Below are 113870 nucleotides of genomic sequence, written 5' to 3' on the forward strand. Positions count from 1 at the left end.
CAAAAACAACTCGGATGGAGGCTGGTAAACACGCTGAATGCCGGTGTCTGAGTTCGTTTTTGTACCCGCTGCTTTAGAAGCAGCTTTTGGTTGAGCTTGAATTTCGGGTTGGCGAAGCACCGGCTGCTGGGGCCTTTCGACCAGTTGGTCAGAGGCGTGTCGCATGCCTATCGCCGCGGCGTCCTTAGCAAAATCCGAAACGGCGTTCATCATGATCGCCGCGACCCCTAACACCACAACCGGATAAATCACGATCTTGAAAAACCATTTGCTTGATCGCCGGGGCGGAGCGCCGTAACGTTTCGCCACCAACCCTCTCACATGACGAGCGTGCGACTGATCAGTAGCCAATGATGCCTTCAGGCAACCGGACGTCACCTTTTCCCGCGCCTCTGCCACCTGCTCCGGGCTCAGCACAAAATCTTTTTTCGATTTGATATAACGAACATACCCGAGGCCGTGGGTAACGTTCTCCGGCAGAGGTGTTTTGAACGTACTGCCGACGACGAAAACCACCACCGAATGCACCTGCTGATCGCCCAGCCCGAGCAGCGCTTGCAGTGTTTTCACATGCTTGTAGTTCTGGTGCAAAGGATTTTGGAATTTGTAGCTGGATCTGAAAATCTTCTGTGTCCAAAAAGGCTGCGTGGCGCTGCCGAAAATCCAGCCTTTCATATTCTTGGTTTCCACCACAAACACGCCAAACTCGGAAACCAGAATGTGATCAATCTGCGTGGTGCCATCCTCGGTGGGAAGGGTTACGTTTTTGATCAAGTGGTAGCAAGACTTGTCGAGAAAAAAACGAGCCGAGAGATTAACCAGGAACTCCCCAAGCTTACCTTTGAACCAGGGGGTTTTGACGACGCCGGCAATGATGAAGATGGGTATCAAGTACCAAAGCACCGCAACCAACGGCTGGAACATGGGGTTAAAGTCCATTTAGCGGGAGTCCTTGTGGTATTGCTTTAACGGGGCTAAAAAATCAGGCCAAGTATTCCACACCAGAGTCAGAAAGCTTCAGAAATTTCGCATTCACAAGCTCGTTAAGCTCTTTCTGAATCGCCATGTCATTGCCCTGAATCTTGAGCTGCGCGGCAATGTGGTTTCGTAAGCTAGCCACCTTCTGCGGCCGCTTTTCTTTCTGCATTGATGACAGATTTTTGATGAGTTTCTGAGGCTCGCCCGCAGCGCCGGTGATTTTGACCTGTTTACATGACCGTCCGCTCGTCTTGATGTGAGCAATCAGAGGCGAAAAACCGGTGTCATTGCTGATCACCTCGAACGCTACGGAGCTCTCTGCCTGCGCATCAAATTTGCCAAGGTAATAGGCAAGATGGAAATCCAGATTATTGGCCTGTGAGTCCTTCACCTGAACCACCACAAGGTTGATCGGCTTGTCATACTTTGTGTCGGTGAAGTCCAGCCTGGGCTGCCTGGCGCCAAGGAACACGATGACGCGCTCATAGCCGGAGAGGTCAACTTTTCCCAGACTTCCAACGTTTTCGTAGTCAATGAAGGCCCATTTCATATTTTAACGTCCTCTGTGTTAACGCATTGTGCCACGGCAACGTCGGAAACACAGTTCAAGAAAATTCACCCGAAAAGTAAATCTGTCCTGTTTTTTTCATCCTGTTTTTGGTCGACACCATAAACCTTCTTGAAAAGGCCGGGCGGGCATTCATGGCCATCCTGCTGACAGCGTCATTGAGTGAAAGCTGATCAACGGCAAGCCCCATAAAGAGCGGGAGAAGGAAAAGCTTACTCAGGAAGTCATCACGAACGAGTAATGCTGTTTATATATAAGGGGTATCCTCTTAGCTCCACAGACCACTATATGTAGTATTAGCTCTAATGCTGCTCACCACTTATAAACCAATTTTTGTCATTATCTGACTGGCTGAAATCGACACTAACCTGTCTCACACCTCTGGCTAAAACGTGCTGTTAATGAGGTTGCTGCGCCCCTGATAGCGGACACACCGCGTATCGAAAGGCGATGACTGGAGTATCTACTAAGCGGCCACGCCACTGATGAGATTCTAGTATCTCGGGGCGAGAGCACCTGACACATAAAACCCTGATGCCCTAGCGCCCCGCACTGGCTATTGCCGACTCTCATCGGACAAAGTAAGCACTGGTTTTGCCAGTTCTGAACTTGAGCTGAAATAGCTTGGCACAGTTATATTTCTGAACGATGGTGCACATCTGTGTAAAATCCAACTTTACCAGTGTTCAACGGGAAGCCCCCCGCTACGCTATGATTTATCCTGATATAGGCCTGAGGTCAGGCTCATAGTCGATCTCCAAGGACGTCATTATCTATCCAATACTGCGTACATTGATTTTCTGCTCAGCACTGTTCTTTTTCACATGGATGTCTCCTGCCGTTGCAGCACCCTCAGGGCAAGAGGATATTGTTGATCTGCAATTGCGCTGGCATCACCAGTTCCAGTTTGCCGGCTACTATGCTGCCGTTGAAAAAGGTTTCTACAAGGAGGAAGGGTTACAGGTTCGCCTCCATGCCGGAGATCCTGAGCATCAGCCGGTGTCTGAAGTTCTATCCGGGCGTGCCCAATATGCAGAGGGTAATAGTGAAGTCCTTTACCAGCGCCTACAGGGGCAGCCACTCGTCGCTCTCGCCGTGATATTTCAGCACTCTCCCTCTGTTCTACTCACTCTCAAGAGTTCCGAGATCAGTTCTGTGCACGACCTCATCGGCAAAAACGTCATGCTGGCGAACTCAGATGAAGACGCCGATTTTTTGACCATGCTGCTCAACGAAGGTATCTCGTTCTCGCAGCTCAACATCATTCCGAGTAGCTATCAGCTTGATGACCTCATCTCTGGCAAGGTCGATGCGTTCAACTCCTACACCACCAACGAGCCGTACTTTCTAAAACTGCACAACATTGCGTACAACATTATCGATCCGGGTAGTTATCGGGTTGATTTCTACAGTGATATTTTGTTTACGTCCGAGGCTGAACTGCGCGACCATCCAAAACGGGTCGAGGCGCTACGCCGCGCGACGCTGAAGGGCTGGCGTTATGCGATGGACAACCCGGAAGAAATTATCGATCTGTTGATCACTAAGTATCAGGTCGATAAGACCCGCGATCATCTGCGCTTTGAAGCCGCTGAAATGCGCAAGTTGATTTTCCCCGACCTGATCGAAATCGGCCATATGAATCCGGGACGCTGGCAACATATGGCCGAAACCTTCGTTAAAGCCGGGCTAGTCTCGGAATACGACGATCTTGATGGCTTCATGTTCGACGCCAACCCCAGTCGTTTGCCCGTTTGGGTGCTACCGGTACTTATCGCAGCACTTCTATTGCTAGCCGCGGCTGGGTCCATCGCCTATTACCTGCACCGCTTTAATCGCCGCATGGCTCATGCTCAAGACACGCTAAGAGAGAGTGAGGAGCGTTTCAAAGCACTCAGTGACGCCTCTTATGGCGGCATCGTCATTCACAACAAAGGACTGATTCTCGAGTGCAACCAGGGCTTATCCGATATCACTGGTTTCAGCTATCAGGAGCTCGTCGGCATGAACGGTCTCGGGCTCATCGCGCCAGAATTTCTCGAGACCGTACTGGACAATATTCAGAGCGGCTATGACCGGAGTTACGAAGTTGTCGGCGTGCGCAAGGATGGCTCGAAGTACCCCCTGGCCATTAAGGGAAAGAATATCGTGTACAAGGACTACGATGCACGGGTCATCGAGTTTATTGATATCACCGAACGTAAAGTCGCCGAAGAGCAACTCAGACTAGCGGCCAGCGTGTTCACCCATGCACGTGAAGGCATAATGATCACCGACAGCAGCGGTAACATCGTCGAAATCAACGACACCTTCAGCCACATCACGGGCTATAACCGCAGCGAAGTACTCGGCAAAAACCCACGATTACTCAAATCAGATCGCCAGAGAAAAGAGTTTTATACCGACATGTGGGCCTCATTGCTCAGCAAAAAACACTGGTATGGAGAGCTGTGGAATCGGCGTAAAAACGGTGAGTTATTCGCCGAGCTGATGACGATCAGCGCAGTCTCAGATGCCGATGGACAGACCAAGAATTATGTGGCTTTGTTCTCTGATATCACGCTGATGAAGCAGCACCAGCAACAGCTCGAACATATTGTCCATTACGATACTCTCACCAATCTACCCAATCGTGTGCTGCTGGCAGACCGCCTTCTTCACGCCATGAGCCAGAGTGAGCGACGAGGGCAATCGGTGGCCGTCGTTTACCTTGATCTGGACGGCTTTAAAGCCGTCAATGATGCCCATGGACACGAAGTGGGTGATAAATTGTTGATTATGCTTTCACAGCGTATGAATGAGGCTCTACGTGAAGGAGACACGCTGTCACGCATCGGCGGTGATGAGTTTGTCGCTGTGCTGGGTGATTTGGAGATGATTCAACATTGTGAGCCAGCGTTGAAGCGGCTGCTTCTTGCGGCGGCTAGCCCTGTCACCGTAGGGCGCGTAACGTTACAAGTATCCGCCAGTATCGGGGTCACGCTCTACCCGCAGGACGGTGCCGATGCCGATCAGCTCATGCGTCATGCCGACCAGGCGATGTATGTTGCCAAGCAGATGGGCAAGAACCGTTACCACCTGTTCGACGTCCATCACGACGAATCGGTCAAAACCCAGCGCGAGAGTATCGAACATATCCACCGAGCCCTCGATGACGATGAGTTCGTGTTGTATTACCAGCCCAAAGTGAACATGAAGACCGGTGCGGTGATCGGTGCCGAAGCCTTGATCCGTTGGCAGCATCCTGAACGTGGCTTAGTCCCGCCCGGAGACTTTCTGCCTATCATTGAGAATCACCCAATAAGCCTGGACATAGGGGCATGGGTGATCGATACCGCCTTGTCGCAAATGGCCGAATGGCTCGCTATGGGACTGAATATCCCCGTCAGCGTCAATGTGGATGCCCTTCAGTTACAACAGCGAGGCTTCGCCGCCAAACTGTCAGAGGCACTGGCCAGGCACCCGGAAATAAAACCCTGTTGGTTGGAGCTGGAGATACTGGAAACCAGCGCTCTGGGTGACATGGCCGACGTTTCAGCCATCATGCTCGCCTGCCGCGAAATTGGTGTGAGCTTTGCGCTGGATGACTTCGGTACGGGTTTCTCCTCGCTGACATATCTCAAACGCTTGCCCGCCGATCTGCTGAAGATCGATCTGAGTTTCGTCAAGGACATGCTAGAGGACCCGGATGACCGTGCGATCGTGATGGGTATCATTGGCTTGGCTGCGGCCTTCGATCGTCAGGTCATTGCCGAAGGAGTGGAGACCACGGCCCACGGAACTCAGTTGCTAGCGATGGGCTGCGAGCAAGCTCAGGGTTATGGAATTGCACGGCCGATGCCAGCAGCTGAGATCCCCGCATGGGTAGCTCAGTGGAAGCCAGATGCCGCTTGGAATGGATGAAGGCTCATTCGTCGAGCAGGCAGCCTCAGAGAGGACACTCAAAGGACGTGTACGGCTAGTTTATTGAGTGCTGCAGAGTTATTCGCAATTCATCCCCTATGGCTTTGCCGTGGACGGCCATTAGCTGACGGCTAAAGATTCAGGGCTCTTAATGACCGGTTTGTCGCAGCTCTTGCCGTTACCGAACACTCAGAACAGTGGAACCAGCGTCCGCTGCTATGTTTCTGGCTAGCAAGAGCTGTTGCTGTAGCCACAGACCTTAAGTGCCTCCTTTGGCCGACCACTGACGTTAGACAAGTTCTTTTTAAGTGTCGGCTAGGGGCCGTAAGGAGACAGTCGGCACTGCAAAGTGTGCTTTGTCATGATATGCGAAGTTGGATTTGACCTAATACTACTTATAGTGGTCTGTGGAGCTAAGGGGATACTCCTTTTATATATACAGTCTTTATTGGTATTGTTTGCCTCTTCAACTCTATATGACATGGCACCTGCAAGGAGGCAGCAATGAGCAATAAACTGATCCGCAACAGCACCGCCGAGTTTTTGATTTTCACCGGCCAATCGGGCGAGCAAAGCATCGAAGCACGGTACGAAGATGAGTCGATCTGGTTGACACAGAAGCTGTGAGGACTACTTTGAGCGCCTGCTGGAAGAGATTCGTGAAATCCGGCTTTCGGAGCGGCGCTTCTATCAAAAAATCACCGACATCTATGCCACCAGCATGGATTACAACGGGCAAGCGCCGACCACCAAGGCCTTCTTCGCCATGGTTCAGAACAAGCTGCATTTTGCCATCCACGGCCATACGGCTGCCGAACTGGTTAAGCTGCGCGCCGACAACAGCTGGCTAAAAATCAGAACGGTGGAAGGTTTGAGTGGTCTGGCAGAGATCTATCCGAATATTTGCCAAGGCAAGCTGGCCGCAGACGAAGGCGTTATCGTAGCACTCACACCGTCATGCTGAGCCAGAGCGCCTAATGGCTCATCCCTTTCAATGATGCCCACCCGGCCCATGCGCGTGGCCGTGGGCTATCTCTTCCGGACTGGCGGCGCGTACTTCGATGATGTCGATATCGAAGGTCAGGGTTTTGCCGGCCATCGGATGGTTGTTGTCGATATCGGCAAACTTGAGGCCAACCTTAACAACGATCACGTGGCGCTGGCCCTGCTCGGTTTTCACCTGCGCGACCATCCCCGGCTTCCAGCGTTTGGCACCGATCAAATGCTTGATCGGCACACGCTGAATGGAATCGGCTTTACGCGGACCGTAGGCTTTTTCCGAAGTAATGGTGACACTGAAACTTTCGCCGGCGTCGCGACCTTGCAGGGCTTCTTCCAGGCCGCGGATAATGCCGCCGTGACCATGCAGGTAGGCGTTCGGCTCGCCGCCACGGGAATTTTCAACGACCTTGCCTTGATCATCACTGACACTGTAGTGAAACAAGACCACCTGATTCTTTTCGATTGGCATAGGATTCTCTGTGAAGGTTCAAAGTACGCCATTATAACCAACGGCGGCGCTGACTCCAGCGTCCGCTGCGGTCGACTGGCGCTCTGGATAACAACAGGGTGGTTGAACCGGGTTGATCCAAATTAAATGGTTACGCACCCTTTCATTGCCACGTTGAGATTTAGGCTCAGAGTTGACCAGGATTATCTGCTATGACACCTTTTTTCCCCTTGCACGCCGTGACCCAATGCATCACACTAAAACATGATCATAAGCTTCAAACACAAGGGACTTCGCCAGTTCTATGATACGGGCTCAACTTGTGGCATACGCGCCGATCATGCCAAGCGACTAGCTCGCATTCTGGCATTCATGGATCTAGCGACAGCCCCGGAAGATCTTGATATTCCCGGCTGGCGACTGCACCCACTCAAAGGCAAGATGGCGGGGTATTGGTCACTGACGGTAAGCGGCAACTGGCGGGTGATACTTCGCTTCAGCGGCCATGATGTTGAGCTGGTCGACTACCTCGACTATCACTGAACTGGAGGCAATTCATGGCTATGTATCAACCCCCTCACCCAGGTGAAACATTGCGCGAAGACGTGCTCCCCGAGCTCAAGCTTAGCGTTACCGAGCTGGCCCGCCGTCTTGGCATGGCGCGTGAGACGCTGTCACGCATAATGCATGGGCGCGCCCCAGTGAGCCCTGATCTCGCGGTTCGGCTTGAGCTGGCCGGCATCGGCAAAGCGCGTGTCTGGCTGGGTGTCCAAATGGATTATGATCTGTGGCAGGCACGTCACCGCGCTCAGCCACCCATCGAGCGCTTCGCAGCGGTCATGTGATGCTTGCCCCAGCGTTACCCTGGCGGGTAACGTCCCAAACCTACCGCTACCAATAGTGGTGAAATAGTCAGGCCAGGCATTCCGCGCCTGAATCAGACAGCTTCAGAAATTTAGCACTCACAAGCTGGTTAAGCTCTTTCTGAATCACTATCAGCCTGCAGCGTCCAAGACATTCCCAAAGCCAGCCCAGCTTTAATCAGAGTGGTAATTGTCACGCCAGTATCTTTGTCATCAAGTAGCCGGTTAACCACTGTGCGGCTGGTATGCATCCTCTGAGCCAGCTGGGTTTTGTTGACGCCGACATGTTGCATCGCCTGCTGGACCTGCCAAACGATCACCCGCTTCAGCGCTTCTGCTTCCACTTGCTCAAGCGCACCATCAGACTTAAGCAGGTCATCGAGAGAGCTGCCAACGTGTTTATGCTGTGTCATGTTCCCCGCCTCCTATCAGACAAGATTCTTCTTCCGGTCTCTCGCTTTTTCTAACTCTTGAGCCGGTGTTTTCTGAGTCTTTTTGATAAATCCATTCAGCAAAACCATATCGCCCTGAAACATCGTGAAGATGACTCGTGCAATCCGGCCGTTTGAGAGATCACTGCGCACCTCCCACAAATCTGAATCCGCTTTCCCGGAAAACCCCCTCACCAAGGGCATACCCAGTGGCCATCCATATTCCACGGTTTTCAAATCGATGCCGATTACCAAGCGATCATCCTTACTGAGATTAAGGAGCCATTCTTTAACCGGCTCACGCCCGCTGATCGTTCTATAAAATACGACGTTGACCGTCTTCTTTGTCATTTTGCACCTTCCATGGTCGCATTAGTGTACCTAAATAGGTACGAATAGAAAAGAGAAAGCCACGACGTCCGTTAGTTTTTTCCCTAAGTGTCAGCCTAGCTGACGAGTCGGCGATTTCGCCTGAATTGCACTAGCTGGGGCGGCATGGGAGCTGGTTCCTGTTTGAGCCGCCGGAAGCCATAATAATAGCTGTCCGTAATGCTTCGCATTGATACTTGAAATTATATGAGACGTATACTGGTTGGATTTTGATCACCAACCAATACATGCAGTCCGAGGTACCCCTGGAATGATTAAACTCCTTCGATGGCTCATCAGAACCACCGTATTTTTGTTGGTTCTGCTGGCAGGCCCCGCACTGATTGCGGCCTGCAGTACTCAGTCTGGCCAGAGCTGGCGTGACGCCGATCGCTCCAGCGCAGGCATTGCGCCACTGCCGGGCCAGACCGAAGAAGCCATTGTGCAGGTTTATGGTGCCCGAGCTTATAATTGGCGCGGCAATTTTGCGGTGCATACCTGGATTGCAACCAAGGCGCGCGGGGCATCCACCTACGTGGTTCACGATGTTACTGGCTGGGGTTATAAGCCGGTGCGGTCCCGCCCCGGTGAGCCGGATACCGCTTGGTACGGCAACCCGCCGATGTTGCTGGCAGATCTTCGTGGTGAGAAAGCAGGCGCCGCCATCATCAATATCCGGACAGCTATCGACGCCTACCCCTTCGCGAATGAATACAAAGCCTGGCCCGGGCCCAACAGCAATACCTTTGTAGCCTGGGTAATCCGGCAGGTACCCGAACTGAATGTTGCGCTGCCCAACACGGCCATCGGAAAAGACTATCTCGCTGACGGAGTATTTGCGAAAGCGCCCAGCGGTTCGGGCTACCAGTTCTCCCTCAATGGTTATTTCGGCCTTATGGCGAGTATCCGGGAAGGTGTTGAACTGAACATCCTCGGCCTCAATATGGGTATTGACCCACTGGCTTTGGCCGTCAAATTACCCGGCATCGGGCACATTGGCCTGCGCGACCCCTGGATGGATCGCTCGACGTGGCACAAAGCCCCGGTTATGGAGCAGGTTTCAGACACCAATTGACGGGGACAACATTAACCAGGCATAAAGCGCCCGCTTTGCGGAAAGCTCCTTGGGGTCAGGTCTTGCGCTTTGCCTCTCGAACAATCTGGCTTACGCGACAATAATGCAGGCTGAGACGATTACAACGAAATGGCAAGACAGGGGCAAAACACAAGACCACCTGATTCTTTTCGATTGGCATAGGATTCTCTGTGAAGGTTCAGGAACACACGTATCAGCATGAGGTTAAGGGCGCCTTCAGCAGCAGAGGCGATGGTTTGCCAATGTAGTAGCCTTGGGCAAAATCAACGCCCAGCTCCCGTAATTTAATCAGAGTCTCTTCGTCTTCGACAAATTCAGCAATCGTTTGCATCCCGAATGCGTTAACCATATTGGTCAGGCTTTCAACAAACACCTGATGGTCCGGATTCTTGTCCAGCTCCAGAATGTATGAGCCATCGAGCTTGACGTAGCTCAGGGGCAGCTTCTTGAGGTAGCTGAAGGATGAGAAGCCCACGCCAAAGTCATCCAGAGCAACCATGACCCCCATGGCATTGATTTCTTCCAGATTCGACCGAACCATCTGGAAGTTTTCAATGTATGCGGTTTCTGTCAGCTCCAGAATCAGTTGGCTGGGGCTGATTTGATATTTGCGAATCAGCGCAGTCAATATCTCCGGCAGATCTGCCGACTGCAGAGTTGGGGCTGACACGTTGACGGCAAAGCAAACGGGATCACCCTCAGCATTTTCAGCAGCCAGTCTCTGGATAGCACACTCCAGAACCCAGGTATCGACCAATCGGATCAGTCCCATACGCTCTGCTGCGGGAATGAATTCGCTGGGAAAAACCGGGTTGCCAAAGCCGTCCTTCAGCCTCAGAAGAACCTCATGATGGCTGATCTTGTTCTCCTTGAGGAACAGAATGGGCTGAAAATGCAGCTGGAACAGGTCGCCTTCGGCTAATGCGCGCTTCAACAGCGCCGTCAGGTCATGGTCCCGGCGCAAACCTTCCAGGTTGTTGTCGGCAGGGTCAAAGATTTGCCATTGGTTGGCGCCTCTTTTCTTGGCCTGGTACATCGCCATGTCTGCATGCACCACCAGTTCCTGCTCTGTGGTGCCGTGGTCCGGAATCAGGGCGGCGCCAATACTGACACTGTATTCGGTGGTGCGATCCTCGGCCGGGATGAGGACTTCGCCATTGAGCTGACTTGAGAGTTTGGCTAGCACAATTTGAAGCTGAGCCTGCGTGATGCCTGGGAGGATAATGGTGAATTCGTCTCCTGCCAGCCGGCTGATGGCATCGCTGGATCGCACATTGTCGGTCAGTGAATTGGCGATCTGAATCAGCACACTGTCACCGACCGCGTGGCCGTAAAGGTCGTTAATCTGTTTGAATCGATTGACGTCGATAAAGATGATGGCGCCCGTGTTTTCGGTTTCAAGAACCTTTGCTAAATCATGCTGGAAGGCCCGACGGTTTCCTATGCCCGTTAAAGGATCGTTATTTGCCAGCCATTCCAGTGCTTGTTCGTCCCGTTTACGCTGGGTCAGATCGACGCCGATAGCAAGAACGACAGACTGCCCGTTTTCGTTTTCGACCAGAGAGCAGGTCCAGTCTGCGTAGACAATGTGGCCCTGGTCGTTGGTGAAATTGGCATCGAACTGAATGACGTCACGCTTGCCATTTTGCAGGAGTGTAATTCTGCTGTCGTAGTCCGCACAGACGGCGTCTGATTTGAAAATCTGCTGGAACCTGGACAGTGGCTGGTTGAACTCTTTCTCAAACCGCGTGTTGGTGGTCAGGACGGCACCGTCCAGAGTGTGGGTCGCGATGAACAGATGTGAGCCATCGATCAATCGTTCGAGGAAAGCGCGGGAGCGGGAAATGACAGCGATCTGGTTTTTGAGAGAATGTTTTTTCTGCTCAACCTCGAGGTGCAGCGTTTCCAGTTCCTTGGTGACAAAACGTGTACTTTTCTCGAGCAGGGTGAGTTCGTCACTGAAATACCCCTGCCGCTCCCGTATTTTCTGCTGTGCTTGCTCGTACTCATGCTTTGGCAACAGATTAAGCGCCTCGACAACCGCAATCAGGCGTCGCAGCGGGCTTAGCATCAGCATGATAAGAATGACTTCGGCGATGATCAGCGCCAACACCCCGATCAACAGGCTGTTTTTTACAGAACTGACAAGGGTGTTGTATTGCCGGGTTTCGTCACTGATGGCCACGAAGTGCGGGGCAGCGCCCATCGCTTTAAAGCGAGTCAGGTCAAGCCTGTTGAAAAGAAGTCTTCGGGATTCATAGTCGAAGACCTGGTTACGACTGAGGATGTCGAACGATGCTATTGCTTCAGCTCCCTTGAGCTGCGCAAAGGTCTTTGGGAAGTTGCTTGCGGCCCACACTCGTTTGTTCCAGCTGTCAAGCGAGCGCTCGTTCCCGGTATCGCTACTGTCTGGGGCCTGGCTGTCGAGAAGAATTGCCAGTTCGTCGGTGGATACCTGCTGAAAACGTTGGATTACGTCGGCAATGTTCTGGCCAATCACCATCACGGCTTCGGAACCATTGCCCAGAACAAAGGGCTCGATAACGAACTGAGAGCAACCAAAGCCGCAGTAGAGGAAAGATTGGGGCGCTCCTGAATCGCTCGCTTGCACAAGCTGGTCAATTGCCTGACTCAAAGCCGCTGGGTCCCGAAAAAACACCGGGTTCATTGCTGAACCCAGTCTGTTGCCCCGTGCCGAATAGACCGCAATGTAATCGATTCCGGTATTGATGTTGAGTTTGAACCACTCCTGTTGCAGAAAGCGGTTCATTTCCGCCTGCTGATTATTCTCATCGGTCGTCTGTATACGAGGGGTCTCAGCGATCAGCTGGGCAAGTTGAGACAGGCGGAGGGCGTTATCCTCCAGCTGCTGGGCAATCACGAGCTGCTGGTGCTGATGTAGGTCTGTTACCCGATTTTCGTAGTTATCAAGTGTTTTGAAAACTTGTTGGGCGACCCAAGCCGCTATGATGACGATCAATACCAGGCTTAAAAATGTGACCGCCTTCCACTTGATGCTGACAAACATCGCTGTGCGCCCGTTTTTTAGAATTGAAAGGTTAGCGAGACGACATAATAGTTCCAGTGTTTACTGATGCTATCGTCTTCCATGCCGCTGTAGCTGGGCAGCCAGGCTGCGCCCTCGTTGAAGCTGGCCTGACCGGTGACTGTCCATTGCGGGTAGAACATCCACTTGCCACCCACACTCCAGCCCTTGCCATAACCCCGATAGCGATTGTAGGTCGAAAACAGCTTGCTGCCGGAGCGATCGTCTTTGTCGAGATAAAGCTCCTCATAGCGGGCGAACCATGCGGTGGTAAGCGTCGGCAGCCACTCAAGCTGCAGATAGTAGGCTTCGGTGGTGGTGCTCTTGTCATTGTCCACTCCTGCGAGCTGGAGTTTGAGATCACTGAACAGATTCATGTATTCAGCCGTGATCACCCAGTCGTTGTAGCTGTACTGGGCCGAAAGAATGGCAAACAGAGCGTCAACGCTGGCTCCGGTCACGTAGTTTTGCGGGTTCGCGGCAATATCTGCCTTGCCTGCAGTAGCCAGCACCATTTGTGCGTCTGAAACACTCAGGGGGTTATCCAGATCAAAATCCGCGTCCAGCAAACTGAAGCCAAGCTTCAGGCCTCTTTGGGCTGCCGGCACGAAATTCAGATTCAGGCCTATCACTGGCACATCGTCAAACTCGCCCTTAGGCACAGGGAGCCCGTAGAGGTAATATTCGAGGTTTTCACTGTCGATGCTCTTCTGACCGGCGAAGAGCTCCCAGCTCAGCTGGTTGTCCTGGAACAGCAGGGAGCCGTATAGGTTGATGCCATCGGTAGACAGGATGGCATCCCTGAAAGAGTCAAAATAGATTGAATCTGGCACGTTAAAACCGGGCCGAGCGGAGGGTATGTCGCGAGTGGCGTTATAAAAGCCCACATTGTTTTTGACGCGGCCGAGACGAACACCGGCGGTCGTGCCCATATCGCTGTAAAAAAGGTAATCGGCCAGCAGGAAATCAATCCGTGCATCACCGTCGTCGGTCTCGTCTCGTTGTCGGCTGATTACTTGTCCTGCCAAGCGAAACTCTGGAGATATTTCGGTAAAACCGGTGATGCCGAGTTCACGGAACTTGACGGAACCGTTCAGGGAATCGGTTCCTGCGTAAGGATTGTCCGGACTGTACAGGTACGCCTGGTTCACGAATCCATGGAGCTCAGACGAGTTTCCCAGTTCAAGTGCGCTTGCCGGTGCCATTATCACTGCGGCCGTGACAGCCAGAACCATCGAGGAGAATTTGCTCATTGCTCCTTATCTCCCAGGATCACAATGTTTCCGGTGGGGTAGTCTGCGGAGGTATACCCGATTGCGCCGGGCGTGCTTTGAATCATTTCAATCATCTCAGCCTGAGAATTGACGACAGCTGGCGCTTTGCCTGTTCCGGTAAAAAGCATCCGGTTCCATATGCGATCGAGTTGGTGAGCTTGAATGTGCAGCCGACTAATGACGAACTCCCGGTGGAGCTCATTCTTGCTTGGTAGAGTAAAGACCTGGATAGCGAGGCCGTTTGGCCACTTTCGGATTTGCATAGCAAAAATCTGGCTCAGGTAGGCGAAGCCAAACGTGGTGATGCCTGCATCGCCATTGAGTATGACTTTCGGTGCCGAAAGGAGAGGTTGGGCAAAGGAAAACAGCGCGGCAAATGCGAGCACCCTACATCCTGTTCTCAAGTAACCGCAGTTAGTTCTATCCATAAAATCAGTTCGTTTCTGTGTGTACCTGGCAGGGCGACATCAAACAGCAGCTTTACCAATTTTTGCACTATCGCCGATGATAACCGAATTTATGGCCAAAAATTAATTTTTAATGTTTCTTCAGTCAACGAAGAAACCAAATCCGGCTTTTCTGGATGTACCCAAAGATTCCAGCGACAACAGTCAATGCAATAAGTAGGTTTTTTATAGTGAGTTCAGGCTCTTGGTGCAGCTGAGCAAGCAGCAAGAGATTCGAAAATTACGAGGCAAGATCAAGTGAGAAGGTGATCTCGATGAAATGCCGAGTACCGGATGATACTAGGGAAAGGTTACGGGGTCAGGTCTTGCGTTTTGCCTCTCGAACGATCTGGCTTACGCGACAATAATGCAGGCTGAGACGATTACAACGAAATGGCAAGACAGGGGGCAAAACGCAAGACCTGACCCCGGCACCGTACTGGGCGTCTACCTGCTACTTGGCGGAGATGACAACGGCCCGCTGGTGTATATCGGCGAAGGTGAGGACATTGGTGACCGGATCAAAAGCCATGACACCAAAAAGGACTGGTGGACGATAGTCATGCTGATAACCTCTGCGGCCAATAACCTCAACAAGGCGCATGTAAAGTACCTGGAGTCCCGCTTGGTAGAAGCGGCCCGCGCCAATATGGAGAATTTTCTCGAATATATCCTGATGGTATTGCCGGCGTTGCGTATCGACAGCTTTCTGGCCAATACCCGGCCCAAATCACCTGCTCGCATATCGCCGCTGGATAGCTCCGCCGAGAGTGCTCCCCCTACCTTCATGCTGAACACCCCCAAGCACGGTATCGAAGCCGCGGCAGTCGTCAACGGCCGCCCTGCCAACGGTACTATTGAATGGAAGCTAATCAGCGGTAAAACCTACAAGGAGTGGGAGCAGGAGAAGCTGGCTCAGGAAGTGAGCACGAATGAATAATGCTGTTTATATAAACAGCCTTTATTGCTATCGTTTGTCTGTGAACCCCTATGTGACATGGCACTCTGCAGGGAGGCAGAAATGAGCAATAAACTGATCCGCAACAGCACCGCCGAGTTTTTGATTTTCACCGGGCAATCGGGCGAGCAAAGCATTGAGGCGCGGTATGAAGATGAGTCCATCTGGCTGACGCAAAAGCTGATGGCCGAATTGTTTGGCGTTGATGTCCGCACCATCAATGAGCACCTAAGAAACATATTTAAATCCAATGAATTGGATGAGCGTTCAGTTATCCGGAAATTCCGGATAACTGCCGCAGACGGAAAAAACTACAACACCCAACACTATAGTCTCGACGCCATTATCTCTGTCGGCTACCGCGTCAACTCCCTGCGTGCTACTCAGTTCCGTCAGTGGGCCACCAACGTATTGCGTGAGTTCGCGATCAAGGGTTATGTGATCGACCGTGAGCGCATGGAGAACGGCAGCTTTCTGGGTGAGGATTACTTTGAACGCCTGCTGGAAGAGATCCGTGAAATCCGGCTTTCGGAGCGGCGCTTCTATCAGAAAATCACCGACATCTACGCCACCAGCCTGGATTACAACCTTGCGGCGCCTACCACCAACGCCTTCTTCGCCAAGGTGCAGCACAAACTGCATTACGCCATTCATGGCCATACCGCTGCCGAACTGGTAAAGCTGCGTGCCGACAGCAGCCAGCCAAATATGGGGCTGACCAGTTGGGCCAAGGCGCCTGAGGGCAAAATTCTCAAGACCGATGTGGGTACAGCTAAAAACTACCTAAGCAAGGATGAGCTGGATTCGTTGGGCAGAATAGTGAACGCCTACCTTGAGCTGGCGGAAAACCGCGCCAAACGTAAAATCCCGATGACGATGGAAGATTGGGCGAAACGCCTCGATGCTTTTCTGAAGTTTGATGAACGCGAAATTTTGCAAGATAGCGGCAGTATCAGCGCCGCGTTGGCCCGCCAATACGCCGAAAGTGAATTCGAAAGCTACCGTATCATCCAGGACCGCCTGTTCGTGAGCGACTTCGACAAGCTGGTCGAAAACAGCGATGGCGCGGCAGATATCAACTTACCCGTGAAAGACAAAACCCATAAGGATTCCGCTAAATGAGCCCGGCAAGTGCCCCGATCATCTCCAAAGTATGGAGCTTCCGAAGAGCTCCTTGGGGTCAGGTCTTGCGTTTTGCCTCTCGAACAATCTGGCTTACGCGACAATAATACAGGCTGAGACGATTACAACGAAATGGCAAGACAGGGGCAAAGCACAAGACCTGCCCCCAGCACTTCAATAGGCTTGAAGCCCATCTGCACGAGAATCAACGCGGCGAACAGACCTCAGGGCTGTGATCAAGGGGCAGTTGCAGTTCATTGATGCGAATCATGGGGCTTTCCTGGCCGGTGACGCTGGCAGAGGTAGATAACATCTGGGTACCATTAATCTGTCAGGTGCACAGACTGAGAGGGACAAGTTTACTTCGCACCCGCTAAAAGTCCATTGCTTGCTCTGCTTGCCGAGCCGATACCATGCCGTGCACCGCGGGTGCATAGACTGTCCATTTGATTGCCAGCCCGACTATCGCGGCGCAACAGAAAACCAGAAACGGCAGACCTAATACGCCGCCTGCCAAATTCACGAATGCATGGGGAAAGCCCGGTAATATGCGTACTGCACATTGAGTAAGAAAGTCGCTGCGTTTGCCAAGCAGGTTGAGTACCTGCCTGGCCAAATAGCCGGGTCTCCAGGTATCACCCAGACCCATACCAAAGCGATATGCACCCATTGCGCCGGCGACGCTGCCAACCAGCAGTACGCTGACGCTTAACAAAGGCGCATGAAAAGGTGCGATAAGCCAGAAGCACAGGCTGCCTGGCAGCCCAAGGCTCATCAGCACAGCCATGATTAGAACGATGCCAACCATAGCCATGGGATGACCCGCCAATTCGCCACCCCAGCGCCATAAGTAGCTGATCTCGATAGACAAAAGGATAGCCGTCACCGTCAACACCACTACCAGGCTCAGTAGCAGTATTAACAGCAATGATCGGGGTGCGAATCGTGATTTTTCAGACTCAGATGCAGTGGTTCCCGGGATAAGCGGTTGAAGCGAAATCAGAAGCCGTATAGGCGGCCATAATAGTAGCTGCCGGTAATGCTTCATTGGTACCTGATATTATACGAGACGTATACTGGTTGGGTTTTGATCACCAACTCATGCATGCAGTCCGAGGTACCCCTGGAATGATTAAACTCCTTCGATGGCTCATCAGAACCACAGTATTTTTGTTGGTTCTGCTGGCAGGCCCCGCACTGATTGCGGCCTGCAGTAGTCAGTCTGGCCAGAGCTGGCGTGACGCCGATCGCTCCAGCGCAGGCATTGCGCCACTACCGGGCCAGACCGAAGAAGCCATTGTGCAGGTTTATGGTGCCCGAGCTTATAATTGGCGCGGCAATTTTGCGGTGCATACCTGGATTGCGACCAAGGTGCGCGGGGCATCCACCTACGTGGTTCACGATGTCACTGGCTGGGGTTATAAGGCGGTGCGGTCCCGCCCCGGTGAGCCGGATACCGCTTGGTACGGCAACCCGCCGATGTTGCTGGCAGATCTTCGTGGTGAGAAAGCAGACGCCGCCATCATCAATATCCGGACAGCTATCGACGCCTACCCCTTCGCGAATGAATACAAAGCCTGGCCCGGGCCCAACAGCAATACCTTTGTAGCCTGGGTAATCCGGCAGGTACCCGAACTGAATGTTGCGCTGCCCAACACGGCCATCGGAAAAGACTATCTCGCTGACGGAGTATTTGCGAAAGCGCCCAGCGGTTCGGGCTACCAGTTCTCCCTCAATGGTTATTTCGGCCTTATGGCGAGTATCCGGGAAGGTGTTGAACTGAACATCCTCGGCCTCAACATGGGTATTGACCCTCTGGCTTTGGCCGTCAAATTACCCGGCATCGGGCACATTGGCCTGCGCGACCCCTGGATGGATCGCTCGACGTGGCACAAAGCCCCGGTTATGGGGCAGGTTTCAGACGCCAATTGACGGGGACAACATTAACCAGGCATAAAGCGCCCGCTTTGCGGAAAGCTCCTCGCGCAACCCTGCGCAACCCCTTGCTAGGCAAGCACGGGGATCTTTGCCTCAGCCAGCCGGATACCAGTCAATGTCTATTATAATTCTCACAGATATCCCAGAATGGGTTCGCCCCCTCGTTGACTTTTTAGAATCGAGGGGCATCAAAGTACAAGTCGCTGATGATCCGGAGGAGATCGTAGCGAATGGGTTGATCGTCAACCGCGTATCCGCCCTTCTTGCTGAGCGGGATAAGACTCGGGCGGATCGGATCACCCATTCTTTGCGAACCTGGGAGGCCGAGGGTAGATCTGTGATCAACGGATCACTCTGCTTCCAGATCGGCTACAGTAAGCTGGCTCAAGCCAAGCTTTTTACCGAGTGCGGAGTGCTTACGCCGCAAACGTACCCCGCCGTTCCCGGCGGACGCGCCATACATGGGCAAGCTGTCCTTCTCAAACCACCTGCAGGTGGTTTTGGGAGAGGAATTCGGATGCTTGAAGACGGCGCACCCGCCCCGGTCGGACTTTTCAGTCGAGAAGAAGGCTGGATTGAGCAAGAGATGCTAACCGCCGCAGACGGCTGCGTCCACCGGATCGAAGTCCTCGGCTCCGACATCCTTTACGAAGCCCGCTCACCGATTCAAGCTGACCAATTCAACTACTGCCTGGCTCACCCGGAATCGGATGTTACCCTCTTGCCTCCTCGCGAAATTGCCCCGAAGGTGACCGAGGCAGTCAAAAAAATTCTACGGGCCGCAAGGATGGAGCTCGGCGCAGTCGAGTACCTTCTGGATGAAAAGGACAATCCCGTTTTCATCGACCTGAACCCAGTTTCCAGCTTTCATCCCGGAGCGACAGCCGTCCTTGGTCGCGATCCCCTCGACGCCACCGCCTCCTATTTGATTCATAGATCTGAAGGATTTAAAGACAAGGGTCCAAGGTAAGTCTAGAAACAAGTTCCTCGAGGTCAGGTCTTGCTTTTTGCCTCTCGAACAATCTGACTTACGCGAGAATAATACAGACTGAGACGATGACAACGAAATGGCAAGACAGGGGCAAAACACAAGACCTGACCCCGGCACCTTTCACGCCCCCTGGATGGATCGCTCAACCTGGCACAAAGCCCCGGTTATTGAGCAGGTTTCAGATGCCAATTGACGGGCGGGCCTACCCGATTACCCTGTGCTAAGTGCCTCCAAACCCGCGTCCTTTAATCGAACGTTACCGGATTGGATAAGCCCTTGAACCTCGTTGGCGTCTACCGCCTCATGGTGGAGTTTGTGTATCCGGACCAAGTTTTCCAGTGCTTCTTCATTCATTGATGCTTCCTTTCAACAATATGTACTGTCCTTCCAGGACTTTCCTTAAAAAAGGGTTTTTATTGGCTCTACGTTTTTTAAACTCTTCTTGCTTGTAAAGGGTTGGGTTGATGGTACGGGAAAGCTTGATCTCTGCTGGCCCCAACGCTTCAAAGGCCTCCTCCAGGGTGAGGGAATCCGATACCAACATGAGGTCGATATCGCTATTGGCATGATCGGTTCTCTTCGCCACCGAACCGTAAATCAGGGCCAGATCGATTTTATCGCTAATCGAATTGAGAGCGTCTTCAACCTGTTGTTCTGGGCCGAGCAGCTTGGAAACAAGAGAAGACAACTCCGGAAAAACAGGCGAGTCCGGGTTGGCCTTATATCGTTTCTGGCGCCCCTGCAGCTTCACTTGCACCAGGCCGCTATCCACCAGACGTGCCAGTTCCCGTTGCACAGACCCCGAACCTGCTTCGGCATGCTCGATGAGCTCTTTGATCGAAAAGTCCCTTTTTTCACGCGCGAAAAACAGTCGCAGTACCTTTTGGCGGGTTTGTGAAAACAGGGCATCCGCCAACCCAGTGCATTTCGATGTTTTTACTGCTGGCATGTTAACGGTACCCCTAAAACCCATTTTGGGTAATACTATACCCAAAATGGGTATCATGGAACTGTTGGAGCCGAAGCTCATAAACCGGCAGCGTGTAGCGATAAACTTTCGCAACCAAATGGAAATGGCAAAACAAGGACTGTGATATGAAGAAAACCGCCCTGCTAATAGGTTTGGCCTTTACCTCTCTCTCAGCCTGTGCTCAAACCGATCAATTCATTACAGCCGCCTATGATGGCATGAAGTTCCAGGTACCCGAATCGCCCGTCATCGTTGGGTCGCTTGGTGCCAACAACGACATTCTGTTGGTCAAATATTCCCATACCATCGGCAAGCAATACATTAGTTTCGGGACAGAAAACATTCTCGAAACAGGAGGCTGCGGATGGTCTGACTTTTTCGAAGCGACACTGTCAGAGAACAAAGCCCACAGCTGTGATCAGGCTAGTGTAGAGTCTTTCCAGAGTGTGTTTGTTCAAGGTGGAGACTCTGGCACCTGGAAAATTGCAGATAAAGTCTATTACCACTTCCTGTCTGATCAGGGTGCCTCGTTTGTTTTCTTCCAGTCCAACAACGGTAACTTGATCAAGTTGGAATCTGACTTTCTTGATTCTGATGGTTTTCGGCGGGTGTTAGGGGATATCTAGGCGCCGTGGAAAACCGGGACAGATCTATTTTTCAGTTGGCACCGGGCACCTCTGCCCTCACCGTCAATAGGCGAGTTTTGATCTGAGCGGGAATCTCCAGTCCGAAGAATAGTCTGCGCATGGATCTATTCCTTATGAGTCATCTTGCGCACCACGCTACTGCCTATCGTAACGCGCCACCATCTGCGAATAGTATCCCAAGCATAGTTGGCCCCGTCCGTCGCTGCCATCGACTTACGGATCCCCAAGCCTCTGAAAAAAATCTGTCCCGGTTTTTCAAGATATTTTCCATAACTAGAGTTATCATATATGATAACTTAAAAATACAGAGCACCCATGGACTGGGACATTGAATTCTACAGAAAGGTAGACGAAGAATTGGCCGGGATGCCGCCCAAGATTCAGGCGAGAATGATCCGGCTGATGGAATTGATGGAAAAACACGGAGCGAACCTTGGGGAGCCACACACCAAGTCACTTGGTGATGAGCTGTTCGAGATTCGCGCAAAAGCCAAAGAAGGCATTGGAAGAGGTATTTTCTGCTATATGCAGGATAGGAAAATCATCATTCTCCATGTCTTTGTGAAGAAAGATCAAAAAATACCGAAGAAAGACCTAGAGCTAGCAAAAGTGCGTTTGAGGGAGGTCAAAAAGTTATGAGCTTCAAACAGTTTAAGCAGAAGGCACTCGAGAATCCTGAAGTGCGTAAAGAGTACGATGCCCTTCAGGAAGAATTCAACCTGATCGACCAACTGATCACCATGAGAACGAAAGCGGGCCTTACCCAAGAGGATCTTGCCAAGAAGCTGGGGACGAGCAAAAGCAACATCTCCAGACTTGAGCGTGGCCGGGGAAACCCTAGCTGGGGAACGCTCAGCAAGTACGCCGCAGCCTGTGGTTTTCGAGTGAAACTGGAAACCACAGAAAACGACCGAGTTTCCGTATAACCCCCGGAAAACCGGGACAGATCTATTTTTCAGTTGTCGGCCTTCCCGGCTTGCGAGTTTCAACTCTGATACCGATACGGTTTTCAATTTCATCGACGAACTTATTGCCGCCAGTCAGCTTGTTGCTATTGATCGCCGCGCGAATCAATTCATCTGACGGCGAACCATTTTCCTGCCCAACAAACTGCCGATACGCCTCAACCCTCAGAAAAGCCGCGAAAATAAATCTGTCCCGGTTTTCCTATGTGTGTGCCGCTCCAGCGTACCTTGCCGAATTCGGTGAGCCTCATAAATTATCAGACCTAAACCATCATAATTGTTTGCAGGGATCAGCTGACCATTGGCACTTTCAGGACGAAGGTAAAACGCGCAATATAAATATTAGTGGCAATCTGCGCTGCAACTCCGGCCGCGCCCTGGTGGATGCCGCGTTAAAAGGGCTTGGCATTGTGCAACTTCCTGGGGATTACGCGTTGAGCTATATCCGTAGCGGGCGATTTACCCTCATAACAGGCATCTGTTACCCAAAGTACGCATGCTGATCGATTATCTTGACGAAGAATTATCCGGCCATTCTGCTCTTGCGCATTGACTGGCTGTAAATAGTACTAAACAGATATAGTTCAATCGTATTTTTGCTATCGCCAAAGGAGACCTGACCAATGGCGCAAAATAAATCGAAGAGCGTCCCATGCGATCCTGACCATTGCATTCAGGTGCGGGGTGCGCGCGTCCACAATCTCAAGAACATCGATGTCGATTTGCCTCGCAACGCGCTCGTTGTTTTTACTGGCATCTCCGGATCTGGAAAGTCTTCGCTTGCGTTTGGAACATTGTTTGCGGAATCCCAACGCCGTTATCTTGATTCTGTGTCGCCCTACGCGCGCCGGCTGATTGACCAGGTTGACGAACCAGACGTTGATGCCATTGACGGACTTCCGCCCGCAGTCGCGCTTCAACAACAGCGAGGAGCGCCGTCGGCCCGTTCATCGGTCGGTAGCGTTACGACGATTTCCAACGGCCTTCGCATGCTGTATTCGCGGGCCGGGCAGTATCCCCGTGGCCAGCAAATATTGTATGCCGACTCGTTTTCGCCAAATACACCGGAAGGTGCCTGCCCTCGGTGCCATGGCATCGGGCGGGTGTTTGAAGTGACTGAAAAGTTGCTCGTTCCTGATGACACGAAAACCATTCGAAATCGCGCTATCGCAGCGTGGCCACCAGCGTGGCAAGGTCAGAACCTGCGCGACATACTTGTTTCACTCGGCTACGACATCGATAAGCCGTGGAAAGACCTGCCACAAAAAACCCGAGACTGGGTTCTGTTTACTGATGAGACACCCGTTGTGCCGGTTTATGCAGGGTTCAGTCCCGATGAAACGCGCATGGCGAAAGAGCAAGACCTGCCGTCCAGTTACACCGGGACATTTACCAGTGCGCGACGCTATATATTGCATTCGTTTGCGACAACGCAAAGCCATCGTACTAAGAAACGCGTCTCTCAGTTCATGCAGATTTCCGTGTGTCCGGACTGCAACGGCAAAAAATTGAAACACAAGTCGCTGTCGGTGAAATTTGCAGGGCTGGATATTGGTGAGTTGTCGCAACTCACGTTGAGCGAACTCGCCCAGCGGCTACGCGATGCTTCCATCGCAAAACCCGTAGCGCAAGACTTGCACCCGGAAAAGGTGATCGTGGCACAGCGAATCGCCCGCGACATTTTGGCCCGTGTCGAAGCGCTTACAACTCTTGGTTTGGGTTACCTATCGCTGGAACGCAGCACACCAACCTTGTCGCCGGGCGAACTGCAACGTCTGCGGCTTGCAACGCAAATTCGGTCGCAGTTGTTTGGTGTGGTCTATGTTCTTGACGAGCCGTCGGCAGGGTTGCACCCGTCTGACACATTGGCACTGCTGGGTGCGCTGGATGAGCTCAAACGTGCTGGCAACTCATTGTTTGTTGTCGAGCATGATGACAGCGTTATTCGGCACGCCGACTGGATTGTGGACATTGGGCCAGACGCGGGAGTGCACGGCGGCGAAGTTGTCTACAATGGCCCGATAGACGGTCTGCGCGAGGTTAGTGAATCCCATACCGGGCGATATCTGTTCTCACCGGACATCGTTATGGAGCACACGCCGCGGCAAACGACACGCTGGTTGAAGCTGGAGGGGGTCAAGCGAAACAACCTCCAAGGTCTGGACGTTGAGTTTCCTTTAGGCGTTTTGACAACGGTTACTGGTGTGTCGGGCTCGGGCAAATCGAGCCTTGTCAGTCAGGCCCTCGTCGAACTGGTTGGCGAATCGTTGGGGCAAAAGAAAACCACTGAAACCGCCAATGGTGAAATCGACCTGCTGGAACAAGAACTGGAAACGCACACCGCCGGGCGAGTTGCTTATGGCATGGAGCACATTCGGCGCTTGGTCACCGTTGACCAAAAAGCGATTGGGCCAACCCGCAACCGAACTTTCGGGCGGCGAAGCGCAACGAATAAAGCTCGCGACCGAACTGCAACGCGCGCAGCGAAGTGACACACTTTATGTGCTGGATGAACCCACCACAGGCCTCCACCCGGCTGACGTGACGATGTTGACGACACAGTTGAATGGATTGGTCGACGCAGGTAACACCGTCATCATGGTCGCACACAATATGCTGGTTGCCAGGGGCAGTGACTGGATCATCGACATCGGCCCCGGCGCTGGCGATGCAGGCGGCACCGTTGTCGCCCAAGGTTCGCCTGCGAGTGTGGCAAGATCGAAGAACAGCCGAACAGCCCCCTTCTTGCTCCCGTAGCGCTTGCCGATTCTATATTGTTGTTGGCTGGTAAAAATGAATTGCTGAATGGGGCGATTATCCCGACGCGGAAATAGTGTAAATTCTCAACAACAATCACTGTACGAACAAAAAATTCATCCATCAAAAGCAAGGCAAGCCCTACATGACTGAAAAGAAAACCGGGACAGATCTATTTTTCAAATCAGCTCCAAGCCATCAGAGAAGCCGCAAAAATAAATCTGTCCCGGTTTTCTCGCCGCATCACAGCCGTTATCGGTGCAGCTACCGATCAGGAAGAAGCCGATTGCCTGCGGTATCTGATGCAGTGTCAGCAGGCGTTGATCGGCTGCTGGCATACGTCCCATCCGCCGGAGCCGGCACGAAAAGCCATGCAGGTAGAACCGTTGACCGTGTTCCAGTTGAATTTTTCGGACACCCTGAGGCTCCACCTGGGCATTTTAACCGAGGCGTTTATTCGCTACCAGATAAGCGACTGAAAGGAGCATTCAATGACGTTTGATTTCCACGGCCGGCGCGTCATCGTCGCTGGCGGCAGCAAGGGTATTGGCCGGGCCATTGCCTTGGGATTTGCCCGAGCCGGTGCCAGCGTTTCCGTGTGCGCGCGCGGGCAGGCGTCCCTGGACGCACTGGCGGAAGAAGTGGCAGGCGAGGGGCTGGCGCTGCATGTGGCCTCCTGCGACATCGGCGATAAGGCCGCGCTGGAGACCTATCTGCAGAGCGCCATGGGCGAGTTGGGCGGCCTGGACGTGCTGGTCAATTGCGCCTCGGCGTTCGGGCGGGAGGACAACGAAGAAGGCTGGCTGAGCAGCGTTGAGGTGGATCTGATGGGCACGGTTCGCGCCGGCCATACCTGCCTGCCAGCGCTTAAGGAAACCGGGGGCACGATCATCAACATTGCCTCCATCGCTGCCCTGCACGCCTCGACACGCACCGCCCCCTACGCGGCCATCAAGGCCGCCGTCGCTCACTACACCGGCAGCCTGGCGGTGGCCATGGCCCCGCATAAAGTGCGTGTTAATGGCATTGCCCCGGGCTCGATCGAGTTCCCGGGCGGCGTCTGGGATCAGGCCCGTCAGCACAATCCGGAGCTCTACGAGCGTATTCGCGGGGGGATTCCCTTCGGGCGCCTGGGCACGCCGGAGGAAGTCGCCGACGTGGCGCTGTTCCTGGCCTCCGATCTGGCCCGGTGGATGACCGGCCAGACGCTGGTGGTGGACGGCGGCCAGGTTCTGTCCTGAGCCAACCCGCCCCCAAAGCAGGTCTGTCGGAAAAACACCATCGGACAGACCTATTATTCGTGTTAGCAACTCGTTCCAGTGTTGTGTCTACTGAGCGGTCTCAAAAATAAATCTGTCCCGGTTTTCCGCCGCCTGACCTACCGGCAGTTCATTCAGTTAGCGAGTGAGATCTTCAATGCCGACGGCCAATACAAGGTACTCAAGCGCTGGCAGCTGAAGCTGGCCGGGTTGCTGAATCAGCAAGTCCGGGATGCGGCGGAACTGTTACAACGCTACCAGGTGGACAACATTTTCGTGTCTGACAAGTTCAAAAAACGCTTTCCGGAGTTTCGCGTAACAACCTTTCGTGAGGGTTTGACGGCGTCGGTTACTGGTGGTTAAGCCACTATGTGTTTCCTGAGAACTTCGAACCCGTAACCCTGAATGCCAGTGAACAGGATTCACTCAACAACAAACTGAATACTCTGGGCATTGATACCCAAGGCGGCAGAACCCTGCGAGTAAATGCCGGTGTGGAATTGTCTTTTGCCAACGGTCGACCCCTGGTTAAGTTAAAGGGCGTCAGCCTCATGGGCGTACCCATTCCGAATGCCTGGCTGGGTAACCTCAAGAATGTGGACCTGGTTAACGAGTTCGGCGCCAACCCGGGATTCTGGCAATCCTTTGCAGCGGGTGTGGATTATATCCAGGTTGAGGATGGCCGGTTGCTTGTCCGGCTTAAGGAATAGCGCCTGCCGGGCAAACTCCGCATCCGGCCACAGCAACAACCAGCCGAGAACCGTGACAAGAATGTCCTATACATCAAGAACCCGGAGAAATAAGTCCATTCTGCGATCTGCCGGCACTGTCGACAGACCCCAGCGACAGCACCCCCAGGCCGATCAAGTCCCTGCGGCCTGTTCCACAGCGGCGTCTATTTTCTCAATGGCCTGCCGGAGGACCTTTTCGGACTCTCCATGCTTGCCCGCCTTGTGAAGCGACTCGCCCTTCGCTCGGAGTTTCTCAACTTCGGCCCTTGTGCCTGCATCCAAATCTGCGGACTCCATCTGAGAGTCGACCTGCTTCATCAGAGTGGGACACTGGCTACTGAGAGCCGGTGCGGAAAAAAGCAGCGTTGCCAGTAAAACAAAAAGATAGCGCATGATTGTTCTCCCTTTATTTCATCCATCCACTCAAAAGCATAGTCGATCCAAAGGAAAAGCAGGAAGTAATCGTCCAATGATGCTCACACAACCCGTGCGCATGACCAGGCAGATCAGCGTTGCTATACTGAACAAGGACCACCTGCTTCTCCATATGGGCCATAACAGGTGAATACATGTCACGCTCGGTAGGACTTTCCCATGCCCACGTATACTGTTGTCAACGCCAGTTTAAAACTGACCCACTTATTGGCAATATCGCCAATCTAAAACTGACCCACCCTGGGCGTTTAAGTATTGGTTAATAGGTCTTGGCTGCTGGTTGAGATCGGTGCGGTACCCGCCATTTTCTTATCCTTCAATCGATAACTTTCTCCCCGGATTTGGACGATGTGCGCGTGGTGTAACAGCCGATCCAATAGCGCAGCGGTTAATGTCGTGTCGCCATAGAAGGCACTGGCCCACTGTGAGAATGGGAGGTTACTGGTGACGATGACACTGCCGTGCTCGTAGCGTTTGGCGATGACATTGAAGAACAGATTGGCCTCTTCGCGACCAAATGGCAGATAGCCGATTTCGTCGATGATCAATAGCCGTGGCGCTAAGATACTGCGTTTTAAGTACTGATCCAGACGTTCCTGTTTTCGGGCAATGACCAGTTGCAGCATCATGTCGGCCGCGGCAATGAAGCGCGTTTTAATGCCTTGGCTGACGGCTTTGTGGCCCAGGCTGATGGCCAGGTGGCTTTTGCCAACGCCACTGGGGCCCAGAAGCACCACGTTCTCTGCTCGCTCTACAAAGGCCATGCTCGTCAGTTCATTCAGCTGTTTACGCGGGGCTCCGCTGGCGAACTTGAAATCATAATCTTCAAATAACTTTCGCCCCGGGAAACCCGCGAACTTCAGCAACGTCTCTCGGGATCGTTGTGACCGGGCGTTCAGTTCCAGGTTTAATAGCTGTTCCAGGAAGTCAGCCAGGGTGCCTTCGTTTGAAGCAGAATGGTCGGCGATAGCCGCCCATTCACTGGCCAAGGTATCAAGTTTTAGGCTTGCGCAGGCGTGCTCGATACGTTGATGTTGCAGGTTCATAGGCGAGCCTCCAACAGCCGGTCGTACACGCTGAGGGGATGCTGAAAGCTCTCTGTCGGAACAGGTCGGATTGAGGCCGGCGCTTGTTGTACCACCGGTTGTGGCCGTGATGGCAGCGGCGCGAGCTCAAAGCGTTCTTGATCCAGCCGTATCTGAGGTTTAACACCGGTGGTGCCGTGAATGCGCTGATGCGCTATCAACTCAAGCCAAGGCCCTATGTGAGCGTTGGCCGTGGCCACGTCCAACCTCAGTCCAGCCTGGTTCAGGGTGGCCGCCAGAGGCGTGATGAAGCTGCCCTTCAAATAACCATTGAAGCGCTCAACCTTGCCCTTGGTGCGAGCTCGGTAGGGCCGGCAGGCGCGGGCGATAAAACCGTAATCCTGAGCCGTTGCCAACAGTTGAGCATTCCAGCGATGGCGGCCTTCGCCGTAAGCATCACGCTCGATCATGATGGTCTTGGCGTTGTCGAACAGGATCTCCTGGGGGACTCCGCCAAAGTAATGGCAGGCCTCTTCGATGCCTTGCAACCAGTCTTCCTGGCGCTCGTGCTCGGAGAACCGGACGTAAGTGGCACGACTGAACCCCAGCGTGGCCACAAAGGCTTTGATCTTGCGCCGGTGACGGGAAATGGTCGTAAAGTCGACCTGCATCTGCTTGCCAGGCGGCGTCTCAAAGCGAACCACCGGATCAGATTCGACGGTTTTGAAGTCGGCAATGTAGGACTTGAGCCGGCTGATCCCGCCGGCATAGCCGCGGTCCTGGATCTCTCTTAACAGCACGGTTGCCGGTATCCAGTGTGGCTTCGCGGCTTCGATCCGCGCCAGCAAATAGTCTTTATAGGAATCCAGCTTAGTCGCTCTCTGCGTTCGGTCGGGATAGGTGGGCACCGCGCTCAGATCCCGCAGATAGCGGCGCACGGTGTTGCGGGACACGCCCAGTTTCTGAGCGATGGCGCGAATACTCTCGCCCTGACGATGCAATACATGAATTTCCACAAGTGTCTCCTGAGTCAACATCGGCCGCCGCTCTGATCGTGTGATTAAGCGGCTATTTTGCCTCAGGTGGGTCAATTTTAAGTTGGCGTTGGTGGGTCAGTATTACTGTGGCGGTGACATACTGTCACGGTCGCGAACCTTTCTCTGTCGCTGCAGCAGAAATCACAGATAGCGGAGGCCATCACAACGGCCCATCACACGCAAACCGGCGCGTCCCGTTTCTTCGCCCAGGTTCTGTTTTTTTCGACCAACGAGGGTGAGCACTTTGTCGGTGGCCGCGTAAACTCGGCGCCCCAGGTGTATGTGCACGGCCTGGTACGCGAGGGCCGCAATACCGAGGTCAAGCAGGCCCTGATGAGCCAGATGCTTGAAAAGGTAGTGCAAATCACGGGCATAACGGCTGAGGACGTCTGGATTTATCTGCAGGACATTCCAGCCACTCAGATGATCGAGTTTGGCCGGTTTCTGCCAGCGCCGGGCGACGAAGCCGAGTGGGAAAAGGAAATGACACCAGAGAAGCGTTCCGGGTTGCCCGATTAAAGGAGCACTGACACTCGACGACCTGACCGAAAACCGGGACAGATTTATTTTCCAGACGGATAACCCAACAAGGAGACACCATGTTGTATATCAGCCGATATACACCCGAAACCTTGAGCCGTGATGAGCTGGACCAGGGCAAGGGCCCAATAGTGATTGAATTCGGCACCAACTGGTGCGGGATCTGCCAGGGTGCTCAGGCAGACATCAAGGCGGCAATGGACAATCACCCAGACGTTCCGCATGTGAAGATTGAGGATGGCAAAGGCCACAGATTGGGGCGGACGTTTGGCGTTAAGCTCTGGCCGACCCTGATTTTTTTGAAGGATGGTGAAGAAATAGCGCGGGTCGTCCGCCCGGACGGCAGCAGCGACATCGAAGATGCACTGTTAAAAATTCACTAAGGCCAGCGCCGGCAATTGCTGGCCTGCCAGGAACAATACGAAAACTGGAAAATAAATCTGTCCCGGTTTTCTGGTCTTAGTCGGCACAGGGGGCTTTGCGCTGAAAGGTAAAGACTATGTAACGACCTAACGGATGAGATGATCACTCGCACGCATCATCATCCTGGCCCGGGAATGTTTTTCAGAAGCTCGGCATTTGTGGGGTACTTCTCAAGCAGCTCAACCAGCTTTTTTGTGCCCTCTAGCGGTTTGAGACCGCCAAGCGCCCGGCGCAATGCTATTATTTTGTCTAAATCTTTTGGATCCAACAGCAGCTCTTCACGGCGTGTACTGCTTTTCGAAATATCCAGCGCGGGAAAGATTCGCTGATTCGCCACGTCTCTCGATAAAACCAGCTCCATGTTCCCCGTGCCCTTAAATTCCTCAAAGATAACCTGATCCATACGGCTGCCGGTATCCACCAAAACGGTTGCCAAAATGGTCAGCGAGCCGCCATTCTCAATTTTTCGTGCAGCGCCAAACAACCTCCGCGGAATCTCCATCGCTCGAGCATCCACCCCGCCAGACATAGTACGACCGCTACTCTTTCGCTCCGCATTATGCACACGCGAAAGCCTCGTGAGAGAATCAATCACAATCATGACGTTGTGACCCTCTCCCGCTTGTTGGCGGGCGATATCAAGAAGTTCATCGGCAACGCGAACGTGATGAGCATAGCTTTCATCCGAAGAAGAAGCGTGTACCTCAGCCGGGACGCTACGCCTGAAATCAGTGACCTCTTCGGGTCGCTCATCTATCAATAACGCGTAAAGTTTAATCTCGGGATACGCCTTTCCCACCGCCTGGCAAATATGTTTCAAAATTGTCGATTTTCCAGACCCCGGCGGTGCAACTATTAAACCTCGCTGCCCCATTCCAATCGGCGTGATCAAATCCATCGCGCGCACCGTGAGTTCTTCTGAACCTGACTCCAAGCGAATCCCCGGCGTTGGATGGATAACCACAGCATTTAAAAAACGTTTTTGTGGATCAGCCTCACCTTCAACCTCAACCATAGCCTCGGCTTCCTCAGCCACTGGTTTAGCGTCTTTATTTCGTTTTCGGGTTAAACCTAATGTCTTTCTCGTCATGATTGTTTGATAGCTCTTGTTTGATAGATATTTTTCGAAATGGGCTGATAGCGTTAAAAAACAGAAGCCCTAACGGATTGCTGAACACCATTTTCGACAAGACAGCCCAAGGCAAAAAACCGGTGTGCACAAAAAAATCTGTTCCGGTTTTCTCTGCGATCGCCATTACTTCCGGTGAATGCGAAATGAGGTGAAAACCAAATATCTTTCGCGGCTCTATCCGGAACTCCGAAAACCATGCTCCTACAATACATAGTGGCATGCTGAGCCCTAGCATGAGCGCTATACCAGAGTGTTCGTCCCACCACTCAGGTTTTGTTGCCATGGCCGGAGCGGCGCGTCTGACTCGCCCGCCTTCCGTGATTTTTAAGAATTATTTGGCAATTTTCACTTTTTCAGTTGCGTTCACAAGACCTTTCAAAAATCTAATGGCCTTTTCTAAATCATCTCGCTTAACAATATGTGCTGAGTAAGCGTTTGTATTAGCTTTATGTGCAGCATCCCCTCGCTTTGAAATAAGTTCATTCAAAGCCTTTTTTGCTTGAGGTTGAAGATAGTTATCCCACCTCCAATTCTCAGTAATGTCAATATTGAAATATGTTTTGAAGAGGTTTTTGGTACGATCGTGATTGGGATTAAAAAATCGCTTAAGATCCTCATCGACTTTCTTTAACACAAAATTTGAGATTTGACTTCCCTTTAAAGAGCCAATCCAAACATCAATTTCTTCACGAAATCGATCCTTAATATAAGTTTCCCAGGCGGCCAAAGCGATGATCATTCCAGCTCTTTTTAAGGTCTCCGATCCATTCGATGGATCGTGCTTGTCCGAATCGAATCGCGCTAATAATTTTTCTGCATCTTGTATTGAATATTCAAACAGCTTCCCAGCTTCAGACAATTTCATTTCCTCCTGTAAAATTCTAACGCCGGTATTTGACGCTGATTTTGTGTTGCTTGATCTTTTTCAAGCGACGCAAAATCAGTCGCTTAAGATACTTTTGTTATGTTCCCATTAGACAAATATCTATCTGTCCACTTTTACCCAAACTCTCTACCTAACAACATGTTTTCCGGATTATCCTCGAGAGTTATTAATATTTTATCTTCGAGTCTAAAGTCCAGATCTACTGAAACCGCCTCACTATCCGGAAAAATTATCTCATCCTCATTCACTGTGATTATGTATTGAGCATCACTTAACGAATCCAATTTTTTATTAATATAATTGAGGTACTTTATTCGTGTTTTGTGTGCTATTGCATGAAAAACACCGTCGTGTATCAAAAATCTAGGGAAATCATTCTTTCTCAGTAAAGAGGAAATAAACACAGTAAAATCAAAAGCTAATATTTTAAATCGACCTTTACCCAAAGAGCTGCCTCTAGGCACCTCTAGCGTAAGCTTGATTGGACTGTTTTGGTTTGATTTAAACTCGATATTGAAATACGGGCTAGTATCTGAGCTATCAATATCTACTGAACCATCCACCAAATCCAAAAATATATTCTTTGCTTCATCTATCGCTCCTAAAGCTTCATTTTTCCCCACCACAAGCTTTTCTACTGCTGAGCTTACTAAAGACTTCTTAGCGGCAATTGATTCCTCTATGAAATCTAATTGTTCAACGTAAGCAAGTTGTCCAGAAAGCCGGGCTTTCTCCTCCATCAGATTTGCATATGCAGACTTTAGCGCATCAAAAGCCGACTTTTCATCAAACATTTTGAAAACTTTTGAACGCTCTTGCTCAAGCGAAATCAACTTAGTCTTTATATCGCCCAAACGCACCTGATAGTGCGCTTCCCTTTCTTTAAGAAATCTCCGTCTGTTTGTAGATATTTCCTGCCTAAAATCTACAACCTCATTCAGACTTTTCCTTATAAATTCAGAAAACTCCGAATGAATTTCTGAGTAAAACCCAGATACCTGTTCAGGATTGACATCAACATCGATCTTTAAGCTTTCTTGTATATCGTTATACTTAGCTATCAATGATATATGTTGCTTGTATAGATTCGATATCTGGCCACTTAGTTTTTCTATCTTCTCTTCTAAATCAGCGCTATTCTCATTAAACTGGTAATTATCCAAGCCATATTCTAACTTGTCTATTTTTCGTGCAACTGAGTCACACTCGCCTCGAAATTCCTCTATTGACTTCCCTGTCTGCTCCACTATCTGCTTGTTAATACGTGTTTGATCTGTTCGTAAGATTTTTAATTCAACACTACTATTGTCGAAATCCCACACAAGGCTATTATCAATTCCTAAAAGTAAAAAAATGTATGTAAAAAGCTCAGGCTGCCGCTTTCCGATAGTAAATTTTATAACATTTGAAGCGTCTCTTTGCGAAAAATTGTGATCATTCTGCAAAAAAAACGACATCAATGTCCTGTACCAAATTGGCTCATATACACCAACTTGACCTTTTCCCATTTCAGCTCCGAGTATCAATCTAAGATCGCTATCGATGAACTCCTTCGCTACACCTTCGTTAACCGTGAGAAATACCTTTTTTTTATCCTCAAAGCCTCGCTCAACTGAATAACGTTTATTTCCAAGGAAAAAATCTAGCCTGATACTTTCAGACCTCAAAAAATCATATTTTTCTTTAAATAATTCTGATTTCACGCCATTAGCTAAAAGACAATAATCAATAAAATTAATTATTGTGGTTTTCCCTATCCCATTAATATCCTTTCCCGATTTTGAGTACCTTCCAAGTATTATGTTCAACCCATCCTTGAAGACGATATCCTCAAAAAGGCCTGAAGACGAAGACAAAGAAATAAGCTTAAACATTTTTTAAAACCACCCTATAATCCTGAATATTCAAACAATCGATAGAAAACAAGAAAACTAGCCCATCCATAAACTGATCAGGGGTATAGAACTCATACGCCTTCAGAAACTTCCGCATTAAAGTTTCTAAAATCATTTCTTCACCAGATTCAACAAGCTCAATAATTTTTGAAGATACAACAGAAATATGTTGATTTAGGTCCATTTCTATATGCGCATTAATCATTAACCATCTCCGAATCTGGCTTCATACCAAACAGGCACTGTTCAAAAAAATACAGCATGACCACACGCATATGATGACTATAATAATCGTCTTGATATTTGCCTTGAGACATTATTGTAACCAACTCATTCAGCCTTACCTCAAAGCTCCCTGACAAGCATGTATAAGTAGATCTCACTTTACTCCTTATTGCCGCTACGTTTCCTTGTGATCTTGATTTGACCACACTCGAAACTAAGGAAAAAATTGCTAGCGACTCCTCATATTCATCGATAAACGAAGCTTGATGGTCTTTGCTAACGTTTAGTTCGATTTTATCTTGTATGTAAGCAGGCTTCTCATAGGGTTCAAAGGAATCACCTTGGTCACTTGCTTGAATGAGATCTTCAATTACTGTGGAGATAACATCGTTAGACAAATATTGCTCCGGAATATCAAGCGATTTAAAAATTGCCATTTTAATAGTCCATGTTTGATCAGCAATTTTTTGCAACAAACCCTCAATACATATAATGGTTGCATCTATTTTTTTTCCATTCACAAACTTAATCATTTGTGCGGTAGATTCTAAATTTGTTACAACTTGCCATTTACAGTGGGTGGATTCCCAGTTAGTTTTGTAAGAATTAAAATCAGCACCAACTTTATTTTTAAAGTCATTCAAATTGTATTTTTCCGGCGCATAAGCTGCCAAGACAACTTCACCATTTACAATGCCATCGGAGCCTCCATCACGCTTTTGCTTCACTCTCTGAAAGCCACTCCCGTAAATGCAAAGATAAATTCGATCCAATGCGTCTTGAAAGGCAGTAGCTTTGAGGCTCATAATTTTGATTTTCAGAACCTCTCGCACGATATTGTCCATAATTTTTACTCTACCTATTTACGGGAACAAGAACGTATTCTGGGTGAATACTCGACCGAACATAACGCCATGCGCAGCGGCTGGTTTGTGGTGCGCAGGGGAAGTCCAGGTCCGACTGACGCTACTGGTTATGCGTTTGAAATTCTGCCAACTAAGGCAGCTCCATTCCGCATTTTTGGCAATTTAATTTTCAGATCCCTCACCAGACTATGTGGCATTGTTCCAGTCACATCGCCCAGGCTCCTCACTAATGCCGAAAGATCCTCGAGTAGTTTCCACGAGACCTCGTAGCTAATGTTCGGCGCTAATTTTTTCTGTCCCGTGTAGATATTGAGGTCGTAATGAGCATAGATCATGTTACGAGCAGCTTTGATACCTGTTTGAGCAAAATCGTACTTCAAACCCTCCGCTGAGAGCTGAATGTCTTTTGTTACCTTGTCACCACTAACACTTATAAGTTGATCAAGGGTGAGGTTCTTATCTTTACCCATTTGGGCCGGATCAAACATGCCTGAGATTCGACATACAATCTCGAAAAACATGGATCGCTGGAAGATTGAAAAGGCTTCACCAAATGACTTGTTAAGCTGATCGACCGAACTCTTCTCCCCGAACAACTCTTGGTAGAGAGTGATTTCCTTTTTCAGCTCATCAATAAGCCGGTCCATCTGGAAGAATTCGTTCATAACTCCCTACACATAACGCTCTGAATATGCCACCAATTTGGAGCGCCAGCGGAAAATTGGTCGGCTTGATTCATTTGTTAGATGAAATTTCGATCGTTGTAGCGCCCAAAATATCAGCAATCCCCTCTTGGCAGGTGAACTGAGCGCCCAGCTCTCCCGCTTTAAGAGAATATGCAGAATATTTATCAAGAAAATTACTTTTGTCTATCTCGCCAGATGAGTATTTTGAAAAGAATTCGTCAATTAGATTATCCACAAGATCGTCATTTCGACCCTGAGCGCAAACAAAATACTCATCGATTTCAGAACCAACATTGCCCGAAAATAAAGATTTTGATTTAACCAGACTCTCTATTAAATCGGTGTGTAATTCTGAAGCATTATCCATTGCTAAAACAAACTCTTTACCAATCTCTTTCTGTCTGGCATACAAAGCATCGTCAGGATAAACTGGATTCATTGCATTAATAGTGTTTTGGAAAGCCAGAGTAAAAACCTTCGAATTGGCTTTAGCAGATTTTAGGCTTAGGCTTACTAACGAGTCGCGAAGTCCTTCCTTATCTGATAAATCTTCCTTTTTCTCCATATAATCTTGCTGAAATAACCATGCATTTTTGTCAGCGCTTGCCTGATATTTTACTACGGAAAAAGTACCAGCAGTAGTTAATACCGATGTGATAATTGCTAGAAAAACTGCGCTTTTGAGTTCCAAAACTTGATCCTGGTTTGAGTTTGATCGTTGATTGGTCACTTCGAACTACTTCTCGATCTAACGCTGAGCGCACCGGTGACCTTGACGCAGCGAAGCGAAGACAAGGCCATCCGTGTGCCACGCATTGTTAGAATTTATCTGTTTACCCTACTAATTTCGCTTTCCAGTAGCTTCACGTAAAAGCCCAATCTCGGTAATGAATAATGAACGTTGAAGGCAAATACATACACGCCAAATATCACGATGGTGACAAAGAGCGTGATATTTTCATTTTTCTCTGACATGGCGGCTATGATCAATGTTATGAGACCGGGTACGATGCCCACCTTATCCAAGGCCCCGGCCAGAGAACCTACTCTAGCCTCAATGGCCGCCTGCTGAGCTGAAATCCTATTCTTGGCCAGCTGCAGCGATTCAATCGAATGCTTTTTTAAAGCTTTTACCAAGGTCGAATCTGCTGAAGTACTTTGACAAAGACCATCAACAACCATCTGGTTCGAATTCTTGAAAAATTGCATCAACTCAGTCCGATCAGCATATATTTCCATGAATTGAACGGTGGGTAGCGCGACATACCAAAAGAGCAATAAAAGCAGTAATGAAAATTTGAAATAGTCTGACGACCAATCTGCAAAATACACCATGGCCCAGAAGCCTAGGAATAGCAGAAAAGGAAACAAAACGTATCGGACAAGAATTTTTCGCGATTGTGGATGCTTCAATGAGGGCCACTGAAATAACGGGACTGCGACGTTTTCCTCGTAAACTGAAATCGCAGAGTAAATATCGGTAAGCTGTGACTCCAGATCTTTACTGTCATCTGATTGCTCTGACACCTGCTACTCCCTAAATACTAACGCCATTGTTTAGCTGCGCCCATGTAGCGCAGCGAAATGGGCGTCCGGTGTAGGGCCACAAGGCCCGGAACGTACTACAAATATTTGTTAAGTGCTTGACATAAAAAACTTATACTCAAGATAAATTCGACTTGCGTTCATACTTTAAAAGACCGCTTTTGCGCGCCAGCCATCTTGGTAAAACTACAACGTGCCGTCCATTGCCCAAATCATAAATTTTTGAGATTTGTGAAATCGGGAGGAGATAGGACTCGCCGCAGAGGCTTGCTTGGTAAAGACTGCCATAGTCGAAATGACCGCCGCTCACTTTGTAGGAACGAGGAAAAGCTCTTCTGATCATCACGTCGATCTGACAGGTTTCAGTCATAAACACTTAACACCTAAGCATTTAATGGTCGTGCGCAGCATGACCTTTAAATGTCTGTTGGACTAAGCCGCCAACTCCGCAGCTATCGAACGATGCTTAAGGATAAAGTAATTTGGAGGCGAAGCCTGAACGGTACATCTGGGGCCCGGTACGAAGCAATGTCGGCGGGTTTTGGTCTCATTCGATCCTTCATGAGGCGGTTCCTTGTTGTGATTTCCCTCAGACTACCTCTCAGGTACCCGTTTTTCCAGCGTTCGCCCGCAGAAACGCCCAGCTCCTTTAGAATGGCTGTTTTCCAAGCACCGAACCAGGCGGAGATGGGTTACCCCGTTAGGATCACCGCTGGTCTAAATCGTGGAACCTGACGAATCATCCGAACCAGACCGTTGTTACAGAGGAGGCACGGCCAGCATCGCTGAGACGCCGGGCTTTCCAGTGTCGCTTCTGGTTTGGGCGGCTGCGATAAGAAGTGCCGGATAACCGCCAGTTTGCGGCGTCGAGTGCAGTTGCTCAGGTAGCCAAAATGACGAATTCGCATGAAGCCCTTCGGCAGGATGTGCATCAGGAACCGCCGCACGAACTCCTGGCCATCCAGCCATTGGGTCTTCAATCGGGAATGATCCCGATAGTCCTTATAGCGGAACGCGATCCGGTCATCCTCCATCGTCAACAAACGCCCATTACTGATGGCGATTCGGTGAGTGTAGCGAGCCAGATAATCCACTGCGTATTCCAGACCAAGGTTGCCACTGATTCCAGTCGAAGCCTGCCACCCATTCCACGCGAAAGCTGCCACTGATTCCACGGCAACGCTGCCACCCCGGCAGGCTGCCTGACTCACCCCATCGAAACCGTCCGGCGCGGGATAACTTAACGGTACTCTGAGTCTTTTCATCCGGAGAAGACCCGATGCCTGCGAAGAGGTTATCCATGCGTAAGATCAAAGAAGTCCTTCGCCTCAAATGGGAACGAGGGCTGAGTAATCGACAGATTGCAGCGGCCTGCGGCGTCAGCCGCCCTACGGTAAGCGAGTATCTTCGGCGTTTGGCCGAGGCCGGTCTGAGCTGGCCACTGCCGGAAGATCTGGGTGAGGCTCGCCTTGAGCAGCTGTTGTTCCCACCCCCTCCAGATCTGCCGGCCGAGGTTCGAGGCATACCGGACTGGCATCAGATCCACGAGGAACTGAAGGGTCAATACGTCACTCTGTTCCTGCTCTGGCAGGAGTACCGGCAAGCGAACCCGGAAGGGTATCAGTACAGCTGGTTCTGTGAGCACTACCGGGCCTGGCAGGGCAAGCTGGACCTGGTGATGCGCCAGGACCATCGAGCGGGTGAGAAGCTGTTTGTGGACTACGCCGGCCAGACCGTGCCCGTCATTGACCGCACCACCGGAGAGATCCACGAGGCGCAGGTCTTTGTGGCGGTGCTTGGGGCCTCCAACTACACCTACGCCGAAGCCACCTGGAGCCAGAAGCTGCCGGACTGGATCGGCTCCCACATCCGGGCCTTCGAATTCCTCGGGGGTGTGCCGGAACTGGTGGTTCCGGACAACCTTAAATCCGGTGTTACCAAGGCCCACCGCTACGAGCCAGACCTCAACCCGACCTACCAGGACATGGCCGCCCATTACGGCGTAGCCGTGGTCCCCACAAGGGTCCGAAAGCCCCGAGACAAAGCCAAGGTGGAAGGCGGTGTGCTGATCGTCGAACGCTGGATCCTGGCGGCGCTGCGCCACCGTCAGCACTTCTCCCTGGGGCAGCTCAATGCAACCCTCCGTGAGCTGCTGGAGAAGCTCAATCGCCGCCCCTTCCGAAAGCTGCCCGGATGCCGGTGCGACCACTTCGAACAGCTGGACAAACCCGCCCTACAGCCCCTGCCAGCAGAGCGTTATGTCTACGCGGAGTGGAAGAAGGCCCGGGTGAACATCGACTACCACATAGCCGTTGACGGGCATTATTACTCGGTGCCCTACACCCTGATCAAAAAGGAAGTGGAGGTCCGGATCACCCACAACATCATTGAGTGTTTTTACCGGGGCAACCGGATTGCTAGCCATCGCCGCTCTGACCAGAAGGGACGGCATACCACCATCGCCGCCCATATGCCCGAATCCCATCGGCAGGCCGGTGAGTGGTCGCCGGAACGGTTGATTGCCTGGGCGGCCAAGACCGGGCCCGCGACGGAAAAGCTCATCCGCACCGCCCTGGGTGCCCGAAAACACCCGCAGCAGGCCTACCGCTCCTGCCTGGGCATTCTCCGGCTGGGAAAGAGCTACGGCGAGGCACGATTGGAAGCCGCCTGCCGTCGAGCCCTGATGCTGGGTAGCTGCCGCTACAAAAGCATTGAATCCATTCTCAAACACCGCCTGGACCAGAAGCCCCTGGAAGAGCAGCAAGAGCTGGCCTTACCCGATACCCACGACAACATCCGCGGCCCGGCCTACTACCACTGAGGGAACCTGACATGCTGAAACATCCGACTCTGGACAAACTCCATGCCCTCAAATTGACCGGCATGGCCGCTGCACTGGCTGATCAGTCAGCCACGCCCGACATCACAGAACTGAGCTTCGAGGAACGCCTTGGACTGCTGGTTGACCGGGAGATGACCGAAAGAGACAACCGACGCTTGACCAGCCGGCTGCGCCGGGCTGGACTGCGACACACCGCCGTTCTCGAAGACCTGGATTACCGGAACTCACGCGGCCTGGATAAGGGATTAATCCAATCCCTGGCAAGCTGCCAATGGGTGAAGGAACACCTGAATGTGCTCATTACCGGCCCCACCGGTGTTGGCAAAACCTGGCTGGCCTGTGCACTGGCGCACAAAGCCTGTCGGGAAGGCTACACCGCCCAGTACGTTCGCCTGACCCGGTTACTACGAGAACTGACCATCGCCAAAGGAGATGGTCAGTTCCCCAAACTGCTAGCAAATCTCGCCAAAGTCGATGTACTGATCCTGGACGATTGGGGGCTCATGAAACTGAGCGCAGAGAACCGAAGAGACTTGTTGGAAGTGCTGGAAGACCGTTACGGCCGTCGTTCCACCATCGCCACCAGCCAACTCCCTATCGAGGAATGGCATGACGTCATCGGTGACGCCACTCTGGCAGATGCCATTCTGGATCGGCTGGTTCACAACGCCTACAAGATCAATCTCAGGGGTGAGTCCATGCGAAAACGACAAGCAAAGTTGACGGGCACCACAGCTTTGGAGTAACAATGAAATCCCCGCGTCGCTACGCTCCGATGGGTGGCAGCCTTGCGCCGGTCCGGGTGGCAGGCTTCAGGTGGAATGGGTGGCAACCTTCAGCGGTTTACGCAATCCACCACGCTCTCGGCCTGGTTCAGGCAGTGTCGGGTGTAGACCACCCACTCCTGTTGCATCAGGCCGTCGAGCGCACCATCAATCTCACCGCTGCGGGTCACCCGGTGCAGTTCGCCTGCGTTCACCGCCGCTCTTAGCAGCGACACCATTCGTCCTCGAAAACGCCGGGATAAGGCCCGTACCGGGAACAGGTAGTGGCTTTTGGCTTTGTGCCAATCACCGGTGCCGGTCAACACTCCCCCGGGGATCAAGCAATGCACGTGAACATGACGGCTCAGGTTCTGTCCCCAGGTGTGGAGCACCGCCGTCATACCCAGTTCGCCGCCGAGGTGCCGGGTGTTGCACCCAAACTGTTTAAGCGTGTCCCAGACGGCGGCGAACAGACAGCGATAGATCACGTCGGGATGGAGCTGAACCCAGCCGTTCAAGGTGTGAGGTAGCGTAAACACCAAATGGAAGTAAGGCACCGGCAGTAACAGGGAGCGCTGACGTGCGCTCCATTGTTCAGTTGCATGGCCCTGGCATTGCGGACAATGGCGATCCCGGCATCCGTAGTAGCAGATGGAGCGGGCCTGGCAATGATCACAACGCATGTCCATACCGCCCATGCGGGCGGTTCGGCAGTCTGTTAGGCGGGCGCAGACTTTACGACGGTGACTGTCCAGTGTCTGACCCGGAAGAAATCGTGCCAGTATGCTTTGAACGCTCAGTGTGCCCGCCATCACGCACCTCCGAGACTTGCGATCAGGTCTGCGGGTCCTCCGTTTTGGGGTGTAACGCCGGGCAACCAGTGCAGATACCGTTGAGTGCTGCGCAGATCGCTGTGCCCCAAGAGCCGTTGCAGCTCATGAATGGGTAAGCCCCGTTCCAGCTGGTGTGTGGCGTAGGCATGCCGCAAGGCATGAATGCCACCGCATTTTTCAATGCCACTGGTTGTCTTGGCTGTGTGGTAGACCTTCTGAGGCGTGGTGATATGAAGGTGTCTGTCTGGCAGTAAATCGCTGGGAAATAACCAGAGCATGGGATGGCGAATCTGCCAATAGCGACGGAGCGCCTGGAGTAACCCGGGAGCCAAGGGCACCATCCGGTCTTTGGCGCCCTTGCCCTGCTCAATCCGCAGCAGATGGCGTTCACCATCAATGTCTTTGACCTTCAACGCGACCGCTTCGCTGACGCGCAAACCGCATCCATAGGTGACGGATAACAGGGCTTGGTGCTTGGGGTTAAGAACAGCGGCCAGAAGGCGCGCGACTTCCTGGCGTGTCAGTAATTCTGGAATACGCTGAGGTCGCTTGGGCAGCACCAGGGTTACATCGAAGTGCGCCCAGTGCAGCACCTTCAGATACAGAAACCGGATGCCATGGAGGTAAACACGGCAACTGGCCGGTGACAGGGAACGCTCCTGCACCAGATAGTTGAAAAAGACTTGTAAGTCTTCAACCTTCAACTGATCGGGCGAGCACCGATAATAACGGGCCAGCGCGGTGACGACGTAAAGATAGCTGTGCTGGGTTCGGGGGGAAAAGCCATGTTGGCACATGGCCTGGATCATGGTCTGACGTAAGGGTGTCATGACAGTAACTCCTCTTCTGAATAGCCCACTCGGGCTACTCAAAAGTATCCGTCAAGACACCCAACTTCGCAGGAAATGATCGGGCGTCGTCGCTACCGCGAAGCGGTTTAGTTCAACAGTGACTAGGTAGCACGCTTCATTATTACAAAAACCTGAGCGCTACATAAAACTCAGGTCACACTAAAAATCTATACCTTTTCCTCAGACTAAACAACGAATTATAAAAAAAACACCCTGCATCCGCTGGCAATCATCTGACGTCTTCGTTATTGCAATAACGAAGCATTAACTGTTCTCGCACCTTCAAAAACCACCTTCGACGCAAGAACATCAGTTCCTGAAGTTCTGAAGTCTGTCTGCTCTGGCACAGCGATTTTTGTAGCGAAAAACCAAACAGAACGCAGCACAGATAGCCGCAAAATAAACGGTATGAAAAACCAGGGACTGAGAAGAGGCTGTGGTGGTACTGAAAGGTTCATCGGCTGTCATCCTTAACAAGCGGCGCGTCTATATCGGTTACCACGTAGACTAAAGCATCTCAGTACTGCTTGTCTGCCCCTTTGCAAAAATCCATAATTTTAAGCAATAAAAAAAGCTGCGCGGTAGGCCCACGCAGCTTTTTGTTTTAACTTTATTTTCTAACTGTTTCCTTTACGCCGCCGCCAGCAATGCTCCAGTTGCAGCAACCACACCACCAAGCGCTCGGCCGAACCGGTTATCCGTTTTCTGCATCAGGGTGCCAAGGGCACGGCCTGCAAACGTAAGCGCCAGTGTGGCAATAAGGATACCCGCCAGTATTACCGACAAACTGATACCGGTTTCCACGCCCGGCAGGCTCAAACCGCCCCAGGCAATGCCAGCGCCGACAACAAGGTTGGCAAACACAAATGGCCGTTCTCCGCGCATCATTTTGGAATCACGCGCCATGATGTCCAGCGAGCCGTGCACGTATTCGGCGACGTCGATTTTGTTGATGATCAACAGGTCGGATTTGGTGATGCCGGGGCCGCCTTTTCGGGGAATTTTGTCGCCAGCGGATACGTCGATCACTAACAGGGTAAGGTCAGACAGTTCCGGGCTGAAGGTAGCGGAGAGGTTGTCGCCGCCAGATTCCACCAGCACCAGTTCCAATTTCGGGGAAAACACCAAAGACAGGCTCTCTTCACACCACTTAACCTCGCAGGGATACACTATACCTGTCTGTTCTGCCTGTCCTTTCTGGATATGATTAAATCCAACTGTTTAATAACCTCGAAAAGGGTCTACTTGATTCATTAGGGCCTGGCCACTTTTCATCAGTCGATAGTTTTTCAAAATTTGAGGCGCGACTGAGTTAGGATCTGTAATGCTTGAGCAGTGAGGGGTCAGGAGTATTTTGTTATTCTGCCAAAATGGATGCATCTGAGATAATGGCTCCTCTCTAAAAACATCAAGGCATGCTCCTCTCAGCTGACCTTCATTTAGTGCTGTTATCAGATCTTCATCTATCAGGTGTTCGCCCCTCGCTACATTGACCAAGCAAGCCCCAAAAGGCAGTTTATTAATGTTTTCAAGGTTAAGAATACCACGCGTCTCGTTTGTCAGGGGCAATAAGCAAATCAATATATCTACTTGTGAAAGAAACTCTCCTAGTTGCCTGTCACTTGCATAAGACTTTACTCCGGTGATAGTCTTTTGAGTGCGCGACCAACCAATGACATTAAATCCAATCTTAGAAAACTTGCTAGCCGAATATTCTCCAAGCTTACCTAACCCCATTACACCGATGGTCGTATGGGCTATTGCTTTGGGTGACTGCTGTTTCCAGTTCGATTGGTATTGCTGAGCTTTGTATATGTCAAAATCCCGAAAGTAATACATAACTGCTGTATGAAGATATTCATACATAGACTGTGCTAGTAGAGGATCTATGATTCTTATCACCGGTAGATCTTTTGGAAAAAAATCATCATTAAGTAAATGATCTATACCTGCGCCCATAGAGCAAATGCATCGCAGATTTGGGTAGTCTCGTAGAACGCCTTCAGGATGATTCCAACATAAAGCAAACTCAACGTCAGCTTTTCGGCTTTCGTTTGGCCATATTTGAACGTCGAGAGTAGGGTCTAATGCCCTTAGGGCGGCTACCCAGGGTTTAGGGTCTTTATTGGTACAAATAATTGATATTGTCATGTTATTTTGCTTTTTCCCGTAACTATACCGAACGCTTCATCGCCGCCAAAACGCGACGTCCTCATTGTCACGCACTAATGCAGGGCAAAAGTTCAGCCAAGCTATATCGAAAAAATACCTTAGCTCAAAAATTACGTGAGCGCATGGCATCGCGCAACTTCGAGGTTATTGCAATAATCCGGAAGCCACGCGATTTCAAAACCGATCTGGGGAAAGAGCTGGCGTTTGCCGCCAGCCATTCTTGCGGGGACGTTGAAAGGCTGCGCAATCGTCGTCTTAACTCTCAGTGACGTTGCTTAATCTTCTTCCAGGCCGTGAACGCTATCGCGCTGACGATCACTGCGGCAACCAAGTATTCAATATGCAGAACGTCGCCAATGGCTTCGTGGCCGGAGTGCGCCAGCGCGTTCGTGGAGGCCAGCAGGAGCACTGCACTGATACTCATTTTTTTGATGTTTTTCATGACTATTTTTCCGTTTTAATTCGAAAGAAAAAAAGGTGTTCGCTCAGGCTGTCGCAGCCAGCTTTTCCGGCCGCCTTTCTGGCAACATTCCCCGCTCCAAAATAAAGCTGATGATGGTCTCCAGCCCTACTCCGTCATAAAGGTTGGCAAACACAAAGGGCCGCTCGCCGCGCATCATTTTGGAATCACGCTCCATGATGTCCAGCGAGGCATGCACGTATTCGGCGATGTCGATTTTGTTGATGATCAACAGGTCGGATTTGGTGATGCCGGGGCCGCCTTTGCGGGGAATTTTGTCGCCGGCGGATACGTCGATCACGTACAGGGTCAGGTCAGACAGTTCCGGGCTGAAGGTGGCAGACAGGTTGTCGCCGCCGGATTCCACCAGCACCAGTTCCAGGTTCGGGTGCCGGTTTTGCAGGTCGTCGATGGCCGCCAGGTTCATGGAAGCATCTTCGCGTATCGCTGTGTGGGGGCAGCCGCCGGTTTCCACACCAAGAATGCGGTCGGCCGGCAGGGCGTTGTGCTTCAGCAGGAAGTCGGCGTCTTCTCTTGTGTAGATGTCGTTGGTCACCACGGCGATGTCGTAGTGGTCTTTCAGGGCACTACACAGCTGGCGCAGCAATGCGGTTTTGCCGGAGCCTACCGGGCCGCCAACGCCTATTCTCAAGCAATGTGTCATGGTTATTTCCTCGTTCGCTATTCGTTTCTGAAGACGTCAGTTTCTGAAAAAGTTAACTTCTAAAAAGTCTCGAATACTGTGTTTCGTGCAATGCACTGCCCAGCGCCAGCCCCGGCAGGATGGGGCCGAGCTCTTCGTCTTCCCTTTGCAGTGCAAACTCCACGGCTGTCACCAGCAGTGGGCGTATGTGTTCGGTGATGCGCTGGGCGGCGGTGTGGCCAAGGGGCAGCGCTTTGCAAGCGACCGACAGCTGGTTTTCCAGCCAGGCCCAGGCGAAGCCAATAAGTGTTTGCCGTTGCGGTACCTGTCGGTAATGGGCTACCCAGGCGAACATGGTGATGTAACCCGGTTCGCGCGGAATCAGGTTCGCATCCGGCAGCAGGCCAAGGTTGCGCAGCAAGGTGACCAGGGCCGCGCCCAGGCGGGTGTCTTCGTCGCTCAGTTCGGCGGTTTCACGGACTGCTTGTAGCCAGGTGTTCCACTGGGCAATGGCCTCTGCATCTTCCGTTGCCCAGGCCGTTTGCAGCCGTGCCAGCAGGGGCAGCTCGCAGCGGCTGAGGCCATCTTCTAGAACGCCTTCCAGCCATTCGCGTAAGTCGGCTTCGGTTTTCACCCAGCCCAGTTCAAACGCACTTTCCAGGCCCTGTGACCAGGCAAAGGCGCCTATGGGCAGCGCAGGGCTAACCAGCTGCATCAGGCCCAGCAATGCCAGGTCGCTTGTGGTGCCTGGCGGGCTGTCAGTGTTCATGGTTTTCAGTGCTCATGGCTGTGCCCGGCCGAGGAATAAGCACCCGGTTCGGGGTCGAATTTGGCGTTGTGGTGTACAAGGGTGGCGCCCAGATGCTCGGCCAGTTCTTCCAGCACGTGGTCGGGCGGGAAGCGAATCCAGCCGCCCTGCTTGTCTTCGCCAATGGCGAGGGACACGTGGCGGTTGCCCAGGTGGTAGCACAGGCGCGCCAGGGGCAGGCCGGCGCCAACGCGTGCGGTGACTACCGGCTCGTCGGCGGCGCGAATGCGGATAACTTCGCCGGTTCGGGCTTGCAGCAGGTCGCCATCGCGCAGTACCGGGCCACGGTCCAGAAACAGGCCTACATCAAGGCTGGTTTCGGTGGTGGCGCGCAGGCGGCCGCGCATACGCAGCTCGTAAGGCAGAGTCAGGTTGTCGTGAATTTCTGCGCTGTCGATGTTGTGGATGCGTTCTATTAATTCCAACATAGGATTCTCCGGTTGCGCCTTAAAACAGGTGGTAGCGCTGGGCCAGTGGTAATTCGCTGGCCGGCTCGCAGGTGAGTAGCTCGCCGTCTGCGTACACTTCGTAGGTTTGCGGGTCTACGGTGATGTGTGGGCAGGCGTCGTTCAGTTTCATGTCGGCCTTGCGCACCTGCCGTACGTTCTTGCAGGCCGCCAGCGGGCTGTCCAGGCCCAGTGCTTTGCCAACGCCCGCATCCAACGCCGCCTGGCTGACAAACGTCAGGCGCGTGGCGCTGGCGGCTTTGCCAAAGGCACCAAACATCAAGCGGTAGTGCACCGGCTGGGGCGTGGGGATGGAGGCGTTGGGGTCGCCCATGGGCGCAGCTGCAATCATGCCTCCTTTCACAATAAGAGCTGGCTTTACGCCGAAAAACGCCGGGTTCCACAACACCAGGTCCGCCAGCTTGCCCACTTCTACCGAGCCTACTTCATGGCCAATGCCGTGGGTGATGGCAGGGTTTATGGTGTACTTGGCGATGTAGCGTTTGGCACGAAAGTTGTCGGCGCCCAAGCTTTCATCTTGCGGCAGCAGGCCCCGCTGCTGTTTCATTTTGTGGGCAGTTTGCCAGGTGCGGCACACCACTTCGCCCACCCGGCCCATGGCCTGGGAATCAGAGGCAATCATCGAGATAACACCCAGGTCGTGCAGGATGTCTTCCGCGGCGATGGTCTCGCGACGAATGCGTGAATCGGCGAAGGCGACGTCTTCGGGAATGTTCGGATCTAGGTGGTGGCACACCATCAGCATGTCGAGGTGTTCGTCGATGGTGTTCACGGTGTAGGGCCGCGTGGGGTTGGTAGACGACGGCAGCACGTAGGGTTTGGAGCAGGCAGTGATAATGTCAGGCGCGTGGCCGCCACCAGCGCCTTCGGTGTGGTAGGTGTGAATGCAGCGTTCTTTAAACGCGGCCAGGGTGTCTTCCACAAAGCCGGATTCGTTCAGGGTGTCTGTGTGAATAGCCACCTGTACGTCGTATTTGTCCGCCACCGTGAGGCAGTTGTCGATGCTGGCCGGGGTGGTGCCCCAGTCTTCGTGCAGTTTCAGGCCGATGGCGCCGGCTTTTATTTGCAGTTCCAGGGCTTCGGGCAGGCTGGCGTTGCCTTTGCCCAGAAAACCGATGTTCATCGGCATGCTGTCGACGGCCTGCAGCATTTTGCCCATGTGCCAGGCACCGGGTGTGCAGGTGGTGGCGTTGGTGCCGGTGGCCGGGCCGGTGCCGCCGCCGAGCATGGTGGTAATGCCGCTCATCAGGGCTTCTTCAATCTGTTGGGGGCAGATGAAGTGGATGTGAGAGTCGATGCCACCGGCGGTGAGAATTTTGCCTTCGCCGGCGATGATTTCGGTACCAGGGCCGATAACGATGGTTACGTCTGGCTGGGTGTCGGGGTTGCCGGCTTTGCCAATGGCGGCGATGCGGCCGTTTTGCAGGCCAACGTCGGCTTTAACGATGCCCCACCAATCCAGAATCAGGGCGTTGGTGATGACGGTGTCCATCACGGTGTCGTCAGCAAGCTGGCTTTGGCCCATGCCGTCACGGATGACTTTGCCGCCGCCGAATTTTACTTCGTCGCCATAGTGGGTGGCGTCGCTTTCGACTTCAATCCACAGGTCGGTGTCGCCTAATCTTACCCGGTCGCCGGTGGTGGGGCCGTACATGTCGGCGTAGGCTTGTCTTGTGATTTTCATGTCTTCGCCTCCAGATTTCCCATCACTTCGCCTCGAAAACCGTAGATTTTTCTGCTGCCGGCGAACGGAATTAAGGTGACCTGTCGGGATTGGCCGGGCTCGAAGCGAATGGCGGTGCCCGCGGCTACGTCAAGGCGGTAGCCTGTTGCTTTGGCGCGGTCAAACGTCAGCGCCGGGTTGGCTTCGGCGAAGTGGTAGTGGGAGCCGATCTGTACCGGGCGGTCGCCGGTGTTGGCGACGTCGACGGTGATGCGTTCGCGGCCGGCGCAGAGTTCTATGTCGCCGTCTTTCAGTTGGTACTCTCCGGGAATCATGGCGCGGCCCTCATACAATGGGATTGTGAACGGTGACGAGTTTGGTGCCGTCCGGGAAGGTGGCTTCTACCTGCACTTCGGGAATCATCTCGGCGATGCCGTCCATCACGTCGTCGCGGGTCAGTATTTCCGCGCCGCTGCTCATGAGTTCTGCAACGGTTCGGCCGTCCCGGGCGCCTTCCATTATCTCGGCGCTGATCAGGGCGATGGCTTCGGGGTAGTTCAGTTTCAGGCCTCTCACTTTGCGGCGTTCGGCCAGCAGGGCTGCGGTGAACAGCATTAGCTTGTCTTTGTCTCTTGGTGTCAGTTCCATTTTGTTATTCCTCTGATCTCAGGTCAGCCATATCCGCGGCACTATCGCCGCTTTGCCGGTCAGCAAGGGCCGCAATAACTCCCAGGCTTGCTGGCATAAAGCCCAGGCTTCGTTTCTTTCTTGCCCCAGATAACGCAACAACACCACGCCCCGGCGGCGAGTAACGGCCCAGCGCGGGTTTGCCGGCAGTGCGGCGCGCAGAATTTCTATCGCGGCGGCTTCGTCTTCCAGGCCAACAACCCACAAGGTGGCCTGAACGGTTGCGCCGCCCTGCCCCCAGGGGCCTTTGAAGCGACGGTGTTCGGGGTTCATGATTTGGCGTTCCAGCCATAGCGGCTGGCCGTCCATCCGCAGTTGGAAACGCTGTTCCAGGTGGCCGGATGCGAACGGCAACTGGCTGGCCGGGCGGCCAAGGGCGAGAATTTCCCAGCCCAGGCATTTGGCGCCGGTGTGCAGTTCAATGGTGGTGGTCTGTTCGCCGCGGGAGCCGTCAAACGCCAGGGTTTCCTGGGGCAGGTATTCGAGTGTGGCGTTGCTGGCGACGTGCAAGCGGGTGTGTTGGCCCCAGGCCACACCATAGCTGTCAGCTTTGTAGAGTTTGGCGGCGGCGGGTGTGGTTAGCAGCACGTGCGCGCCTTCTTCCACAGTGGCATCAATACGCAGTTCGTCACCGCTGACCAGCCCACCCGGCGGGTGTAGCAGGTACACGTGGCAGCAACCGTTGCGGCCTTCCGGGTAAAACGGCCGCTGCACTCGCAACGGGCCGTGGTGTTTGCGACGCGCTAGCCGGGTAACGGTGCTGCCTGGCCCGTCGTTGCGCAGGTCAAAACCCAGAGACAAGGCCGCAGCCCAGCGCCTTTGTGGGTCGAAGCGGTGGCCGGAATCCTGTTCTGGCGACTGAAAGGCCGCTATGGGCCGAAATACAGTCATACCGTCAGGTGCTTTTTAATGAGTTCGTTGGTCAGACCAGCGATTTCGCCTTCGGCTACGCGGCGGCCGCGGTCGAGGATGGCGAAGCGGTCGGCGTATTTGCGGGCGAAGGGCAGTTTTTGCTCCACCAGCAGCACCGTCAGGCCGTCTTCTTTGATCAGCCTGCGAATAACCTCGCCAATCTGAGTGACGATGTTGGGCTGAATACCCTCCCCCGGCTCGTCCAGAATCAGCAGGCGGGGTTCAATCACCAGCGCCCGGCCAATGGCCAGTTGCTGTTGCTGACCGCCGGAGAGGTCGCCGCCCCGGCGGTGGCGCATTTCTTTTAGCACAGGAAACAGTTCGTACACGCGCTCGGGAATCTTTTTGCTGCCGTCTTTGCGCACCGCCAGGCCGGTACGCAGGTTTTCTTCCACCGTCAGCAGCGGGAAAATCTGCCGGCCCTGGGGCACGTAGCCGATGCCCAGGCGGGCGCGGTCTTCTATTTTTTTCTGGGTAAGCTCGATTTCCTGGGCGAACGTGATGGAACCGCTCTTTACGGCTTCTTCACCCATAATGCATTTCATCAGCGTGGTTTTGCCCACGCCGTTGCGGCCCATAACGCAGGTGCACTGGCCTTGGGGCACGTCCAGTTCCAGATCCCAAAGGGTGTGGCTTTCGCCGTAATACTTCTCCAGTTTCTGGATTTTCAGCATCAGGCTTTCAATGGGCATCAGGCTCTCAGTTAGCATCAGGCTTCCTCCCCCAGATACACCTTGATGACGTCCGGGTGGTTAGACACCTGGTCCATGGTGCCTTCCGCCAGCACGCTGCCCTGGTGCAGCACGGTGACTTTGCGGGCAATGGAGCGCACAAAGCCCATGTCGTGTTCCACCACAACAACCGACTGTTTGCCGGCAAGAGTGGTGAGCAGTTCGGCGGTGCGTTCCATTTCCTGTTCGGTCATGCCGGCCACGGGTTCGTCTACCAGCAACAATCGCGGTTTTTGCATCAGCAGCATGCCAATCTCCAGCCATTGCTTCTGGCCATGGGACAGAATGCCGGCCAAGGCAGCGCGCAGGTTGCGCAGGCCAATCAGTTCCAATACTTCGTTGATGCGGTCGCGGCATTCGCCGTTCAGTACCGCGGTCAGCGTAGGCAACACGCGTTTGTCGGTCGCCATGGCCAGCTCCAGATTTTCAAACACCGTGAGTGCTTCAAACACCGTAGGCTTCTGGAATTTGCGGCCAATGCCCAGCGAGGCGATGTCGGGTTCGCTTTTCGTCAACAGATTGTGACGGCTGCCGAACCACACCGAGCCGGTGTCGGGGCGGGTTTTGCCGGTGATGATGTCCATCATGGTGGTTTTGCCCGCTCCATTAGGCCCGATGATGCAGCGCAGCTCGCCGTCGTCGATGGTCAGGTTCAGGTTGTTGATGGCCTTGAAGCCGTCAAAGCTCACGCTGACATCTTCCAAATACAGAATAGGCCCGTGGCGAACGTCGACCGGCGATTCATCTGGAACAAGAAAGTTAAACACCTTGTCGCGATTGGCCAGTTCCTGAAAAAAGCTCATACGGTGGCCTCCTGCGAGTCGGGATTGTTGGCGGGGGTAGCGGCTTTTTTAGGCCTGAACACCAGCCCGGCAATGCCTTTGGGCAGGAACACCGTGACCAGAACAAACAGGCCACCCAAGGCGAACAGCCAGGCGTCTGGCATCACGCCGGTAAACACGGTTTTAGCGTAGTTCACCAGCACGGCACCAATCACCGCGCCGTAAAGCGTGGCGCGCCCACCCAAAGCCACCCACACCACAATTTCGATGGAAAACAGTGGCGAGAATTCGCTGGGGTTGATGATGCCCACCTGGGGCACATACAAGGCGCCGGCTACGCCCGCCAGCATGGCCGATATCACGAATACGAATAACTGCACACGTTCCACCCGATAACCCAGAAAGCGGGTTCGCGCTTCGGCATCGCGGCAGGCCACCGCCACGCGGCCCAGTTTGCTGGTGACAATGCCGCGGCAAATCACATAACCAATCGCCAGCGCCACGCCGGTGGCCAGAAACAGCCCCAGGCGGGTGGCGTCGGTGCGCAGGTTGAAGCCCAGAAGGTCTCTGAAATCGGTCAGGCCGTTGTTACCGCCAAAGCCCATTTCGTTGCGGAAGAACGCCAGCATCAGCGCAAAGGTCAGCGCCTGGGTGATGATAGACAGGTAAACACCCGTCACCCGCGACCGAAACGCCAGAAAGCCAAACACCAGCGCCAGAAGGCCGGGCGCCAGCAGCACCATTGCAAAGGCAAACCAGGCCATGTCGAAACCCAGCCAGTACCAGGGCAACTCCTGCCAGTTCAAAAACACCATGAAATCCGGCAGAACCGGGTCGCCGTAGGTGCCGCGATCGCCAATCTGGCGCATCAGGTACATGCCCATGGCATAGCCACCAAGGGCAAAAAACGCACCGTGGCCCAAGCTCAGAATGCCCAGGTAACCCCACACCAAATCGACAGCCACAGCCAGCAAGGCGTAACACAGATACTTGCCCAGCAAGGTAACGGTGTAAGCGCTGACATGCAGCGCGTTGTCTTCCGGCAGGGCCAGGTGCAGCACCGTAACCACCGCCAGCGCTGCAAACAGAACGCCCAAAAATGTTTGAGTGGAGCGTTCAGCCAAAGGTCTTGTTAGCCACATGTCCTTACCCCTCCGCTGCACGGCCTTTCTGGGGAAACAATCCCCGAGGCCGTTTCTGAATGAACAGGATGATCATCACCAGCACCAGAATCTTGGCCAGCACCGCACCCACCCAGGGTTCCAGCAGCTGATTGATGGTGCCAAGCGTCAATCCGGCCAGCAGCGTGCCCCACAGATTGCCTACGCCGCCGAACACCACCACCATGAACGAATCGATGATGTAGCTCTGGCCCAGGTTGGGGCCAACGTTGGTAATCTGTGATAAAGCCACGCCCGCCAGGCCGGCAACGCCAGAACCCAAGGCAAAGGTGAGAATGTCGACGCGGGTGGCTCTTATACCCATAGAACGGGCCATGGCCCGGTTCTGAGTAACCGCCCGAACCTCTAGCCCCAGGCGGGTTTTACGCATAATAAGCATCAGCCCGGCGAACACCACCAGCGCAAAACCAATCACGTAAAGCCGGTTGAGAGTCAGTGATAGGGCTTCGTTGATCATCAACGAGCCACTCATCCACTCCGGTGTAATCACCGTGCGGTTCAGCGGGGAAACCACTGTGCGCACCAGCTGTTGCAGAATCAGGCTGACACCAAAAGTGGCCAGCAGAGTTTCCAGCGGGCGGCCCTTCAAGTATTGGATAACGGTGCGTTCAATCACCACTCCGGCCAGTGCCGCCACCAGAAAACCAGCAGGAATGGATAGAATCAGCGCCAGGCCCGGCTGGCCCGGCAGCAGTTGCTGAATGCCCCAGGTGGTGTAGGCACCCAGCATAATCAGCTCGCCGTGGGCCATGTTGATCACGCCCATCACACCAAAGGTAATGGCCAGGCCGATGGCGGCAAGCACCAGAACCGAACCCAGCGACAGGCCGAAATACAGGGTTTCAGCGGCGCGGTTCAGGGTCAGTTTTTGTTCGATGCTGTCCATAGCTTTCGTCGCAGCCGCAACCAACGCCGGATCGTCACTGCGCATGGCTTGCTGCAGGGCAGCGCGGGCTTGCGAATTCAGGCTGCCCGACAAGGTTTCAACCGCCGCCAGATCGCCCTGCTCGGCCACGCGGTAGATGGCCAGTGCCTCGGTCAATGCGGCGCGAACCGGCTCACTCTGCTCGGTATCAATAAGGCCCGGCACGCGTTCGGCCAAGGCGCTGTCTACGCTGCCTTTCAGGGCGCGGGCAGCGGATAAACGGCTGCTTTGGTTAGGGCTTTTGAGGTCAATCACAGAAAGGATGTCTTCCAGTTCGCCACGCAACGCATTGTTAACGCGAACGGTGTCGATGTCCCGGCGGGAGAATTCGCCCAAATTTTCTCCGGTCAGTGCGCTTTGCACGGTCCAGTTACGGCCGCGATTGTCCGTCACGATGATGAATTGCCCGCTGGATTCAATGCGGGCCAGTTTGTTGCTGGCAAACGATTCCAGCCAACCCCGGGCGCGTTCATCGCCGCTGCCTGCAATGCGATTAACCACGGCTTTTTTTTCTGTAAATGACGAGTCCGCCAGTGCCGTGAGCAGTTGTTGCGCTTCGGTGTCTTCCACCTGAGCCTGGGCAAAGCCTGGCCAGAACAGAGAACAGACAAGCAGAAGCTGACTGAGCGATCGGATGATGCCCATGGTTGTGTCCTGTTTTTATTTAACTAAGAGGGTCGAGCGAAAAACGCGGTGCTAAAAAACGGACGGGGGACCAATCCCGCCCGCAAAACGGGTCAGGCCACTTGGCCTTACTCGGCAGCCACCGCCGCTTTACCGCCGCAGGTTCCAGTGACCACATTGAAGTTTCCGCAGAACATCGGCTTGCGCCAGTCGCTGATCAGGTCTTTTGACCCTGGCAGGAAGTCAGACCAGGCATCGCCCACCACCGTTGACGGTGTTTGCCACACCACCGAGAACTGCCCGTTGTCTTGAATCTCGCCGATCAGAACCGGTTTGGTGATGTGGTGGTTGGGCATCATGGTGGCGATGCCACCGGTGAGGTTGGGCACGGCTACGCCGATGATGGCGTCTTTCACCGCGTTCACATCGGTGGTACCGGCTTTTTTCACCGCTTCCACGTACATGTTGAAGCCAATGTAATGGGCTTCCATCGGGTCGTTGGTGACGGCGTCTTCCCTACCGGTGTAGGCAACCCAGGCGTCAATGAAGTCGTAGTTGGCGTCGGCATCTACGCTCATGAAGTAGTTCCAGGCTGCCAGGTGGCCGACCAGCGGGCCAGTGTCGATACCTGACAGTTCCTGTTCACCCACAGAGAACGCGACCACCGGAATGTCGGCGGCATCGATGCCCTGATTGCCCAGTTCACGGTAGAAAGGAACGTTGGCGTCGCCGTTAATGGTGGAAACAACGGCGGTTTTCTTGCCGGCGCTGCCGAACGCTTTGATATCCGAGACAATCGCCTGCCAGTTGGAATGTCCGAAAGGCGTGTAGTTAATCATGATGTCTTCGGCGGCCACGCCCTGTGCTTTCAGGTAGGTTTCCAGAATCTTGTTGGTGGTGCGCGGGTACACATAATCGGTACCGGCCAACACCCAACGCTCAACGCCGATGTCGTTCATCAAATAGTTAACGGCCGGTATCGCCTGCTGGTTGGGCGCCGCACCGGTATAGAACACGTTTTCAGACGACTCTTCGCCTTCATACTGAACCGGGTAAAACAGCAAGCCGTTCAGCTCTTCTATAACTGGCAGTACCGACTTTCGTGACACCGAGGTCCAGTTACCAAAAATAACGTCGACTTTTTCTTTCGCCAATAGCTCGCGGGCTTTTTCAGCAAACAGCGGCCAGTTAGACGCGGGGTCTACCACCACCGGCTCAAGCTGGCGGCCGAGGATACCACCCGCTTCATTCTGCTTTTCGATCAGCATCAGCATGGTGTCTTTCAGGGTAGATTCACTAATGGCCATGGTTCCGGAAAGGGAATGCAGAATACCCACCTTGATCGGGTCTTCCGCGGCAAAACTATTGAAAGAGATGGATAGCGCCAGTGCAGAGAGGCCCAGTTTCACGTGTTTTCTGATGCTCATTTCGTCTTCCTTTGCGTCTTGATGAATTGCGCTGTTCGTCAGCAACACAACCCTCACTTTGCATGGAACGTTCCAACCATGATCATTTATATATAAATTCAACAAGTTAACGCCAAAAAGACGAATAAAATCGAAACAACCTAAAAGCGCAATGCACCAAAACACACGCAGCCGAAAGCCCCATGCTCACAATTGGTGCGCGCTAAGGTATCCGAGGTTGGGTTAAAAAGTGCGGGGCGTTATTTCAGCAAAATAGGTTTCGAACGGGACTAATGCTCAGCCAAAAAAAACCGGATATTGTTCTTACCCTGGCTTTTGGCGGCGTACATTGCACCGTCGGCATGTTTGATTAAATCCGCGGCGGTGTCCCCATCATCGGGGAAGATGGCAATACCCAGCGATACGCCTATTTGAAGCACCTCACCAAGAATTTCGATGGGCTCATTAATCGAGGTAACAATGCGGTTCGCGACTTCGATAATTTCGGCTCTTCCTTGCGGGTTGTTAAGAAGAAATATGAACTCATCGCCACCCACACGGGCTACGGTATCGGTTCTTCGCACCAGCGCCAGTAGCCGTTTCGCCACATCTTTTAACAAATCGTCCCCGAATTTATGACCAAGTTGGTCGTTTACGAGCTTAAACCCGTCAAGATCGAGAAACATCAGTGCGAAATGGCTCTCTTCGCGATTGGCGTGGAGAACCTGTTGGTTAATCCGGTCCATCAATAAGGTTCTGTTGGGCAAGTCGGTCAAGGCATCGTGAAACGCCAAGTGCCGGATGTGCTCGTCTTTACGCCAAAGTGCCGTAATGTCGCTGAACACAGAGACATAATGAATGGGTTCGCCGGCCTCATCGCGCACCATGCTGATGGTCATGCGTTGCAGGTAAAGCTCTCCGTCTTTACGGCGGTTCCATATCTCGCCATGCCAGCGCCCCTTAGCTTTTATTTCCCCCCACATGTACGCATAAAACGCTTGGTCATGCCGATCGGAATGCAGGATATGAGGCGTTTGCCCGACGGATTCCTCAAGGGTGTAGCCCGTAATTTCAACGAACCCTGGATTGACCGATAAAATCACGCCGTTAACATCGGTAATCAGAACACCATCGAGCGTATTGTCGAAAACACACGCGGCCAGCTTGAGCTTTGCCTCAACCTCCTTCAGAACCGTTACTTCACTGGCTTGAATCGAGAACCCTCGCACCCTGCCATCGTCCTCAAAATCCGGAATATAGTTCCCGATAATATGCCCGACGCTGCCATCGACTTTGTTCAGGGTGCGCTCAAAACGCTGCGGTTCACCCGCCAGCACGGCACGAAGATGGGGCTCATTCAGAGCATAAAGTTGCTCGCTGACCAGGTCCTGAAACCGAATCCCGATAACGTCTTCGGGTGGCATGCCAAACCATTCGCTGAAAGCATTGTTGGCATAGCGGCAGCGTAAATCTCGATCCCAATAGCCCATCATATTTGGCGTGCTATTAACGATGGTTCTGATGAGCTGCTCGTTCTTGAGGCTCGCCTCTGATGCGGATTCAGCCTGTTTGAATGCTTTTTGGATACGATGAGTAACGTGGATATAGTAAGCAATGAATGGGCAGGTAATGGCAAACGTGGCCATCACCAGAAAATAAAGGCCATGCTCGATAAAAGAATGGTTTACGGATAAGGGCCATATCTCAATGCTTGCGATCAAGCTGACAACGGCGAGTAAAACGAAAAAATACTTGGTGCAGGGTGAGGCGATTACCGTACTTATCCAAGGCCCGCGTATTTTTTGGACGCTCATCGATTATCTCTGGGTGTAGGCATACTATTTCCAAAATGCGTCTATGGCGATGCGACCCTCGGTTTCAGCGTGGAATCTAGCACATATTTCAAATTATTGATGTGAATAATAGGTAGGGGCAAATCAAAAAATGCAGCCTTTCACTACATTTTGTAAGCGTAGATTACGGCTTGGCCGGGCGCTGCACGAACAGTGAGACCAACGCCAGGCACGCTGAACCCACCATCAGCAATACCGACACCGCGTTTAATACCGGTGTTGAACCTTCCCGCAGCCGGTTAAACATGGCAATGGTCAGAGGGGCATCGGAGCCCACCAGCATCAACGTCGTGTTGAAGTTTTCAAACGACATCAAAAACGCCACCACGCCGGCACCATACAGCGCAGGTTTCAGGAACGGCAGGGTAACGGTGGCGATGGCTGTCAGGCGGCTGGCGCCCAGGTTCATGGCGGCTTCTTCCTGAGTAATGTCGAATTTGCGCAAGCGCGCAGAGATCACCAGGGTGGCAATGGTGGTAAGGAATGCAAACTGGCCAAGCGTGACCAATACCAAGCCCGGGCGCAGAGCTTCTATTTCATAACCAAACTGCACCTCAAACCAGTTAGCCACGGTACTGCTGAACACCAGAATGGACACCCCGAGTATGACCCCCGGTATCACCAGCGGCATCAGCATCAGCACGTAAAGAAAGTTCTTACCCGGAAACTGCTCGCGCTCGAACAAAAAGGCGTTGCAGGTGGCCAGTGCCAGACTGGCCATAGTGGTGACAATGGCCACCTGAATACTCACACCTATACTGTCGAGCAAGGCGTCATCGTGAAACAGGCCAAGCCGGGGCTCGCCCTTGCCCAGATACCAGTCCCAGGTGAAACCATTCCACGGCAGCGACGGGAACAATGCGTCGTTAAACGAGAACGCCGCCACAACCACCAGGGGCGTGATTAAAAAGATGAAAAACAGCGTTACATAACTCAGGTAGGAAACCCGAAAGAAGCGGCTGCGGGGAATAGAGGGAATCATGACATCACCCGTGTAAACGATTGCCTGGTGATTTTCAGGCCCAACCAAACGATGAGTGACGAGAGTATCAGCAGCAAAATGCCGAAAGCGGCGCCCTGCTCCCAGTTAAAGCGGGTAATAAACTGAGTGTAGATCTGCTCGGTAAACCACAGGCTGGATTTGCCGCCCAGCAGTGTTGGGGTCAGGTAATTTCCGAGCGTTAGCATAAACACCACAATGCAGCCGCTCATAATGCCAGGCATGGCGTGGGGAATCACAATGCTGCGCATCACGTTCCAGCTGCTGCCACCCAGGTCGTATCCGGCTTCAATCAGGCTGTTGTCCAGGCTGTCGAGGGTGGTCACCAGTGGCACCACCATAAACAGCATGGAGGTGTAGATAAGCCCCACCATAATGGCGACGTCGTTATAGAGCATTTCAACGGGTTGGTCCGCAAGCCCGAACCATTGCAGCGCGCCGCTGATCAGCCCGGTTTCCCGCAGTAATATCATCCAGCCGTAAGTACGCACCAGTTCGCTGACCCAGAACGGCAGCAAGCACAAAATAAACAACGCAATCCGCGGCCTGCCGGTGAGCACCTTGGCAATGTAAAACGACACCGGGAAGGCAATAATCAGCGTCATCACCGTGGCGATGATTGACATCACCGCGGTGCGCACAAAGGTATTCCAGTACAGAGGTTCGGTAAAAAACGCGGTGTAATTACCAAAGCTGAAGCCGTATTGCCGGGATGCAATGCGCTCCCGCAGCGACACCAGCACCATATCGATGTGCGGCAGAATAATCAGCAAGCTGAGCCAGAGTACGATAGGCGCCAGCAACAGCCAAAAGCCCAGGCGGTATTGCGTGCGGTTGAAGTTGCCGTTTGCTTCGCTCATGGCGTACCCAGCGGCTGCGTATCTGCGGGTGCGGGGAAACAAAGGCACTGACTGGCTTGCCAGCTGACATGCACCGAACGGCCCGCCTCTAATGCCTGAAAGTCTGCGGTCTGCGGCAGCGCTACTGTAAGCTCAGCGCCTTCGGCGGTTTCCACCTGAACCCGGCTTTGTGCGCCATCAAACAGTACGCGCGAAACGGTAACGGCCAGGCAATTGTCTTGTTCCGTTGCCGGCCTGGATGTGCTGATCTGCATCACTTCGGGCCGAACAAACAACGTAATGGGTGAGCCCGCCACCAACGGTTGGCTGGTGTGGCTCAACAGACGCACACCCTGCTCGGTCACCAGGGTAACAAGGTCGCCAGACTGCGACTGTACCTTGCCTGCGTACTGGTTGCTGTCGCCAACAAAGCCTGCCACAAAGGCGGTTTTCGGCTGGTAGTAAAGCTCTTGCGGCGTGCCGACCTGCTCAAACCGGCCCTTGTTCATCACGGCTACTTGGTCAGACATAACCAGTGCTTCAGACTGGTCGTGAGTGATGTAAACAAACGTGGTGTTGAACTCGCGCTGCAGCCGTTTGAGCTCAATTTTCATTTGCTCGCGCAGTTTCAAATCCAGAGCGCCTAACGGCTCATCGAGTAACAACACGGCGGGGTTCAGCACCAGGCAGCGGGCTATGGCTACGCGCTGTTTTTGCCCGCCAGAGAGCTGATCAATGCGTTTGTCGCCGTACCCGGGCAAGTGAACCTTGGCCAGCACTTCGTCAATCAGGGTGGCGTGTTCACGCTTGGGAATGCCTTTGCGCTTCAACCCATAAGCAATGTTTTCGGCCACCGACATGGTCGGAAAGAGTGCCAGGTGCTGAAACACCATATTAACCGGCCGCTTGTTCGGCGGCGTGTTTAGCACTGACTTGCCTTTGATCAGAATATCGCCGGAATCCGGTTGCTGAAAACCAGCCAGCATTCGCAGCAGCGTTGTTTTACCGCAGCCAGAGGGGCCAAGGATGGAAAAAAACGCCCCGCGGGGGATGCTGAACGACACCCCGTCGACAGCGGCAAACTCACCAAAATTTTTGCTCAGCAGGGTGCAGGCAAGATCTTCCTGCACCCCCGCGTCGGCACCCGATGCGCATGCTTGATCCGACATAGACAATAACCTTAATCGAGCTTAGTTTGCGGCTTTCACCCGATCGAGAACCTTACCTTCCATTATCTCCAAACCGGCGGGAACGGGCGGGTACCAGTTGATGTTGTCCAGGTCTGCCTCTGGAAAGCTCTGCTTGAACTGGGCTTTCAGCGTGTCATTAACAAAATCATCACTGCCTTTAGAGGCCGTAAAGTTACCGGCAGACTCGGTAATACGAGCCGCAACTTCGGGCTGCATCACAAAGTTGATCCACTTATAAGCGGCGTCTTCGGCCTTGGTTTTACGCGGCAGAACAAACGTATCAATCCAGCCCAGCGCACCAGATGCGGGCGCCACAAACGTAATGTCCGGGTTTTCTGAGTTAAGCTTCCAGCCACCCGCATCCCAAGCCATGGCCGCAGACACTTCGCCCGAGCGCATCAGGTTCAGTAAGGCATCGCCGCCGGACCAATAGGCTTTTACGTTGCTCTTACACGACACCAGTTTTTCTTCCACTTTATCCAGAATGGCCTGGTACTTCTCCGTATCGCCGTAGGCTGCAAACGGGTCTTCCCCCAGCGCGAAAGCAAAACCAATCAACGTGGGGCGCTTCAAGCGATAAGACACAGAGCCGCTTAACGAGGCATCACACAGGTCGGTGTAATCTTTCACCGTGCCCGCGGCCTCGCGGTTGACGATCAGGCCACTGGTACCCCAAACGTGCGGAACACCGTACACCTCGCCTTCAAATTCGGTGTTCTTTTTAGTAGCTGCCAGCATGGAGGGGATGATTTTTGCCGTGTCGATTTTGCTCAGATCCATCGGCTTATAAATATTGAAATCAGCCTGGGCGCTAATAATGCGGTCCTGGCTTGGCTGGGCCAGATCAAAGCCCGCGCCGCGTGTGGCGCGCAGCTTTGAAATCATGTCTTCGTTATTGGAGAGCGTTATTTCAACTTGGATGCCGGTTTCTTTCTCGAATTGCTCGACCACATCCTGTGGCGCGTAACCGCCCCACGTGAGCAGCCGAAGTGTTTCAGCCTGGGCCGACATCGAAAACGCTGCTGTTACAGCAGTAACCAGTGTCAGAACCTTGAATTGACGAAGGAATCTCATGATTTGGCCTGTCCTTATGAGCAATGAAAAACAATGAAGTGCAATTCATAAGCCTAACTGTAGTGGGTTACAGATTTTTGACAAGGCAAAAGCTCACGTCGGCCGCGTAGTGCTCTTTTCAGTCACCGCCCAACAGATTTGCTCGTTCGGCGTCATCGGCCAGTGCTTGAACCAGCATGATGCCCCCGTGCACAATACTCGACCAAATAGTGAACCAGATAAGGCTTGCATTAGCAGAAGGATTCTTCGCAGCACGGATCAGGAATACACCCAGCGTGATGTACATGCCCAGGATCATTTGCTCATACTCGGGCTGAGCTGGTGACCAGCCCCAACCGGAAGGCCAGACCCACATCATCATTGCGGGAACGCCTACGATGAAAATAACACCAAATACGTAGAGCGCCGTTTTTAAATACTTAACCTTTTCTTGTTGTTGCATACAATATTTCCCTAATCTTTATAGCTACTGTTAATGCCGCAAAACGCGACACAACTATGATCAGCTACACTTGTTGAGGAAAGAACCACTGCGGAACGGTTACGGTTCCCTATTAGAGAATAGACTCACCCGCACGATATGTATGTGCATAATGTATATTTTTTCTTGACACCCTATTCAACACGATTCGCTTCCTAAACCGCCGCAACTGCATTTCCTGCAGGCGGCTAGAGATTAAGCGAAACGGGGTTACTGCCACACGTATCGTTACCTGACGGGAATTGCTTTGAAGAAAGGAAAATTAAGCGGATTACAAGCAAGCTATTGATGGCGCTTCAGTTGGCACGCCCGAACACTCTGTCGAAGAAACTGACGGTTTTTACCTCTGGCATTGGCAAGCTGTCTACTTCGGCTGTCGCCTTGCGCCAGAACGTCTGCGGGTCGTCCAGTTCTGCCACCAACGCCCGCTGCTCCGCAGTGTAATGGTTATGTTCGCCGGTCAACCCCTGTGCAATCAAAGCTTTTGCCCACAGGTAAAGGGTACCGCGAACGATTTTGAGAATCTTGCTGTACTCCTCGCGACTCACATTAATCGCAAGCTCTGCACTCAGGTTGATTTGTTTCTGAAGAACGGCGGTTACCTCTTTACTCAACTGTATCCGCTTGCCGTTGCCTTTTTTGCTGGTCAGGCAGAACTCTTCCAGATCTTTGACGCTTTCGGTCAGATCAAGCCGACCAAAGTCCGTTGTTTGCTGTGGGTTCACCGGCGCTGGAATCCAGCCATATTGGGGAGAGTTAGCAACAATGTGACCGGGCAAACCTCGGCGATACGGCAGCGCCGCATCCGCATTCTCATAGCCGTCAAATTCAGTCCTCAACCAGGCCGACATATTCTTGTGGCGCAGCATCATGGCAAAGGTGATCGCTGAGGGCATAATGCCTTCGAGCAATTCCGATGAATCCTGAGTTCGTTCCTCAAGCTGGGTAGCAGATACTGACATGATGTCCCCTTAAACAGCCGGTGTAATCTAATCTGTTCCAGCCGTTAGAAATTGTTATTTTTATGCTTAGTTCTTTTAAATATACATTAACATTAAAAATAGCCAATAGATGGGCCATTCACTGTTGCTAAAGAGTTGTTGATTTGTAACATCGCGTATTTGTAGCGGCTATACGTTGCAATTTTATGCTGCACTTGTCCTCAATCTTTCAAAAATAGCTCTGCTCTGGCTTTTCTTTCATGTTTTATACCGTCCGCGTAGCGATGACGTCTAACTCTATCATCAGCTCCGGCAATGCCAGCGCCTGAACGCCAACGGTGGTGTCAGCTGGCCAAGGTTCACAGAAGTAACGATGACGCATTGTCATGACATGCTCAAAATTGGCCATGTCGGTTAAATAAACGGTTATCTTGAAAATACGCTCAATACCGGAACCAACAGATTCCAGTGCTCGCTTGATGTTGGACATCGCCTGTTCGATCTGAGCGTTGACGTCCCCAGGGCCAACCACCTCGCCCGCATCATTAATGCCAGCCTGGCCGGAAAGAAAAACCAGGTTACCAACGCAATGGCCTTGCCCAATTGCAAAAGCGCTGAATACATCCGGCTCTACCCGAATAGGCTCTGTTCCAACGGTCATGTGTTTCTTCTTTTAAAATCAGTAGGTCAACGCCGGCCAGCTTCCGGCTTGAGCTGTTTTAATCGGCGCCACAAGGTGGTCTGGCTCATGCCCAAATACTCCGCAGCGCGGGTTTTGTTGCCTTCAAACTGATTCAGCACTTTCAGAATTTCTTCCTGCTCCAGAGCCTGAAGGTGGCCGCTTTCAGCCTGGCCTGGCACCCGCTTCGCGACGGTTTCAAACAGCTCGGGAATCAGGCTGGGCAAGTGCGCTGAAAACTGACTGATGGAATCGTACAGTGTCGAAGACACCAACAGACGCTCAAGCAGATTTTCAAGTTGACGAACGTTGCCGGGCCAGTGATATCTGAGAAAGTGTGGAACCAGAATAGCCGCCAGAGCCTCTTCATCTGCGTCAATCTTATAGCGTTGGCCAAGCAACGAAATAAAGTGTTGGGTAAGCGGTTTAATATCTTCCAGGCGCTCTTTTAAAGGGGGGAGATTAACGATGAATACATTAAGCCGATAGTAGAGGTCTTCCCGGAAACGGCCCGCCCGCACCTCTTCGATAAGATCGTAAGTTGTGGCTGCTACAAATTTGATGTTCAGCGCAATCAATCGGCGTGACCCAACCGGCCGGACTTCCCTTTCCTGAAGAACTCTCAGCAGCTTTGCCTGCTGGGGCATTGGCAGCGAATTGATTTCGTCCATGAAAAAGGTGCCGTTGTTTGCCGATTCCAGCAAACCGGACTTACCACCACTACGGGAGTTGGAGAAGGCTCCGTCAGCGTACCCAAACAACTCGGATTCAAACAACTCTCCGGGAATGGCGGCGCAGTTGATGGCGACGAAAGGACCGTCGCGGTTGGCGCTCGACTCATGAACAATGCGCGCAGCAAGCTCCTTGCCGGTTCCAGTTTCGCCCCTTACCAGAACCGCTCCGGGCGTAGCTCCATAAACCTGCAGGAAATGCTTCACTTCGGCCATGGACAACGATTGAGAAACGAGCCGCTCTGCCGCCGAATGTCTCTCCACGCTTTTGTGAGGAGCGGCCTTAATGGAATAAAGGTGGCCTACACGCTTGCCATCGATATCAAACGACGCTTTGTCGACCCGACATAAACGGTCATCGAGCAGTATGGCCTCCGCCACCGTATTTGGCGTCTGCAAAAAGCGACCGTCGAGAAAGCGGTCAACCCGCTTGTTACAAACCAGCCCGTTCACCAACTGCAAAGCCTGGCGGTTGAAACCAATAATCTGTTCATCACGGTTGGTGATGATTGCTGCCACTGGCGACTGATCCAGCAGGAACTGGCCAAATGCCCGCTGTTCTCCCTCGCGCTTAAACTCACCCGCGACCGTAATAGCCTTTCGAATCATTTGACGACAGGCGTTACGAGAGTAAATCAGGATGTACGGAATACCGGCTTGCTCTGCAAGATCACAAACATAGCTCGTCCCGATTACCACCCCGAACCCGTCTTTGTCGATTCCGTTGAAAATGTTTTTTGCCTCTTCCGCCGTCTGATACGTGCGATGGACAATCTCGACGCCCTCAACATAATCCAGAAACTCTGTCCACGCGCCCTGGTGTTCATGGGTCAATATCAGCATTGTGCGGCTGACCTGCCGGGCCTTGAGCACAGCATTCACAAGATCTGACTGCAAAACTTCTAACGCCACCACTGGAACCGGCAGCGTATCCTGAAGGTAGAACGCGTTGGCACCGGCACTGACAAACACATCAACGGCATCATGCTCCACCAGCCGCCGCGCAGACATCAGTGCATCGTTGAAAATACTGTCAATAATGATGACGTCTGCAATAGACGCAAACTCAGGTATCAGCGAATGAACCAGTTTGCTGAGCTTGGAGTTGCCAATAAGGCACACTCTTACCCGACTGGTTTCGGCATTATTGAAATCCAACGCGGTTCTCCCTTGGGTAGGCTACTTAACGAAATATCCAGGGCTCAAGGGGAAGGCGCCGAGCCTCGTATTCACGAATGGTTTCGCCAAATGCCAAAGTACGGCCAATATCGTCCAGGCCGCTCAACAGATTATCCCGGCGACCTGGTTCCACCACAAATGGCCACACATCCTTACCGTGACTGAGCTCGCACCGTTCAAGATCGACATTCAGGGCGAACTCTTCTGGCTGCCTCGCCAGTTCGAACAGCCTGTCTATAACAGGCTGTGCAAGAATCACCGGTAGCAGGCCATTATTGAAACAGTTATTAAAGAAGATATCACCGAAGCTGGGAGCCAGCACCACACGGATACCAAAATCATGCAACGCCCACACGGCGTGCTCCCGGGATGACCCACACCCGAAGTTTGCACCCGCAAGCAGGACAGTCCCGCGATCATACGGCGACTGGTTTAGAATAAAATCGGGATCCAATCGCCGTTCGGAGACTTGAATATCGACATCGCCGGGGTCCAGATAGCGCTCATCATCGAACAGAAAATCACCGTAACCGGTTTTCCCAAGCATTTTCAGATACTGTTTGGGAAGGACGGCATCCGTGTCTACGTTGGCCCGGTTGAACGGAATAACCAGGCCCGAGTGCGCTTTAAAGGGCTCCATATTATAGCTCCCGAACATCGGTGAGTTTACCGGTCAGCGCTGCCGCGGCTGCCATCAGAGGGCTCATCAGATGCGTTCGACCGCCTTTGCCCTGCCGCCCTTCAAAGTTACGATTGGAGGTAGATGCACAGCGTTCACCTGCCTGCAAGCGGTCATCGTTCATCCCGAGGCACATGGAGCATCCGGCCGAGCGCCATTCAAAACCGGCTTTCTGGAATATCGCGTCCAGGCCCTCTCGCTCAGCTTGCAGTCTGATCTGGCCAGAGCCCGGGACAATCAGTGCCTGGGCAATTGAGCGGCTTACCTTCTGACCCTTCACAAGATTCGCGACGGCCCTGAGATCTTCCATCCGCGCATTGGTACAGGAGCCGATAAAAACCTTATCTACAGGCAAACCTTTCAACGCCTGACCGGGCTCAAGCCCCATGTAGTCCAGTGTGCGCTTGAACGAAGCTCTTGTTGCTTCATCAGATCCGGCCGATTCAGGCACACATCCGTCAATGCCAACCACCATTTCAGGGGATGTGCCCCAGGTTATCTGCGGTACCAGCGCAGAGACCGGGAAGTGTTCATCACGATCAAAAACCGCATAATCGTCTGAGTGCAGCGTTTGCCAGTAGCGACAGGCATCCGCATATTCAGTGCCCTCGGGCGCATGTGGCCGACCCCGCACGTAAGCCTCGGTGACCGCATCGTAAGCGATCATGCCTGCCCGTGCGCCAGCTTCAATACTCATATTACACACCGTCATCCGCCCTTCCATGGACATGTTTCGTATGGTTTCTCCCGCATATTCTATGGCGTAGCCAGTTCCGCCAGCGGTACCAATCCGCCCAATCAGTGCCAGTATCAGATCCTTGGGTGTCACGCCAAACCCCAGGGTTCCATCAAACACCACTCGCATATTTTTCTGGCGATGCGTACGCAGAGTCTGGGATGCCAACACATGTTCAACGTCGCTGGTGCCAATGCCCATGGCCAACGTTGCAAACGCCCCGTGGGTCGCGGTGTGCGAATCACCACAAACGATGGTCATACCGGGCAGAGTCAGGCCCTGTTCAGGGCCCACCACATGCACAATGCCCTGGCGTTCGTCTTCAAGCTCAATAAGCGGAATACCGAACTCACGGCAGTTATCCGTCAACGTTTCAACCTGAATCCGCGCCACTCGGTCGGCGATTCCGGCAACGCCAAGCTCACGCCACCTGGTTGGTACCGCGTGGTCCGGCACTGCTACGTTAGGGCCTATGCGCCACGGTTTACGGCCAGCTGAACGCAAACCTGAAAATGCCTGGGGGGATGTCACTTCGTGGAGCAGGTGTCTGTCCACGTAAAGCAAAGCGGAACCGTCTGCCAGCTCAGCTACCAGATGCCTATCCCAAAGTTTGTTGTAAAGCGTCTGTGAAGCCATATCGCTATCCTCGTTGTGAACGCTTCAGTGCCGCCTGAACCGCCTCCCAGTCAAGCCACTGATAAAGATCCTCGCCCTCGTCGGCATCAAGCCGATAACCGCACCAGGTGTCCAGCTTGCCATTTTTCCGCGGTTCAATAATGCAGTAGGGGCGCAAGCAACCGGTTTCTGTCAAACCCTCAACCTCAAGCGTCTGTCGGCTTTCTGACAGTCGCATTTGCGCTTGGCCCTGAGCCTCTGCATTCTCGGCCGCCAGCGCTGCCACGTTTTCACGAAAGCCACGAACGTAGGCCGGCCTGTAGGTTTGGCACGCCGCGGGTGTGCGCGCAAGCTCCTCAATAAACTGCACCCGATTGTCGCCGCCCGCTTTCATGCCAGGCTGCGCGGCGCATCCGGATAGGCCCAGCAGCACCGCCAGAGCCGCAGCTCTGTTAAGCCAGGAACCGAAGGGTTTCTTCAAGGGAAAGTACATCAACATATTTGATTCCCAAGTCTCGCAGATTAGCTTCATGCGCCGCAGCATCACGATCACTCACGGCTTCCCGCGGAACTAACGTGCGGTAGTTGTATTGCAAACTGTCCAGGGCCGTTGCGCGAACGCAACCGCTGGTTGTGAGCCCGGTCACGACCGTGCCATCCACACCGGCGGCCTGAAGCCTGTCATGCAAATCGGTTGCAAAAAAGCCACTGGCCCAATGCTTGACCAGCACCGGCTCATTTTGCCGAGGCGTAAGCCTCGCATCGATTTCTTCAAGGCCAGAGCCAACCTGAAGCACATTCAGCGCCGGCAGTTTTTCCCGGAACACCGTGGCTTGCGATTCATCGGAATAGGCAACTGTGGTGAAAAACACCGGCCAGCTACGTTCCCGAAAAAATGCGAGCAGCTGTTGATTGGCTGCCACCACATTGTCCGCGTCCGACGCCAGCGGGCTGAGCGCCGGGTTGGTGAACCCGACGCACATGTCCACCAGAATCAAGGCGTAGCGGTTACCACGACTCAATACGTTGGATTTGAGTTGCATCAGTGCACTCCGGTCTTTTTCCAGACAGGTGTTGCAGGTGCCGGCAATCCGGTCTCCGCCTCACACCTGGCTTTGATCTCTTCAATGGTTCCCCCTCTTGAGAACAGGTCGTCGCTCGTGCGAGAGAGTGCCATTTCGGCGCGCAGCTCTGCGGTATCTCCGCCATCGACCTTGCCCATTCGGTCCAGTACAACGCCGTAACGACGCGCGCCTTCAACACTGACCAGACCCTTTAGGACGTCCGTTGCGACTGCTGCAGGGTCACGTTCCAGCGGGTTACCCCAACCGCCACCACCCCAGGTATCAAAGATCACCAGATCTCCGGCTTCAACCTTGATGTGGTCGCATTTAGACGGAAGTATCCGGCTCTCACCGTTGGCTTTTATCAGCTCCTTGCGGCTGCGCATTCCAGGGTCACCACCAATAACGCCCCAGGGGTAGGTCAGCCAGCGATCATCGTGGATGGAGATCTCACCGTCAGCCAGAAGGCGATAGGCCATCCGAATGCCGTTACCACCACGGTGCTGACCTGCACCACCCGAATCGGTAATCGTTTCGTACGTTTCAATTCGAAGCGGGAAGTAAGCTTCTACAAACTCGTTGGGCACGTTGGTGAAGTTGGGCCAGAGGCTGTGGCCGTCAGGGCCATCCCCAATCGGACGACCGGGAATGCCGCCAAAGCCAATCTGGAACAACTGGAACCACTCGCCTTTCGAGTCGTATCCCGAATACATGAAGTGTGGTGAATCCGAGAAGCCGGCCGCGTTCATGGCGTCTGGTGTTCCCTGCCCCAACAAACCGCCCATCACGTCAAAGATGCGACCCAGCAGGTGCGTTCGGCACGAAAGCGCCGCAGGGAAGTTCGGCTTTAAGATAGAACCTTGTGGAATGCGTACGTCCACCAGGTCGTAAAATCCGTCATTGAACAGAATCGAAGGGTCAAACAGATTGATGGTGAACGCGCCGAAGAACATCTTGAACATTTCCTCGTTGAGGAAGTAGTTCACGGAGGAAGGCGCCTGAGGATCGGTCCCCTCAAAATCAAAAATAGCTATATCACCCTCACGCCACATAGTGCAGCGAATGGTGTAAGGGCCTAGGCCTGCACCGTCATCACAGATGTAGTCTTCAAAAGACCGTTTTTCTTCAGGTACCACGTTGCGAATAATCTCGCGCATCGCAACGTAGTTGCGCTGCAGCATCATGCCTAGGGCGCTGGCAAAAATGTCATCGCCAAAACGGTCTGCCAGTTCCACACAGCGACGCGCAGCCGTGCGGCAGGACGCCACAATGGCGTTGAAGTCTGAGCGGTTCCAGCTAGGCATCCGCACGTTGTGCAGGATGAGTTCCAGCACATCGTGATTCAGCACGCCCTTTTTGTAGATCTTCACCGGCGGAATCCGGATGCCCTCTTCAAATATGGTCTGGGCATCGGTTGGAAGACTGCCGGGCACTTTACCGCCAACATCAGACATGTGGCCAAACATGGCGGCCCAGTTGATCAACCGGCCATCCTTGAACACAGGTACCAGAACCAACCAGTCAGGAAGGTGGCTCACCGCGCCGTCGCACATGTACGGGTCGTTGGTCAGGAAAATGTCACCCTCTTCTATGTCGCCACTGTAGGACTGCGTAAACCCGGTGATGAACGAGCCAAACTGACCGACCACCATTTTACCTTCGTGGTTGGCGATCATGGGGAAGGCATCACCCTGTTCCCGAATGCCCGGAGACATGGCCGTTCGTATTAGTACGGCATCCATCTCGTTACGGGCGTTGGCCATGGCGTTCTCGATAATATCGAGGGTAACGGTGTCGACATCAATCCGCTTGAGCGGAGTGGTATTTGGTTGAATAATATTCGCAGGCATACGATTACTCCTTACCCTTGTAGCCAACGGGCTCGATCAGCAGGTTGCCGACTTTGTCCACGGTTGCCTGATGGTCAGGGAAGATAACGGTGGTGGAGTCCATTTCCGTCACAATGGCGGGGCCAGGTACAACGTGACCCGGGCAGAGCTTTTCACGGTCGTACAGCGTCGCCTGATAGTCCGTGCCGCGAAGATATATCGGGCTGTGCCCTGTCACGGCGTCCGCAAGTGATCCGGCCTCGGCTTCCCAGACACGATCGGCGATATTCGGCCGCGGCGCACGGGCAATGGCCCGCACGTTGACAAGCTCGCGGTCCTCATCAAGCGCGAAGCTGAACAACTTTTCGTGCTCTGCATCGAACGCTTTTTGAAGTAACTCAAGCCCGTCTTTACGCAAATCATCGGGCGATACATCTTGAGTCAACAACAGCGCCTGCCCTTGATAACGCACATCTGCCTGCCAGATAACCGTTTGTTCGTTGGCGGGTATTGCCTGCTTTTCCAGCGAATTGCTGACTTGCTTGGTCAGGCCATCAAGAATGCCCACTACCTCCTTCAAAGTGAGCTCAGAGAAGTTCTTCACCAGCGAGCGAGATGCTTCATCCTTAACCCGCGTTGTCGCATCACCATAGGCGCAAAGCACGCCGGGCGATGGCGGTACAATAACCGGCCAAGCGCTCATAAGAATGCCGAGCGCATTGGCGTGGAGAGGTCCCGCGCCGCCGAAACCACAAAGCGCAAACTCTCGCGGATCGTAGCCCTGTTCAACAGAAATGAGGCGCAAAGCACCAAATATGTGCTCGTTGGCAATGCGTACAATGCCTTCAGCAGCCTCTTTTAGTGAGACCCCCATGGCATCCGCAACTCTCTGAACGGCTGCTTCGGCAAGGTCCCCGCGAAGGGCCATTTCACCACCAAGCTTTTGGCTTGCCGGCAGGTAACCCAGCACAACGTTAGCATCGGTTACCGTCGCCTTTTCACCGCCTTTGTTATAGGCAGCGGGCCCTGGCTCTGCTCCGGCGCTGTCTGGCCCAACACGCAGGGCTCGAGTCAGTTCCGGTACGAAAGCAATGGATCCGCCACCCGCACCCACCGTTCGAACGTCCACCGAAGGCGCACGAACGGCTACATCACCCACCCGGGTTTCACGTCTTAGCCGCGCGCTGTTGTGCTCTATCAGAGCCACGTCGGTGGATGTGCCGCCCACGTCAAATGTCAAAACCTTGTCGAAACCGCCGCGAGAGCAGAACCAGATTGCTCCAGCCACACCGCCGGCTGGGCCGGAAAGCAGGAGGTTCACCGGCGTATAAGACGCCGACTCACAGGTGGCGAGGCCGCCGTCTGAGCGCAATATTGAAAGCTCAACATCATCGGCCAACCGCGCTCGAATCTCGGTTTCAAGATGGTTCAGGTAGTTGGAAACTTCCGGGCGAACAAAGCTGTTCACCACGGTGGTTTCTGTACGCTCATACTCTTGCATTTCAGGCACAACACGAGAAGACAGCGAGACGGGTATTCCGGGCATTACCTCAGCCGCGATCTCGCCAATCCGCTCTTCATGGACCCCACTGACGTACGCATTGATGAGCGATACGGTCAATGCTTCAATGCCCGCATCTCTCAAAAATTCAAGTTGCTTGCGGATATCGGCCTCGTCCAGGGGCGTTACCACTTCGCCCAGCGCACTCAGACGCTCTATTGCCTCTACCGTATGCTCCAGTGGTGCGAGCAAAGGCTGCTTTTTGAACGTCACCCAGCCGCCTAGGCCGCCCGGTACAAACGAGCGCGCAATGTGCAGCACCTGCCTGTAACCACGAGTCGTGACAAGACCAACCTTTGCACCTTTTTGCGTGAGAATGGCATTGGTTGCCACCGTGGTTCCGTGCATGACCGAGCGAATCTGCTTTGGGTCAATCCCGGAGGTCCGGCAGATCTTTTCAATGCCGTTCAGGACCCCCACGGACGAATCCGCAGGGGTTGAGGGCACCTTGGCCGTATAGGTAGCACCGGTGTCGTCGTTAATGAGGAGCAGGTCCGTGAAGGTTCCACCGACATCAGCCCCTAGTCGAAAGCTCATACTTCTCTCCTGGCTCTGTAATAGGGTTTGTGCCGGTTCAACGAACCGCTGCCTGTTCAAGCTGGCGCAAACTGATGGAGTTGCCATCAACACCCGGCGTGTTGAATTTTGGTATAGGGTTCAGAAAGATAGTGGCGTGGCGGCGTTGGTAATCGATGGTAAAGCCCGCCATTGAAACGATGCCGCGATCGCCATCCTCTGTATCTATGGTGCGAAGGCTGTAGTTCATCCATTTCCAGAACTCGCCCTTGCGATCATAGACATCTGCCATATAGAACCGCGGAAACTCGGTATCCATATACATCACTTTTTTGCTGTACGGATGCTCTGGCGGTGCAATGGCTTCGACTACCCATACTTCACGGGGCTCCCACTGTTCCTTCGGGTTCCAGTAGGGTGCGTTGTCCAGATCAACAATAGGAAATTTGGCGTTGCCACTGGCATCAAAATCCCACGGATTGACCGTGCTATTCGCGACCACCAGAATCTTGCGCTTACCCAGAAGTTTGTATTCCGGGTACCAGGTTGGGTGAGCATTGAAAATTTCGATATCGTCGTTAAGCTGATCGGTTCCGCCGATCGGGTCCATCCAGGTTCCACCGGATAAGCGACGGGTACGACGTACCGATTTAATGTACGCCCAGCTATCGTCAAGCTTTGGACTGTCATAACGAACCGTATAAAGACCCAGCCCGCGAATATCCGCCGGATAAGTGGCGTACAGCAATTGCTTCCAGAGAACGTCGTCATTGCCCTCAACAGTACTCTCTTCGCCCAGGCGACCTTTCATGTAGTAGCGAAGCAAAACCCACTCCTGGGTTCGTTCCAGGCCGCGTTCGTCATCTATAAACAAATACGTGAACTGCGAGTAGTCTTGATAGTTCTTGATCGGCTGAGCAACATTATGATTCCAAATCAGCTTTTCAGCGGCATTCGGTGTGTCTTCAGTAATATTCGGGAACGGTATGCCTGCCTTCCAACCCTCCATCATCCGGGTATCGGTGTTGAAGCTGACACCACCGGAATACTTCTGGGTGGCCGCCAGGTAATCGTCGCCCAACCGAATAGGCTCGGGATCTTTCAGTGTTATCACCAGGCCTTCGTCGCGGATCAGTTTTTGCTGAACATCCGTTAGCAATGTGCCTATTCCGTCGCCCAAAAAGGTATCAGAAAGACGCTGATCAAGATTGCTCGCATTGATGACATCACCGGCAGACAAGTCCGCCGCCGACAGAAAACCCGAGCTCGTTATCAAACCCACAGCAAGGGCGAGGTTTTTAACAGAAGTGCTTGTTTTCATTATTATTCTCCTTAAATCCTCAGAACTGATAAGTCAAACGGGCGACGAGTTGATCGTTGCCAGAGAAATATCCGAACAGGTTGGTATCGTTGAAGCCCTGAAGCGGGCGATCCTGATCTTTTTCATGGAAGAAGATATCCGCTTCCAGGCGCACCCGAACATGGTTTCCGTAAGCAAACTCAACCGCAGGAATGATGAAACCGCCGCCATAGGTAAGGTCTGAACCCAGTGCCAAAGATGGATTGATCTGATCGTTGGCATAGTTGGCTGCAAGAACGGCTGTGAGAATACTACTGAACTCTTTGGTTTCACCGCCAAAGCCGGCAAGGTTCACAATCTGCTCGTCTTTTTCAAAATCCGTTATCCAGTTATTGAATAGCTGAACAGTGAAGAAAGACGGGCGGCTGGTACCCAGCATGCTCTGGAGATCAAGCTGCTTGTCTACGCGAAGCATTGAGCGGAAAAGGCTCTTTTCCTCTATGCCACAGAAACCCGGGAAGAATCCGCAACCCGCGCCTTCTGCGATGCTCTGGATACCCACGTTGTAGGGTGCGTTGGGGATATAGGCCAATTCGGCACTGAAAACCAAGTCGGGGCCGGCAAAGTAGTTGTTGGCGGTTATGCCGAAAACATCGATGTAGGGGAATATAAACTCGCCCGCTTCCGTGGCACCGCCTTCATAGACGCCTTCATAAGCGCCCGTCTGAAGTTGTGGCTGGCCGGGGTTTGTCGCCGGGTTAGCGTTCGCCACCGGATTGGGGTTAGGCCCATGAAAATAGCCCAGAGAATAACCCCAGTCACCCGCCAGACCACTCCAGCGCAAACCAAAAGAGTCATCGTCCATATCGGCATCGGGATGATCGTAGTTGTAGCGCACGTTGGCGCCGAAAGGTGCCGAGGCAAACGTTATACCCTTGTTCGGATTGTTCGCCCAACGGCCGCCTTCAACATCGTAATTATTGCCCCGATCTTTACCGTCATTCAGTTTGCCCGGGATATAGAGCACCTGAAGGGTCCCATCCAGATCATAGATCTGCTGGGTCAGGTTGATCATGTTCAACGGTTTGCGCAGTTCCTCGTTTTCAGGTTCAAGGAATGAGCGCCAGCGGAAATCATAACCATGAACCACATCCAATAGCTGGAAGAAATCGGTCTCGCCCCAGACAACCTGCTGCCGCCCAACCTTTATATTGGTTGAATCGGTCAGGTTGCCCTGCACCCAGAACTCGCGCAGCTCTTCCGTATCGTAGACATCGTCTCGTAGATTTACCGCAGAGCCGGAGGCGCCGCCGGTAACCGCCCACTCGTCCATCACATCCTGTAGGTCCTGGCCATAATCTGTTGGCGATTCCCGGCTAATTCGCCCGGTTATTTTCGTCCGCCAATTACCAAAATCGCGGTAAAGATCGAGTTTCGCGACTGAACGAGCCATCGACAAATCGTATCTGTAATCATCCCGTTGCTGCCCATCAGGGCCTATCAACGTTGGATTCTCAAGATTCCAGGACAGATACTGGCGAAGATAGCCGTTTACTTCCCAATCCCGGGTCAGCCAGTCGCCCTCATCGGCAAATACCGCCTGGGGCGTGCAAACTGTCGCGGCCATAACGCCAGCAGCCAACAGCCCTCGCTTCAAAGGCCAGCCGCCAAAATATCTATTTTTGTTATCACTTTTCATGTTGGTACCCATTTCACTGAGTGGATTGCGCCAGCCGCTCGGTCTATAGACCGGATTCAGCATTTTTGATGCGGTCACCGAAGATAAACTTCGGTTTCAGCACCCGGATCAGGGATGGCATAACGAACAGCGATGTAAACGCTGCCACGAGCAACCAGAGCCCAATCAATGTCCCCATCTCCGCCTGGAACCGCAGCGAAGAAAGAGACCAGAACAAAACGCCAGCCGCGAGGGTCACAGATGTGAGGAGCACGCCGCGGCCAGCAGAAAACAGGGATTGCCGGATAGCCTCCATGGGCTCCGATTCAGGATATCTCTCAAGATATTCTTTTACAGAATCAACAATATAAAACGCATAATCGACGCCCAGACCAATACCAAGCGCGACCACCGGCAGGGTGCTGATGCTCATACCGATGCCCTGCCACGCCATAAAGGCAAAGGTCACCACGTTGGAGATAAGTACCGGGATGATGAAGAACACCCCGCTGGCTGAAGAGCGGTAAACCAACAGACAAGAGAGAATGACAACCAGCAGAGCAAGCGCAATCGCCTCAATCTGGTCAGACAGAAGGATTTCATTGACCGCAGCAATAATGCCAAGAGAGCCACCCGCCAGGCGAACGTTCACGCCTTCCAAAGGGTGCTCGTCAATGTATCTCCGAATCTGATAGGTCGCCTGGCGCAGGGTTTCACCCTGGCGGTCACGGAAAAACAGAATGACAGAGCCGTTGCGGAACAACGGATCGGCGAACTGTGCCAGGTCATCAGGCGCAGCGCCCTGCATGTAAAAACTGATCAGTTCGCCATTCTCGAGTTGTGTTGCGCCTAACTCACTGTAGCGGGGGTTGCCTTCGTAAAGGTTTCTGCGCACACCCAGCACAATGTCGGCCAAAGAAACACTGCCACCCACTTGCGACAAACGCTCCATCCGCCGCTGAAACCCCTGCATCCAGGAGAGCACGTCCGGGCGTTTCAAAGCATCGATATCGTCCGACTCGAGCACAATGAACATCTGTTCTGTGCCCGGATAACTGGCGTTGATCCGTGCGCTATCACGATTAAACGCAGACTCCTCCCAGAGCACCGGTGAGCCGGTGGTGGCATCACCAATCGTCAGATCCGTTGCCTTGAATACAAGTAGGCCGACCACCAGCAGGGTCACCGGGATCACGAAAAAGCGCGCCTGGGTTTCCACAACCCGAACCGCAAGCGAGAGAACCGCTGTCTGCAAAAAGCGCAGATTGAGCGGGTGTGCATTACGCAGAGGGGTCTTTACCCAACTCAGCATGACGGGCGTAAGGATCACCGCCGAGAAACCGATGGTGACAACCCAGATTGCACCGATAATAGCCACTTTCTGAATCAGCGGAATGGGCGTGAGCAGCACACAAAGGATTGCACCCGCATCGGAAACCAACCCCAGTAGTCCGGGACGGAACAGCTCTTTCATGGTCTGTTCGGCAGACTTGCGGGGAGAGATGCCCTCACCCTCGCAAATATCATCAAATCGAGTGATCAGCTGCACTGCATGACTGAAACAGCGCGCGGTGATGATGAACGCCACAACAATAACCAGTGGGTCAAAGTTGAACCCGAGCAGCACGCCGATACTCAGCGCCCAGATTGCCGACACAACGCCACTGAGCAGTGGAAGCAGTGTTCCGCGCCAGGTTCGGTTGAGCAGGAAGAGCGCAAACAGCATGGCTCCAAGGGAGACCAGTGCGATGGTGACGGTTTCGTCGAGGAAATGGTCCACCCAGCCGTAAAGGATCGGTTCACCCACCACATGATGTGTGACTTGATCGGCTACCGGAGAGGCATCCAGAATGGCTTGAACCTGCGGGAAAATACGGCTGTAATCCACCAAATGGTCGTAGAAGTCCATCTGGATGAGGGTTGATGAAAGGTCTTTTTCAACGTAAATCCCGTAAACCAGCGGGTTGTTGACAATGGCTTCCCTCAGCTCCTCAATTCCCGCCTCAGTCTCTGGCACATCCGGCCACATCAATGGAACGCTTTCAATCCCCTCGGAGGAAGCGCTGACAGACTTCAGTTTTCGAGAGGCAAGGGAGACGATCTGGAACGAGTTTACGCCACTCACTTTCGCCAGTTCGCGGGTTATCCGCTGGACTTCCTGCAATATGGGGAGGGTCATAATGTCCCCTTCCCGGGCCTGAACCAGAATAGAAACCTTGTTACTACCGCCGAAGGTTTCTTTGTAGGCCTCATGCACGTCCACGTATTCGTGGTCGCTCGGAATCATGTCGCTGAACACAGTGCGCACATCGATTTTGAGGAGGTTCAAAGCCATCAACGCGGTACTGACGAAGATAACAATCGCCACCCAGCCCCGATGGCGGATAGAAAATTCTGATAGCGAACGCGCAACCTGAGTAATCATGATCAGCGCCCTCCTGCCAGCGAATCAGGTAAGCTCATCCAACGCTCTCCAGACAGTAAGCCGATTGACTGCCCGGCAATAAGAACACCGTTTTCTGTCGCTAATAGGCGCGTGTGATAGCCATCTGCGAAACCGTCGGGAGAGAGCAGATTCCAGCGTTCACCCTCTTGTGAGCTCAGAAGAGCGCCGCCGTTACCGGTAGCCAGCCAGCGCCCATCGTCGTTGATCACATCGTAAAGATGCTCTGTTGTGGGTGACGATACCTCCACCCAGTTCAAGCCGGAATCGTCTGTGCGAAAAATCACCCCACCGTTGCCCACGATGACGCCTTGGGTTCCAGAAAATGCCAGGGAGCGCAGGCTTTCGTAACCGAGCTCCTGGCTTTCCCAACTATCGCCTTGGTCAACAGAGTGATAAAGCGTGCCAAATTCAGCGGTGATCCATAGCTCACCATTTTCTGTTCTGGCAATATCATTAAGTGCCACATCGCCCTTAATACTGAGGTCTTCCCACTCAGTAGCTGCGGCGTCGGTACGGAAAATGGCACCCATCTCGCCGATCACCCAGAAGTAGCCGTCCTGCCAGGTCACTTCGATCAACTTTCCTGCAATGTCGGAAACAGGCAGGTGGTGCGGTGTCCATTCTCCACCGCCGTTATGACGAAACGTCCAACCGGAATTGCCAACCGCCAGCACCGTTCCATCGGTAGAAGAAGCAATACCCTGGAGATTCACCGGTTCTGACATGATGTGGCGTTGCCATTGGTCTATCGTTTGTCCACCTTCGAGAATCAGGCCGCTATTACCCGCGAACCAAAACTTGCCGGGTGCAGATTCACTGACGTCATAAAAAAGATCGCGAGGCTCGTTAAGCGGTTGCGGCAACGGCAAAGCTTCGACACCGGGCTTGATGAACGCCGCTGCGTAAGCCAACCCACCGACGATCGCCCAGGGCGCTATTTGCGCTGCAAAACCCAAGACTTTACCCACCATGAGACATCCCCGCGGCAGAAGCCTTTGACAACTGCTGACTGAGCCAGCGGAAACTTTTCCCGCCCAGAGGCGTGCCGGTTAGCTGTTCGGCCAGACTTACAACCGGGATGAGATCGAGGGGATTAATTCCCGTTTCATGGCCCATACTGTTGAGTAACAACACCACATCTTCGGTGGCCACATTGCCGGTGGCGCCCGGCGAGAAAGGACACCCGCCAAGACCACCAATAGAGGTGTCGAATTCCCGTACGCCGTGGTCCAAAGCCGCCGTTATATTGGCTAACGCCATGCCCCGAGTATCGTGGAAATGACAGGACAAAATGTCCGAACCCACTTCGCTGATGACTGCACTGAGCAGACGACGAACATGTTCAGGATTTGCAGCACCAATGGTGTCGGCAATAATGATCTTGCTTGCCCCGGCCTGTTCCACAAGTTTGGCAAACCGCGCAACAACCGCTGGTTCAACCAACCCTTCAAACGGACACTCGAATGCCACCGCCAGATAAGCCTGAACCTCGACTCCCTCACCCCGGCCGCGCTCAATAATTGCCGTGCAAACTTCAACGGTCTGCGGCAGAGACATGCGAATGTTTTTCTGATTCATGGTTTCAGTCACAGAAAGAACAACATTCACCACATTTGCGCCGGCCGCAACCGCAAGGTCATAGCCTTTCATATTCGGCACAAGACCGGCGTAACGCACCGCGTTTCGCTCTGGAAGCCGCGCAAACAGATCATCCGTACCCGCCATTTGCGGCACTGCTTTCGGTGACACAAAACTGCCTGCTTCGACGTTTTTCAGTCCCGCATTCACCAGTGCCTGGATCAGCGACAACCTGCTCTCAACCGATAACGTTTTACCCTGGCTTTGCAGCCCGTCGCGGGGGCCTACTTCATTAATACGAATTTTCATGCTGCGTCCTCCCGTTACCCGACGGCCTTACTGGCCTTTAACTCGTTTATGCGCTGATCGCTGTAACCGAGTGATCTGAGTACTTCCTCCGTGTGCTGCCCCAACAAGGGTGGCGCGGTGAAGGAATCCGAGGAGTCAACGCTGAGCTTGATGGGGTTGCCTGGCGCTTTAACCACACCGCCATCTGACTGGGGTATGTCTACAACCATTTTGCGGAACAGTACTTGAGGGTCTGTCAGGGCATCAGAGAATTTGTTAACCGGCCCGCAGGGAATGCGAGCACTGGAGAGTTGCTCAACCCAATGCTCTGTGGTGTTGGTTTGCAGCAGTTCGGAAAGAATTCCGTTGATTTTGTGCTTGTCGGCAAAACGACCCGGCTGAGTTTTATATTTCGGGTCACGAAGCTCATCAATGCCGAGCAACTCGACCAGGCTGTCCCAGAAACTGTCAAAAATAACCGCGATGATCACAAAACCATTACGGGTTCTGAACGAGTCATAGGGCACATGAACAAAATGGCCGTTACCAATGGGCGTGGGATTATTACCGCTGAGAAAATGCATGGTAGCCATGTAATTCAGCATGCTGACCTGGCAATCCAGCATGGATATATCCACGTGCTGGCCATAACCTTTGGCATTCCGTGACTGCAGCGCCGCAAGAATACCCATAGCTGCGAACATGCCACCACCAAGGTCACCAATGGGAACACCCGAACGCGCGGGGTGTTCCTTATCATGACCCGTAATGGACATGCCACCGCCAATACCCTGAACCACCAGGTCAAATGCCGGCCGGCTGAAGTTGGGGCCATCCTGACCGAATCCGGTAATAGAGCAGGTAATAATGCGGGGATTTATTTCTGAGAGATGTGTGTGACCGATTTTAAGTTTGGTCGGGACACCGGCGGAAAAGTTATCCAGAACGATGTCTGCGTCGCGAACAAGATCGTAGAAGGTGTTAAGACCGCTCTCGGTTTTCAGATCAATACAAACGCTTTTCTTGTTTCGGTTGAGCGTTATAAAGTAGGCGCCCTGACCGTTGTGAGAGTTTTGGGGGTCTTTGGCGAGAAGGGCGCGAGTGCCCTCACCCTTAAGAGGCTCTACCTTTATGGTGTCGGCCCCCAAATCAGCAAGGAGCATTCCCGCGTAGGGGCCAGACAGCATATGCGTTAGATCGAGGATCCGAACGCCTTCCAGAGGTTTGGTCATGTTCAGTCAGCACACTGTTGTCGAATGAATTATTGTTGCCCTTTGCAACGGGGCTTTTAAATCATTCAGAGCAAAGGCGGTGCCAACTCCTACAAAAACGACTAAAATACGCGTAACCAACTGAAAAATATGTGCTTTATTGTATGTAGAAACCGAGTAAGCATAACCCGAAATGTAAGAAATAATTTCATAATGAAATAAATGAATTTCATTATGAAATTTATCAATGCTATTCCTGAATAAAGCAGAGTGTGAAACGGGGAAGCGGCGCGCAGTTCCGATAGCTTTTTATCAGACTAAGCGCTAAACATGGCGATTCGTCAAAACAGATACCGCACAACAGCTGCGGCGAAGACACCAGCCGCAATCGCTGGCAACGGTTTTTGAAGGATGAGCATAGTAACGGCCGTCACCGACAAGGCTGCAAACGCTCCTGCATCGCCCTCGAATGCCATAGGCACGATGATGGCGATAAGCACAGAGCTGGCCATGGTGTTGATAAAACTCTCTATACGAGGGCTTATCCGCACGAAGGACATAATAAACACGCCGCCAAAACGGGTGGCCAGGGTCACCAGGGCCATGATCAGTATCAGCACCATAACGCCGCTTGTGGTGGTTTCAATGGTCACGAAGGCGCCTCCCCGGCATTATTGCTGCCCGGTTTTTTCTCGAGCCAGAAGAACCCGACCACACCGCCAGCAACGGCGCCTGCGACGACATGGGTGTTGGCGGGCAGCCATTTCCACGCGGCTAACGACGCCAGCGCCGCCAACGCCCAGGCAACAAGAATACGCGGGCTCTTCTTCCCGCCTAAAGCCATGGCCAGCAGAAAGCAGCCCAAAACCATGTCTAACCCCAGGTTCTTCGGGTTCTGCAACAGCCCGCCAAAGTAGACGCCTAACCAGGTGCCCACAATCCAAGCCAGCCAAAGCACCAGACCACCGCCCAGAATGACCTCCAGGTTGCGATTACCTCTTTGGTAATCCTGAGCGGCTACGGCCCAGTTGGCGTCAGTAAGAACCAGAAGCAGGCTATAGCGTTTGGCGGGTGAAACGTCTTTTAACATGGGATAAAGCGACGCGCCCATCAGCAAATGCCGGGAGTTGATGGCAAACACCACGACCATAACCGGGATAACAGACACTTCCGCTCCCCACATGTCGATCGCGGCAAACTGCGATGCCCCGGCGAACATCAGGGTGCTCATCAGAATGGTGTCTAAAGGGGTCAACCCTTTCTGCACCGCCGCCAAACCAAACGCAGCACCAAACGCCACCACAAAAAGGGAGATGGGGAGCATCCGCATGAGCTCGGAGCGAACCTTGGCGGGTTGAAACCGATAGGAATATAACGTGCTTTTCATAGGCGCAAGCTAGGTAAGTTTTAGGGGCACATGTATACGTCGTTTTTCTATAAACCAAAAAAGGAAACCCGGGGCCAACATCCCCCGGGTTGTCACCACAGGTCTTTATAGCCAGGTAAGGCCCACGCTGATAATCACGCCGGTGATAATCAGCAGCATCAGGCAGTATCCCATAATGTCCTTGGCTTTAAGCCCTGCAATGGCCAAAACCGGTAATGCCCAGAAAGGCTGCAAGAGGTTAGTCCATGCATCGCCCCAGGCAACGGCCATGGCCACTCGCGGAATGCTTGCGCCAAGTTCCTGAGCTGCAGGCAACATAACAGGCGCCTGCACAGCCCACTGCCCGCCGCCGGAGGGAACAAATATGTTCACCAACCCGGCGCTGATGAAGCTCCAGAACGGCAGGCTTTCGGCTGTAGCGATGGACACAAAGCCGGATGAAATACTGGCGGCAAGGCCCGAAGCCGTCATTACGCCCATAATACCGGCGTAGAACGGAAACTGAATCACAATACCCGAACCGCCTTTGACCGCTTCGTGCAGGCTATCCAGTAAGCGTTTAGGCGTCTGGTGCAGAATAACCGCCAGGAACAGGAACATGAAGTTGACGATGTTCAGGTTCAAACCACCGCCGTCCATAAAGTACTGAAAAATAAACGCCAGGCCGCTGAAGCCAATCAGCCAGGCCAGTACCCTGCTGTTTTCAAGATGATCGGCCGGGCGTTTTATAGAAACGCTGGTATCTGGCTCGTCATTCAGCACCGCTGGGTCTACGTACACGCTGTCTTCTTCTTTCGGCAGCATCAGGCGGTTAACCAGCGGAACAACAATAAACAGCGCCCCGATGATGGCAAGATTGAAGAATGCAAAGATGGTTTCGCTAGAATCAATAACGCCAATAATATCCTGGCTAAAGTGTCCTTCGGTGGCGATAACCAGCGGAATTGAGCCGGCAAGGCCTCCGTGCCACACAATAAAGCCGGAGTAGGCGCTTGCGATCAATAGCGGATAATGAACCCTGACGTGCCGGGCGAGTGCCTTGGCAAAAAGAGCGCCTACAACCAGGCCGAACCCCCAGTTAATCCAGCTCGCAATAAGCGCTACGAAAGTGACCAGAACAATGGCTTGGCCCGGCGTACTGGCAAGCGCGGCAACGCGGTTCAGTATTCCCCGAACAAGCGGCGTGCTCGCCAACATGAACCCTGTCACCAGAACAAGCAGCATCTGCATCGAGAAGGTGAGCAGGCTCCAGAAACCGTCACCCCACATTTCGATAACGGCCATTGGGCCATGGCCTTCAAACGCCATAGCGGCACCGAAAGAGACCAAGGTTAGGATGATTACAAAGATGTACGGGTCTGGCAGGTACTTATCAACCAGACTTACCATTGGCCGGGCGGCTCTATCAAGCATTGATATTCTCCTTATTTTTTTATTTACAGGAGCTTAAGCGGTCATAAGCTGGGGTTCAAGTACTAAGTGCGCTACCTATTCTTATCTACAGCACCGGACCGATGGTTGCGATCACATTATTCCAGATTCGCCGGTAGTAGGGCCAGGCAAGCACTGTAGCCAGTACCACCTGTTCGGAGCGGCCAATATAAATTTTCTGTCGCTCGCGAATGGCCATGGTGACGGCCTCGTCGCGCAGCAGTATGTTGTTTTCGTAGTTCAGGTCAAAGCTGCGTAAATCAAGATTAGAGGAGCCAATCAGGCTGACACATCCGTCGATGGTCAGAGTCTTCGCGTGCAGCAGCCCACCCTTGAATTCATGGATGCAACAACCCGCATCGAGTAGCCGATGATAATAGCTTCGACTGGCGGCAGAGACGATCCAGCTGTCGTTCACCTTGGGGTAAATCAGCGTAACCGCAACACCTCGGTGGGCTGCAGCACAAAGCGCATCCAGAAGCGTTGCGTCGGGAACAAAATAGGGCGTGGAAATGGTCAGTTCGGTTTCGGCAATGGCAATCAGGTTGGCAAACAACTGTGGCGTTGCTCCGCGACGCTCCGTGGGCCCCACCCCCATCACCTGCGCCGGAAATCCTTCCTTAATAGGCTCAGCCTTAAGCTCAATTCCGTTTAGGGATTCACCGGTGGCCTGCATCCAGTCGCTGGCGAACAACAGTTGATTCTGCGCTACCACCGGGCCTTCAAATCGCAGCATGATATCCACCCAGGGGCCGTACTTCGCTTTTGGTCGAAACTCAGGATCTGCAGAATTCCGGCTACCACAATAGGTGATACACCCATCAATCACCGTGATCTTTCGGTGGTTACGCAGGTCAAGGCGACTGGTCAGAATGGTGCGTACAATGTTTCTGAACGGCAACGCCACGGCCAACTGAACACCGGCCGCATTCATTCGCTGCCAAACCCTGGATTTTATCAATGCGCGGGAACCCAGCCCGTCGGCCATCGCACGACAGGTCACCCCTCGCTGCGCAGCCCGAATCAAGGCGGAGGCCACATCACTGCCGGTATTGTCATCCAGCCAGATGTAATACAGCACATGCACATGACGGGTGGCCGCATCGATATCCGCGACCAGGCGCGCCCGTGTAGCATCGCCATCCGCCATCAGTTCGGCGGCATTGCCGTCCAGGGTATAAAACCCGTTGATGGAACCCGCGTAACGAAATGCCGGACGGTAAATGGGGTCAATCAGCCTGTTCACGTCTGCCGCGCTTCCCATGAAGTGTGCCGCTTTTGCGCTTATTTCATCGAAAATTTCACCATGGCGCTTCTTGGCGCGATTGCCAATATCAATCTCGCCAAACAGAAAATAAACGGCACTGCCAAAGTAAGGCACCACGTTCAAAACAATAAACCACGCTAGGCGCCCAGGGGGTAATAAGTCATCGCGCAGCAGAATTCGGGCTGTAAACGCCAGAACCAGAAGAGCGTGTAGAGTAAGAACAACGGTCATCTATGATCCTAATGAATTGCTGATCAGAAGCTTGGCGCTCAAAGCGCCGTGTCAAGAAGCATCATCAGCACAAACCCTATGATAAGCCCACCCGTTGCCCAGCTTTCATGACCGGCGCGATGGGATTCGGGAATAATTTCATGACTGATCACAAACAGCATGGCGCCTGCGGCCATGGCTAAGCCCCAGGGTAATAAGTGAACAGAAAAGCCGATCAACGCTACGCCCAACATAGCCGCAACGGGTTCCACCAAACCGGAAAGAACACCTACACCAAGGGCCAATCCTTTGCTGTAGCCAACGCTCATCAAGGCCAAAGCCACCACAAATCCTTCGGGAATATCCTGTATCGCAATGCCAATCGCCAGGGCCTTGGCACCGACCAGGTCAGGCCCGGCAAATGAAACACCAATCGCCATGCCTTCAGGAAAGTTGTGCAACACGATTGCTGCAACAAAGAGCCAAACACGTTTAAGCCTTGTTGCCCGCTCGATATTAACTTCAGCGCTGGCGCCACCTTCGACGCCTTTGACAAAGTGCTCGTGGGGCACAACCCGCTCAATCATCAACAAACCCAAAGCGCCCAGTATGATACCGCCGCCAACAATGCCCCCTGCCAGCCACGAACCTGCGCCCTGATCAGCGGCAGTATTCAGTGCCGGTATAATCAATGAAAACGACGTTGCTGCCAGCATAACCCCGGCACCAAACCCCATTAGGGTATCGATGAGGCGCTGCGAAAGCTGGCGCGCTAAAACCGCGGGAATCGTACCCAGCGCAGTTGCCGCAGCGGCGGCCATGCCACCCAGCAGCGCGCCCGTCATGTGCGGGTCATTCGCCGCCAAACGTACGTATATGCCGGGCAACAACGCGACGACACTGCCAATCAAAATCGTCAGAACTACCCAGTATCGCAATGCCATAAACTCACCTTGTGTTAGTAATACCGTCATCATGGCGCCTAAGGCCCTAACCGACAATCAGCAGGGGTTCATAATGCTTGAGTTCCATCATTTCCACAAAATCTGAGAACCCTGAAAGGCGCACTGAAAAGGCGGCAGTAGGCAAGCCTCTAACATTACTTGACGTACCAGTATGCTCGGCGCCATATTTATCTTGCAACGGGTAATACTGAGCACACGTCTCTCTCTTCAACACGCCACCACAGGGTTACACATGACCACCGCCACCTGGTTTATATTGGTTGGCTCGCTGTTGCTGGTGGTGGGCTTCACAGCGTCCTACATCAATACGATTCCCGTCACGTCAGCCATCGTTTATCTGGTTATCGGTGCCGTTGTCGGGCCGATGGGCTTTCGCCTGTTTCATTTCAATCCGTTGGAAGAGTCAGCGCTGATGGAGCTGCTGACTGAAATAGCGGTGCTTATTTCACTGTACTGCGCCGGCGCAAAAATGCCGGTACCGGTTAATTTTGCGCGATGGCGTACGCCTCTGCGGCTGGCGGTTGTGTCCATGGCGATAACGGTTGGTCTTGTAACGCTCTTTGGTTATTACTGGCTCAGTTTACCGCTTGGTGCCGCCGTGTTACTTGGGGCAGTGGTGGCGCCCACGGACCCAGTGCTGGCAACCGAAGTGCAAACGCGTCACGCCAACGACCCCGACCGATTACGTTTTGCCTTAACCTCCGAGGCGGGTATGAACGACGGCAGCGCTTTTCCTTTCGTGATGCTGGGCCTGGGCTTACTGGGGCTGCACGATCTTGGCGATAACGGCTGGCGCTGGCTGGCCGTGGATGTAATCTGGGCCAGTGGCGCGGGTATCGGTATTGGTATTATGGCGGGTTGTGGTGTCGGTTGGGTTGTCCATACAACCCGTAAAACGTTTACCCATTCGGAGTTGCTGGAAAACTTTCTGGGTTTGGGCCTGCTTGCCTTTGCCTATGGTCTCAGTTTGTTGGTGGGTGCCTGGGGCTTTCTGGCAGTATTCAGTGCCGCAGTAGCGTTGCGCCATACCGAGGTGAAGCATGCCGACTTCATGCAAAGCTACTCGTCTGTGACCTTCGGAGAGGCTACTGAAACGGTTGAACCTCATGCCATCGTTCACATCCATCAAAGCTCCCTGGTCTTTAACGAACACTTGGAGAAGCTTGCGGAAATTGTGCTGGTGTTGTTGATTGGCGGGTCGCTTTTCTGGGACTCGTGGAGTTGGCGGGCCGTTGGTTTCGCCGCTTTTCTGTTCTTTATTGCTCGCCCCGTCAGCGTTCATCTGGGCTTGCTAGGGAGCAAGGCGCCGATGGACCTGCGCAATATGGCAAGTTGGTTCGGGGTGCGCGGCATTGGCTCGCTATACTATCTGATGTACGCGATCCAGCACGGATTACCAGAGAATGTGGCACTTGAGTTGATGCACCTGACCCTGGTTGTGATCGCACTTTCCATAATGGTTCATGGCGTAAGTGCTAAACCGGCCATTGCCCGCTTTTGGCGATCGCGAGACGCTGGGAAAAGTTCATCCTAACTGCACAATAGTGAAAAAAGGGCCGAAATATTCGGCCCTTTCTGTTCATCTAGCGGCTCGCTTACTTTGCCGGTAAGCAGCCGCTTGCTCACACTCCTCAGGCCCGCAAAGCACTCACCAGCTTGTCGATGCTGTCTTTCGCGTCGCCAAAAAGCATGCGGGAGTTGTCCTTGAAGAACAATGGATTTTCCACCCCGGCATAACCCGTTGCCATTCCGCGTTTAAGGATAACCACTTGCCGTGCTTTCCAAACCTCGAGCACCGGCATCCCCGCAATGGGGCTACCAGGATCTTCTGCTGCGGCCGGGTTCACCGTGTCGTTGGCGCCAATAACCAGCACCACGTCGGTCTGCGGAAAATCGGCGTTAATTTCGTCCATCTCCAGAACAATATCGTAAGACACATTCGCTTCTGCCAGCAGTACGTTCATGTGCCCGGGCAAGCGGCCGGCAACCGGATGAATACCAAAGCGCACCGTTGTTCCGCGCGCTTTCAACAGCTTGGTCATCTCGCTGACCCCGTTCTGGGCCTGAGCTACGGCCATACCGTAACCCGGTACGATAATCACCGAATCGGCGTTGCGCAGCTCCTCGCATACCTCCTCAATATTGGCTTCCAAAGCTGTTTGATCAGGCCCAGCGGCGGCAGAGCTCGTGCTGGTTTGACCGAAGCCACCCAAAATTACGCTGACAAACGACCGATTCATCGCTTTGCACATGATGTAACTGAGGATCGCGCCGCTGCTGCCGACCAACGCGCCGGTTACGATCAGCAGGTCATTGCCCAGCATGAAACCGATAGACGCAGCGGCCCAGCCGGAATAGCTGTTGAGCATCGAAACCACCACCGGCATGTCGGCGCCGCCAATGGCCATGATTAAATGCACACCCAAAGCGGCGGCAATCAGCGTCATCAGTACCAGTGCAATAACGCCCGGCGCCATGCTGTCGGTACCCAGGAACCAGGCGCCCAACAGCACCGACGCTAACAGCGCCGCCAGATTCATCAAGTGCCGGCCTGGCAGCGTTAGAGCTTTGCTGTCGATACGGCCGTCCAGTTTGCCGCACGCAATCAGTGAACCCGTGAACGTAATGGCGCCAATAAACACACCTAAAAACACCTCCACCAGCTTAATGGTGTGCTCGGCCCCGGTCGTTTGTATCAACGGCTCGATGTAGCCAGAGAAACCCACCAACACCGCAGCCAAGCCTACAAAGCTGTGCAGCAACGCCACCAATTGTGGCATCTGGGTCATTTCCACCTTGTCGGCGATAACAATGCCAATACTGGCACCCACTAGCACCGCAATCACAATAGCGACAAGCCCGCTATCACTGACGCTGGCCACTGTAGCCACCAGCGCGATAAGAATGCCGGTAACCCCGTAAAGATTGCCGCGGCGCGATGATTCCTGGTGGCTTAAACCTCCAAGGCTGAGAATAAACAGTACGCTGGCGACCACATAGGCCACACTCACAAGTCCTGAACTCATAGCGGGTGCCTCCTAGCGGCGGAACATTTTAAGCATGCGATGGGTAACCCGGAAGCCGCCCCCTACGTTGATGCTGGCAATCAGCACCGCCACAAACGCCATAATCCCGACCGCAACATTTTCCGCCTGGGCCAGATGCAATATCGCACCAATTACAATAATGCCGCTGATGGCGTTGGTCACACTCATCAAGGGTGTGTGCAAAGAAGGCGTTACGTTCCAGACAACTTGCCAGCCAATAAAGCAGGCCAATACAAACACAGTGAAGTGCCTCAAAAAGCTATCCGGTGCGTAAGCGCCAATGCCGTAAAGCGCCGCAATGGTGATAATCAGCACAACGCCCTTACTAATAAGGCTACGACGCTCCGACTCTTTGCGTGCTGCCGCCTTCTGTTCTGCTGAAGGCTCTTCGGTGCCAGGCGCAGCCTTGGGGCTGACCGGCGTGTGCGGTTGCGGCGGTGGCCAGGTTATTTCTGAATCCAGCACCACGGTCAGGCCACGGATAACATCGTCTTCCATATTCACCTGCGGCTGGCCGTTTTTCTCCGGTGTCAGCTCACTTAAAAGGTGAAACAGGTTGGTGGCGTAAAGGTCACTGGCGACTTTAGCCATACGGCTTGGCAGGTCTGTGTAGCCAATCAGCGTAACGTCATGCTTCTCGACGATTTTGCCGGGTTCAGTCAGTTCACAGTTGCCGCCACGCTCGGAGGCCAGATCGACAATCACGCTGCCAGGTTTCATGGATTTCACCATGTCCGCGGTAATCAGTTTGGGTGCGGGCCTGCCGGGAATAAGAGCGGTGGTAATAATAATGTCGACTTCTTTAGCTTGTTCCGCGAACAGCGCCATCTCTGCCTTGATGAACTCGTCGCTCATCTGCTTGGCATAACCGCCGGTGCCGCTGCCCTCCTCCTCGCCAAAATCTAATTGCAGGAATTCGGCGCCCATACTTTCAATCTGTTCTTTCACTTCCAGCCGGGTGTCGAACGCCCGCACAATCGCCCCCAAGCTGTTGGCAGCGCCCACAGCCGCAAGGCCCGCTACACCAGCACCGATCACCATCACCTTGGCCGGCGGCACTTTTCCTGCGGCCGTCATCTGCCCGGTAAAGAAACGCCCAAAGTGACTGGCCGCCTCCACCACCGCGCGGTACCCGGCAATGTTCGCCATGGCGCTTAGCGCATCCATCTTCTGGGCCCGGCTGATTCGCGGCAGGCTGTCGATAGCGAAAGTAGTCACCTTACGGGCGGCAAGCTTTTCCAGAAGCTCAGAGTTCTGCCCCGGCCAGATATAACTGACCAGAAAACCACCTTCCTTCATCAGATCAGCTTCGTGCTTACCCAGCGCCGGATTTTCCATGGGTGCGCGAACTTTCAAGATGAAATCAGCATCGCTCCACACCGAGCCAGCATCCGCTGCAATGGTCGCACCAACGGCCTCATAAGCGGAATCGTGATAATGGGCGGCCGCGCCTGCCCCAGATTCAATCGTGACCTGATAGCCCAGCCCAATCAGTTTGTGAACCGAGGGTGGCGTTGCCGCAACCCGTCGCTCGTCTGTGTAAATTTCCTTTGGAATACCGATCTTCATATAGGGATATCCTTCAGCTAAACCGATGAACTGGATGAATACTACCTATATCCTAGTGCAACTTCGGGACATTGTCCGTCTTACGTTTTATTGCGAACAACAGAAATCTCGATTCGCTGAAAACAGATCTGTGCCAAATCACGCTCAATTTATCCCCACGCGGTGGCGCGCAGCGTCTTTGCCAGCTAGGTTGGAATAGTGCTGCCGCTTTGTGCGTTGATTTTTCGCGTCATATATATAGCCGCACATGTTCATCAACGGGCAAAAACAAACGCCCCAGGCTAAATAGAGGAAAAGGTATGATTCTGGAAGGAAAAACAGCGTTAATTACGGGTGCCGGACGAGGTATTGGACAGGGTATCGCTATGTCACTGGCGGAGGCTGGGGCCAATGTTGTGGCGGCAGATCTGGACATTAACATTGCCAGGCAAACCGCAGAAAAAGTCCAGCAATTGGGGCGCAGAAGCTTAGCGCTGGAAGTGGACGTTACGGACCCGGATTCAATTAATAAAATGGTGCAACAGGCCGAGGAGCAGATGGGGCCTATCGACATTGCCGTAAACAACGCCGGCATTCTGAGCATACACCCTGTCGCTGAACTGTCTGCGGACGCTTGGGACCGTGTGATGGATGTTAACGCCCGCGGCGTATTTCTGTGTACCCAGGCCGAACTGGCGGTTATGCGGCCGCGCAAATTCGGGCGCATCATTAATATCGCGTCTATCGCGGGTAAGGTCGGCTTTCCGAATCTGTCCCATTATTCCGCCTCGAAATTCGCAGTCATTGGTTTTACCAACGCTGTTGCCAAGGAAGTCGCAGCTGAAGGCGTGACTGTTAACGCATTATGCCCTGGCATTGTCGGAACTGGCATGTGGCGCGGGCCAGATGGCTTGTCAGCGGCCTGGGCCCAAGACGGCGAATCGGAAGAAGAGTCGTGGGAGCGTCACCAAAAAACACTGCTCCCACAGGGCGAAGCCCAAACGCCAGAAGACATGGGACAACTTGCGGTGTATTTAGCCAGCGCCGCCCACGTTACCGGTCAGGCCATTGCGGTGGATGGCGGATTTTCGCTGTAACGGAAAAACGCTTCCAGAATCACTCTATCTGAACACTCGCAAAACTGGCTTTTCACCCAATCACAAAACATCAAAAACGAAACCAGTTGGGCCCCTCTGCACCGGACCCCAACTGGCTAGACATTGAAGCGCCGCGTACTTTCGGCAATCACGTTGGCATGCTCGGCCAAACGTTGATTTTGCCTGCCAAGTTCAGCACCAATGGCGTGTGTTTCGACACTTTGACCGCGAATTTCTTCCATTTTTTGCGCAATGTCGTCTGTAGTAACGGAAATTTCCTCAACGGCGACAACAACCTGATCCATTTCCGAGTTCAAGGTAACAATCGACTGAGCCACTCCTCCCATAGCATCTGCAATCTGCGACGCATGGTGCTCGCCTTCTTTCGCGATTTTTAGCCCGTTATTAGCCAGCGTGTCCATACTAGTGGTTTGCATGTTGAGCTCGTCAATAATGCCGACAATGTTGGTGGTGGCAGCAACGGTTTTTTGCGCCAGGGTACGAACCTCGTCAGCCACCACTGAAAAACCACGCCCAGCATCACCCGCCCGCGCCGCTTCAATCGCAGCGTTTAACGCCAGCAGATTGGTTTGGTCAGCCAGACTGTTGATAACGCCAATAATGCCCGTGACTTTGGCGCTGGCCTGGGTAAGCAGTTTGACATGGCCATGGGTATCTTGAATCACGCCTGACAACAGGCGCACTGAGGTCACGCTGTCTTCAACCACCCGGGCCCCGGATTGCGCAGACTCGTTGGCGGCTTGGGTAGCAACACCGACCTGAGAGGTGCGTTCGGCCACGTCGTTCAGGGTGACGGATATTTGCTGACTGGCCGTGGCCGCCAAAATAGTTTGTGATTCAACTATTTCGTTGTTTTGCGTCAGTCGAACCATGGTTTTTTCAAGCTCGTGATGAACCTCGATCAGATCCCGCGTGCCTGCGATGGACTCTTTCATCAGCACGCCGATGTTGTCGATCATCTGATTCGTTGCTTTGCCCAGAGTGTTGAATTCGTCGTTTGGGTTATTGCCGAGTGACAGTTTCTTGGTTAAGTCGCCCTCTGACACCCGTGACAACAATTCAACCACCCGGTTGAGCTGGCTAACCAGAGCCCGCGAGGTAAGAAATAGCACCAGGACCAAAAAAGGCGCAAACAGTAAAATAGAACCAATGCTGACCATTTTGGCCGACACTTTGGCGTTTTCAGCGCTTAGCAGGGTGCGCGCAATAAGACCGGATTGCAGAGCCTCATTTTGCGTTATAACTTGCTGTTGAAGGTTGTCGCCAGCTTTTTCCGCGCTGTTTGAAGTGATGGCAATTTGCTGCAGAAGCACATCAGTCCGATCAAATACAGTACGGTACAGACTCGTAACTTCCCCAATCACGATGCTTTTCCAATCGTGCTTTTCAATAATATTTTCCAGCACCTCAATGGCTCGGTTTGAAACTTCCGACAGTGCGGGATCACGAGTATTAATGTACTTACTCGATGTGCTCTCGACTTCACTAACAGCCTCATCAATCAGGCTGAATGACAGTGACTGCAGTTCTGTCATAACAACAGCGAGTTCCTGGCGAATCCCGGTGGCGTCAGACAAGCCGAGTACGCTCATCTGCCGCAGCCATTCCCGACGCAGCGTTACATAACGCTCGGCTTCCGTATAGATGGATTCCGCAAAGCGGATAGTGCCTGGGTCGTTCAGCTGACTTGCCTGGCGTTGCAGTGCTTTGGCGTCTGATGTCAGCTCATTCAGCTTCGCCAGCGGCTCGCTCTGGTCGTCCCCGGAGAGCGTGTTGAGTTGTTTTTCAACCGCGTTCAATTTAGTAACAAGATTACTCGCGCTGGTTTCATAGCGTGATATCTGATAGACAGACTCATAAGAGGATGAAACAGCCTCTAATCCCCAGAAAATGGCCCCGGCGATAATGGTCAAGCCAGTCAGTGTTACGACGATGAGCATCCGGAACTTCTGGCGCCAGGACAAGTTGAACTTCACAGTGGAATCTCCAATGTTGTTATGGTTGTGGCGTATACAGGCAGGACATTTAACCTAGAGATCCAGCTCGGGTCAATACGGAAATGCCTGTTCTGTCAGCAACGTATCGGCATCGTGAAAGATAACTTTAGCTTCTCAGGCTTAAACGGCCACCCAACAAAAACGCCGAGGCTCTAAATGTGCTAAGGTGCCCCCCTGACGTGCGAGTTACCAAGCATTTTTCTTATGCCTTAGCCATCCGAGCGCTTCCCTCCGGCGTTTTCTCGACATCTCGCACTCAGATCAGTGGTCTGCCCACTCCTGACCCTCTGTCGCCTCCGACAGTTGCTGTCTACATCCTATTCCGCCATCGGTTAATCCGAATTTGGTGTGTCTCATTGCGAAACCTCGCGGATCGATCGTTACCGGTCAAAGCTGAGCCCTTTTTCGCTTCCAGTTGTCGCCCTGGCCGCTCTTGCCTGTGCTCGATACAACGTTCTAAACAGGAATTATTATGAGTTTTAAAATTGCCATTCTAGGTGCAGGCCCAAGCGGCTTGGCCCAATTACGTGCTTTTGAAGCCGCCCGCGACGCCGGTGCAGATATCCCCGAAATCGTATGCTACGAAAAACAGAGCGACTGGGGCGGTCTTTGGAACTACACCTGGCGCACCGGCCTGGACGCCTATGGCGAGCCCGTGCACAGCAGCATGTACCGCTATTTATGGTCAAACGGTCCCAAGGAATGTCTGGAGTTCGCGGATTACAGTTTCGAAGAACATTTCGGTCGTCCTATCCCGTCTTACCCGCCCCGCGCCGTGCTGCGCGACTACATTATGGGCCGTGTGGCCAAGAGCAATGTACGACAGTACATCCGCTTTAACACCGCGGTGCACTGGGTTGACCACAACGAAGCCACCGGCAAGTTCGCGGTTACGGTGCGGGACTTAAAGCAAGACGAACTGAGCACCGACGAGTTCGACCATGTCATCGTTGCTACCGGGCACTTTTCGACCCCTAATGTGCCCTATTTTGAAGGTCTGGAGCAGTTTCCCGGCCGTGTGCTGCACGCCCACGATTTCCGCGACGCTTGCGAGTTCAAAGGTAAAGATCTTTTGCTGATCGGCAGCAGCTATTCCGCAGAAGACATAGGCACGCAGTGCCACAAGTACGGCGCCAAATCGGTCACCTTCAGCTATCGCTCACAGCCCATGGGCTTCGAGTGGCCGGAGTCTTTCACCGAAGTGCCGTTGCTCACCGAAGTGATCGGCAAAACGGCCCATTTCAAGGATGGCACCAGCAAAAAAGTCGACGCGATCATTCTGTGTACCGGATACCAGCATCACTTCCCTTTCCTACCCAACGAACTGACGCTGACCACGCGCAACCGGATGTACCCGGAAGGTTTGTACAAGGGGATCGTTTCCTTAGCCAACCCGAAGCTTATATTCCTTGGCATGCAGGACCAGTACTACACCTTTAACATGTTCGACGCCCAGGCCTGGTATGCCCGTGATGTGATGCTCGGCCGCATAACACTGCCGGCAAGCGACGCCATGGCCGCTGATAGCCGTGAATGGGTCGCCCGCGAGCTGAAGCTCGCCAATCCCGTCGACGAGATCGATTTTCAGGCCGCCTACATACAGGATCTGCTTGAACCTACCGACTACCCGGCGTTCGATGTAACCGCCGTTGCCCATATTTTCAAGCAGTGGGAACACGACAAGGAGGCGGACATTCTTGGATACCGCAATAAGAGCTACCGCTCCACGCTGACGGGTACCCTGGCACCGGTGCACCATACGCCCTGGATGGATGCGATGGACGATTCTCTGGAAGCCTTCCTCAAGGTGAAGCAAGCCCAGCCAGAAAAGGAGACTGTATGAATCAACCAAGCCTGAGCCAGGCTCGGTCTCGTTTCACCTCCAGCAGCATACGCTGGGGTTTTATGTGGGCCATGTGGGCCGCCGTGCTCTGGGGTGCCTGGTACGTGCCAGGGTCCGCGGTCTGGTTTGAAGCGCCGTATATTAACCTGAGCTTCGATACCAACGCCCAGTTTCTGCTGGCGGCGGCGGTGCTGACCACCTTCAACGCCATTGCCGTATTGTTCTTTCTGTTTGTCTGGAACGGGGTATTGGGCAAGCTCGGGGAATACGTTCGTACCATCAAGCAGATGCGTTATATATCCAAGTGGTTTTTCATCGGCGCCATATTTGGCGGCCCGATGGCCATCTTTGGTTCCTACTTGGCGATCGGCTACATCGGCGGGGCCTTCGCGGCCATTTCAGCGCTGATGTACCCCATCATCGGCGCCACTCTGGCCAGGCTCTGGTATCAGGAGAAGATCACCAAACGCGCAGCGGTGGGTATTTTTATCATCCTGGCAGGCGGCGTGACAGTCTATGCTCCCGGCATTATTGCTGAAATCACAGGCACCGGCGACGCCGGCTGGCTTGGCTACCTGGGCGGCGCAATGGCTGCGATTGGCTGGGGCGTAGAGGGCGCAATCGCAGGCCGCGGGCTGGATGTGGCCGATCCGGATGTGGGCATTACGGTAAGGTTCACGGCCGAAGTCCTGTATTGGGTTCTGCTGATTTTACCCGCGATTTACCTCTTCACCGATCAACCGGTTGTCGAACTGGTCATCGCCACATTTAACTGGGCGGTCATAGGCTGGCTGATGCTGGCGGGCGTGAGTTTCGCCTTCTGCTATGTCTCCTGGTACAAGTCTTTCCCACTGATCGGCGTTGGGCGAGGGCAGGCGATTGCGGCGTTGTACGGGCTTTTTGCCGTCATCTTCCTCGCCGCGTTCACCCTCGAATTTCCGGACTGGAACTTCCTTGCAGGTTTGGCTCTGTTCGTAATAGGCGGGTTTGTCATGTTCACGGAAAGCGACGACGTGCTTGAGGTAGTCCGTGCCGTGTCAAGCGACACCAAAACGTCCACCGCCACGGCGAGTGCGGCCAACTCATGATCATTGGAGCAAGCCATGAATAAATTACACATGAAAGGCCGCATTCTACAGTTGATCCATGACCAACAGCATGTCGGCATCTGGGACTGGCAAATCACCGATGTGGTGATGAGTGAATACGGTCTTAGCGGTGCCTATTGGCGCGGCAACACCCGCGTCACACTGACTGACCTGTTTTCCAGCGGCATCATCGAAAGCGTTGAGGAAGAGCTCGATCATCAAGCCTATTTTGGCGCAGGCCGCGTGTTGTTCAAGTTCAAGCTCAACGACTTCGGTCGTCAACGGATGCGCGACACTGCACTGGCCTGATAGCCGGTGCCACCTACAATTTTCACCAAGGAGACACTATGTCTGATTTCTGGGGTTATCCGGGGGCTGACATGCTCGCCGTTGCCGTCATTATTGTGCTCAGTGGCCTGGCCCTGTACCAGGCACGCACCTTTGTAACCAAGCTTTAAACGCAAACGCTGGCCGCCCTTTCGGGCGCGCCAGCACCCATTGTGGTCACACCTTCCCCGTATGACTTCCTTAAAACGTTAATATATAAAGGTTTTCAACCTTATCTCTGGCCCACTGGGTTCTGCGTAAAAACTTCAACGACGATTTGATCGACGGATCGCTCTTAAAGCAATTTATGTTGATTCTTTGAGCCAACCCCTCCCAGCCGTAATGTTGTTCCAGCCTGGTAACAATCTTCTCAAGCGTCACTCCGTGCAATGGGCTATTCGGTTGTTCTTCACTCATGCTTTAAATACACCGTTATTCATTGAGGGGGTAACTGACGGCATCCCGACCGGAGACTAATAAAATCTTCGAGCCTGACTGATCCGGCCGCGCCAATAGTAGCCATTAAGGGATGAGCGCATAACGCCGGACGAAGTCGATGCGTGAATAAAACTGTCATCGCCCATGTAAATGCCGGCGTGCTGGTCCTTTCCCTTTATATTAAAAAACACCAGATCGCCGGTGCGCAGGTTATCCAGGGGAACCCTTTCTCCGGCGGCCAGCATCTGATAAGTGGTGCGGGGTAAACGGCGCCCTATGGCTTCGTGGTATGCAGTGGTGATGAACCCAGAGCAATCAAAACCACTGGCAGACGCGCCTCCATAGCGATAAGGCGTGCCTTCATAGCGCTCGAAGACCTGCCAGAGTTGCTGGGCTGCAGCCATTTCACTACCGGTAGCGGGCCGCTCTGACGGCTGCCAGCGATTGTTGCCTGATGTACCAAGATCCTGATTGCTGGCGCAGCCGCCAAGGCCAACCAGTATCGCGATAGTCAACAGCGGTAGCAGCGATCGCCATGTCATTGGAATTGCCCTCGAAACGTTCAGCATGGGCCTACTGTAAAAGCCCGCGTGCTCCGTGTCAGGTTAAACATTGCGTTTATGTGTGTGCCGGTTGCTTGCGCCCCGTAACCGCAAATGCCACACCGGTGATAGAAACCACACCGCCGGCTATGGCCAAAACACCCAGGCGCTCATCGAACAACCAAAAGGCTTGCAGCGCGGTGACCGGCGGCACCAAATAAAACAGACTGGCCACCTGCGACGCCGCACCCCGACGAATCAGCAGCATGAGCAATAGAATGGCACCGATCGATACCCCAAACACCAGCCACGCCATGGACAACTGTAATTGGATGTCCCAGACCACCTCGCGGGTTTCAAGCGCGAACGCACCGATCGCGAAAAACACCGAAGCGGCGCTGTACTGAATAAAGGTCCCTGCCACCAGGTTAACGTTCGCACCATGGCGCTTCTGGTAAACCGTGCCTACCGAGATACCGAGCAATGACAGCATGGCCCACCCCAAGGTCCACAAGGGAAAGCCCGCTATCCCAGGCCCGCCACCCAACTTTTCCATCAGCACCAGGCTTACGCCCAGCAATCCCAGCGACAAACCCACCCACTGCCGCAGAGTAATCGACTCACGTAATATCACGACCGCCGCCAACGCCGTGACCAGCGGCTGCAGCCCAACAATCAGGGAAGTAATCCCGGACGGCATGCCACCCTGAATGGCGTAATAAACACCGCCAAGGTAACAGCCATGCACCAGCAAACCGGTAACCGCAGTGTGCCCTGCCCCGCGCCACGACGGCCAGGTGACCTTTAGCACCAAGGCCAGAACGCCCAACAGCGCCAGCGTGAACAGCATCCGGTAAAGCAACAACGTGAAAGGTTCAGCGTAGGGTAAGCCATACTTGGCACCAATAAACCCCGTACTCCAGAGCCATACAAACACGGCGGGCACAACATAAACCTGGAAAGCGGAACGCATGCAAATAGCCTTTTAAACGTGGATTGGTGACTGAAATCCGGAACGCGCCTATTTTCAAGCCATAGAGTTGGTAAAGCGAGAGGTTCCACAATGAAATTGAGTTTACAGGAGATTTTTCGGTTAGCGATTGACCCCTGAGCTTTCAAAGATTAGCTTACAGACAACCCGACCCCAAAAGGGCAATCCCCTTCGGGAGATCCGGGTGCATGAAATCAAGCGCCGGCCACAAGCCGGACAACAAAAACAACACCGCCACTGTCGCCGAGATCCGGCCAGGTGGAGAGGATTTCAAAATGTCTATATCAACACGTCTCCAAAGCGTATTGTGCCGTACACAATCGCGTCTACCTGTTCAGACAATCACCCTTTATTTCCGCGAGTTAGCGTCCACTTGGGCCAAGGAAGAAAGGTGATCCCCCATGACCGTATTCAGCCATCCCGAATTTGATAACCACGAACACCTGTCGTTCGTCTGTGACCCGGAAACCGGGCTTAAAGCTATTGTGGCGGTGCACAACACCTCCCGTGGCCCCGCTCTGGGCGGTTGCAGAATGTTCCCCTATGCCAGCGATGAAGAAGCCCTGCGCGATGTGTTGCGCCTTTCGAAAGGCATGACTTACAAATCCGCACTGGCCAATATTGACCTCGGCGGCGGTAAATCGGTGATCATCGGCGACCCGCACAAGCAAAAAAGCGAAGCTTTGCTGGAAGCCATGGGTAAACACCTCGAGGGACTTGGCGGCCAATACGTTGCCGCCGAAGATTCCGGCACCAGCGTGGCCGATCTGAAAATCATGGGGCGGCATACGAAGCACGTCGCCGGCATTGTCGAGCGCATCGCTTTTAACGGCCAGCCCAGCAACGGAGACCCCTCCCCCACCACAGCCTACGGCACATTTGTGGGTTTGAAAGCAGCGGTGAAACATAAGCTTGGGCGCGAGGATCTGACCGGATTGAAGGTGGCTATTCAGGGTGTGGGTAACGTGGGTTATCGCCTGGCCCGTCATCTGCAGGAAGCCGGCGCAGAACTCTGGGTATACGACATTCATCACGCGAACATGCAACGTGCGGTGGATGAACTGGGCGCCCATGCGGCATCAGCCGAAGATATTCTGTTTCTGCCAGTGGACGTGGTTGCCCCCTGCGCCATGGGCGCCGTGCTCAACGACGACAGCATTCCCCGCCTGAAAGCCACGATCATTGCGGGCGCCGCCAACAATCTGTTGCAACGCCCGGATCACGATCAGGCATTAAAAGACCGCGGCATCCTCTATGCGCCGGACTTCGCCATTAACGCCGGCGGCATCATCGATGTGTTCTACGAACGCACCGGCGCGTCCCCAGAGAAAGTACGCGCCCATGTGGAAGGCATAGGGCACACGCTTACCGAGATCTTTAAACGCTCGGATCGCAGCGGCATGCCAACCGGTGCAGTGGCCAACACACTCGCTGAAGAACGCTTCCGGAAGCACTCAAGCGTCGCTCAGGCACCACGCGAGCAGCTTGTGGGCGCCGGGTAGTTAGCGGTATTTGCTTTACCGGGCCGTGATTCAGTCACAGCCCGGTTCTTCCAAACAAAAACAACGATCTAGCAGGAAACAATTATGTCTGAATCACATGCGCCCATTGCGGAAGCAATAGAAGGCTCGAATGTTAAACGGGGGCTCTGGTCCTCACGTTTTGCTTTTATTCTTGCGGCCACTGGCTCTGCGGTGGGTCTGGGTAACATCTGGAAATTCCCCTACATCACCGGCGAAAATGGCGGTGGCGCCTTTGTACTGGTTTATCTTCTGTGCATCGCCGCGATTGGTCTGCCCATCATGATGGCCGAAGTGTTGATTGGTCGCCGCGGCGGCCGCAGCCCGGTTAACAGCCTCAAAGCGATTGCCGGGCACGACAGGTTGAACCCGGCCTGGCGTATGGTCGGCGCAGTCGGGGTGATCGCCGGCTTCCTGATTTTGTCGTTCTACTCGGTGATTGGTGGCTGGGCCGTATCCTATGTCGGCACAGCGGCCAGCGGGCAACTCACAGGCCAATCTGCGGATGCCATTGGCGCTATCTTCTCTGACCTGCTGGCCGATCCGGTAACGCTGCTGATGTGGCACACCCTGTTTATGGCCCTGGTTATGTTTGTGGTGGCAAAAGGCGTTCGTGCGGGGCTTGAGCGCGCGGTCACCATTCTGATGCCGGCTTTGTTCCTGCTGCTGCTCACGGTTGTCGGCTACGCCATGACCACCGGTGAATTCGGCCGGGCCGTGACATTCCTGTTCCAACCGGACTTCTCTAAACTCACCACCTCGGGCATTCTGGTGGCGCTGGGCCACGCCTTCTTCACCCTTAGCCTGGGCATGGCGGTAATGATGGCTTACGGCTCCTACCTGCCAAAAGGCATATCCATCGCTAAAACCTCCATTGCCGTCTGCGTTATCGACACCGCAGTAGCGCTGCTTGCCGGCCTGGCCATCTTCCCGATTGTGTTTGCGAATGGCCTTGAGCCCGGTGCCGGCCCTGGCCTGATCTTTCAGACCCTGCCGCTGGCATTCGGCCAGATGCCTATGGGCAGCTTGTTCGGAACCCTGTTCTTTGTATTGCTGGTATTCGCCGCTTGGACATCGGGCATTTCCCTGCTGGAGCCCATCGTTGAATGGCTGGAAGAACAAAAAAGCATGAATCGCACCCGCAGCACGCTGGCCGCAGGCTTCGTGTGTTGGTTGCTGGGCATTGCGTCGATCCTTTCCTTGAACCTGTGGTCAGATTTTGCGCCACTGGGCTGGATCGGCATGTTGGAGGGCAAGACCGTCTTTGATCTGCTGGACTTCTTCACCGCCAACATTTTGCTGCCCCTGGGCGGACTGCTGGTTGCCGTGTTCGCCGGCTGGGTGATGTCGCGGGAGGCAATAGAGAAAGAGCTGGCGCTGTCAAAACCTATGTTCCGCATTTGGTACATCACCGTGCGTTACATTACGCCAGTGGCTGTGGGCGCGGTATTTATCTACAACCTGTTCGGATCGTGAGCTTTGCCGGATAAGTAGACGGTCTATAACGAAAGAAGGGCGGCCCTCCGGCCTCCCTTCTTTTTTAACGAAATTCAAAAATAGACTTCAGACCTTCAGAAATAATCAAACTCCAAATGCTGGTAGACACGTCCTGCGTTTTTACCAGCCAGCTCCTCAAATGTGTCCAGGTAGGCCCATTGCGACTGGTCAATTTTGTACGCCTCGTCCAGACCGCCACCACTTTCAAGAATCGCGATAATGGCATTTCTGAGAAACACCAGGTAACCACGGGTTTCGCGGTTGACAACATTCAACGTGGTCGGTTCGCCGTGTCCCGGTATGACAACCGTGGGGTTCAACTCGCTCATTCTATCGAAGGACTCAATCCAGGCACCGGTGTCTGTGTCGTCAAAAACAGCCAGCAAACGCTGATGAAAACCCAGGTCGCCGGTGATCAACAATTTGTCCTGTGGTATCCAGAGCACAATATCACCGGGTGAGTGACCCGGACCAAAATAGTGCAGCTCGATCTTCACATCACCCATATCCAGGTCGTATTGATCCGAAAAACCGATATCTGGAACGGCAACATAGGTTCCTTCTGCCTTTTCCTTATTTCGCTTTTGCATGGAGGCCAGCGTGATCTCACCATGTTCCCGGAACTCCTCCAGCGCTGACTCATGAGCAATAATTGGTACGCCCTGATCTCGCCAGTAGCTGTTGCCCAACATGGCGTGACCCTGAGCGTTTTCATTAACCACATACGCGACCTCCTTGTCGGTTACGCTGTGGATTGAGCTATGAAGTGCCTTGGCTAGAAGGTAGTTGTCGCCCCCATTCATCACCACCACGCCCTCTTCGGCAATGATAAAGCTCAGATTATTATTGTGGCCATGATTCTCGTAGGTACCCGGGCCGGTCTCGCCAATCGCGGAATACACACGATCCGATACTTTGGTTAGCTCAAGCTGATCCGGAAAACCAGGCTCGCTGGCGCTCACCAAAACTGGAACCAGGAGCATCAACCCTGAAAGCAGATTGCGTACTGACATTGTTCGCACCTCACTGATACACCGCTCCAATTATTCCGGTAGTCGGAATACCGCCTCCGATAACGCCGAATCGTCCGGAAGACCGACGATCTTCTGGACTGCCCCACGTTCGTCACGGTATATAACCGAGGGTGTGGCCGATACCGCAAGAGCCCGCATAAGGCGGTTGTTATTGCCAATTTTGACTCTAAGCTGCTCGGGAACATTTTCCGGTGTCTCAAGCCAGTCCTTTGGGAACTGAGCCTCATGGAAATCAAGCTGAGCTACCGGATCCTCTGCAGCGATAACACTTGCAGCTTTGGCCAAACTGGTCGGCTGGATCACGCCAACCATGATGTGCCTCAGCTGTATCCCCCGCTCCAGAAAAGGCTGGGCTTTTTTTCTGAAAACATTGCAGTAGTCGCAATTCGGGTCGGTGAAAACGTAGACAATCCGTTGGGCATCTTCCGGCCCCTCCGGCACCCATGTTGCACTTTCCAGCTGGGCCCAGGCATCCGTAAGGTCGGTTTTCGGCAGCCAGTTTCGTAGTTGGTCGGCGCTCAGATCCTGGCCAAAACCATCAACCATCGTCCCGATAACCACATGCTCGCCATCCGGCATAAGGTATAACGTCACGGGGTGACCATTCCTGCGCCCGACGTAACCCTCTAACCCGCCTGGTGCTTCAAAACGGGCCTCGATATTCAGACCCTCATCAACCAGAATCTGAACGGCATCCGGATACTGTCCAGCAGCGATAACCGGTAAAAACCAGAACAAAGAAACTACCGCGCACAATATTTTTAACAATTTTAATTACTCCTATTTATATACTTTTCACTTATTAGAACGACGCCATTTCAAGATCCATTTCAACGGCATCAACACCGGCCTGTGCACAATTTTCATCCGTTTCTCCGGAAGGCGCACCGCTTACCCCCACACCACCAATCGTTTCGCCGCTGGCCCTTATCGGAACGCCGCCGGCGGATAACAGTACTTTTTCAAGCTTGCCGACGGAGAATGGCCCGATAAACCGATCCGTGAGCGCAGACGTGTTACTGGTGAACGTCATTGCCGTATAGGCTTTGCGATAACTGACGTCCAAAGCCAGATCCATTGCCAGGACATCGCGCAGAACGACCTGAGGGTGGCCGCCCCTATCCACCACCGTCACGGCTACCTGAACGCCCTGCTCACGGCATTTTTCAATCGCGGTTTTGGCTATGGTCAACGCGGTGTCCATCGACAACCGCTTGATTTCGACCATCACCGGCTGGTCTGTCTCAGCTGCATCGACCAGTCCCGTTGCTGTAAGGGCTGTCGTAAGTATCAGTATTGATAGTTTTGAACGCATTTTTTCTTCCTTCGTCAGAGCCACTGCATCAGGGGCGAACCAATACGTATCCTTTCTCAACTTGTTCAAGAATATGGGCAACACCCACCGGCACAGGCAAACTTTGAGGATGAAGCTTTGGTCTTTCGCCAGTCTCTCTTTCGATGGTATCCACGGTATTCATACACACCGAAAACCGGACACCCTGGGCCATCAAGCTGGTAATTCGCTCCCGAAGGCGGTTGTCCGCATACAGCAATCGAACGCCCGGGCCAAAGGTTGTAATCTCGATATCAATCAGATCCGGATCGTAATATTCCAGAAGATTGGCAGCGACGCTTAGAACCTTTGCCTGCTTTTCCGGTTCGCCATCGCTCAGTTGCATGAGCAGAAACTTCTCGGCAAACGGCTTTTCCGGATTGATCGGTTCTTCCGCCTGGAGATTCATAGCCATCATGAAGAGACCCAGATAAAGCAGCCACCGAAGGCCTACCTTTAGTGAATCTGCGGCGAGTTTCATAACGAATAATCTTCCAGCCCTGGGTTGTTCTCGACATTTTTCAAACGTGGGGTATTGAACTTTGCGATGGTGACCGTTTTTTCCGACCTCAGATAATCCGCCACCACATCCCAGATCGGGCGACCTGGAGCCTTCGAGTTAACGGTGGCCCAGCCGGCTACTTTGTACATCTTGTCGGCCTGAATCGACTCGCCATTGTCCAGACGCAGATCGGAAATACGGCCATTCATACTGGCGGTCGGGTCACAGGTGTAATCCAGGCCACCCACGCGAACCATGTCGCCGCCCTGCTGGTAATAGGGATCTTTATTGAAGAGATTGTCCGCCACGTCTTCCATAATCAGCTTCAGCTCCGCACCTGACATCTCCCGCACGTAGGTCTCCGGGTAGGTAATGGCGGTCGCGTTCATCACATCGTCCATGGTGATCGCCTCGCCCGGCAATACCGAGGTGCCCCAACGGAACCCTGGTGACAGGGATATTTGCGCGTCCAGCACTTTTCTCTGGGCATCACAGATCACCTGATCCATGGTGCCGTTGAAGTTGCCCCGGCGATAAAGCAGCTCGTCCGTGACCGCCAGTTTCTCCCCCAGCGTGTCTGCGTAGGGCGCGCGAACCTCCTGAATAAAACGATCCATTGCCGCGTCTGGCTTGATCATGTCGGAAAACACCGGCAGCAAGCGGTATTCGTATCCGCGCACGCCGCTGTTGCCGATGTCCAGATCCAGCACCGCGACATACTTGCCATTGGTGCCGGCGTTGCTGACCAGGGTTTTACCACCAGAATTGGTCACCACTGTAGGCTGCGGAACCGCATCGTGGGTATGGCCGCCAAGGATGGCGTCAATGCCCGAAACCCGGCTGGCCATCTTCAGGTCCACATCCATGCCGTTGTGGGACAACACCACAACAGCATTCACCTTTTCGGTTTCGCGGATCTGGTTAACCAGCGCCTGCATTTCGTTTTCCCGGATACCAAAACGCCAGTCCGGAATAAAATAGGAGGGGTTTGCGATCGGCGTATAGGGGAACGCCTGGCCAATAATGGCCACACGTTTTCCGCCAAGTTCTCGAATCGAGTAAGGTTTGAATACCCGCCCGCTGGCTTCGTCAAAGGATTCGGCGCCCATGAACATGGCTTCGTCGGACAAAAACACATTCTGGGCCAGAAACTCGCCCTTGAAGGCGTTAATATTCTTGCGAATCTGCGCTTCCGGGTAGGTAAACTCCCAATGACCGGTGAGGAGATCAACGCCCAGGCGGTTGCTGGCTTCCACCATGTCCTCGCCCTGAGTCCACACGGCGGTTCCGGAGCCCTGCCAGAGATCGCCACCATCCAGTAACAACGAATTCCCGGGGCCGGCCTGTTCGCGCAACTGGTCAATCAGGGTTTTAAGGTGCGCAAAGCCGCCAAGGCGACCGTATTCCTGTGTCGCTTCGGCGTAGTTCAAATAGGAGAAGGCGTGGGAACGCCGGGAATCAGCCGGGATTCCGAAATGCTCAAGAAAATGCGAACCGACTAAATGGGGCACCCTCCCCTTGCTCGGCCCCACCCCAAGGTTCACGTTGGGTTCGCGGAAATACACCGGCGAGAGCTGGGCATGAATGTCCGTCAGGTGAAGTAACCGGGCATTGCCGTACCTGGGTGAGTCGTACAGCCCTTCTCCACTCTTCGCCAACGCAAGCTTTGGGGCAAGACCGACGATGGCCGCTGCCTGCATGGCTACCAGGAAATCTCTGCGGGAAATCGACACTGCACTCTCCTTTCTTTGTTGTTATTGGCGCTGGTCGGCACACCCCGGACCACCAGGGTGCTATCGCCACAAAACAGGCACGGGTTAGTTGCCAATAGCGACGTTGCGCCAGACCTCCGCTTGTTGCTTTCTCTGCGCCACGGACTCTTGCGCAAGATTTCGTGCTTCGGTGGCCATCGTCTTTGCTTTTCCATAGTCGCCGCTGTCAGCAGCCGATCTGGCGGCCTTCAGTCGGTCTGACGTCACCGTCCACTTAAAGGTTCCGGCATTCTGATTTGTGCTTTCCGCCTCTGAATAGACCTGTTGAAAATCCTCTTTCGGGCCTGCGTAGGCGCCCAACGACACCAGCAGGCCAAACGACGTGGCAATGATCAGTGAAGATTTCTTTATCATGCTTTTCACCTCTTCGTTCCCGGTTACGGCCGAGTCGTCGGGCCAACCACCGGCAGGCCGTTGCTCATGTAGGTCAGGAAGTACTCGAGATTCCGATATTCCTCACTTTGAGCCGGTAATGGTTCGGCACGAACGTTGTTATTGCAACCGGCAAAACGCCGGTGGAGCGTACCCAGCTCACCCCATTTGGAGCGGTGCACCGGGAAATTGGCCGGTTGCCCCAAGGTTGGCGATAGCAGATCCGCACGAATCCAGTTGCCCGGGTTCTGGACATGGCAACCCGCGCACGAAAAGTTCAGCTGTCCCCTGCGGCTATAGTAAAACTCCTTGCCATCCTGATAGGCCGCCAGCGCCGCGGGTTCATCCGGAACCTTGATGTCGAAAGCCTTGCCCTTAGACGTCGAGGCCATGTACGCAGAGATCGATGCGATATCCCCTTTCTTATATTTCAAGGGTTTCTCACCATTTGTCTCCCGGCAACGGTTGATGGCCAACTCAAGCGTGATAACTTCTTTCTTTTCCGTGTCAAAATTCGGGTAGTTCTGGCGTATGCCGATGCCGCCGTTTTCAAAACAGCTGGCGTAACTCTTGCCATTGGCAAACGGCGTTTCGAACATCTCCTGGCCTTCCGCTACCGCGAACTCATACGGCGGAAAATCCTGCAGGGACTCCCACTGACTCCGTCGATCTTCATCCAGTGCGTACTGGCCGTTGACGAACTCCTTGAGCGGCACGTCGGGGAACTTCTGCCTGAAGTACGCTACCGTTTCTTTCCGGTCCTCTTCCGGCGTACTGCCCGCCAGCACCTGGGGCACTGCCAGTGACGCTGCAAGAGCAACCAGAATGACTTTCGATTTAAGCATGTCCAATCCTCCTCTGCGACGGACCAAAACCGACCGGTCTTGCCGCCGACAACCGCTAGCCGATCGTCGCTGTGGTTGAATCGCTCTCGCCTTTGTTGTCCGCCCAGCTGATAGTGAGCTTGTCGCCTTTCTTGGCGCCCTTGAACCGACATTCGACGAATGGGTCCTTGGAAACAGCAGGCCCCCAGTTCGCCACAAACACATCTTTTTCATTATGGGAAACCGTCAAAACCTGGATGAAATGCGAGGGAACGACATTCCCGGCTGAGTCCTTCACAAAACCCGAGTCCATCGGGTGTCGAACCAGGGCTTTAAGAGAAGTCACTCCGCCATTTTCAACTGCGCGAACTCTGATACTGGACGCCATTTTTATTCTCCTGTTCTGCTAACGGTCAGCCGCCACAGCCGCCAACGGTCACTTTCACATTCTTGGTTGCTTTGTAAGCCTTGCCGTCGGAAATGACCACGGCAACCACATCGGTGGTTTCGGCCATTTTCAAGCGGTTGGAAACAAACGGCAATGCGCCGTCAGGAACCTCAAAGTAGGCGGCCAATGCATTCGGATTTTTGGCAACCAGTAAGGCGATGCCGGTAATATTTGGCAGCGTTGATTCAACGGTCACCGGCACGACGGCGCCATTCTGGGCAATCGTCGGCAAGTCCATAGAAATCTTGTCCGATTCCGTTGCTTCCATCCCGTACAACTCGGCAATGGTTGCGTCCACACCGGGCGTATTAAACGCTTTTTTGGGCCAGCCAGACACATCCGGCGCCGTGGCCGTTGCCGCCTCGACTCTTAATGGCACAATCCCCGCACTCAGTGCAAAACCGGCAACCCCGGCACCCAGCATTCCTTTTAAAAAACCTCTTCGCCTTTCATTAGTCACGGCAACTCCTCCTCCGCCATTACAGCGTGTACAAATAGTCAACAACGCGGTTGATTTCTTCTTGGCTCAAGATCATGTGTCGTCCGAATGGCGGCATCACCGTCGTCGGGTTGAACAGAGTTGCATCCCAGATGCGTTTGAACAGCACTTCCCGGTCCGGGAAGCGGGCCTTCATCTGCATCAGAGGCGGCCCGATATTACCGGCCAGTTTGCCGTCATCCATCTTATGGCAGGCCAGACAGTTGCCATCCGTACGGCTGAAGGCCAACTCCTTGCCTTGATCAATTTCGATCTGGGACGGCTCCGCAAACGCCGGCGCTGCGGCGCTCAGCACGAGCGTGGTTACACACACAAAAATAAAGACTTTACGCATCACTCAATCCTCCTCGGCACGTTCCAATGGGCCCGTGTTCAGACATTATTCCGTCAACCCTTTGTCGAGCGGGCCGGTGGTGCTTGGTGTCAGATTTTTACCCACTGCCGAATCCGTAATCTCGACCTCGCCCCTGCAATCCTGCATACAGCGTTCATTACTGACTAACGGCCGCGGGTCTTCCCAGGTAAAGCCATCTTTGTTGGGCATATTGACTTGCGGCAGCGTCTCTTTATTGGCGATAAAATCGCTGTCGACGATGTAATTCAAGTTGAGAACATAGGCTGTCAGGGCATACACCTCATCATCGGTCAGGGACTGTGGGGCGAAGAACGGCATGGCTCGGTGAATGTAATCCCAGAGGGTGCTGGCGTAGGGCCAGAAGCTGCCTACGGTTTTTTCCGGGCGGTCTTGCGCCAGGCTCCCGTCGCCGCCGGCAAGTTTGGGAAAACGACCCATCCCTTCTCCGAACGCGCCGTGACAGGATGTGCATTGGGCTTCAAACACACTCATGCCTTCGTCGACACTGCCGCTGCCTTCTGGCAATCCCATGCCATCCGGACGCACGTCAATATCCCACCCGGCAATCTCATTCTCGGTTGCAGGCTTGCCGTAGCCGTAATGCCCGGCAGGTTCGGCATGGGCAAAAACCGCCAGCGTGGCCATCAACACCCCGCAACCCAAACCGGTCAAAGCTCGCGATGATTTATCAAAGCTGAACATTATTCACACTCCCATCCGGCGTCACCTGCCAGGTCTGGATCGCATTCTTGTGGTAAATCGAATTGGTGCCGCGAGCTTCCTTGAGCTGTGCCAGTGTGGGCTGTACATAACCGGTTTCATCGATTACCCGGGATTGCAGCAGTGCAGGGTTCCCGTCCCATTGCCACGCCAGCGAGAATCGTGTCAGCGACTTCGACATCACCGGCTCGGTCAATTGCGCCTGCGTCCAGTTGCGTCCGCCATCCACCGAGACGTCCACTGCTCTGACCTTGCCGCGGCCACTCCAGGCAATGCCTTCGATCTGGCAAATACCACTGCCGCGCAGTGGCATTTCCGGACATGGCGATGTAATGACCGACTTGGCTTCCATCACCCAGGTGAACCCGTGAGCCGTGCCATCCGGCATGAGGTCGGTGTACTTGGAGGTTTCCTCCCGCTGCATCCATGGCTTGTCGCCCACTTCCAGCCGGCGCAACCACTTCACATGGGTGTTGCCTTCCCAACCGGGCACCACAAGCCGTACCGGGTAACCCTGTTCGCGCCGCAGCGCCTCGCCATTTTGGGCATAGGCCACAATTACGTCGTCCAGGGCCTTTTCCATGGGAATGCTGCGGGTCATGGCGGCACCGTCGGCGCCCTCAGCCAGCAACCATTTGCCCTCCGGCTTAATGCCCACTTCCTGCAACAGGGTGGATAGCCGAACGCCTGTCCACTCCGCGCAACTCACCATGCCGTGAAGAAACTGCAGTGAGTTGAGCTGGGCACCGCGCCAATCCATGCCCCCGTTTGCGGGACATTCAATGAAGTTGATCTGGGAAACACTGGGAAAGCGCTGCAGGTCTTCCATGGAAAGAATTATGGGCCGGTCAACCAGACCGTGAATCATCAGGCGGTGCTGTTGCGGATCAACCTCGGGGCGGCCCGCATGGTGGCGCTCAAAGAACAGACCGTTCGGCGTGATAATGCCTTTCAGATGCTGTAACGGTGAAAAACTGATGGAAGAGGTTTGCTCGGCGGTAAGCCAGGGAACGGTTCGCCTGATGACGTCTTTCTCGAAGGGCGACGGAACCCCATACGGATCCGTGACAACGCCTGCGCCGAGGGATCGGGTCCAGGGCGGAATCTCTGGTGGGTACCCCACTTCCGCAGCACCCAGCCTTGGCGACAGCCCGGCCAGGGCACCTCCAACCATGGCGCTACCGGCAGTGAACAGGCCGTTTCGCAGAAAACGCCGGCGTTCGTTCGAGGGTAAACGTTCTGACTCTTCCAGAGCAGTTCTGGACAGGTTCTGGTTAAGCCGGCGGAGCTTGCCGAACATATTTTGTCCTCCTTCGATGCCCTCACCCGGGCAGTCGGCCGGCGATCAGTACACAGACTGAACGGCGGTCTTGTTGTTTATGTTATAAGGATATAATTTATTTATAGACGCCCGAATCGTAGGTTACAAGTTTTTTTAAGCACGCCATCACCCGGCTGAAGGTTCAGATTTCCAGGTAGAACGGGGCCAAAACAGGGAAAAGCACGGCCTGCACAGGTGGTTACAAAACATCCAAAAACACTGAGAGGGACGAAACATGAATCATTACAGAGGAAACATTAATGGTTTTTTAGGCATCCTCGTCGTTGGATTGCTTATATCTCCCCACGCGGCTTTGGCTGAATCTGATCCGACTTACCCGGATATCTCGATACCTTTTGGCGCCGAATCCGTGGATGTAGACAATGTTTACTATTTTTCAGGTCAATCCGGGGTGCCAAACGCAGCCAATCAGGGCTTCACTGCAAATGCCGGATTTGTAATAACCGGTGACGGCGTCGTGGTCTTTGATGCCCTGGGGACACCCAGTCTGGGCGCCGCCATGATCGGCGAAATACGAAAGCTGACGGATCAGCCCATCACTCATGTGGTGGTCAGTCACTATCACGCCGATCACATTTATGGCCTTCAGGCCTTCAAAGACCTGACGAACGCCAAAATCATTGCCCAGGACAGCTTTAACCTCTACACCTCCAGCCCGGATGCGAAACAGCGACTGCAGCAACGCGAAATAGCTCTGGCTCCCTGGGTGAACGACAACACGCGAGTGGTTCTGCCCGATGTCACATTCAGCGATGAAACGTTTCTGGAGTCCGGCGCGTACCGGTTCATGATCTACCACGCAGGACCGGCCCACGCGCCCGACGACAGCATGATGATGGTTGAACCCGCAGGGGTGCTTTTTTCCGGCGATATTATCCAGAATGGACGAGTGCCGTTTCTTAACAGTGCCGAAGTGGATACGGAAAACTGGATGCAGGCCATCGAAAAGGTTCGCAAGCTGGAGCCAAAGGTATTGATACCCGGTCACGGGCCTGCTTCCTGGAATGCGATGGTGGCACTGGATTTCACCTATGATTACATCTCCTTTGTGCGCAGTGAGATGCAACGTGCGGTCGAAAACTGGGTCCCTTTCGAGGACGCATATCAGCAAACAGACTGGTCCCGCTACGCATCGCTACCGGCTTTTGAGGCGTCCAACAAGGCGAACGCCTATCGCGTTTACCTGGATATGGAGAAGTCTGCGCTGGGCAGTGAATGATTGGAAAAATCGGGACTGGGATGGGGTATGCGCCCCATGGCCCCATCGTGTTTGACACACAGGAGGTCGGGCCTGGCACTCACCCGGGCCCTGGCCTGATCTTTCAGACCCTGCCGCTGGCATTCGGCCAGATGCCTATGGGCAGCTTGTTCGGAACCCTGTTCTTTGTATTGCTGGTATTCGCCGCTTGGACATCGGGCATTTCCCTGCTGGAGCCCATCGTTGAATGGCTGGAAGAACAAAAAAGCATGAATCGCACCCGCAGCACGCTGGCCGCAGGCTTCGTGTGTTGGTTGCTGGGCATTGCGTCGATCCTTTCCTTGAACCTGTGGTCAGATTTTGCGCCACTGGGCTGGATCGGCATGTTGGAGGGCAAGACCGTCTTTGATCTGCTGGACTTCTTCACCGCCAACATTTTGCTGCCCCTGGGCGGACTGCTTGTTGCCGTGTTCGCCGGCTGGGTGATGTCACGGGAGGCAATAGAGAAAGAGCTGGCGCTGTCAAAACCTATGTTCCGCCTTTGGTACATCACCGTGCGTTACATTACGCCAGTGGCCG

114 protein-coding genes and 4 pseudogenes (2 of these 118 cut by a window edge) are annotated in these 113870 nt (G+C 53.5%); 31 read left to right on the plus strand and 87 right to left on the minus strand.

The genetic code is table 11. The features are described 5' to 3' along the window. Positions 1-939 carry the 5' portion of a nuclease-related domain-containing protein gene (locus MIH19_RS16195; RefSeq protein WP_249005852.1) on the minus strand. 111 nt of this gene lie to the left of the window's left edge, so the window shows 939 of its 1050 coding nt (coding positions 1-939); its start codon is at positions 937-939; its stop codon lies off the left edge, out of view. A gap of 43 nt (positions 940-982) precedes the next feature. Beyond that, positions 983-1528: a PIN domain-containing protein gene (locus MIH19_RS16200; protein ID WP_249005853.1), complete on the minus strand. Its 546-nt coding sequence runs from the start codon at positions 1526-1528 to the stop codon at positions 983-985. Positions 1529-2374: 846 nt separating this feature from the next. On the opposite strand from MIH19_RS16200, the gene MIH19_RS16205 reads away from it, so the two are divergent. Further along, entirely contained in the window at positions 2375-5449 is a 3075-nt protein-coding gene (locus tag MIH19_RS16205; protein ID WP_249005854.1) for an EAL domain-containing protein, read from the plus strand. 504 nt (positions 5450-5953) lie between these two features. Continuing rightward, positions 5954-6293: pseudogene (gene rhuM / locus MIH19_RS16210) on the plus strand (RhuM family protein); the annotation flags it as partial. Positions 6294-6440: 147 nt separating this feature from the next. Here rhuM and MIH19_RS16215 read toward each other — a convergent pair. After that, entirely contained in the window at positions 6441-6920 is a 480-nt protein-coding gene (locus tag MIH19_RS16215) for a peptidylprolyl isomerase (protein WP_249005855.1), read from the minus strand. Positions 6921-7163: 243 nt separating this feature from the next. Here MIH19_RS16215 and MIH19_RS16220 point away from each other — a divergent pair, with 243 nt between their 5' ends. Both MIH19_RS16220 and MIH19_RS16225 read left to right on the plus strand, forming a co-directional pair. Continuing rightward, positions 7164-7442, plus strand: a complete 279-nt coding sequence (locus tag MIH19_RS16220; RefSeq protein WP_249005856.1) for a type II toxin-antitoxin system RelE/ParE family toxin — start codon at positions 7164-7166, stop codon at positions 7440-7442. Positions 7443-7456: 14 nt separating this feature from the next. Then, a complete protein-coding gene (locus tag MIH19_RS16225; RefSeq protein ID WP_249005857.1) occupies positions 7457-7744 on the plus strand; it encodes a HigA family addiction module antitoxin in 288 nt (95 codons plus the stop codon). A 128-nt stretch (positions 7745-7872) separates the two neighbouring features. On the opposite strand, the gene MIH19_RS16230 is transcribed toward MIH19_RS16225, so the two are convergent. After that, complete coding sequence (locus tag MIH19_RS16230; RefSeq protein WP_249005858.1) at positions 7873-8175, minus strand: helix-turn-helix domain-containing protein; 303 nt, start codon at positions 8173-8175, stop codon at positions 7873-7875. Positions 8176-8190: 15 nt separating this feature from the next. Beyond that, positions 8191-8544 (minus strand): type II toxin-antitoxin system RelE/ParE family toxin, encoded by a 354-nt coding sequence (locus tag MIH19_RS16235; RefSeq protein ID WP_249005859.1) that lies wholly within the window; start codon positions 8542-8544, stop codon positions 8191-8193. Positions 8545-8833: 289 nt separating this feature from the next. On the opposite strand from MIH19_RS16235, the gene MIH19_RS16240 reads away from it, so the two are divergent. Further along, complete coding sequence (locus MIH19_RS16240; RefSeq protein ID WP_249005860.1) at positions 8834-9637, plus strand: DUF3750 domain-containing protein; 804 nt, start codon at positions 8834-8836, stop codon at positions 9635-9637. 214 nt (positions 9638-9851) lie between these two features. On the opposite strand, the gene MIH19_RS16245 is transcribed toward MIH19_RS16240, so the two are convergent. The 3 genes from MIH19_RS16245 to MIH19_RS16255 are packed head-to-tail and all read right to left on the minus strand — an operon-like array spanning position 9852 to position 14364. After that, positions 9852-12686: an EAL domain-containing protein gene (locus MIH19_RS16245; RefSeq protein WP_249005861.1), complete on the minus strand. Its 2835-nt coding sequence runs from the start codon at positions 12684-12686 to the stop codon at positions 9852-9854. Between the two features lie 17 nt (positions 12687-12703). After that, positions 12704-13957, minus strand: a complete 1254-nt coding sequence (locus MIH19_RS16250; RefSeq protein WP_249005862.1) for a hypothetical protein — start codon at positions 13955-13957, stop codon at positions 12704-12706. Further along, on the minus strand, positions 13954-14364 hold the full coding sequence (locus tag MIH19_RS16255; RefSeq protein ID WP_249005863.1) for a substrate-binding domain-containing protein: 411 nt from the start codon (positions 14362-14364) through the stop codon (positions 13954-13956). The genes MIH19_RS16250 and MIH19_RS16255 overlap by 4 nt, the downstream gene beginning before the upstream one ends. 427 nt (positions 14365-14791) lie before the next feature. On the opposite strand from MIH19_RS16255, the gene MIH19_RS16260 reads away from it, so the two are divergent. Then, positions 14792-15364: a GIY-YIG nuclease family protein gene (locus MIH19_RS16260; RefSeq protein ID WP_249005864.1), complete on the plus strand. Its 573-nt coding sequence runs from the start codon at positions 14792-14794 to the stop codon at positions 15362-15364. A gap of 81 nt (positions 15365-15445) precedes the next feature. Beyond that, a complete protein-coding gene (locus tag MIH19_RS16265) occupies positions 15446-16504 on the plus strand; it encodes a virulence RhuM family protein (RefSeq protein WP_249005865.1) in 1059 nt (352 codons plus the stop codon). 373 nt (positions 16505-16877) lie between these two features. On the opposite strand, the gene MIH19_RS16270 is transcribed toward MIH19_RS16265, so the two are convergent. Next, a complete protein-coding gene (locus MIH19_RS16270) occupies positions 16878-17390 on the minus strand; it encodes a hypothetical protein (RefSeq protein ID WP_249005866.1) in 513 nt (170 codons plus the stop codon). 242 nt (positions 17391-17632) lie between these two features. Here MIH19_RS16270 and MIH19_RS16275 point away from each other — a divergent pair, with 242 nt between their 5' ends. Then, positions 17633-18436 (plus strand): DUF3750 domain-containing protein, encoded by an 804-nt coding sequence (locus tag MIH19_RS16275; RefSeq protein WP_249005867.1) that lies wholly within the window; start codon positions 17633-17635, stop codon positions 18434-18436. A gap of 121 nt (positions 18437-18557) precedes the next feature. Beyond that, positions 18558-19412, plus strand: a complete 855-nt coding sequence (locus MIH19_RS16280) for a hypothetical protein (RefSeq protein ID WP_249005868.1) — start codon at positions 18558-18560, stop codon at positions 19410-19412. A gap of 231 nt (positions 19413-19643) precedes the next feature. On the opposite strand, the gene MIH19_RS16285 is transcribed toward MIH19_RS16280, so the two are convergent. Both MIH19_RS16285 and MIH19_RS16290 read right to left on the minus strand, forming a co-directional pair. Continuing rightward, the gene (locus tag MIH19_RS16285; RefSeq protein ID WP_249005869.1) at positions 19644-19787 is read right to left on the minus strand and encodes a hypothetical protein; all 144 of its coding nucleotides are present in this window, start codon (positions 19785-19787) and stop codon (positions 19644-19646) included. Then, positions 19780-20382: a transcriptional regulator gene (locus MIH19_RS16290; protein ID WP_249005870.1), complete on the minus strand. Its 603-nt coding sequence runs from the start codon at positions 20380-20382 to the stop codon at positions 19780-19782. Before MIH19_RS16290 ends, MIH19_RS16285 begins: the two co-directional genes overlap by 8 nt. A 146-nt stretch (positions 20383-20528) precedes the next feature. On the opposite strand from MIH19_RS16290, the gene MIH19_RS16295 reads away from it, so the two are divergent. From MIH19_RS16295 to MIH19_RS16315, 5 genes and pseudogenes are all read left to right on the plus strand, one after another. Continuing rightward, on the plus strand, positions 20529-21029 hold the full coding sequence (locus tag MIH19_RS16295; RefSeq protein ID WP_249005871.1) for a hypothetical protein: 501 nt from the start codon (positions 20529-20531) through the stop codon (positions 21027-21029). A 336-nt stretch (positions 21030-21365) separates the two neighbouring features. Continuing rightward, positions 21366-21689: a type II toxin-antitoxin system RelE/ParE family toxin gene (locus tag MIH19_RS16300; RefSeq protein ID WP_249005872.1), complete on the plus strand. Its 324-nt coding sequence runs from the start codon at positions 21366-21368 to the stop codon at positions 21687-21689. Further along, positions 21686-21976, plus strand: a complete 291-nt coding sequence (locus tag MIH19_RS16305; RefSeq protein ID WP_249005873.1) for a helix-turn-helix transcriptional regulator — start codon at positions 21686-21688, stop codon at positions 21974-21976. The genes MIH19_RS16300 and MIH19_RS16305 overlap by 4 nt, the downstream gene beginning before the upstream one ends. A 245-nt stretch (positions 21977-22221) precedes the next feature. Further along, the gene (locus MIH19_RS16310; RefSeq protein WP_249005874.1) at positions 22222-22518 is read left to right on the plus strand and encodes a LysR substrate-binding domain-containing protein; all 297 of its coding nucleotides are present in this window, start codon (positions 22222-22224) and stop codon (positions 22516-22518) included. 120 nt (positions 22519-22638) lie between these two features. Further along, positions 22639-24772: pseudogene (locus MIH19_RS16315) on the plus strand (excinuclease ABC subunit UvrA). Between the two features lie 179 nt (positions 24773-24951). Here the strand turns inward: MIH19_RS16315 and MIH19_RS22550 are convergent. Continuing rightward, the gene (locus tag MIH19_RS22550) at positions 24952-25110 is read right to left on the minus strand and encodes a hypothetical protein (RefSeq protein WP_349292880.1); all 159 of its coding nucleotides are present in this window, start codon (positions 25108-25110) and stop codon (positions 24952-24954) included. Between MIH19_RS22550 and MIH19_RS16320 the strand changes: the two genes are divergently transcribed. The 4 genes from MIH19_RS16320 (at position 25063) to MIH19_RS16335 (ending at position 26741) form a co-directional block, all read left to right on the plus strand. Then, positions 25063-25251 carry a hypothetical protein gene (locus tag MIH19_RS16320; RefSeq protein WP_349292910.1) on the plus strand — a complete coding sequence of 63 codons (189 nt, stop codon included), beginning with the start codon at positions 25063-25065 and terminating at the stop codon, positions 25249-25251. The two genes, MIH19_RS22550 and MIH19_RS16320, sit on opposite strands and share 48 nt — an antisense overlap. A gap of 12 nt (positions 25252-25263) precedes the next feature. Then, on the plus strand, positions 25264-26013 hold the full coding sequence (locus MIH19_RS16325) for an SDR family NAD(P)-dependent oxidoreductase (protein ID WP_249005875.1): 750 nt from the start codon (positions 25264-25266) through the stop codon (positions 26011-26013). 78 nt (positions 26014-26091) lie between these two features. Next, complete coding sequence (locus MIH19_RS16330; protein ID WP_249005876.1) at positions 26092-26394, plus strand: hypothetical protein; 303 nt, start codon at positions 26092-26094, stop codon at positions 26392-26394. An 8-nt stretch (positions 26395-26402) separates the two neighbouring features. Continuing rightward, a complete protein-coding gene (locus tag MIH19_RS16335) occupies positions 26403-26741 on the plus strand; it encodes a hypothetical protein (protein ID WP_249005877.1) in 339 nt (112 codons plus the stop codon). 153 nt (positions 26742-26894) lie between these two features. On the opposite strand, the gene MIH19_RS16340 is transcribed toward MIH19_RS16335, so the two are convergent. From MIH19_RS16340 to istA (MIH19_RS16350), 3 genes are all read right to left on the minus strand, one after another. Then, on the minus strand, positions 26895-27155 hold the full coding sequence (locus tag MIH19_RS16340; protein ID WP_249005878.1) for a hypothetical protein: 261 nt from the start codon (positions 27153-27155) through the stop codon (positions 26895-26897). A gap of 290 nt (positions 27156-27445) precedes the next feature. Continuing rightward, entirely contained in the window at positions 27446-28243 is a 798-nt protein-coding gene (gene istB, locus MIH19_RS16345; protein ID WP_249005879.1) for an IS21-like element helper ATPase IstB, read from the minus strand. Beyond that, positions 28240-29259: an IS21 family transposase gene (gene istA / locus MIH19_RS16350; protein WP_249005880.1), complete on the minus strand. Its 1020-nt coding sequence runs from the start codon at positions 29257-29259 to the stop codon at positions 28240-28242. The genes istB (MIH19_RS16345) and istA (MIH19_RS16350) overlap by 4 nt, the downstream gene beginning before the upstream one ends. A gap of 159 nt (positions 29260-29418) precedes the next feature. Between istA (MIH19_RS16350) and MIH19_RS16355 the strand changes: the two genes are divergently transcribed. Together MIH19_RS16355 and MIH19_RS16360 are read left to right on the plus strand one after the other, a co-directional pair. Next, positions 29419-29778 carry a tautomerase family protein gene (locus MIH19_RS16355; protein WP_249009032.1) on the plus strand — a complete coding sequence of 120 codons (360 nt, stop codon included), beginning with the start codon at positions 29419-29421 and terminating at the stop codon, positions 29776-29778. Positions 29779-29858: 80 nt separating this feature from the next. Continuing rightward, positions 29859-30182, plus strand: a complete 324-nt coding sequence (locus MIH19_RS16360; RefSeq protein ID WP_249005881.1) for a thioredoxin family protein — start codon at positions 29859-29861, stop codon at positions 30180-30182. 158 nt (positions 30183-30340) lie between these two features. Here MIH19_RS16360 and rho read toward each other — a convergent pair whose 3' ends face one another. From rho to MIH19_RS16415, 11 genes are all read right to left on the minus strand, one after another. Beyond that, positions 30341-31237: a transcription termination factor Rho gene (gene rho, locus MIH19_RS16365; RefSeq protein WP_249005882.1), complete on the minus strand. Its 897-nt coding sequence runs from the start codon at positions 31235-31237 to the stop codon at positions 30341-30343. Positions 31238-31271: 34 nt separating this feature from the next. After that, positions 31272-31637: a hypothetical protein gene (locus MIH19_RS16370; RefSeq protein WP_249005883.1), complete on the minus strand. Its 366-nt coding sequence runs from the start codon at positions 31635-31637 to the stop codon at positions 31272-31274. 48 nt (positions 31638-31685) lie between these two features. After that, the gene (locus tag MIH19_RS16375; RefSeq protein WP_249005884.1) at positions 31686-32219 is read right to left on the minus strand and encodes a HEPN domain-containing protein; all 534 of its coding nucleotides are present in this window, start codon (positions 32217-32219) and stop codon (positions 31686-31688) included. Positions 32220-32353: 134 nt separating this feature from the next. After that, on the minus strand, positions 32354-34114 hold the full coding sequence (locus MIH19_RS16380) for a DUF2326 domain-containing protein (protein WP_249005885.1): 1761 nt from the start codon (positions 34112-34114) through the stop codon (positions 32354-32356). Beyond that, positions 34107-34340 carry a hypothetical protein gene (locus MIH19_RS16385; protein ID WP_249005886.1) on the minus strand — a complete coding sequence of 78 codons (234 nt, stop codon included), beginning with the start codon at positions 34338-34340 and terminating at the stop codon, positions 34107-34109. The genes MIH19_RS16380 and MIH19_RS16385 overlap by 8 nt, the downstream gene beginning before the upstream one ends. Beyond that, on the minus strand, positions 34333-35205 hold the full coding sequence (locus MIH19_RS16390; protein WP_249005887.1) for a hypothetical protein: 873 nt from the start codon (positions 35203-35205) through the stop codon (positions 34333-34335). The genes MIH19_RS16385 and MIH19_RS16390 overlap by 8 nt, the downstream gene beginning before the upstream one ends. Before the next feature lie 128 nt (positions 35206-35333). Beyond that, on the minus strand, positions 35334-35891 hold the full coding sequence (locus MIH19_RS16395; protein ID WP_249005888.1) for a hypothetical protein: 558 nt from the start codon (positions 35889-35891) through the stop codon (positions 35334-35336). A 70-nt stretch (positions 35892-35961) separates the two neighbouring features. Continuing rightward, entirely contained in the window at positions 35962-36603 is a 642-nt protein-coding gene (locus MIH19_RS16400) for a hypothetical protein (protein ID WP_249005889.1), read from the minus strand. A 134-nt stretch (positions 36604-36737) separates the two neighbouring features. Then, on the minus strand, positions 36738-37439 hold the full coding sequence (locus tag MIH19_RS16405; protein ID WP_249005890.1) for a hypothetical protein: 702 nt from the start codon (positions 37437-37439) through the stop codon (positions 36738-36740). 136 nt (positions 37440-37575) lie between these two features. Continuing rightward, a complete protein-coding gene (locus MIH19_RS16410; RefSeq protein WP_249005891.1) occupies positions 37576-37827 on the minus strand; it encodes a hypothetical protein in 252 nt (83 codons plus the stop codon). A gap of 322 nt (positions 37828-38149) precedes the next feature. Further along, entirely contained in the window at positions 38150-38722 is a 573-nt protein-coding gene (locus MIH19_RS16415) for a transposase (protein WP_249005892.1), read from the minus strand. A 14-nt stretch (positions 38723-38736) separates the two neighbouring features. Between MIH19_RS16415 and istA (MIH19_RS16420) the strand changes: the two genes are divergently transcribed. After that, entirely contained in the window at positions 38737-40278 is a 1542-nt protein-coding gene (gene istA / locus MIH19_RS16420) for an IS21 family transposase (RefSeq protein WP_249005893.1), read from the plus strand. A gap of 11 nt (positions 40279-40289) precedes the next feature. Continuing rightward, a complete protein-coding gene (gene istB / locus MIH19_RS16425; protein ID WP_249005894.1) occupies positions 40290-41045 on the plus strand; it encodes an IS21-like element helper ATPase IstB in 756 nt (251 codons plus the stop codon). Between the two features lie 89 nt (positions 41046-41134). Here the strand turns inward: istB (MIH19_RS16425) and MIH19_RS16430 are convergent, their stop codons facing one another. The 43 genes and pseudogenes from MIH19_RS16430 to MIH19_RS16640 all read right to left on the minus strand — a co-directional run bounded on the left by MIH19_RS16430 (position 41135) and on the right by MIH19_RS16640 (position 86915). Next, positions 41135-41875, minus strand: coding sequence for a transposase zinc-binding domain-containing protein (locus MIH19_RS16430; RefSeq protein WP_249005895.1), 741 nt, complete (start codon positions 41873-41875; stop codon positions 41135-41137). Further along, entirely contained in the window at positions 41875-42726 is an 852-nt protein-coding gene (locus MIH19_RS16435; protein ID WP_249018602.1) for a site-specific integrase, read from the minus strand. The genes MIH19_RS16430 and MIH19_RS16435 overlap by 1 nt, the downstream gene beginning before the upstream one ends. An 873-nt stretch (positions 42727-43599) precedes the next feature. Then, positions 43600-43857: pseudogene (locus tag MIH19_RS16440) on the minus strand (GTP-binding protein); the annotation flags it as partial. A gap of 111 nt (positions 43858-43968) precedes the next feature. Further along, entirely contained in the window at positions 43969-44898 is a 930-nt protein-coding gene (locus tag MIH19_RS16445; RefSeq protein WP_249005897.1) for a glyoxylate/hydroxypyruvate reductase A, read from the minus strand. 283 nt (positions 44899-45181) lie between these two features. Then, on the minus strand, positions 45182-45361 hold the full coding sequence (locus tag MIH19_RS16450; RefSeq protein ID WP_249005898.1) for a hypothetical protein: 180 nt from the start codon (positions 45359-45361) through the stop codon (positions 45182-45184). Positions 45362-45404: 43 nt separating this feature from the next. Then, complete coding sequence (ureG, locus tag MIH19_RS16455; RefSeq protein ID WP_249005899.1) at positions 45405-46043, minus strand: urease accessory protein UreG; 639 nt, start codon at positions 46041-46043, stop codon at positions 45405-45407. 52 nt (positions 46044-46095) lie between these two features. Further along, positions 46096-46791, minus strand: coding sequence for an urease accessory UreF family protein (locus MIH19_RS16460; RefSeq protein WP_249005900.1), 696 nt, complete (start codon positions 46789-46791; stop codon positions 46096-46098). Positions 46792-46796: 5 nt separating this feature from the next. Beyond that, positions 46797-47258, minus strand: a complete 462-nt coding sequence (gene ureE / locus MIH19_RS16465; protein ID WP_249005901.1) for an urease accessory protein UreE — start codon at positions 47256-47258, stop codon at positions 46797-46799. A gap of 19 nt (positions 47259-47277) precedes the next feature. Then, positions 47278-48981 (minus strand): urease subunit alpha, encoded by a 1704-nt coding sequence (gene ureC, locus MIH19_RS16470; protein ID WP_249005902.1) that lies wholly within the window; start codon positions 48979-48981, stop codon positions 47278-47280. Next, the gene (locus MIH19_RS16475; RefSeq protein ID WP_249005903.1) at positions 48978-49295 is read right to left on the minus strand and encodes an urease subunit beta; all 318 of its coding nucleotides are present in this window, start codon (positions 49293-49295) and stop codon (positions 48978-48980) included. Before MIH19_RS16475 ends, ureC begins: the two co-directional genes overlap by 4 nt. Before the next feature lie 10 nt (positions 49296-49305). Continuing rightward, positions 49306-49608: an urease subunit gamma gene (gene ureA, locus MIH19_RS16480; RefSeq protein ID WP_249005904.1), complete on the minus strand. Its 303-nt coding sequence runs from the start codon at positions 49606-49608 to the stop codon at positions 49306-49308. Between the two features lie 18 nt (positions 49609-49626). Then, positions 49627-50520: an urease accessory protein UreD gene (locus MIH19_RS16485; RefSeq protein WP_249009033.1), complete on the minus strand. Its 894-nt coding sequence runs from the start codon at positions 50518-50520 to the stop codon at positions 49627-49629. A 14-nt stretch (positions 50521-50534) separates the two neighbouring features. After that, positions 50535-51233: an urea ABC transporter ATP-binding subunit UrtE gene (gene urtE, locus MIH19_RS16490; protein WP_249009034.1), complete on the minus strand. Its 699-nt coding sequence runs from the start codon at positions 51231-51233 to the stop codon at positions 50535-50537. A 35-nt stretch (positions 51234-51268) separates the two neighbouring features. Then, on the minus strand, positions 51269-52093 hold the full coding sequence (gene urtD, locus MIH19_RS16495) for an urea ABC transporter ATP-binding protein UrtD (RefSeq protein ID WP_249005905.1): 825 nt from the start codon (positions 52091-52093) through the stop codon (positions 51269-51271). Further along, positions 52090-53214 carry an urea ABC transporter permease subunit UrtC gene (urtC, locus tag MIH19_RS16500; RefSeq protein ID WP_249005906.1) on the minus strand — a complete coding sequence of 375 codons (1125 nt, stop codon included), beginning with the start codon at positions 53212-53214 and terminating at the stop codon, positions 52090-52092. Before urtC ends, urtD begins: the two co-directional genes overlap by 4 nt. A 4-nt stretch (positions 53215-53218) precedes the next feature. Continuing rightward, positions 53219-54823, minus strand: a complete 1605-nt coding sequence (urtB, locus tag MIH19_RS16505) for an urea ABC transporter permease subunit UrtB (RefSeq protein ID WP_249005907.1) — start codon at positions 54821-54823, stop codon at positions 53219-53221. A gap of 107 nt (positions 54824-54930) precedes the next feature. Beyond that, entirely contained in the window at positions 54931-56229 is a 1299-nt protein-coding gene (urtA, locus tag MIH19_RS16510; RefSeq protein ID WP_249005908.1) for an urea ABC transporter substrate-binding protein, read from the minus strand. Positions 56230-56498: 269 nt separating this feature from the next. Continuing rightward, a complete protein-coding gene (locus MIH19_RS16515) occupies positions 56499-58022 on the minus strand; it encodes a sensor domain-containing diguanylate cyclase (protein WP_249005909.1) in 1524 nt (507 codons plus the stop codon). 163 nt (positions 58023-58185) lie between these two features. After that, positions 58186-59043, minus strand: a complete 858-nt coding sequence (locus tag MIH19_RS16520; RefSeq protein WP_249005910.1) for an ABC transporter permease — start codon at positions 59041-59043, stop codon at positions 58186-58188. After that, the gene (locus tag MIH19_RS16525) at positions 59040-59921 is read right to left on the minus strand and encodes an ABC transporter permease (protein ID WP_249005911.1); all 882 of its coding nucleotides are present in this window, start codon (positions 59919-59921) and stop codon (positions 59040-59042) included. Before MIH19_RS16525 ends, MIH19_RS16520 begins: the two co-directional genes overlap by 4 nt. Continuing rightward, positions 59918-61069 (minus strand): ABC transporter ATP-binding protein, encoded by a 1152-nt coding sequence (locus MIH19_RS16530; protein ID WP_249005912.1) that lies wholly within the window; start codon positions 61067-61069, stop codon positions 59918-59920. The genes MIH19_RS16525 and MIH19_RS16530 overlap by 4 nt, the downstream gene beginning before the upstream one ends. A 21-nt stretch (positions 61070-61090) precedes the next feature. Beyond that, positions 61091-62164, minus strand: coding sequence for an extracellular solute-binding protein (locus MIH19_RS16535; protein WP_249005913.1), 1074 nt, complete (start codon positions 62162-62164; stop codon positions 61091-61093). 118 nt (positions 62165-62282) lie between these two features. Continuing rightward, the gene (locus tag MIH19_RS16540; RefSeq protein WP_249005914.1) at positions 62283-62606 is read right to left on the minus strand and encodes a DUF6632 domain-containing protein; all 324 of its coding nucleotides are present in this window, start codon (positions 62604-62606) and stop codon (positions 62283-62285) included. A 335-nt stretch (positions 62607-62941) separates the two neighbouring features. After that, entirely contained in the window at positions 62942-63607 is a 666-nt protein-coding gene (locus MIH19_RS16545; protein WP_249005915.1) for a hypothetical protein, read from the minus strand. Between the two features lie 244 nt (positions 63608-63851). After that, positions 63852-64247 (minus strand): RidA family protein, encoded by a 396-nt coding sequence (locus MIH19_RS16550; protein ID WP_249005916.1) that lies wholly within the window; start codon positions 64245-64247, stop codon positions 63852-63854. Between the two features lie 26 nt (positions 64248-64273). Continuing rightward, positions 64274-66154, minus strand: a complete 1881-nt coding sequence (locus MIH19_RS16555; protein ID WP_249005917.1) for a sigma 54-interacting transcriptional regulator — start codon at positions 66152-66154, stop codon at positions 64274-64276. 25 nt (positions 66155-66179) lie between these two features. After that, on the minus strand, positions 66180-66815 hold the full coding sequence (leuD, locus tag MIH19_RS16560) for a 3-isopropylmalate dehydratase small subunit (protein WP_249005918.1): 636 nt from the start codon (positions 66813-66815) through the stop codon (positions 66180-66182). 1 nt (position 66816) lies between these two features. Beyond that, the gene (gene leuC, locus MIH19_RS16565) at positions 66817-68226 is read right to left on the minus strand and encodes a 3-isopropylmalate dehydratase large subunit (RefSeq protein ID WP_249005919.1); all 1410 of its coding nucleotides are present in this window, start codon (positions 68224-68226) and stop codon (positions 66817-66819) included. A 4-nt stretch (positions 68227-68230) separates the two neighbouring features. Next, positions 68231-68704, minus strand: coding sequence for an isopropylmalate isomerase (locus MIH19_RS16570; protein WP_249005920.1), 474 nt, complete (start codon positions 68702-68704; stop codon positions 68231-68233). Continuing rightward, entirely contained in the window at positions 68658-69248 is a 591-nt protein-coding gene (locus tag MIH19_RS16575) for an isochorismatase family protein (RefSeq protein WP_249005921.1), read from the minus strand. Before MIH19_RS16575 ends, MIH19_RS16570 begins: the two co-directional genes overlap by 47 nt. Continuing rightward, complete coding sequence (locus MIH19_RS16580; protein ID WP_249005922.1) at positions 69248-71119, minus strand: hydantoinase B/oxoprolinase family protein; 1872 nt, start codon at positions 71117-71119, stop codon at positions 69248-69250. The genes MIH19_RS16575 and MIH19_RS16580 overlap by 1 nt, the downstream gene beginning before the upstream one ends. Positions 71120-71123: 4 nt before the next feature. Beyond that, the gene (locus tag MIH19_RS16585; protein ID WP_249005923.1) at positions 71124-73196 is read right to left on the minus strand and encodes a hydantoinase/oxoprolinase family protein; all 2073 of its coding nucleotides are present in this window, start codon (positions 73194-73196) and stop codon (positions 71124-71126) included. A 37-nt stretch (positions 73197-73233) separates the two neighbouring features. Then, positions 73234-74496 carry a DUF1329 domain-containing protein gene (locus MIH19_RS16590; RefSeq protein WP_249005924.1) on the minus strand — a complete coding sequence of 421 codons (1263 nt, stop codon included), beginning with the start codon at positions 74494-74496 and terminating at the stop codon, positions 73234-73236. 19 nt (positions 74497-74515) lie between these two features. Further along, positions 74516-76174 (minus strand): DUF1302 family protein, encoded by a 1659-nt coding sequence (locus MIH19_RS16595; RefSeq protein ID WP_249005925.1) that lies wholly within the window; start codon positions 76172-76174, stop codon positions 74516-74518. 43 nt (positions 76175-76217) lie between these two features. Further along, positions 76218-78578 (minus strand): MMPL family transporter, encoded by a 2361-nt coding sequence (locus tag MIH19_RS16600; protein ID WP_249005926.1) that lies wholly within the window; start codon positions 78576-78578, stop codon positions 76218-76220. A 2-nt stretch (positions 78579-78580) separates the two neighbouring features. Beyond that, on the minus strand, positions 78581-79570 hold the full coding sequence (locus MIH19_RS16605) for a YCF48-related protein (RefSeq protein ID WP_249005927.1): 990 nt from the start codon (positions 79568-79570) through the stop codon (positions 78581-78583). After that, positions 79560-80486: a hydroxymethylglutaryl-CoA lyase gene (locus tag MIH19_RS16610; RefSeq protein ID WP_249005928.1), complete on the minus strand. Its 927-nt coding sequence runs from the start codon at positions 80484-80486 to the stop codon at positions 79560-79562. Before MIH19_RS16610 ends, MIH19_RS16605 begins: the two co-directional genes overlap by 11 nt. A gap of 14 nt (positions 80487-80500) precedes the next feature. Further along, positions 80501-81697: a CaiB/BaiF CoA-transferase family protein gene (locus MIH19_RS16615; RefSeq protein WP_249005929.1), complete on the minus strand. Its 1197-nt coding sequence runs from the start codon at positions 81695-81697 to the stop codon at positions 80501-80503. Between the two features lie 320 nt (positions 81698-82017). Beyond that, on the minus strand, positions 82018-82329 hold the full coding sequence (locus MIH19_RS16620) for an AzlD domain-containing protein (protein ID WP_249005930.1): 312 nt from the start codon (positions 82327-82329) through the stop codon (positions 82018-82020). After that, positions 82326-83006: an AzlC family ABC transporter permease gene (locus MIH19_RS16625; protein WP_249005931.1), complete on the minus strand. Its 681-nt coding sequence runs from the start codon at positions 83004-83006 to the stop codon at positions 82326-82328. Before MIH19_RS16625 ends, MIH19_RS16620 begins: the two co-directional genes overlap by 4 nt. A gap of 162 nt (positions 83007-83168) precedes the next feature. After that, positions 83169-84476 (minus strand): short-chain fatty acid transporter, encoded by a 1308-nt coding sequence (locus MIH19_RS16630; protein WP_249005932.1) that lies wholly within the window; start codon positions 84474-84476, stop codon positions 83169-83171. A gap of 85 nt (positions 84477-84561) precedes the next feature. After that, the gene (cls, locus tag MIH19_RS16635) at positions 84562-85992 is read right to left on the minus strand and encodes a cardiolipin synthase (protein WP_249005933.1); all 1431 of its coding nucleotides are present in this window, start codon (positions 85990-85992) and stop codon (positions 84562-84564) included. A gap of 38 nt (positions 85993-86030) precedes the next feature. Beyond that, complete coding sequence (locus tag MIH19_RS16640; protein WP_249005934.1) at positions 86031-86915, minus strand: ZIP family metal transporter; 885 nt, start codon at positions 86913-86915, stop codon at positions 86031-86033. A gap of 253 nt (positions 86916-87168) precedes the next feature. Between MIH19_RS16640 and MIH19_RS16645 the strand changes: the two genes are divergently transcribed. Beyond that, a complete protein-coding gene (locus MIH19_RS16645; protein WP_249005935.1) occupies positions 87169-88470 on the plus strand; it encodes a cation:proton antiporter in 1302 nt (433 codons plus the stop codon). A 97-nt stretch (positions 88471-88567) separates the two neighbouring features. On the opposite strand, the gene pntB is transcribed toward MIH19_RS16645, so the two are convergent. After that, positions 88568-89962 carry a Re/Si-specific NAD(P)(+) transhydrogenase subunit beta gene (gene pntB, locus MIH19_RS16650; RefSeq protein WP_249005936.1) on the minus strand — a complete coding sequence of 465 codons (1395 nt, stop codon included), beginning with the start codon at positions 89960-89962 and terminating at the stop codon, positions 88568-88570. Between the two features lie 12 nt (positions 89963-89974). Next, positions 89975-91552: a Re/Si-specific NAD(P)(+) transhydrogenase subunit alpha gene (locus MIH19_RS16655; protein WP_249005937.1), complete on the minus strand. Its 1578-nt coding sequence runs from the start codon at positions 91550-91552 to the stop codon at positions 89975-89977. A 299-nt stretch (positions 91553-91851) separates the two neighbouring features. On the opposite strand from MIH19_RS16655, the gene MIH19_RS16660 reads away from it, so the two are divergent. Then, positions 91852-92628: an SDR family NAD(P)-dependent oxidoreductase gene (locus MIH19_RS16660; RefSeq protein ID WP_249005938.1), complete on the plus strand. Its 777-nt coding sequence runs from the start codon at positions 91852-91854 to the stop codon at positions 92626-92628. A 116-nt stretch (positions 92629-92744) separates the two neighbouring features. Here MIH19_RS16660 and MIH19_RS16665 read toward each other — a convergent pair whose 3' ends face one another. Beyond that, complete coding sequence (locus tag MIH19_RS16665) at positions 92745-94625, minus strand: methyl-accepting chemotaxis protein (protein ID WP_249005939.1); 1881 nt, start codon at positions 94623-94625, stop codon at positions 92745-92747. A 493-nt stretch (positions 94626-95118) separates the two neighbouring features. Here MIH19_RS16665 and MIH19_RS16670 point away from each other — a divergent pair, with 493 nt between their 5' ends. From MIH19_RS16670 to MIH19_RS16680, 3 genes are read left to right on the plus strand one after another with little or no spacing between them, the layout of a single operon-like run. Continuing rightward, positions 95119-96489, plus strand: a complete 1371-nt coding sequence (locus MIH19_RS16670; protein ID WP_249005940.1) for an NAD(P)/FAD-dependent oxidoreductase — start codon at positions 95119-95121, stop codon at positions 96487-96489. Continuing rightward, positions 96486-97577, plus strand: coding sequence for a DMT family transporter (locus MIH19_RS16675; protein ID WP_249005941.1), 1092 nt, complete (start codon positions 96486-96488; stop codon positions 97575-97577). Before MIH19_RS16670 ends, MIH19_RS16675 begins: the two co-directional genes overlap by 4 nt. 15 nt (positions 97578-97592) lie before the next feature. Continuing rightward, positions 97593-97886, plus strand: coding sequence for a hypothetical protein (locus tag MIH19_RS16680; RefSeq protein ID WP_249005942.1), 294 nt, complete (start codon positions 97593-97595; stop codon positions 97884-97886). Between the two features lie 219 nt (positions 97887-98105). Here the strand turns inward: MIH19_RS16680 and MIH19_RS16685 are convergent, their stop codons facing one another. The 3 genes from MIH19_RS16685 to MIH19_RS16695 form a co-directional block, all read right to left on the minus strand. Next, positions 98106-98321: a VF530 family protein gene (locus tag MIH19_RS16685; RefSeq protein WP_249005943.1), complete on the minus strand. Its 216-nt coding sequence runs from the start codon at positions 98319-98321 to the stop codon at positions 98106-98108. 56 nt (positions 98322-98377) lie between these two features. Then, positions 98378-98884: an NlpC/P60 family protein gene (locus MIH19_RS16690; protein ID WP_249005944.1), complete on the minus strand. Its 507-nt coding sequence runs from the start codon at positions 98882-98884 to the stop codon at positions 98378-98380. A gap of 76 nt (positions 98885-98960) precedes the next feature. Continuing rightward, positions 98961-99857, minus strand: coding sequence for a DMT family transporter (locus MIH19_RS16695; RefSeq protein ID WP_249005945.1), 897 nt, complete (start codon positions 99855-99857; stop codon positions 98961-98963). 419 nt (positions 99858-100276) lie between these two features. Here MIH19_RS16695 and MIH19_RS16700 point away from each other — a divergent pair, with 419 nt between their 5' ends. After that, positions 100277-101377: a Glu/Leu/Phe/Val dehydrogenase dimerization domain-containing protein gene (locus tag MIH19_RS16700; protein ID WP_249005946.1), complete on the plus strand. Its 1101-nt coding sequence runs from the start codon at positions 100277-100279 to the stop codon at positions 101375-101377. A gap of 84 nt (positions 101378-101461) precedes the next feature. Continuing rightward, the gene (locus tag MIH19_RS16705; protein WP_249005947.1) at positions 101462-102871 is read left to right on the plus strand and encodes a sodium-dependent transporter; all 1410 of its coding nucleotides are present in this window, start codon (positions 101462-101464) and stop codon (positions 102869-102871) included. Between the two features lie 95 nt (positions 102872-102966). Here MIH19_RS16705 and MIH19_RS16710 read toward each other — a convergent pair whose 3' ends face one another. The 12 genes from MIH19_RS16710 to soxC all read right to left on the minus strand — a co-directional run bounded on the left by MIH19_RS16710 (position 102967) and on the right by soxC (position 112051). Beyond that, positions 102967-103905 (minus strand): MBL fold metallo-hydrolase, encoded by a 939-nt coding sequence (locus MIH19_RS16710; RefSeq protein ID WP_249005948.1) that lies wholly within the window; start codon positions 103903-103905, stop codon positions 102967-102969. Positions 103906-103935: 30 nt separating this feature from the next. After that, positions 103936-104694, minus strand: coding sequence for a thiol:disulfide interchange protein DsbG (gene dsbG, locus MIH19_RS16715; protein ID WP_249005949.1), 759 nt, complete (start codon positions 104692-104694; stop codon positions 103936-103938). A gap of 34 nt (positions 104695-104728) precedes the next feature. Further along, complete coding sequence (locus MIH19_RS16720; RefSeq protein ID WP_249005950.1) at positions 104729-105241, minus strand: heme-binding protein; 513 nt, start codon at positions 105239-105241, stop codon at positions 104729-104731. 28 nt (positions 105242-105269) lie between these two features. Further along, on the minus strand, positions 105270-105740 hold the full coding sequence (locus tag MIH19_RS16725; protein ID WP_249005951.1) for a hypothetical protein: 471 nt from the start codon (positions 105738-105740) through the stop codon (positions 105270-105272). Beyond that, entirely contained in the window at positions 105737-107494 is a 1758-nt protein-coding gene (gene soxB, locus MIH19_RS16730) for a thiosulfohydrolase SoxB (RefSeq protein ID WP_249005952.1), read from the minus strand. Before soxB ends, MIH19_RS16725 begins: the two co-directional genes overlap by 4 nt. 84 nt (positions 107495-107578) lie before the next feature. Next, positions 107579-107887 carry a hypothetical protein gene (locus MIH19_RS16735; protein ID WP_249005953.1) on the minus strand — a complete coding sequence of 103 codons (309 nt, stop codon included), beginning with the start codon at positions 107885-107887 and terminating at the stop codon, positions 107579-107581. A gap of 23 nt (positions 107888-107910) precedes the next feature. Continuing rightward, positions 107911-108750, minus strand: coding sequence for a sulfur oxidation c-type cytochrome SoxA (gene soxA / locus MIH19_RS16740; RefSeq protein WP_249005954.1), 840 nt, complete (start codon positions 108748-108750; stop codon positions 107911-107913). A 55-nt stretch (positions 108751-108805) separates the two neighbouring features. After that, positions 108806-109117 (minus strand): thiosulfate oxidation carrier complex protein SoxZ, encoded by a 312-nt coding sequence (gene soxZ, locus MIH19_RS16745; protein WP_249005955.1) that lies wholly within the window; start codon positions 109115-109117, stop codon positions 108806-108808. Positions 109118-109142: 25 nt separating this feature from the next. Then, on the minus strand, positions 109143-109637 hold the full coding sequence (gene soxY / locus MIH19_RS16750; protein WP_249005956.1) for a thiosulfate oxidation carrier protein SoxY: 495 nt from the start codon (positions 109635-109637) through the stop codon (positions 109143-109145). 19 nt (positions 109638-109656) lie between these two features. Continuing rightward, on the minus strand, positions 109657-110010 hold the full coding sequence (soxX, locus tag MIH19_RS16755; RefSeq protein WP_249005957.1) for a sulfur oxidation c-type cytochrome SoxX: 354 nt from the start codon (positions 110008-110010) through the stop codon (positions 109657-109659). Between the two features lie 45 nt (positions 110011-110055). Next, on the minus strand, positions 110056-110733 hold the full coding sequence (locus MIH19_RS16760; protein WP_249005958.1) for a cytochrome c: 678 nt from the start codon (positions 110731-110733) through the stop codon (positions 110056-110058). After that, positions 110720-112051 carry a sulfite dehydrogenase gene (gene soxC, locus MIH19_RS16765; RefSeq protein WP_249005959.1) on the minus strand — a complete coding sequence of 444 codons (1332 nt, stop codon included), beginning with the start codon at positions 112049-112051 and terminating at the stop codon, positions 110720-110722. Before soxC ends, MIH19_RS16760 begins: the two co-directional genes overlap by 14 nt. A 256-nt stretch (positions 112052-112307) precedes the next feature. On the opposite strand from soxC, the gene MIH19_RS16770 reads away from it, so the two are divergent. Both MIH19_RS16770 and MIH19_RS16775 read left to right on the plus strand, forming a co-directional pair. Further along, on the plus strand, positions 112308-113312 hold the full coding sequence (locus MIH19_RS16770; RefSeq protein ID WP_249005960.1) for an MBL fold metallo-hydrolase: 1005 nt from the start codon (positions 112308-112310) through the stop codon (positions 113310-113312). Between the two features lie 86 nt (positions 113313-113398). Next, a pseudogene (locus MIH19_RS16775) lies at positions 113399-113870 on the plus strand (sodium-dependent transporter) (its annotated part continues 38 nt past the right edge of the window); the annotation flags it as partial.

The organism is Marinobacter sp. M1C, from assembly GCF_023314135.1.
Lineage (GTDB): Bacteria > Pseudomonadota > Gammaproteobacteria > Pseudomonadales > Oleiphilaceae > Marinobacter.

Bases quoted from the DNA above. Each gene is read 5' to 3' on its own strand.
- MIH19_RS16200 (WP_249005853.1), bottom strand. From the start codon at position 1,528: ATGAAATGGGCCTTCATTGACTACGAAAACGTTGGAAGTCTGGGAAAA.
- MIH19_RS16205 (WP_249005854.1), top strand. From the start codon at position 2,375: ATGTCTCCTGCCGTTGCAGCACCCTCAGGGCAAGAGGATATTGTTGAT.
- MIH19_RS16215 (WP_249005855.1), bottom strand. From the start codon at position 6,920: ATGCCAATCGAAAAGAATCAGGTGGTCTTGTTTCACTACAGTGTCAGT.
- MIH19_RS16220 (WP_249005856.1), top strand. From the start codon at position 7,164: ATGATCATAAGCTTCAAACACAAGGGACTTCGCCAGTTCTATGATACG.
- MIH19_RS16225 (WP_249005857.1), top strand. From the start codon at position 7,457: ATGGCTATGTATCAACCCCCTCACCCAGGTGAAACATTGCGCGAAGAC.
- MIH19_RS16230 (WP_249005858.1), bottom strand. From the start codon at position 8,175: ATGACACAGCATAAACACGTTGGCAGCTCTCTCGATGACCTGCTTAAG.
- MIH19_RS16235 (WP_249005859.1), bottom strand. From the start codon at position 8,544: ATGACAAAGAAGACGGTCAACGTCGTATTTTATAGAACGATCAGCGGG.
- MIH19_RS16240 (WP_249005860.1), top strand. From the start codon at position 8,834: ATGATTAAACTCCTTCGATGGCTCATCAGAACCACCGTATTTTTGTTG.
- MIH19_RS16245 (WP_249005861.1), bottom strand. From the start codon at position 12,686: ATGTTTGTCAGCATCAAGTGGAAGGCGGTCACATTTTTAAGCCTGGTA.
- MIH19_RS16250 (WP_249005862.1), bottom strand. From the start codon at position 13,957: ATGAGCAAATTCTCCTCGATGGTTCTGGCTGTCACGGCCGCAGTGATA.
- MIH19_RS16260 (WP_249005864.1), top strand. From the start codon at position 14,792: ATGCAGGCTGAGACGATTACAACGAAATGGCAAGACAGGGGGCAAAAC.
- MIH19_RS16265 (WP_249005865.1), top strand. From the start codon at position 15,446: ATGAGCAATAAACTGATCCGCAACAGCACCGCCGAGTTTTTGATTTTC.
- MIH19_RS16275 (WP_249005867.1), top strand. From the start codon at position 17,633: ATGATTAAACTCCTTCGATGGCTCATCAGAACCACAGTATTTTTGTTG.
- MIH19_RS16280 (WP_249005868.1), top strand. From the start codon at position 18,558: ATGTCTATTATAATTCTCACAGATATCCCAGAATGGGTTCGCCCCCTC.
- MIH19_RS16285 (WP_249005869.1), bottom strand. From the start codon at position 19,787: ATGAATGAAGAAGCACTGGAAAACTTGGTCCGGATACACAAACTCCAC.
- MIH19_RS16290 (WP_249005870.1), bottom strand. From the start codon at position 20,382: ATGCCAGCAGTAAAAACATCGAAATGCACTGGGTTGGCGGATGCCCTG.
- MIH19_RS16295 (WP_249005871.1), top strand. From the start codon at position 20,529: ATGAAGAAAACCGCCCTGCTAATAGGTTTGGCCTTTACCTCTCTCTCA.
- MIH19_RS16300 (WP_249005872.1), top strand. From the start codon at position 21,366: ATGGACTGGGACATTGAATTCTACAGAAAGGTAGACGAAGAATTGGCC.
- MIH19_RS16305 (WP_249005873.1), top strand. From the start codon at position 21,686: ATGAGCTTCAAACAGTTTAAGCAGAAGGCACTCGAGAATCCTGAAGTG.
- MIH19_RS22550 (WP_349292880.1), bottom strand. From the start codon at position 25,110: ATGCCAGCAGCCGATCAACGCCTGCTGACACTGCATCAGATACCGCAG.
- MIH19_RS16325 (WP_249005875.1), top strand. From the start codon at position 25,264: ATGACGTTTGATTTCCACGGCCGGCGCGTCATCGTCGCTGGCGGCAGC.
- MIH19_RS16340 (WP_249005878.1), bottom strand. From the start codon at position 27,155: ATGCGCTATCTTTTTGTTTTACTGGCAACGCTGCTTTTTTCCGCACCG.
- istB (WP_249005879.1), bottom strand. From the start codon at position 28,243: ATGAACCTGCAACATCAACGTATCGAGCACGCCTGCGCAAGCCTAAAA.
- istA (WP_249005880.1), bottom strand. From the start codon at position 29,259: ATGTTGACTCAGGAGACACTTGTGGAAATTCATGTATTGCATCGTCAG.
- MIH19_RS16360 (WP_249005881.1), top strand. From the start codon at position 29,859: ATGTTGTATATCAGCCGATATACACCCGAAACCTTGAGCCGTGATGAG.
- rho (WP_249005882.1), bottom strand. From the start codon at position 31,237: ATGGTTGAGGTTGAAGGTGAGGCTGATCCACAAAAACGTTTTTTAAAT.
- MIH19_RS16370 (WP_249005883.1), bottom strand. From the start codon at position 31,637: ATGGCAACAAAACCTGAGTGGTGGGACGAACACTCTGGTATAGCGCTC.
- MIH19_RS16375 (WP_249005884.1), bottom strand. From the start codon at position 32,219: ATGAAATTGTCTGAAGCTGGGAAGCTGTTTGAATATTCAATACAAGAT.
- MIH19_RS16380 (WP_249005885.1), bottom strand. From the start codon at position 34,114: ATGTTTAAGCTTATTTCTTTGTCTTCGTCTTCAGGCCTTTTTGAGGAT.
- MIH19_RS16385 (WP_249005886.1), bottom strand. From the start codon at position 34,340: ATGATTAATGCGCATATAGAAATGGACCTAAATCAACATATTTCTGTT.
- MIH19_RS16390 (WP_249005887.1), bottom strand. From the start codon at position 35,205: ATGGACAATATCGTGCGAGAGGTTCTGAAAATCAAAATTATGAGCCTC.
- MIH19_RS16395 (WP_249005888.1), bottom strand. From the start codon at position 35,891: ATGAACGAATTCTTCCAGATGGACCGGCTTATTGATGAGCTGAAAAAG.
- MIH19_RS16410 (WP_249005891.1), bottom strand. From the start codon at position 37,827: ATGACTGAAACCTGTCAGATCGACGTGATGATCAGAAGAGCTTTTCCT.
- MIH19_RS16415 (WP_249005892.1), bottom strand. From the start codon at position 38,722: ATGAAAAGACTCAGAGTACCGTTAAGTTATCCCGCGCCGGACGGTTTC.
- istA (WP_249005893.1), top strand. From the start codon at position 38,737: ATGCCTGCGAAGAGGTTATCCATGCGTAAGATCAAAGAAGTCCTTCGC.
- istB (WP_249005894.1), top strand. From the start codon at position 40,290: ATGCTGAAACATCCGACTCTGGACAAACTCCATGCCCTCAAATTGACC.
- MIH19_RS16430 (WP_249005895.1), bottom strand. From the start codon at position 41,875: ATGGCGGGCACACTGAGCGTTCAAAGCATACTGGCACGATTTCTTCCG.
- MIH19_RS16435 (WP_249018602.1), bottom strand. From the start codon at position 42,726: ATGACACCCTTACGTCAGACCATGATCCAGGCCATGTGCCAACATGGC.
- MIH19_RS16445 (WP_249005897.1), bottom strand. From the start codon at position 44,898: ATGACAATATCAATTATTTGTACCAATAAAGACCCTAAACCCTGGGTA.
- MIH19_RS16450 (WP_249005898.1), bottom strand. From the start codon at position 45,361: ATGAAAAACATCAAAAAAATGAGTATCAGTGCAGTGCTCCTGCTGGCC.
- ureG (WP_249005899.1), bottom strand. From the start codon at position 46,043: ATGACACATTGCTTGAGAATAGGCGTTGGCGGCCCGGTAGGCTCCGGC.
- MIH19_RS16460 (WP_249005900.1), bottom strand. From the start codon at position 46,791: ATGAACACTGACAGCCCGCCAGGCACCACAAGCGACCTGGCATTGCTG.
- ureE (WP_249005901.1), bottom strand. From the start codon at position 47,258: ATGTTGGAATTAATAGAACGCATCCACAACATCGACAGCGCAGAAATT.
- ureC (WP_249005902.1), bottom strand. From the start codon at position 48,981: ATGAAAATCACAAGACAAGCCTACGCCGACATGTACGGCCCCACCACC.
- MIH19_RS16475 (WP_249005903.1), bottom strand. From the start codon at position 49,295: ATGATTCCCGGAGAGTACCAACTGAAAGACGGCGACATAGAACTCTGC.
- ureA (WP_249005904.1), bottom strand. From the start codon at position 49,608: ATGGAACTGACACCAAGAGACAAAGACAAGCTAATGCTGTTCACCGCA.
- urtE (WP_249009034.1), bottom strand. From the start codon at position 51,233: ATGCTGAAAATCCAGAAACTGGAGAAGTATTACGGCGAAAGCCACACC.
- urtD (WP_249005905.1), bottom strand. From the start codon at position 52,093: ATGAGCTTTTTTCAGGAACTGGCCAATCGCGACAAGGTGTTTAACTTT.
- urtC (WP_249005906.1), bottom strand. From the start codon at position 53,214: ATGTGGCTAACAAGACCTTTGGCTGAACGCTCCACTCAAACATTTTTG.
- urtB (WP_249005907.1), bottom strand. From the start codon at position 54,823: ATGGGCATCATCCGATCGCTCAGTCAGCTTCTGCTTGTCTGTTCTCTG.
- urtA (WP_249005908.1), bottom strand. From the start codon at position 56,229: ATGAGCATCAGAAAACACGTGAAACTGGGCCTCTCTGCACTGGCGCTA.
- MIH19_RS16515 (WP_249005909.1), bottom strand. From the start codon at position 58,022: ATGAGCGTCCAAAAAATACGCGGGCCTTGGATAAGTACGGTAATCGCC.
- MIH19_RS16520 (WP_249005910.1), bottom strand. From the start codon at position 59,043: ATGATTCCCTCTATTCCCCGCAGCCGCTTCTTTCGGGTTTCCTACCTG.
- MIH19_RS16525 (WP_249005911.1), bottom strand. From the start codon at position 59,921: ATGAGCGAAGCAAACGGCAACTTCAACCGCACGCAATACCGCCTGGGC.
- MIH19_RS16530 (WP_249005912.1), bottom strand. From the start codon at position 61,069: ATGTCGGATCAAGCATGCGCATCGGGTGCCGACGCGGGGGTGCAGGAA.
- MIH19_RS16535 (WP_249005913.1), bottom strand. From the start codon at position 62,164: ATGAGATTCCTTCGTCAATTCAAGGTTCTGACACTGGTTACTGCTGTA.
- MIH19_RS16540 (WP_249005914.1), bottom strand. From the start codon at position 62,606: ATGCAACAACAAGAAAAGGTTAAGTATTTAAAAACGGCGCTCTACGTA.
- MIH19_RS16545 (WP_249005915.1), bottom strand. From the start codon at position 63,607: ATGTCAGTATCTGCTACCCAGCTTGAGGAACGAACTCAGGATTCATCG.
- MIH19_RS16550 (WP_249005916.1), bottom strand. From the start codon at position 64,247: ATGACCGTTGGAACAGAGCCTATTCGGGTAGAGCCGGATGTATTCAGC.
- leuD (WP_249005918.1), bottom strand. From the start codon at position 66,815: ATGGAGCCCTTTAAAGCGCACTCGGGCCTGGTTATTCCGTTCAACCGG.
- leuC (WP_249005919.1), bottom strand. From the start codon at position 68,226: ATGGCTTCACAGACGCTTTACAACAAACTTTGGGATAGGCATCTGGTA.
- MIH19_RS16570 (WP_249005920.1), bottom strand. From the start codon at position 68,704: ATGTTGATGTACTTTCCCTTGAAGAAACCCTTCGGTTCCTGGCTTAAC.
- MIH19_RS16575 (WP_249005921.1), bottom strand. From the start codon at position 69,248: ATGCAACTCAAATCCAACGTATTGAGTCGTGGTAACCGCTACGCCTTG.
- MIH19_RS16580 (WP_249005922.1), bottom strand. From the start codon at position 71,119: ATGCCTGCGAATATTATTCAACCAAATACCACTCCGCTCAAGCGGATT.
- MIH19_RS16585 (WP_249005923.1), bottom strand. From the start codon at position 73,196: ATGAGCTTTCGACTAGGGGCTGATGTCGGTGGAACCTTCACGGACCTG.
- MIH19_RS16590 (WP_249005924.1), bottom strand. From the start codon at position 74,496: ATGAAAACAAGCACTTCTGTTAAAAACCTCGCCCTTGCTGTGGGTTTG.
- MIH19_RS16595 (WP_249005925.1), bottom strand. From the start codon at position 76,174: ATGAAAAGTGATAACAAAAATAGATATTTTGGCGGCTGGCCTTTGAAG.
- MIH19_RS16600 (WP_249005926.1), bottom strand. From the start codon at position 78,578: ATGATTACTCAGGTTGCGCGTTCGCTATCAGAATTTTCTATCCGCCAT.
- MIH19_RS16605 (WP_249005927.1), bottom strand. From the start codon at position 79,570: ATGGTGGGTAAAGTCTTGGGTTTTGCAGCGCAAATAGCGCCCTGGGCG.
- MIH19_RS16610 (WP_249005928.1), bottom strand. From the start codon at position 80,486: ATGAAAATTCGTATTAATGAAGTAGGCCCCCGCGACGGGCTGCAAAGC.
- MIH19_RS16615 (WP_249005929.1), bottom strand. From the start codon at position 81,697: ATGACCAAACCTCTGGAAGGCGTTCGGATCCTCGATCTAACGCATATG.
- MIH19_RS16625 (WP_249005931.1), bottom strand. From the start codon at position 83,006: ATGCGGATGCTCCCCATCTCCCTTTTTGTGGTGGCGTTTGGTGCTGCG.
- MIH19_RS16630 (WP_249005932.1), bottom strand. From the start codon at position 84,476: ATGCTTGATAGAGCCGCCCGGCCAATGGTAAGTCTGGTTGATAAGTAC.
- cls (WP_249005933.1), bottom strand. From the start codon at position 85,992: ATGACCGTTGTTCTTACTCTACACGCTCTTCTGGTTCTGGCGTTTACA.
- MIH19_RS16640 (WP_249005934.1), bottom strand. From the start codon at position 86,915: ATGGCATTGCGATACTGGGTAGTTCTGACGATTTTGATTGGCAGTGTC.
- MIH19_RS16645 (WP_249005935.1), top strand. From the start codon at position 87,169: ATGACCACCGCCACCTGGTTTATATTGGTTGGCTCGCTGTTGCTGGTG.
- pntB (WP_249005936.1), bottom strand. From the start codon at position 89,962: ATGAGTTCAGGACTTGTGAGTGTGGCCTATGTGGTCGCCAGCGTACTG.
- MIH19_RS16655 (WP_249005937.1), bottom strand. From the start codon at position 91,552: ATGAAGATCGGTATTCCAAAGGAAATTTACACAGACGAGCGACGGGTT.
- MIH19_RS16660 (WP_249005938.1), top strand. From the start codon at position 91,852: ATGATTCTGGAAGGAAAAACAGCGTTAATTACGGGTGCCGGACGAGGT.
- MIH19_RS16670 (WP_249005940.1), top strand. From the start codon at position 95,119: ATGAGTTTTAAAATTGCCATTCTAGGTGCAGGCCCAAGCGGCTTGGCC.
- MIH19_RS16675 (WP_249005941.1), top strand. From the start codon at position 96,486: ATGAATCAACCAAGCCTGAGCCAGGCTCGGTCTCGTTTCACCTCCAGC.
- MIH19_RS16680 (WP_249005942.1), top strand. From the start codon at position 97,593: ATGAATAAATTACACATGAAAGGCCGCATTCTACAGTTGATCCATGAC.
- MIH19_RS16685 (WP_249005943.1), bottom strand. From the start codon at position 98,321: ATGAGTGAAGAACAACCGAATAGCCCATTGCACGGAGTGACGCTTGAG.
- MIH19_RS16690 (WP_249005944.1), bottom strand. From the start codon at position 98,884: ATGACATGGCGATCGCTGCTACCGCTGTTGACTATCGCGATACTGGTT.
- MIH19_RS16695 (WP_249005945.1), bottom strand. From the start codon at position 99,857: ATGCGTTCCGCTTTCCAGGTTTATGTTGTGCCCGCCGTGTTTGTATGG.
- MIH19_RS16700 (WP_249005946.1), top strand. From the start codon at position 100,277: ATGACCGTATTCAGCCATCCCGAATTTGATAACCACGAACACCTGTCG.
- MIH19_RS16705 (WP_249005947.1), top strand. From the start codon at position 101,462: ATGTCTGAATCACATGCGCCCATTGCGGAAGCAATAGAAGGCTCGAAT.
- MIH19_RS16710 (WP_249005948.1), bottom strand. From the start codon at position 103,905: ATGTCAGTACGCAATCTGCTTTCAGGGTTGATGCTCCTGGTTCCAGTT.
- MIH19_RS16720 (WP_249005950.1), bottom strand. From the start codon at position 105,241: ATGCGTTCAAAACTATCAATACTGATACTTACGACAGCCCTTACAGCA.
- MIH19_RS16725 (WP_249005951.1), bottom strand. From the start codon at position 105,740: ATGAAACTCGCCGCAGATTCACTAAAGGTAGGCCTTCGGTGGCTGCTT.
- MIH19_RS16735 (WP_249005953.1), bottom strand. From the start codon at position 107,887: ATGATAAAGAAATCTTCACTGATCATTGCCACGTCGTTTGGCCTGCTG.
- soxA (WP_249005954.1), bottom strand. From the start codon at position 108,750: ATGCTTAAATCGAAAGTCATTCTGGTTGCTCTTGCAGCGTCACTGGCA.
- soxZ (WP_249005955.1), bottom strand. From the start codon at position 109,117: ATGGCGTCCAGTATCAGAGTTCGCGCAGTTGAAAATGGCGGAGTGACT.
- soxX (WP_249005957.1), bottom strand. From the start codon at position 110,010: ATGCGTAAAGTCTTTATTTTTGTGTGTGTAACCACGCTCGTGCTGAGC.
- MIH19_RS16760 (WP_249005958.1), bottom strand. From the start codon at position 110,733: ATGTTCAGCTTTGATAAATCATCGCGAGCTTTGACCGGTTTGGGTTGC.
- soxC (WP_249005959.1), bottom strand. From the start codon at position 112,051: ATGTTCGGCAAGCTCCGCCGGCTTAACCAGAACCTGTCCAGAACTGCT.
- MIH19_RS16770 (WP_249005960.1), top strand. From the start codon at position 112,308: ATGAATCATTACAGAGGAAACATTAATGGTTTTTTAGGCATCCTCGTC.